Source organism: Spirosoma harenae, assembly GCF_054776975.1.
Genome location: NZ_BAAHBD010000008.1, coordinates 744360 through 859702, shown reverse-complemented (window position 1 = coordinate 859702; position 115343 = coordinate 744360). Strand labels below are relative to the sequence as shown.

Annotated in this window: 99 protein-coding genes and 1 tRNA gene (2 of these 100 cut by a window edge); 62 read left to right on the top strand and 38 right to left on the bottom strand. The window is 45.5% G+C overall.

What is annotated here, in order from left to right; all coding sequences use genetic code 11:
- Positions 1–203 carry the start of a DUF7935 family protein gene (locus tag ACYVE4_RS11910; RefSeq protein WP_461040095.1) on the bottom strand. 322 nt of this gene lie to the left of the window's left edge, so the window shows 203 of its 525 coding nt (coding positions 1–203); the start codon lies at positions 201–203; its stop codon lies off the left edge, out of view.
- A gap of 72 nt (positions 204–275) precedes the next feature.
- Between ACYVE4_RS11910 and ACYVE4_RS11905 the strand changes: the two genes are divergently transcribed.
- From ACYVE4_RS11905 to eutC, 6 genes are all read left to right on the top strand, one after another.
- Positions 276–593 carry a HesB/IscA family protein gene (locus tag ACYVE4_RS11905; protein WP_461040093.1) on the top strand — a complete coding sequence of 106 codons (318 nt, stop codon included), beginning with the start codon at positions 276–278 and terminating at the stop codon, positions 591–593.
- Positions 594–756: 163 nt separating this feature from the next.
- Positions 757–4605: a sensor histidine kinase gene (locus ACYVE4_RS11900; protein ID WP_461040092.1), complete on the top strand. Its 3849-nt coding sequence runs from the start codon at positions 757–759 to the stop codon at positions 4603–4605.
- Between the two features lie 135 nt (positions 4606–4740).
- Positions 4741–7248 (top strand): phosphocholine-specific phospholipase C, encoded by a 2508-nt coding sequence (locus ACYVE4_RS11895; protein ID WP_461040382.1) that lies wholly within the window; start codon positions 4741–4743, stop codon positions 7246–7248.
- A 15-nt stretch (positions 7249–7263) separates the two neighbouring features.
- Positions 7264–8592 carry an ethanolamine permease gene (gene eat, locus ACYVE4_RS11890; RefSeq protein WP_461040091.1) on the top strand — a complete coding sequence of 443 codons (1329 nt, stop codon included), beginning with the start codon at positions 7264–7266 and terminating at the stop codon, positions 8590–8592.
- A 5-nt stretch (positions 8593–8597) separates the two neighbouring features.
- Positions 8598–9983, top strand: coding sequence for an ethanolamine ammonia-lyase subunit EutB (locus tag ACYVE4_RS11885; protein WP_461040089.1), 1386 nt, complete (start codon positions 8598–8600; stop codon positions 9981–9983).
- A 23-nt stretch (positions 9984–10006) separates the two neighbouring features.
- Entirely contained in the window at positions 10007–10768 is a 762-nt protein-coding gene (gene eutC / locus ACYVE4_RS11880; protein ID WP_461040087.1) for an ethanolamine ammonia-lyase subunit EutC, read from the top strand.
- 150 nt (positions 10769–10918) lie between these two features.
- Here the strand turns inward: eutC and ACYVE4_RS11875 are convergent, their stop codons facing one another.
- Positions 10919–11512, bottom strand: a complete 594-nt coding sequence (locus ACYVE4_RS11875) for an NUMOD4 domain-containing protein (RefSeq protein ID WP_461040086.1) — start codon at positions 11510–11512, stop codon at positions 10919–10921.
- 293 nt (positions 11513–11805) lie between these two features.
- Here ACYVE4_RS11875 and ACYVE4_RS11870 point away from each other — a divergent pair, with 293 nt between their 5' ends.
- Positions 11806–12177, top strand: coding sequence for a CoA-binding protein (locus ACYVE4_RS11870; RefSeq protein WP_461040084.1), 372 nt, complete (start codon positions 11806–11808; stop codon positions 12175–12177).
- Positions 12178–12234: 57 nt separating this feature from the next.
- On the opposite strand, the gene ACYVE4_RS11865 is transcribed toward ACYVE4_RS11870, so the two are convergent.
- The 6 genes from ACYVE4_RS11865 to ACYVE4_RS11840 all read right to left on the bottom strand — a co-directional run bounded on the left by ACYVE4_RS11865 (position 12235) and on the right by ACYVE4_RS11840 (position 16457).
- Positions 12235–13242 (bottom strand): 3-oxoacyl-ACP synthase III family protein, encoded by a 1008-nt coding sequence (locus ACYVE4_RS11865; RefSeq protein ID WP_461040083.1) that lies wholly within the window; start codon positions 13240–13242, stop codon positions 12235–12237.
- Between the two features lie 66 nt (positions 13243–13308).
- A complete protein-coding gene (gene purS, locus ACYVE4_RS11860) occupies positions 13309–13560 on the bottom strand; it encodes a phosphoribosylformylglycinamidine synthase subunit PurS (RefSeq protein ID WP_461040082.1) in 252 nt (83 codons plus the stop codon).
- Positions 13557–14228 carry a CDP-diacylglycerol--serine O-phosphatidyltransferase gene (gene pssA / locus ACYVE4_RS11855; RefSeq protein ID WP_461040081.1) on the bottom strand — a complete coding sequence of 224 codons (672 nt, stop codon included), beginning with the start codon at positions 14226–14228 and terminating at the stop codon, positions 13557–13559. Before pssA ends, purS begins: the two co-directional genes overlap by 4 nt.
- Positions 14229–14313: 85 nt before the next feature.
- Positions 14314–14952 carry an MBL fold metallo-hydrolase gene (locus tag ACYVE4_RS11850; RefSeq protein ID WP_461040080.1) on the bottom strand — a complete coding sequence of 213 codons (639 nt, stop codon included), beginning with the start codon at positions 14950–14952 and terminating at the stop codon, positions 14314–14316.
- An 18-nt stretch (positions 14953–14970) separates the two neighbouring features.
- Positions 14971–15672 (bottom strand): SAM-dependent methyltransferase, encoded by a 702-nt coding sequence (locus ACYVE4_RS11845; RefSeq protein ID WP_461040079.1) that lies wholly within the window; start codon positions 15670–15672, stop codon positions 14971–14973.
- 8 nt (positions 15673–15680) lie between these two features.
- Positions 15681–16457 (bottom strand): alpha/beta fold hydrolase, encoded by a 777-nt coding sequence (locus ACYVE4_RS11840; protein ID WP_461040078.1) that lies wholly within the window; start codon positions 16455–16457, stop codon positions 15681–15683.
- 366 nt (positions 16458–16823) lie between these two features.
- Between ACYVE4_RS11840 and ACYVE4_RS11835 the strand changes: the two genes are divergently transcribed.
- The 3 genes from ACYVE4_RS11835 (at position 16824) to ACYVE4_RS11825 (ending at position 22427) form a co-directional block, all read left to right on the top strand.
- Positions 16824–20210 carry a TonB-dependent receptor gene (locus ACYVE4_RS11835; protein ID WP_461040077.1) on the top strand — a complete coding sequence of 1129 codons (3387 nt, stop codon included), beginning with the start codon at positions 16824–16826 and terminating at the stop codon, positions 20208–20210.
- 75 nt (positions 20211–20285) lie between these two features.
- Positions 20286–21155, top strand: a complete 870-nt coding sequence (locus tag ACYVE4_RS11830; protein WP_461040076.1) for a glycerophosphodiester phosphodiesterase family protein — start codon at positions 20286–20288, stop codon at positions 21153–21155.
- A 12-nt stretch (positions 21156–21167) separates the two neighbouring features.
- Entirely contained in the window at positions 21168–22427 is a 1260-nt protein-coding gene (locus ACYVE4_RS11825; RefSeq protein WP_461040074.1) for a ComEC/Rec2 family competence protein, read from the top strand.
- Positions 22428–22447: 20 nt separating this feature from the next.
- Here the strand turns inward: ACYVE4_RS11825 and ACYVE4_RS11820 are convergent, their stop codons facing one another.
- Complete coding sequence (locus ACYVE4_RS11820) at positions 22448–23434, bottom strand: patatin-like phospholipase family protein (RefSeq protein ID WP_461040073.1); 987 nt, start codon at positions 23432–23434, stop codon at positions 22448–22450.
- Positions 23435–23695: 261 nt separating this feature from the next.
- Between ACYVE4_RS11820 and ACYVE4_RS11815 the strand changes: the two genes are divergently transcribed.
- Both ACYVE4_RS11815 and pafA read left to right on the top strand, forming a co-directional pair.
- Entirely contained in the window at positions 23696–24670 is a 975-nt protein-coding gene (locus ACYVE4_RS11815) for a polyprenyl synthetase family protein (protein ID WP_461040072.1), read from the top strand.
- A gap of 116 nt (positions 24671–24786) precedes the next feature.
- Positions 24787–26460: an alkaline phosphatase PafA gene (gene pafA / locus ACYVE4_RS11810; RefSeq protein ID WP_461040071.1), complete on the top strand. Its 1674-nt coding sequence runs from the start codon at positions 24787–24789 to the stop codon at positions 26458–26460.
- 51 nt (positions 26461–26511) lie between these two features.
- Here pafA and ACYVE4_RS11805 read toward each other — a convergent pair whose 3' ends face one another.
- Positions 26512–27276 carry a biotin--[acetyl-CoA-carboxylase] ligase gene (locus ACYVE4_RS11805; protein WP_461040069.1) on the bottom strand — a complete coding sequence of 255 codons (765 nt, stop codon included), beginning with the start codon at positions 27274–27276 and terminating at the stop codon, positions 26512–26514.
- 103 nt (positions 27277–27379) lie between these two features.
- Between ACYVE4_RS11805 and rsfS the strand changes: the two genes are divergently transcribed.
- Together rsfS and ftsH are read left to right on the top strand one after the other, a co-directional pair.
- Positions 27380–27775, top strand: coding sequence for a ribosome silencing factor (gene rsfS, locus ACYVE4_RS11800; protein WP_461040068.1), 396 nt, complete (start codon positions 27380–27382; stop codon positions 27773–27775).
- 149 nt (positions 27776–27924) lie between these two features.
- Positions 27925–29952, top strand: a complete 2028-nt coding sequence (gene ftsH, locus ACYVE4_RS11795; RefSeq protein WP_461040067.1) for an ATP-dependent zinc metalloprotease FtsH — start codon at positions 27925–27927, stop codon at positions 29950–29952.
- Between the two features lie 58 nt (positions 29953–30010).
- On the opposite strand, the gene ACYVE4_RS11790 is transcribed toward ftsH, so the two are convergent.
- The 15 genes from ACYVE4_RS11790 to ACYVE4_RS11720 form a co-directional block, all read right to left on the bottom strand.
- Positions 30011–30502: a metallophosphoesterase family protein gene (locus ACYVE4_RS11790; protein ID WP_461040065.1), complete on the bottom strand. Its 492-nt coding sequence runs from the start codon at positions 30500–30502 to the stop codon at positions 30011–30013.
- Between the two features lie 6 nt (positions 30503–30508).
- Complete coding sequence (locus tag ACYVE4_RS11785) at positions 30509–32197, bottom strand: fatty acid--CoA ligase (protein ID WP_461040063.1); 1689 nt, start codon at positions 32195–32197, stop codon at positions 30509–30511.
- Between the two features lie 135 nt (positions 32198–32332).
- On the bottom strand, positions 32333–33574 hold the full coding sequence (locus tag ACYVE4_RS11780; protein ID WP_461040061.1) for a NupC/NupG family nucleoside CNT transporter: 1242 nt from the start codon (positions 33572–33574) through the stop codon (positions 32333–32335).
- Between the two features lie 146 nt (positions 33575–33720).
- A complete protein-coding gene (locus tag ACYVE4_RS11775; protein ID WP_461040060.1) occupies positions 33721–34296 on the bottom strand; it encodes a Uma2 family endonuclease in 576 nt (191 codons plus the stop codon).
- Between the two features lie 42 nt (positions 34297–34338).
- A complete protein-coding gene (gene ppk1, locus ACYVE4_RS11770) occupies positions 34339–36675 on the bottom strand; it encodes a polyphosphate kinase 1 (protein WP_461040058.1) in 2337 nt (778 codons plus the stop codon).
- 67 nt (positions 36676–36742) lie between these two features.
- Entirely contained in the window at positions 36743–38746 is a 2004-nt protein-coding gene (gyrB, locus tag ACYVE4_RS11765) for a DNA topoisomerase (ATP-hydrolyzing) subunit B (protein ID WP_461040057.1), read from the bottom strand.
- Between the two features lie 371 nt (positions 38747–39117).
- Entirely contained in the window at positions 39118–39522 is a 405-nt protein-coding gene (locus tag ACYVE4_RS11760; protein ID WP_461040055.1) for a hypothetical protein, read from the bottom strand.
- A 73-nt stretch (positions 39523–39595) separates the two neighbouring features.
- Positions 39596–40807, bottom strand: a complete 1212-nt coding sequence (locus ACYVE4_RS11755) for an alanine dehydrogenase (protein WP_461040053.1) — start codon at positions 40805–40807, stop codon at positions 39596–39598.
- 72 nt (positions 40808–40879) lie between these two features.
- Positions 40880–41299 (bottom strand): tRNA (adenosine(37)-N6)-threonylcarbamoyltransferase complex ATPase subunit type 1 TsaE, encoded by a 420-nt coding sequence (gene tsaE / locus ACYVE4_RS11750; protein WP_461040051.1) that lies wholly within the window; start codon positions 41297–41299, stop codon positions 40880–40882.
- Between the two features lie 180 nt (positions 41300–41479).
- Complete coding sequence (locus ACYVE4_RS11745) at positions 41480–42862, bottom strand: RagB/SusD family nutrient uptake outer membrane protein (protein WP_461040049.1); 1383 nt, start codon at positions 42860–42862, stop codon at positions 41480–41482.
- A 6-nt stretch (positions 42863–42868) separates the two neighbouring features.
- Complete coding sequence (locus ACYVE4_RS11740) at positions 42869–46069, bottom strand: SusC/RagA family TonB-linked outer membrane protein (RefSeq protein ID WP_461040048.1); 3201 nt, start codon at positions 46067–46069, stop codon at positions 42869–42871.
- A gap of 353 nt (positions 46070–46422) precedes the next feature.
- Entirely contained in the window at positions 46423–48129 is a 1707-nt protein-coding gene (locus ACYVE4_RS11735; protein ID WP_461040046.1) for a RagB/SusD family nutrient uptake outer membrane protein, read from the bottom strand.
- 27 nt (positions 48130–48156) lie between these two features.
- Positions 48157–51435 carry a SusC/RagA family TonB-linked outer membrane protein gene (locus ACYVE4_RS11730; protein WP_461040045.1) on the bottom strand — a complete coding sequence of 1093 codons (3279 nt, stop codon included), beginning with the start codon at positions 51433–51435 and terminating at the stop codon, positions 48157–48159.
- A 200-nt stretch (positions 51436–51635) separates the two neighbouring features.
- Entirely contained in the window at positions 51636–53393 is a 1758-nt protein-coding gene (locus tag ACYVE4_RS11725) for a phospho-sugar mutase (protein ID WP_461040043.1), read from the bottom strand.
- A 189-nt stretch (positions 53394–53582) separates the two neighbouring features.
- Positions 53583–54884, bottom strand: a complete 1302-nt coding sequence (locus tag ACYVE4_RS11720) for a DUF4249 domain-containing protein (RefSeq protein WP_461040041.1) — start codon at positions 54882–54884, stop codon at positions 53583–53585.
- Positions 54885–55090: 206 nt separating this feature from the next.
- Here ACYVE4_RS11720 and ACYVE4_RS11715 point away from each other — a divergent pair, with 206 nt between their 5' ends.
- From ACYVE4_RS11715 to ACYVE4_RS11705, 3 genes are read left to right on the top strand one after another with little or no spacing between them, the layout of a single operon-like run.
- Positions 55091–57496 (top strand): TonB-dependent receptor, encoded by a 2406-nt coding sequence (locus tag ACYVE4_RS11715; RefSeq protein WP_461040039.1) that lies wholly within the window; start codon positions 55091–55093, stop codon positions 57494–57496.
- Positions 57497–57517: 21 nt separating this feature from the next.
- Positions 57518–58789, top strand: coding sequence for a DUF4249 domain-containing protein (locus tag ACYVE4_RS11710; RefSeq protein WP_461040037.1), 1272 nt, complete (start codon positions 57518–57520; stop codon positions 58787–58789).
- Positions 58790–58793: 4 nt separating this feature from the next.
- Positions 58794–60146, top strand: a complete 1353-nt coding sequence (locus ACYVE4_RS11705; protein ID WP_461040036.1) for a DUF4249 domain-containing protein — start codon at positions 58794–58796, stop codon at positions 60144–60146.
- A gap of 46 nt (positions 60147–60192) precedes the next feature.
- Here the strand turns inward: ACYVE4_RS11705 and ACYVE4_RS11700 are convergent, their stop codons facing one another.
- Positions 60193–61467: a 3-phosphoshikimate 1-carboxyvinyltransferase gene (locus ACYVE4_RS11700; protein WP_461040380.1), complete on the bottom strand. Its 1275-nt coding sequence runs from the start codon at positions 61465–61467 to the stop codon at positions 60193–60195.
- 108 nt (positions 61468–61575) lie between these two features.
- Between ACYVE4_RS11700 and nagA the strand changes: the two genes are divergently transcribed.
- The 4 genes from nagA to ACYVE4_RS11680 all read left to right on the top strand — a co-directional run bounded on the left by nagA (position 61576) and on the right by ACYVE4_RS11680 (position 66896).
- Positions 61576–62739: an N-acetylglucosamine-6-phosphate deacetylase gene (gene nagA, locus ACYVE4_RS11695; protein WP_461040035.1), complete on the top strand. Its 1164-nt coding sequence runs from the start codon at positions 61576–61578 to the stop codon at positions 62737–62739.
- Positions 62740–63168: 429 nt separating this feature from the next.
- Complete coding sequence (locus ACYVE4_RS11690) at positions 63169–63336, top strand: hypothetical protein (RefSeq protein ID WP_461040034.1); 168 nt, start codon at positions 63169–63171, stop codon at positions 63334–63336.
- Between the two features lie 85 nt (positions 63337–63421).
- Complete coding sequence (locus ACYVE4_RS11685; RefSeq protein ID WP_461040033.1) at positions 63422–66376, top strand: TonB-dependent receptor; 2955 nt, start codon at positions 63422–63424, stop codon at positions 66374–66376.
- 13 nt (positions 66377–66389) lie between these two features.
- Positions 66390–66896: a hypothetical protein gene (locus ACYVE4_RS11680; RefSeq protein WP_461040032.1), complete on the top strand. Its 507-nt coding sequence runs from the start codon at positions 66390–66392 to the stop codon at positions 66894–66896.
- A gap of 91 nt (positions 66897–66987) precedes the next feature.
- Here ACYVE4_RS11680 and ribD read toward each other — a convergent pair whose 3' ends face one another.
- From ribD to ACYVE4_RS11630, 10 genes are all read right to left on the bottom strand, one after another.
- Entirely contained in the window at positions 66988–68079 is a 1092-nt protein-coding gene (gene ribD / locus ACYVE4_RS11675) for a bifunctional diaminohydroxyphosphoribosylaminopyrimidine deaminase/5-amino-6-(5-phosphoribosylamino)uracil reductase RibD (RefSeq protein WP_461040030.1), read from the bottom strand.
- 517 nt (positions 68080–68596) lie between these two features.
- Positions 68597–68725 carry a hypothetical protein gene (locus ACYVE4_RS11670; RefSeq protein WP_461040029.1) on the bottom strand — a complete coding sequence of 43 codons (129 nt, stop codon included), beginning with the start codon at positions 68723–68725 and terminating at the stop codon, positions 68597–68599.
- 124 nt (positions 68726–68849) lie between these two features.
- Positions 68850–70943 carry an NACHT domain-containing protein gene (locus tag ACYVE4_RS11665; protein ID WP_461040028.1) on the bottom strand — a complete coding sequence of 698 codons (2094 nt, stop codon included), beginning with the start codon at positions 70941–70943 and terminating at the stop codon, positions 68850–68852.
- 103 nt (positions 70944–71046) lie between these two features.
- Complete coding sequence (locus tag ACYVE4_RS11660; RefSeq protein WP_461040026.1) at positions 71047–71328, bottom strand: hypothetical protein; 282 nt, start codon at positions 71326–71328, stop codon at positions 71047–71049.
- 35 nt (positions 71329–71363) lie between these two features.
- Complete coding sequence (locus tag ACYVE4_RS11655) at positions 71364–72095, bottom strand: hypothetical protein (protein ID WP_461040025.1); 732 nt, start codon at positions 72093–72095, stop codon at positions 71364–71366.
- Between the two features lie 239 nt (positions 72096–72334).
- Positions 72335–73357: a hypothetical protein gene (locus ACYVE4_RS11650; protein WP_461040024.1), complete on the bottom strand. Its 1023-nt coding sequence runs from the start codon at positions 73355–73357 to the stop codon at positions 72335–72337.
- Positions 73358–73607: 250 nt separating this feature from the next.
- Positions 73608–74726: a DUF262 domain-containing protein gene (locus tag ACYVE4_RS11645; protein ID WP_461040023.1), complete on the bottom strand. Its 1119-nt coding sequence runs from the start codon at positions 74724–74726 to the stop codon at positions 73608–73610.
- Between the two features lie 8 nt (positions 74727–74734).
- Positions 74735–75487 carry an FRG domain-containing protein gene (locus tag ACYVE4_RS11640; RefSeq protein WP_461040022.1) on the bottom strand — a complete coding sequence of 251 codons (753 nt, stop codon included), beginning with the start codon at positions 75485–75487 and terminating at the stop codon, positions 74735–74737.
- Positions 75488–75552: 65 nt separating this feature from the next.
- Positions 75553–76443, bottom strand: a complete 891-nt coding sequence (locus ACYVE4_RS11635; protein WP_461040020.1) for a DNA adenine methylase — start codon at positions 76441–76443, stop codon at positions 75553–75555.
- A 57-nt stretch (positions 76444–76500) separates the two neighbouring features.
- Positions 76501–77265 carry a LexA family transcriptional regulator gene (locus tag ACYVE4_RS11630; protein ID WP_461040019.1) on the bottom strand — a complete coding sequence of 255 codons (765 nt, stop codon included), beginning with the start codon at positions 77263–77265 and terminating at the stop codon, positions 76501–76503.
- A 128-nt stretch (positions 77266–77393) separates the two neighbouring features.
- Between ACYVE4_RS11630 and ACYVE4_RS11625 the strand changes: the two genes are divergently transcribed.
- The 18 genes from ACYVE4_RS11625 (at position 77394) to ACYVE4_RS11540 (ending at position 89465) form a co-directional block, all read left to right on the top strand.
- Entirely contained in the window at positions 77394–77636 is a 243-nt protein-coding gene (locus tag ACYVE4_RS11625) for a hypothetical protein (RefSeq protein WP_461040017.1), read from the top strand.
- A gap of 3 nt (positions 77637–77639) precedes the next feature.
- Complete coding sequence (locus ACYVE4_RS11620; RefSeq protein ID WP_461040016.1) at positions 77640–78311, top strand: BRO-N domain-containing protein; 672 nt, start codon at positions 77640–77642, stop codon at positions 78309–78311.
- A 2-nt stretch (positions 78312–78313) separates the two neighbouring features.
- Positions 78314–78490: a hypothetical protein gene (locus ACYVE4_RS11615; protein ID WP_461040015.1), complete on the top strand. Its 177-nt coding sequence runs from the start codon at positions 78314–78316 to the stop codon at positions 78488–78490.
- Between the two features lie 2 nt (positions 78491–78492).
- A complete protein-coding gene (locus ACYVE4_RS11610) occupies positions 78493–78789 on the top strand; it encodes a hypothetical protein (protein ID WP_461040013.1) in 297 nt (98 codons plus the stop codon).
- A 128-nt stretch (positions 78790–78917) separates the two neighbouring features.
- The gene (locus ACYVE4_RS11605; protein WP_461040012.1) at positions 78918–79115 is read left to right on the top strand and encodes a hypothetical protein; all 198 of its coding nucleotides are present in this window, start codon (positions 78918–78920) and stop codon (positions 79113–79115) included.
- A gap of 62 nt (positions 79116–79177) precedes the next feature.
- Positions 79178–79660: a hypothetical protein gene (locus ACYVE4_RS11600; protein ID WP_461040011.1), complete on the top strand. Its 483-nt coding sequence runs from the start codon at positions 79178–79180 to the stop codon at positions 79658–79660.
- Between the two features lie 248 nt (positions 79661–79908).
- Positions 79909–80985 (top strand): RecT family recombinase, encoded by a 1077-nt coding sequence (locus ACYVE4_RS11595; protein WP_461040010.1) that lies wholly within the window; start codon positions 79909–79911, stop codon positions 80983–80985.
- The gene (locus tag ACYVE4_RS11590; RefSeq protein ID WP_461040008.1) at positions 80978–81232 is read left to right on the top strand and encodes a hypothetical protein; all 255 of its coding nucleotides are present in this window, start codon (positions 80978–80980) and stop codon (positions 81230–81232) included. Before ACYVE4_RS11595 ends, ACYVE4_RS11590 begins: the two co-directional genes overlap by 8 nt.
- A gap of 28 nt (positions 81233–81260) precedes the next feature.
- Positions 81261–81422 (top strand): hypothetical protein, encoded by a 162-nt coding sequence (locus tag ACYVE4_RS11585; protein WP_461040006.1) that lies wholly within the window; start codon positions 81261–81263, stop codon positions 81420–81422.
- Positions 81423–81424: 2 nt separating this feature from the next.
- Positions 81425–81826: a hypothetical protein gene (locus tag ACYVE4_RS11580; RefSeq protein ID WP_461040004.1), complete on the top strand. Its 402-nt coding sequence runs from the start codon at positions 81425–81427 to the stop codon at positions 81824–81826.
- Positions 81823–83361, top strand: a complete 1539-nt coding sequence (locus ACYVE4_RS11575) for a DEAD/DEAH box helicase (RefSeq protein WP_461040003.1) — start codon at positions 81823–81825, stop codon at positions 83359–83361. The genes ACYVE4_RS11580 and ACYVE4_RS11575 overlap by 4 nt, the downstream gene beginning before the upstream one ends.
- A 149-nt stretch (positions 83362–83510) precedes the next feature.
- The gene (locus ACYVE4_RS11570; protein ID WP_461040001.1) at positions 83511–85760 is read left to right on the top strand and encodes a VapE domain-containing protein; all 2250 of its coding nucleotides are present in this window, start codon (positions 83511–83513) and stop codon (positions 85758–85760) included.
- 19 nt (positions 85761–85779) lie between these two features.
- Positions 85780–86568, top strand: coding sequence for a 3'-5' exonuclease (locus ACYVE4_RS11565; protein WP_461039999.1), 789 nt, complete (start codon positions 85780–85782; stop codon positions 86566–86568).
- A 353-nt stretch (positions 86569–86921) separates the two neighbouring features.
- A complete protein-coding gene (locus tag ACYVE4_RS11560; RefSeq protein WP_461039997.1) occupies positions 86922–87296 on the top strand; it encodes a VRR-NUC domain-containing protein in 375 nt (124 codons plus the stop codon).
- A gap of 28 nt (positions 87297–87324) precedes the next feature.
- Entirely contained in the window at positions 87325–87555 is a 231-nt protein-coding gene (locus ACYVE4_RS11555; protein ID WP_461039995.1) for a hypothetical protein, read from the top strand.
- A gap of 129 nt (positions 87556–87684) precedes the next feature.
- A complete protein-coding gene (locus ACYVE4_RS11550; protein ID WP_461039993.1) occupies positions 87685–88134 on the top strand; it encodes a hypothetical protein in 450 nt (149 codons plus the stop codon).
- 13 nt (positions 88135–88147) lie between these two features.
- Positions 88148–89002, top strand: a complete 855-nt coding sequence (locus ACYVE4_RS11545; protein WP_461039991.1) for a terminase small subunit — start codon at positions 88148–88150, stop codon at positions 89000–89002.
- A 1-nt stretch (position 89003) separates the two neighbouring features.
- The gene (locus ACYVE4_RS11540) at positions 89004–89465 is read left to right on the top strand and encodes a hypothetical protein (protein WP_461039989.1); all 462 of its coding nucleotides are present in this window, start codon (positions 89004–89006) and stop codon (positions 89463–89465) included.
- Between the two features lie 39 nt (positions 89466–89504).
- Here the strand turns inward: ACYVE4_RS11540 and ACYVE4_RS11535 are convergent.
- Positions 89505–89573 (bottom strand) — tRNA-Arg (locus ACYVE4_RS11535).
- Between the two features lie 45 nt (positions 89574–89618).
- On the opposite strand from ACYVE4_RS11535, the gene ACYVE4_RS11530 reads away from it, so the two are divergent.
- From ACYVE4_RS11530 to ACYVE4_RS11460, 15 genes are all read left to right on the top strand, one after another.
- On the top strand, positions 89619–90887 hold the full coding sequence (locus ACYVE4_RS11530) for a PBSX family phage terminase large subunit (RefSeq protein WP_461039988.1): 1269 nt from the start codon (positions 89619–89621) through the stop codon (positions 90885–90887).
- A 200-nt stretch (positions 90888–91087) separates the two neighbouring features.
- Complete coding sequence (locus tag ACYVE4_RS11525; protein ID WP_461039987.1) at positions 91088–91732, top strand: hypothetical protein; 645 nt, start codon at positions 91088–91090, stop codon at positions 91730–91732.
- Between the two features lie 142 nt (positions 91733–91874).
- Positions 91875–93650 carry a hypothetical protein gene (locus ACYVE4_RS11520; protein ID WP_461039986.1) on the top strand — a complete coding sequence of 592 codons (1776 nt, stop codon included), beginning with the start codon at positions 91875–91877 and terminating at the stop codon, positions 93648–93650.
- Positions 93592–93975: a hypothetical protein gene (locus ACYVE4_RS11515; RefSeq protein WP_461039984.1), complete on the top strand. Its 384-nt coding sequence runs from the start codon at positions 93592–93594 to the stop codon at positions 93973–93975. Before ACYVE4_RS11520 ends, ACYVE4_RS11515 begins: the two co-directional genes overlap by 59 nt.
- 48 nt (positions 93976–94023) lie before the next feature.
- Positions 94024–94872, top strand: a complete 849-nt coding sequence (locus ACYVE4_RS11510; RefSeq protein WP_461039983.1) for a hypothetical protein — start codon at positions 94024–94026, stop codon at positions 94870–94872.
- A 78-nt stretch (positions 94873–94950) separates the two neighbouring features.
- The gene (locus ACYVE4_RS11505) at positions 94951–95985 is read left to right on the top strand and encodes a hypothetical protein (RefSeq protein WP_461039982.1); all 1035 of its coding nucleotides are present in this window, start codon (positions 94951–94953) and stop codon (positions 95983–95985) included.
- 108 nt (positions 95986–96093) lie between these two features.
- Positions 96094–96441: a hypothetical protein gene (locus tag ACYVE4_RS11500; RefSeq protein ID WP_461039981.1), complete on the top strand. Its 348-nt coding sequence runs from the start codon at positions 96094–96096 to the stop codon at positions 96439–96441.
- 81 nt (positions 96442–96522) lie between these two features.
- Entirely contained in the window at positions 96523–97584 is a 1062-nt protein-coding gene (locus ACYVE4_RS11495) for a hypothetical protein (RefSeq protein WP_461039980.1), read from the top strand.
- Positions 97585–97734: 150 nt separating this feature from the next.
- Positions 97735–98166, top strand: a complete 432-nt coding sequence (locus ACYVE4_RS11490; RefSeq protein ID WP_461039978.1) for a hypothetical protein — start codon at positions 97735–97737, stop codon at positions 98164–98166.
- Positions 98163–98582: a hypothetical protein gene (locus tag ACYVE4_RS11485; protein ID WP_461039977.1), complete on the top strand. Its 420-nt coding sequence runs from the start codon at positions 98163–98165 to the stop codon at positions 98580–98582. The genes ACYVE4_RS11490 and ACYVE4_RS11485 overlap by 4 nt, the downstream gene beginning before the upstream one ends.
- The gene (locus ACYVE4_RS11480) at positions 98566–98859 is read left to right on the top strand and encodes a hypothetical protein (RefSeq protein ID WP_461039975.1); all 294 of its coding nucleotides are present in this window, start codon (positions 98566–98568) and stop codon (positions 98857–98859) included. The genes ACYVE4_RS11485 and ACYVE4_RS11480 overlap by 17 nt, the downstream gene beginning before the upstream one ends.
- Positions 98852–99451, top strand: a complete 600-nt coding sequence (locus ACYVE4_RS11475; RefSeq protein WP_461039974.1) for a hypothetical protein — start codon at positions 98852–98854, stop codon at positions 99449–99451. Before ACYVE4_RS11480 ends, ACYVE4_RS11475 begins: the two co-directional genes overlap by 8 nt.
- Positions 99451–99780 (top strand): LytR/AlgR family response regulator transcription factor, encoded by a 330-nt coding sequence (locus ACYVE4_RS11470; protein WP_461039973.1) that lies wholly within the window; start codon positions 99451–99453, stop codon positions 99778–99780. The genes ACYVE4_RS11475 and ACYVE4_RS11470 overlap by 1 nt, the downstream gene beginning before the upstream one ends.
- Positions 99768–100562, top strand: coding sequence for a hypothetical protein (locus ACYVE4_RS11465; RefSeq protein WP_461039971.1), 795 nt, complete (start codon positions 99768–99770; stop codon positions 100560–100562). Before ACYVE4_RS11470 ends, ACYVE4_RS11465 begins: the two co-directional genes overlap by 13 nt.
- Positions 100549–101328, top strand: coding sequence for a hypothetical protein (locus ACYVE4_RS11460; RefSeq protein WP_461039970.1), 780 nt, complete (start codon positions 100549–100551; stop codon positions 101326–101328). Before ACYVE4_RS11465 ends, ACYVE4_RS11460 begins: the two co-directional genes overlap by 14 nt.
- Positions 101329–101339: 11 nt before the next feature.
- On the opposite strand, the gene ACYVE4_RS11455 is transcribed toward ACYVE4_RS11460, so the two are convergent.
- Positions 101340–102038, bottom strand: a complete 699-nt coding sequence (locus ACYVE4_RS11455; RefSeq protein WP_461039969.1) for a hypothetical protein — start codon at positions 102036–102038, stop codon at positions 101340–101342.
- Between the two features lie 113 nt (positions 102039–102151).
- Between ACYVE4_RS11455 and ACYVE4_RS11450 the strand changes: the two genes are divergently transcribed.
- The 8 genes from ACYVE4_RS11450 to ACYVE4_RS11415 form a co-directional block, all read left to right on the top strand.
- Entirely contained in the window at positions 102152–102532 is a 381-nt protein-coding gene (locus ACYVE4_RS11450) for a hypothetical protein (protein WP_461039967.1), read from the top strand.
- A 92-nt stretch (positions 102533–102624) separates the two neighbouring features.
- On the top strand, positions 102625–106236 hold the full coding sequence (locus tag ACYVE4_RS11445; RefSeq protein WP_461039965.1) for a tape measure protein: 3612 nt from the start codon (positions 102625–102627) through the stop codon (positions 106234–106236).
- A 59-nt stretch (positions 106237–106295) separates the two neighbouring features.
- Positions 106296–109319 (top strand): hypothetical protein, encoded by a 3024-nt coding sequence (locus tag ACYVE4_RS11440; protein WP_461039963.1) that lies wholly within the window; start codon positions 106296–106298, stop codon positions 109317–109319.
- 3 nt (positions 109320–109322) lie between these two features.
- Entirely contained in the window at positions 109323–111332 is a 2010-nt protein-coding gene (locus tag ACYVE4_RS11435; RefSeq protein ID WP_461039961.1) for a hypothetical protein, read from the top strand.
- Between the two features lie 5 nt (positions 111333–111337).
- The gene (locus ACYVE4_RS11430) at positions 111338–112837 is read left to right on the top strand and encodes a hypothetical protein (protein WP_461039960.1); all 1500 of its coding nucleotides are present in this window, start codon (positions 111338–111340) and stop codon (positions 112835–112837) included.
- A gap of 2 nt (positions 112838–112839) precedes the next feature.
- Positions 112840–113394: a hypothetical protein gene (locus ACYVE4_RS11425; protein WP_461039958.1), complete on the top strand. Its 555-nt coding sequence runs from the start codon at positions 112840–112842 to the stop codon at positions 113392–113394.
- A gap of 2 nt (positions 113395–113396) precedes the next feature.
- The gene (locus tag ACYVE4_RS11420; protein ID WP_461039957.1) at positions 113397–113993 is read left to right on the top strand and encodes a hypothetical protein; all 597 of its coding nucleotides are present in this window, start codon (positions 113397–113399) and stop codon (positions 113991–113993) included.
- 11 nt (positions 113994–114004) lie between these two features.
- On the top strand, positions 114005–115343 hold the 5' end (the start) of the coding sequence (locus tag ACYVE4_RS11415) for a beta strand repeat-containing protein (RefSeq protein WP_461039955.1). It continues 2375 nt past the right edge of the window; the window shows 1339 of its 3714 coding nt (coding positions 1–1339); its start codon is at positions 114005–114007; the stop codon falls past the right edge of the window.

The window sequence follows — 115343 nt, the reverse complement described above, 5'->3', positions numbered from 1 at the left end:
GGACTGATGCGTTCCAGAAACAAAACCATTCGTTCGTAAGCCTGCAGTCGGATTGGTACAACTGTTTCCGTATAACGAGCCTGTACATCAAAGCGGTGGCGGTCGGCTTCACGCTCCAGCAACAGTTTGACGGTTAAGTACATACCATACAAGACGATGCCTGCAGGAACGATCAGCTTCAGAAAATCACTCAATAGGTCCATAAAAAGGGGGAACGTAGTTCCGTAAAAATGGGTAATTTTGATAAAGGAGTTCTACTGAATACCTAATAAATTATGCTTACAATCGATAATCCCATTCGGGTTCGACCCGATGCGCGTCAACAAATTCTGGACACGCTGCAGGCTAACAAAATTCCTGACGAATATGGATTGCGTGTCGGAATACGGGGAGGTGGTTGCGGATCTTCCTGGTTATTAGGGTTTGATCTGCCTGGCCCCTCCGACGAAGTGTATAACGTAGAAGGTGTACAGGTCATTATTGACCGAAAACATTTGCTTTATGTTTTAGGGGTCGAAATAGGATACGAGATGGGCGGGTATACTGTAGATAAAGCGGCCGATAACCAGGTTACTTCTGTTAGTGCAGATTGAGGATATAGTAGTCATGTTTACGTTTTTGTGAATGATTTAATAAAGAGATACTATTCTAGTCTAAGTATTAAGTTAATTATTGTGTCCGTAAAGTATATTTGGTGACTAAAAAAACTTGGCATGATTTTAGGATAGATTTCGGGAAGACCATACTGCCCATCTGGTGAAGCGCATCGAAAAACATATCTTTTTGCTGTTATCGGCACTGGCGATTGGCTTATCCGTTTTGTATTTCCTACTTCTGGAACAGAACGAGCCTGGCGCTACTGACGAGCAGTATCTGAGCGCCGTACAGCAGCGGGTGAAAGAGGAAGTTCAATTTAGTACAGACGAACTTGATAGTGTTTCAGCCTTACTAATTCGGAATCCCAAGCCCAGTTTTACCGAATTATTTAAACTACCTTCTCAATATCCGTATTTCATATTCCGGAATCAGCAACTCGTTTACTGGTCTGATTATCGGTTTGTCCCCGAATTTGCGCAGTTGGCGGTAGTGACCACAACACCGAAGCTTATTGAGTTTGAGCAGGGACGATTTCTGGTGAGTCATCGCCGGGTTGGTGTGGGTAACGATGTAATGGATGTGTTCTCGCTTGTGAACATTTATCGGTACTATCACAGCAACAACGCTTACTTACAATCGGGCTACAATCCTGCTATATTTTCGCTTGATCCTCAGTCTGTTACTGATAGGAGGCTGGATGCCTATGAAGCCATTTACGATAATTCGCATGCGTTTTTATTCTCTGTTGTTCCACCGGAAGTAAATGGCTATCGGAATCATTCTACACCGGTTAATACGGTTATTCTGGCTACGCTGGGAATAATTTTCTTCGGGATGTACATTCTGCAACTGATGCTTCGTTTGAAGCGTCAACGCCGATATGAACTGGGCTTTTTTGCATTGGCTACTTATTTAGTCTTACTCAGAACGGTTATGCTTTATTTTGGCGTTCCGTTTTTATTCATCGAATCGGACCTGTTCAATCCTAAATATTATGCGTCGTCGGTGCTGGTTCCCTCATTGGGAGATCTGCTGCTGAATGCATTGGTGATTGTTATTCTGGTATTTTACTGGGTTAGATATTATTATCTTTCTCAGACATATATGTTTTTGATTCATCGGCCGCACTGGCTAAAATTAGTGCTGTCGGTAGCCTGTGTGGTCGGAAGCTATGGCGTTTTTTCCCTCTGCTACATTGAACTGACTAATATTTACGAAAAATCGCAGTTCACACTCGACATTACCCTTAACATTCATTTTTCGTTTCTGAAGATTGTCTGTCTGGTGGTGTTCATTATCGTATCCTGCATTTATTTTCTGATTATTCATTTACTGGCCAGCTTGTTTCTGCGGTATAACCGAATCAACCATGTTGGAATTGGCCTTTTGTTAATTGTAGCCGGCACAGTGTTAAGTGGAGGTATTTGGCTGATTTTGGAAGGAACGCTGGAACCGGTGTTTCTGCTGAATGGCGTCTATTTCATGCTGATATATGTCAGTCAGCTTCCCAAAACACTTTACACATTCCGGTATAAAACCTCAATTTATCTATTCCTGGCTGCCTTTGTTTGTGCCGTTATGACGGCATACGTGGTTTATAATCAGGAAATTAGGAAGCAACTAAACCATGAGCAGGAATTTGCTTCACAATTACTGGCCGATAATGATGTGTTTGGCGAGTTTCTTATGAGTAAAGCAGGCGAATCAATCCAGAAGGATGCTGAAATCGTTCGGGCTTTACAGACTGATACCTTACTGGTACGAGAGCGTATTCAGCAGCGGGTGAAGAGTTTGCATCTGGATAAATATTTCGATAAGTATAATATTGAAGTATTTTCGTTCCGGGCCAATGGTCGTCCTCTTGATATCAGCCCGAACCCTACATCCTTCGCTTCGTTAACCTCTCGATATCAGCAATCTGCTTACAAAACGGAATACCCTGGTATTTACTTTGTGAATGAAGCGGGCAATCAGTTTGTCAAGCAGTACATCTGTTTTGTAGCTGTTCGCCGACCTGTGACGTCTGGGTTGTCAGGAGCCTCGCTTCAGGATACATTAGGTTATGTCGTTCTGGATTTACGTTTACGAAACGAACGGCCCAAAAGTGTTTATCCCGCTTTACTGGTCGATACGAAGTTTACGCAGAACTCCGATACACAAGAATATAGTTATGCGTTTTTTTCCGGTCCTCGTTTGGGCGGTACATCATTAGGGCCTGGCCAGCACAAGTTGCTTTACAGTAGTCCTGGAAGCTATAATTACGACCGAAATCTGGAGCTATCCCTGTTAGACAATCCTGCGTTGTTTACTACCGGAGTGGCCAGTAATCACTATCAGCATGTAGCTCAGCGAGGACAGGATGGTCGTATCGTTGTAGTGTCGTCGCCGGAGTATCCGTTTCGGAATATTTTCTCCAATTTCTCATTTTTATACCTGCTGTTGGTACTCACGGTTATTCTGGTGATTGCCAGCTATGCGATTAACTATCGGTTCTCGAACTTCAATATTAATTATTCGACACGGATTCAGATTCTATTGAATCTGGCGTTTTTTCTACCTCTTATTTTCGTTATTCTGATTATTCTGGGCGTGATCAGTGCGAATTATGTTGATAATCAGGAAGATGCGTATATCAGTAATACGCGGAATATTGCGACTAATTTTCTCGTGTATCTGGAGGAACACCTGTATGCCCAGAAGCGAAGCAAGGCGTCGATGGAAGAGGAGCTGAGTAAAATAGCCCGTGATGCGGATATTGATATTAATTTATTCGATACGCAGGGCAAGCTATACACGTCTACCAGGCCTCTGATTTATGAGAGTGGATACCTCTCTAAACGAATTAATCCGGAGGCTTATATTCATGTCATTGAGGATAAGGAAAACCAGATTCTGCTGGATGAATCGCTGGGCAGTAAGAAATATCGGACGGCTTATGCGGGGATCAAATCATACGATGGTCGGTTGCTGGGTGTGTTGAGTATTCCCTATTTCTATGCGCAACCTGAACTAGATCGGAAAATTATTGAGGTAATTGCCACCTCTCTGAGCATCTTTACGGCGCTATTTTTATTCTTCCTGATCTTGTCCTACTTCGCATCGCACGTGCTGACGAAGCCACTTCGGCTACTCACCCAAAAAATCAGGAAGACCAATCTGGAACGCCCCAACGATCCATTGCCCTGGCAGTCGGACGACGAAATTGGCTTATTGATTCGGGAATACAATCGGATGCTACTAAAACTGGAAGAAAGTAAGCAGGCACTGGCGCAGACCGAAAAACAATCGGCCTGGCGCGAAGTAGCCAAACAGGTCGCACACGAAATTAAGAACCCACTGACACCCATGAAATTGACGTTGCAACATTTGCAACGAACGTTCCCGAATGCGAAGGATGAAGCGGGAGGAAGTGTTGATCCATCACGTCGGGTTATTCTACGTACGTTCGATTCCTTATTGGATCAGATCGATAACTTAAGTGATATTGCCACCTCCTTCTCCGAATTTGCAAAAATGCCAATGCCTAAAAAGGAGGAGTTTGAGATAACGGGCGTATTTAATAAAACAGCTGATTTATATGCTGACGATAAGCGGATTACGCTGCGTCGGGAAACGGTAGCTGGACCTGTCATGGCAATGGGTGATCGGCAGTTTATGGGCCGTATTTTGACGAATCTGCTAATAAATGCCATTCAGTCAGTACCATCCGATCGGAAACCTGTTATCGACCTGAAACTCTATACCAATAATGATTCGGTATTGGTGGAAGTACACGATAATGGTATAGGCATTCCTGATGCTATTCGAAGTAAGGTTTTTCTGCCCAACTTCAGTACTAAAAAGGAGGGCTCTGGAATCGGACTGGCGATGGCCAAGCGGGGCGTTGAACACGCTGGCGGCACTATTTGGTTTGAAACAACAGAAGGCGTTGGTACTTCGTTTTTTGTATCACTACCGCTAGCGGGTGTTCCCGGACCAATGATCGGCGAATCAGTTGTGGTTCAGTAAACGACTGACATAATGTATTGATAACAGGAAGGCGGCTTTTCAAAAAGCTGCCTTTTCTATTTTTGACAATCAATCAGTTCAATAGTCGTATTTAACCCAATTGCCGTATCTTAGAGGTAGGCTTGCCAGACCATGATGGATTCCCGACGAGATTTTCTTAAAAAAGCAGCACTTTTATCGGCCTATTTACCAGGTACGTTACCCGATTCGATCCAAAAAGCCTTTGCGATTGATCCGACTCCCGGTTCTACCTATCTAGACGCCGAACATGTGGTTATTCTGATGCAGGAGAACCGTTCGTTCGACCATACCTATGGCACGCTGCAAGGGGTTCGAGGATTTAACGATCCCAGGGCAATCGACTTACCCAATAAGAATAAAGTCTGGTTGCAGACCAATGCTGCTCATGAAACATATGCGCCATTCCGGCTCAATTTGAAAGATTCCAAGTCGACCTGGATGAGTTCGTTGCCGCATTCCTGGGAAAATCAGATCGACGCCTGGAATAAAGGCCGCAATAACGGCTGGCTGGAAGCAAAAAAGTCAGGCAATAAGGAGTATGCCAAAATGCCCTTGACAATGGGGTATTACAACCGAGACGATCTTCCATTCTATTATGCACTGGCCGATGCATTTACGGTTTGCGATCAAAATTTCTGCTCATCCCTGACGGGTACGACGCCCAATCGGTTGTATTTCTGGACGGGTTCAGTCCGTGACCCCCGCGATCCTAACGCGATGGCGAATGTTCGGAATGAAAATGTGGACTATGAGAAGGAAGTAAACTGGACAACTTTTCCGGAGCGACTGGAAGATTTGGGCGTTTCCTGGAAAATCTATCAAAACGAAATCAGTTTGTCGACAGGCCTGGAAGGAGAGGAAGATGCCTGGCTCAGTAATTTTACCGACAACCCAATCGAATGGTTTTCACAGCATCGGGTTCGGTATCATCCGGCTTACTATCCATTTATCCAGCAAGAAGAAAAACGCCTTCCCGAACGAATTCAGGCGCTGGAGGCTAAGTTGAAGGCCATGTCGGAAAATGATAAGGATTACGTTAAAACTAAACGTGGCCTAGCGAATCAGCAGCGTTGGCAGAAGGCGATTGCGAAAGACCTGGTAAATTATACGCCTGAGAAATTTAGCCAATTATCGCAACGGGATAAAAATCTCTCCCAAAAAGCATTTACGACGAATATAGGAGATTCGGATTATCGAAAATTGTCGACGCTGACGTATCAGGATGGTGATACAAAACGGGAGATGAAAGTGCCGAAAGGGGACGTGTTGCACCAGTTCCGGGTCGATGTAAAGGCGCGGAAATTGCCTACGGTATCCTGGTTAGTCGCACCTGAAAACTTCTCCGATCACCCTGGTGCGCCCTGGTATGGAGCCTGGTATTTGTCGGAAGTACTGGATATTCTGACGCAAAATCCTGATGTCTGGAAGAAAACGATTTTTATTCTGGCCTACGATGAAAATGATGGTTACTTCGATCACATTCCGCCGTTTGTTCCGTCGCATCCCGATCAACCTGAAACGGGTTTGACAAGTAAAAATATTGATACACGACTAGAATTTGTTACGCAGAAACAGGAAAATAAACGCCCAAATAAAGGCCGTACTGGACCAATTGGACTGGGCTTTCGCGTACCTCTAGTGATTGCATCACCCTGGAGTCGAGGAGGGTATGTATGTTCGGAGGTGTTTGATCATACATCGACGCTTCAGTTCCTGGAGAAATTTCTGAGTCATAAAAAAGGGAAGAAAGTCGAAGAAACGAATATCAGCAGCTGGCGCCGAACAATTTGTGGCGACCTGACTTCGGCTTTTCGACCGTATCAAGGAGAAACTATAAAATTGCCTGCGTTTGTTGCGAAAGATGCCTTCATCGAGAGCATTCATAAAGCGCAGTTCAAACCCGTTCCATCAGGTTACAAAGCTTTTTCTGCCGAGGAAATTCGCGAAATCAATCAGGATCCAATTACGTCGGCTCACATACCGAATCAGGAGAAAGGCGTACGGCCTTCAAACGCGCTTCCCTATGAATTATATGCGGATGGACGTTCTAGTAAGAATCAGTTTGTACTGACATTGGCAGCTAAAAATGAATTATTCGGCAAACAGTCGCTTGGGGCTCCGTTTCAAGTCTACCAGGTAGTGACTGACGATGTCGTATTGCGTTCGTATACAGCTGTTGCAGGCGATGAATTACGAGATTCCTGGTCAATCGACTCGCCATATCATTTCCAGCTTTACGGACCCAACGGCTTCTTTCGCGTATTCAAAGGATCAGCTGATAATCCGCCTATCGATATTATCTGCGATTACGAACGCGATGCGAAAAAGAATTTTACCGGGAATGTGTTGGTCAGGTTAATCAACACCGACCCACAACGGACGCACCAAATCCAGCTAGTTGATAATGCCTATCATACCAAAGCAATCCAGAGAATACTGGACAAAGCTGGAACGAAAGGAGCACAACAAACTGTCGTATTGAACCTGAAAAATAGCCATAACTGGTATGATTTTAGTGTAAAAGCGGTCGGTTTCGATGCCTTTATGCAGCAATATGCCGGGCGTGTCGAAACGGGTAAAGCTGGCTTTACTGACCCACTAATGGGACAAACAATTGTTTAATGAGTGCAAGAATAAATGACTGACAAACAACCTGAATTAAAGAAAGCGCTAAAGCCTGTTCATTTATGGGCAATTGGGGTTGGACTAGTCATATCGGGCGAGTATTTTGGCTGGAATTATGGTTGGGGTGTTGCCGGATCGGTCGGGTTGCTGATTGCCGCTCTGATTATTACGGTGTTATACTTCACATTCATTTTCAGCTTTACCGAGCTCACTACAGCCATTCCAAATGCTGGTGGCCCGTTTGCCTATGCGTTTCAGGCGTTTGGACCCATCGGTGCATTAATTGCCGGTTATGCCACCGTCATCGAATTTTTATTCGCGACACCGGCTATTGCATTGGCCTTAGGTAGTTACGTCCATTTTCTATATCCGGCCATTCCGGTAGTGCTGTGTTCCGTATTGTCCTTCGCCGTTTTTACGGTCATTAATTTATTAGGTATACAGGAAGCCGCCTGGTTTTCTCTGATAATGACGCTGATTGCCATTGGTGAATTGCTGTTGTTCATTGGCGTCGTCTATCCTTATTCCAGTCTTGATACCTTTTTACATAATCCAATGCCATTTGGGTGGAAGGGAGTTTTCGCGGCATTGCCTTTTGCCATCTGGCTATTTGTCTGTCTTGAAGGCGTTGCGATGGTTGCTGAGGAGGTGAAAGACGAAAAAAACGCGATTGCTAAGGGGTACATAACCGCCGTATCGACCATTGCGTTTCTTGCCATCACGGTCATGATTAGTGTAGGCGGTGTTACGAATTGGGAGAATTTAGATCATCTCGATTACCCGATGCCCGAAGCCGTTGCGATTGTACTCGGTCGCCAAAATCCACTGACCAAATTTTTCGCCAGTGTCGGCTTATTTGGATTAATCGCTTCGTTTCACGGTATCATTATCAGCTATTCCCGACAAATTTTCGCCTTGGCTCGCAGTGGGTATTTACCAAATGACCTCTCGAAAGTAAGCAAAACCCGACAGGTACCTTATTTGGCTCTGGTAGTGGGGGCTATATTCGGAATTTTAGCACTTATCTTATTGGATACCAGTAAATTAGTGGTTGTGTCGACGATTGGCGCGGTAGTCGTTTATATTATTAGTATGTTGTCTTTGTTTCGCCTTCGGCAGACGCATCCAACTATGCCGCGTTCGTTTAAAGCGCCGTTTTATCCTGTTTTTCCGGCCATCGCCTTGTTGCTCGCTGTTGTGGCATTACTGGCAATGGCTTATTTTTATAGTTGGCTGAGTTTGTTATTTCTAGCTGGATTTATAGTCGTTGCCGGGTTGTTCTACATAACAGGCCAATATCAGAAGAGCAAACAGGAGTGGAAGGCCGGTGTGACCGTTTAACCTCTATGGCTTATCACTGTACGATTCGTGGCTTTACCTATCGTTTCAACGATCTGAAAGACTTGCTGGCCAAAGCAAGTCCTTTACGCTCGGGCGATGTGTTGGCGGGTATAGCAGCTGAGAGCTACGAAGAACGAGTAGCCGCGCAGATGGCTCTGGCTGACTTACCATTAGTATCTTTTCTCAATGAAGTTGTCATTCCCTATGAGGTTGATGATGTTACGCGTTTGATCATTGATACGAACCACAAAGCTGCTTTTGAACCCATCAGTCATTTTACAGTAGGTGAATTACGAGACTGGCTCCTTAGCGACGAAGCCGATGGTATTACATTGGCAAAATTAGCTCCCGGATTGATGCCCGAAATGGTGGCAGCTGTATCGAAACTCATGCGGAATCAGGATTTAATTCTAGTTGCAAAAAAGTGCGAGGTTGTGACCCGATTCCGAAATACAGTTGGTTTACAAGGTCGTTTGTCTGTCCGATTACAACCCAATCATCCAATCGACGATGCAAGAGGGATAGCGGCCAGTATGATCGATGGGCTGCTGTATGGAAGCGGAGATGCTATGATAGGGATTAATCCTGCAACAGATAGCCCGGCAGTTACGGCTCGTTTGCTGCATATGATCGATGATATACGCGAACGATTTGAGATTCCAACGCAAAGTTGTGTGCTCAGTCATATCACTACAACACTACAACTGATTGAACAGCAAGTACCAGTCGATCTGGTATTTCAGTCGATTGCCGGAACCGAAAAAGCGAATGCCAGTTTTGGGGTAAGTCTTTCTCTCTTGCAGGAAGCTCACGAAGCTGGCCTATCGCTGCAACGCGGGACGCTTGGGAATAACCTCATGTACTTCGAAACCGGGCAGGGAAGTGCTTTATCATCTGGTTCTAATCATAACGTCGATCAGCAAACCTGCGAAGCTCGAGCCTATGCCGTGGCTCGTCATTTTAAGCCGTTTTTAGTCAATTCTGTTGTTGGATTCATTGGTCCTGAATATCTGTTCGATGGCAAACAAATTATCCGCGCCGGACTCGAAGATCATTTCTGCGGGAAATTAATGGGGTTGCCAATGGGTATGGATATTTGCTACACCAACCATGCCCAAGCCGACCAGGACGATATGGATTCATTGCTTACCTTGCTGGGCGTTGCTGGCATTAACTTTATTATGGGGGTTCCCGGAGCAGACGATATTATGCTGAATTATCAGTCGACATCCTTCCACGATGCACTTTACCTACGTCGTGTCCTTGGCCTGCGACCGGCTCCCGAATTTGACGAATGGCTACTGCGTCAGGGAATTATGGATGCGCAGGGTTATCGGTTATCGAATAAATCCCACAGGCAATTTTACATGGCCATGCTGCCGCAAGCATAGAGCAAGGGGCATAGAGTGAAAACATGAATGAGCTAAAAAAGAGTAATCCTGAAGTCGATGAGTGGGCATCCTTAAAGGCATATACGACCGCTCGAATCGCGCTCGGCCGGACGGGCGTTTCCATTCCATTTCGGGAGTCTCTTCGGTTTAAATTAGCTCATGCACATGCAAAAGATGCAGTTTATTCACAGTTAGATATTGCTGAGTTAAAGACAAGTTTAACACCGACAGGACTGCCGATACACACTGTACTTAGCCGGGCAGAAAACCGCGATATATATTTGCAACGCCCTGATTTTGGCCGTTTACTCCACGATTCGTCCATTGAAAAACTTCAACAACTTGCTCATTCTCCGTCTGATATTGGCATCATCATAGCCGATGGCCTTTCCGCAACTGCGGTTATGAAAAATGCGGCCTTGCTGATCAATCCGTTTGTTGAAAAAATAAGGAAATCAGGTTATTCATTGGCACCCATTATACTAGTTGAGCAGGGGCGAGTTGCGGTCATGGATGTAATCGGTGAATTACTACAGACCCAACTGGCCATTATTTTGATTGGCGAACGACCTGGCCTTAGTTCATTCGATAGTATGGGGGCTTACATCACCTACGGGCCGAAATCGGGCCTTACCGACGAGCGCCGAAATTGCATTTCCAATATCCGAGAGCAGGGATTAGCACCAACTTATGCTGCCGATAAGCTTCTGCATTTGATTCAAAACGCATTCAGACTGCAGGTCACAGGTGTCGCTTTGAAAGATATTGATGGATTACTGGAGTGATTTTCGAGAAATGTTCGTATCAAACAGGAACTATTTTGTGATTCTCGGCGAGGCAATACTTTGGCGAATCAGCAAGCAAAAAGGTCAGATTTTCTAATCTGACCTTTTTGCTTGAAAAAATCTATCAACAGTCGGTTCTATCAATGCGGATTATTCGATTGTTACGTGCTTCCAGTTTTCGCCCGATCGAATCCGGTTCAGTTGAGTATGTGTGATACCAAACTGTTTTGCGATCATTTTGAGACGATTTTTGTCGTTGAGCAACAGCTTTTTAATAATCTTGACCTTGCTTTCGGTCAGTTTATAATTTCTGGTCTGCCTTGGTAACTGACGGTTTTTCAGGCTAGGGTTGTGTCGATTATGTTCGATCATTTCGTCTTTCGTCACCCAGCGAAGATTCTGAAAGTAATTATTGAGCTTATCGTGGTCGAGGTGAATGACAAAGGTTTGATCTGGCTGATCCTGCTGCACAAAATGTTCGGCTACTAATTTATGGATGTACCGATTGAGTGTTTTTCCGCCAGATCGAATATTAAGCGATCGATACCCCTGAATGACAGAACCTTTGATGGTTTTGCCAGGCATGCTACCCGCGGCATTACCTGCGCGTGCCGGAGAAACTGATTGAAAGCTGCGTAAACGACCGTAGTTTGAAACTTCATAGTGAGGTGGATTCTCAACTCCTTCAAACACAATAGGTATCCACTTTTCATTCCAGAAATTCTGTTTTTCTCTGGCATCCATGACCGAATGAATTTTTATTTGTAGGCGTGACTTTCAAGCGAACTACTTACTTTAATGAGTCCTTAACAACTAGATTACAAAATAGTTGTGAGTTATTTAAGTTACCGCAAATAATACCGTAAAATCCGAGTAAGAGGTATTATAATTTGCTGATAATGACATGATTTCTGGCGAAAGTAACACCCAGATCCAATAATTTTTTATCGAGTTATAATCGAGCATCGAAACTGAGTAGGTATCTAGTTCGTTTATACGATACGGTTGTCGATTTCGACCGTTTATTGGTTACAGCAATGACTACTAGTATAAAGAAGACAGCCATAATTGGAGCATCCGAAAAACCAGGCCGCTACGCCAACCTGGCTGCCTATCGTTTGCTTCGACATGGGCATGACATAGAGTTAATCGGACTAAAGGAAGGAGAGATTGAAGGTCACCCAATCCGAACTGGGCATCCCGTCCTTGAAAATATTGATACGGTGACTATGTACGTTGGTCCGCAAAACCAACCTCCCTTGTATGATTATATCAAAAGTCTGAAACCTCGTCGGGTCATTTTTAACCCCGGTACCGAAAATCCAGAATTTGAACAGCAACTACGAGCCGATGGTATTGAGCCAATCGAAGCCTGCACGCTGGTCATGCTATCGATCGGGACTTATTAAATGGATTGATCAACGGACTTGTTGACTGATTGAATTGTTTAGATTTTAGTCAATCATTTACCATTTTATTAATGCTGATGCCCAGGTGAATCCGCTGCCAAACGCAGCAAGGCATACCAGATCTCCCGGGTGAATTTTACCTTGTTCGAAAGCTTCGGTGAGGGCAATCGGAATGGAGGCTGCAGTTGTATTTCCGTAGTGTTGAATATTATTGAACACCTTCTCTTCGGGTAGATTCATCTGCTGCCGAACGTATTCTGAAATCCGAATATTGGCCTGATGGGGGACGAGTAAGGAAAGGTCTTCAGCTTTGAAACCGTTCGTTTCCAGGCTCTCGTTAATCACCTCCATAAATCGGACGACGGCATGTTTAAATACTGCGTTTCCATTCATAGTCACGTTATAATTGCCGTCCGTTAGCGTTTCTTCGGTTATCCAGCGCCCGTCGCGGCTGCTACCAGGATCACGTACATACAGTTCTTCGGCGTAGCGCCCGTCGGCATGAAGATGCGTGGAAAGAATCCGATGCTCTGGATCGGTGGTAGATTGTACCACAGCTGCCCCGGCACCATCTCCAAATATGACGGCCACCCCGCGTCCTTCGTTACTCTTATTTAAAAAGGTTGACTGAATCTCGGAGCCGACCACGAGAATCGTTTTATACATTCCCGTTTTAATGAACTGATCGGCAATAGAAAGCGCATACACGAATCCCGAACATTGGTTACGGATATCGATCACCCCAACACCTTCCAGACCTAGCTCACGTTGCATCAGAAAAGCCGAGCCAGGAAAGTAATAATCGGGGGTAATAGTTGCGTAAACGATAAGATCAACTTCTTTGGCATCAACATTTGCTCGGTCAAGGGCCATACGCGATGCCGCCGTTGCCATACTGGCATTGGTATCTTTGCCATACGTAAAGTACCGTCGTTGTTTTATGCCCGTCCGTTCCTGAATCCAGGCATCGGATGTATCCATATATTGTGTCAGGTCATCATTTGTAACCACCTTCTCGGGTACATAAAAGCCTAACCCTTTGATACTTGCGTAAAGCGTATTCATTTGTCGATCGTAAACTAGTCGGCAAAGGTACTAAACCTTATAGTGGAATCTACGAGGTTTTCAATCTCAGGCGGGTTGCAGTTCGAACGAATATTCTTCCATAATCAGATTAGCCAGTAATTGACGACATGCAGAATCAACCGTTGCTCGTGCCTGATCTTCGGTATCTGCATCGACTTCGAGCCGGATATGTTTTCCGATACGAACATTATCGATCGTGTCCATCTGGAGATTATGAAGGCCCAATTTAACGGCTTTGCCCTGTGGGTCAAGGATTTCCGAACGGGTCATGATGTTAATTTCGGCGATGTATTTCATTTTGAGATTAGTGACACAAGTATGTAAAGTAAAATAATGAGCGGTATGGCTGCGAACTGCAAAAATAACAGGAGAAGCAGGGATGCAATCAGAAAACTATATTTAATCCGATTTTCGGCCCAACTAAACGATTTGAACTTGAGGGCGAAAAGTGGAATTTCTGTTACCAGCAAAAACGAAAAAGCAATCATGATCCCAAGGCCAACGTCATGTTTCCAAATTGCATCATACTGTGACTGATACTTTTCCATCAACGGAAAAGCAGCTATGAACATCGTATTTGCCGGAGTAGGTACACCAAGAAACTGATCACTTTGCCGCGTATCAATATTGAATTTAGCTAATCGAAGAGCCGACAAAACCGCAATCAGAAAAGCACCGTAGGAAATAGTGCCTAAGCCCTGAAACCAGCAAAGCTGAAATACAATTGTTGCGGGAAGTACACCAAACGTTACGACATCAGCCAGTGAGTCAAGTTCTTTGCCAAATGGTCCAGATACCTTCACCAAACGAGCTACGAATCCATCGCCAAAGTCAAGAATAGCTGCTATACCGATCAACCAGGCGGCTGTATCGAGATGGCCGCGTAGTGTCATGACCAGACCAATACATCCGCATAGCAAATTGCCGCAGGTCATGGCATTCGGAAGGTGTTTGAGCAAGTTCATTATATAGTAGTGATGAACGATGAGTGATAAGTGATGAGTAACGTTCTTAGCCTAATCAGGTTCATCACTCATCGTTTATCACTTATCACTGTTTTACATAAGGGTTTGTGCGTTTTTCCTGTCCGATGGTCGTTGGTTGCATATGTCCTGGGTAAACCACGTAATCGTCGGGCAAGGTATAAAACTCGGTTCGAATGCTGTTGATCAGATCGGCATGATTACAGTAGGGGAAATCGGTTCGTCCAACACTGCCACGAAACAAGACATCGCCCCCAACAATATAACGTTCAGCATGATTGATAAAGGCTACATGACCTGGCGCATGCCCCGGTACGAAGACAACATCAAGCAAAATAGTCCCTAGTTGAAATTGATCACCTTCTTTCAGAAAAGCATCTATTTCAGAAGGTTCGTACCCACGAAGTCCATACAGAGCGCAGCGGGATGGGACATCGTTATAAATAACCATATCCAGCTCGTGCAGGTAGGCTTTCACCCCAAATTTACGTTTTACATACGCTACGCCGAAGACATGATCGAGGTGTGAATGGGTTAGTAACAAGTATTTGACCGTTAACTTGTTGGCCAGAATAAATTGCCACAACGCTTCTTTTTCGGCCTGTTCATAACAGCCTGGATCGATGATAACGGCTTCGCCAGTTGTATCGTCGGCAATGACATATGTATTTTCCTGAAACGGCGAAAATGTGAAGGCTTGGATCATGAAGCAATACCAGAACAATTACAAAAGTAGAAACACCGTTGGTTTTTTGTGCAAATCCGGTGGTTGAGATTTCCATTCTCGGATGGTCAGCGTACGAATAAACGCATCCGGTGACGTGACGTTACAAGCTACGCATAGACGTGTGTTTGTTTGACAGTTCGCCAATACGTCAGCAAACAGAGAATCATTTCGGTAAGGTGTTTCCATGAAAATCTGCGTTTGCTGACGCTGCTGAGCTTCTTTTTCCAGATGACGGATAGCTCGGGCGCGATCTTGCCGATCGATAGGTAAATAGCCGTGAAAAACAAACGATTGCCCACTCATGCCAGAAGCCATCAACGCAAGAAGAATAGAGGACGGTCCAACCAATGGCTCTACTCGCCAACCCAGCGTATGCGCCATGCCAACCACCACCGCACCCGGATCAGCTACCCCCGGACAACCTGCTTCAGATAAGACTCCTGCGTTCTGCTTACGTTCAGTCAATTTCTGAATCTGCCGACGTGTATCCGTAGGCGACGTATCTTTATTTAGTTCGAAAAAGGTAGTTTCATCTATAATTCGACTGGTTTTCAGGCCGCTGATAAATCGTCGGGCTGAGCGCACGTTCTCAACAAAATATGTATCTGTCGATTCAATAACTTCCCGAATCGACCCAGGGAGAACCTGATCGGCAGTACCTTCGGCGAGTAGGGTAGGGATGAGATAAAGCGTAGGCACGTATTGGTTTACGAATTACGGTTTATGAAGGATAACAGCGTATCAACAAACTCTACCGGTTTTTCGGCTTGCACCCAGTGCCCGGCTCCCTGAATGGTTTCGATTTGCGCATTCGGGAAAATCCGTTTGATGGTCGGAATGTCTTCATCCAGAATATAGGGTGATTCACTGCCTCGGATAAATAACGTTGGCTCCGTTACAATTTGTGGGTTGGTCAACTCGTCGCCAATGCCATGTAACTCCCGTTCAATAACGGGTATATTGATGCGCCAGTCGAATTGACCTTGATCGGTGCGATACAAATTTTTCAGTAAAAATTGCCGTACGGTCAGCGAAGGTTCGTATTGCTGTAAAATCGCATCAGCTTCCGTCCGGCCTTTGATCGCCAGCAGATTAATGGCTTTCAAACCCCGTATCAATTCGGCATGGTGGACCGGATAAAACTTGGGAGCTATATCGACAACTACAAGTTGTTGAAATGTCTTAGGATAAAGCATGGCATATTGCATCACGGCTTTACCTCCCATAGAATGCCCAACCAGTATTGGATTATCAATCTGCTGATCCATTAAAAATTCGTGCAGATCTGTTGCCATGCTGTGGTAATCATGTTCATTGCCACGGGGTGATTGTCCATGATTGCGCTGATCAACAGCAAATACTCTATACCCTTGAGCGGCAATCGTTTTACTAGTTGTCAGCCAATTGTCAGATGAACCGAAAACGCCGTGAAGAATAACAATCGCCGGGCCTGTTTCGCCGGTTTGCCGAAAAAATAATTTCATAGAAAACGAAATCGCAAAAGCTGCGAAAGAAAATGTTTTGACGTCTTATGAAGCCGCAAAAGTAAAACGAAAATAACAGGAAAGCGGGCAGATATCCTGGGATTGCGAAGGAAGTCACTTGAATTGGTACAAAAAGAAGATCATATACTGAAAATCCCTTAACAATATGGTAATGTAATTTTATAGAACGTAAACATTTAAAAATAGGATTTAACATATAAATTTGTCTATACTATTTGATATGGTGGTACTTTTTTAAGATAGCACTATTTTGTAACCTCAAAAAAATTAGCATCTTTGTCTCTCAATTGGGAGTATATCCAAATGGACAGCTATCTCAATTGTACTAACCAAACAAACACTTCTATGTCTAAAAAATTACTGCAATTTCGAGTGGCTTTTGTGCTGGTCGGCAGTATGCTTTTGGCTGTGCTCGGTGGGAGCGTAGCCATGGCACAGGTAACGACCTCAGTTATCAACGGCCAAGTGACCGATGATAAAGGTGGTGCCTTGCCTGGAGCTACTGTTGTCGCTATTCACGAGCCATCCGGTAGCCGATACGGTACGACAACTAATGCCGCTGGCCGGTACACGCTTCCCGGCGTTCGGGTAGGCGGACCATTTAAAGTCACTGCTACCTACGTTGGTTTTAAGGATCAGGTAGTTGACGGTGTCTTCACAAACCTGGGTACTTCAGCCGACGTAAGCTTCAAAATGGTCGATAATAGCACAGCCTTAACGGAGGTTGTTGTAACTAGTAACCGGAGCGGTATTATTAGCTCGAACCGGACTGGTGCTGCTGCTTCTTATGGCCGTGAAACGATCAATACAGTTCCAACCCTAGGCCGTACAATTAGTGATATTACTAAATACAATGCTTATAGCAATGGTCAGTCATTTGGTGGGCAGGATGCTCGTTTTAACAACATCACGATCGATGGTGCGGTTTTCAACAACGGCTTTGGTTTAGGTAACTCGGCTCAGGCTGGCGGCCGAACAGGTACAACAGCTGTTTCGTTAGATGCTTTGGACGAAATTCAGTTGAACGTTGCTCCTTTCGATGTTCGTCAGACTGGCTTCTCAGGAGCGAGCATTAACGCAGTAACTCGCTCAGGAACGAACGATTTTTCTGGATCGGTTTACTACCTGTGGCGCAATAATGGCCTGGTTGGTAAACAGGCTGACGGACGGGATTTACCGCCTGTTAATATTGATCAGAAAACGCAAGGTTTCCGGATTGGTGGTCCAATCATTAAAAACAAACTGTTCTTCTTCGCAAACGTTGAACAATACAAAAGCAGCCAGCCTGCTCTGGATTGGGTAATTAACCGGGGAGCAGGTACAACAGGTAACGTATCGCGGGTAACATTGGAAGACATGAATGATCTTAGCTCGTTCATGAGCACCAATTTTAACTTCAATCTTGGCGCTTTCGATAACTTCAACAATGAGGTAAAGAGTACTAAAGCCTTGTTGCGTTTAGATTACAACATTAACGATAACCACAAACTGTCTATTCGTTATTCGCACCACGATTCAGAGTCAGGTTCGATTATCAGTAATAGTAATAGTAGCAACACCGCTGGTAACGGTAACCGGACAAACTCATCGTTAGCAATCTCTCCTGAAAACACAGGGTATATCATTGCCGATAACACCCGTTCGATTGCGGCTGAGTTGAACTCTACATTCGGTGGTAAATTTGCGAACAAACTCGTTGTTACTTACAATAAGCAGATCGAAGACCGTACTTATAAAACGGGTATTTTCCCAACGGTCGACATTCTAAAAGATGGAACGACCTACACAACGGTTGGGTTCGATCCATTTACGCCGAATAACAAGTTGAATTATTCGACTCTAAATGTGACGGATAACTTCAGCTATTTTGCTGGTAAACATACACTTACCTTAGGTTTGGCTTACGAGAAATATACCTCAAATAACGTATTTTTCCCTGCATCAAACGGTGTATATGTTTATAACTCGATTGCTGATTTTAAAGCAGCCGCCCTTGCTTCGATCAGCAATCCAACTAGCACAACATCGCCAGTATCTGTAGCACGTTATAACCTACGGTATTCGTTGCTACCTGGTGGTGCCGAACCATTACAAACACTGCACAGAAGTACTTATAGTGCTTATATTCAGGATGAATTTCAGGTTACTCCGAATTTCAAACTGACAGCAGGTGTACGGGCTGATATTTTTGCTTATGACAATTCAACAGCTGTGGATTTCAATAACCCGGTTGTGGCTGGTCTGACGTTTAAGGATGAGAATAACGCTGACTACAAAGTTACGACAGGTTCTTTCCCAAAAGCCCGATTACTGGTTTCTCCTCGTATTGGCTTTAACTGGGATGTAAAAGGCGATAAGATGACCCAGATCCGCGGTGGTAGTGGTTTCTTCGTATCTCGGATTCCAGAGGTATTGGTATCGAACCAGTTAGGTAATAATGGGGTAAACACAGCATTGATTGCAGCTACCAACACAACAGCTTATCCATTTGTGACTGATCCAAGCAAACTGCCAGCAGCGGTACGGCCTGATCCACAACAAACTGATATTACGAAACTGACTCCATACGTTATTAACGCTACGGACCAGAATCTGAAATATCCGCTTGTTTGGAAAACCAACTTAGCTATTGATCAGCGTTTGCCTTGGGGCTTGATTGGTACGTTGGAAGTTATCTATAACAAGACGTTGTATGGTCTGCGTTACATTGATGCTAACCTGAAAGCTCCTGATCGTGTACTAAGTGGTGCTGATACCCGTAACCGCTTCCCTGCATCAGGTGTAGCTGGTTCACAAGGCCCAGCTACGAGTGCTGTTAACATTGCTCGTTTTAATAACACAGCCATCACGAATGCATTTATCCTGAAAAATTCAACGGAGGGTGATGCCTACACGTTTACGGCTAAATTAGAAAAACCCGCTAACCGAGGTTTTGGTGGAATGTTGGCCTGGACATACGGTCTGGCCCGTGACATTCAGTCGGTAGGTAGCACAGTTGTGGCCAACGTACCAACAGTACAAGGTCAAAACTATTTGGGTCTTTCATTTGGTGATAATGACCTTCGCCATCGGGTAATTGGTTACCTGAACTACCGGTTGAATTATGGTGGCAAGTTTGGCGGATCGACAACCTTTACCTTGGGTGGTCAGTACACAACGGGTTACAAAACCAACCTGGTTGTTGGTGGTGACCTGAACGGGGACGGACAAACGGCTAATGACCTGCTTTATATTCCAAGAAGCGCTTCTGAACTGACTTTCTCAGCCTTGACAGTAGGTTCGGGTGCATCACAAGTTATCTATTCTCCAGAACAACAACAAGCTGCTTTCGATAAGTACATTAGCAATAATGACTATCTGAATAGCCGTCGTGGCCAGTATGTAGAGCGTAATGGAGTTTTCTCTCCAGATCTGCTTCGTTTTGACTTTACTGCTATTCAGGAGTTCTATGTTGCTGTTGGCGCAAAAGGAACTAAGCACACCATCCAGTTCCGTGCTGACATCCTGAACGTAGGTAACCTGTTGTCAGGTGGTAAATCTGGTGTAGGTTGGGCTACAACCTCTACTCAGCCATTGTCGCTGGTTAGCGTAAGCGCAGCTGGTGTGCCAACCTATCGTTTAGGTACACAATCTATTAATGGTCAAACTGCTCTTTTGCAGGACGTATTCACCAAGAGCATAAATGTTGATAACGTTTGGCAGGCTCAGCTTGGCGTTCGTTACTCGTTCTAAGCGATTGTTTCTCATTGAAAAAATCCCCCGCACAGCTGTTGTGACGGGGGATTTTTATTGGATTAAATTCATACGATGAAAACCAGTCTTGTCATAATTTTAATTAGCCTGATAGCCTTTGAAGGGGTAGGGCAGAGAGTAAATCGATTTCGCGACAGTCAAACGATTGACGCCTATTTTCAAGTAAAGCCCGGTCGTAAATATCCCCTTATTTTAGCGCATCGTGGTGGACCTGGAGCTACGGATACGGAGAATTCGATACCTACGTTCGAGAAATCATCAAAAGTGCTTCCAGATGCCATTATTGAGATGGATGTACGCATGACTCGTGATAGTGGCTATGTGCTATTGCATGATCCTACGCTGGATCGAGAGTCAGAAGCGAAAGGAGCCGTTGCTGAATGGACGTTGGCAGATCTTGGAAAGGTTAAGCTCAAAACACTCAGTGGTGATTTAACTGATCAGCACATACCCACCTTTACGGATATCTTGGTCTGGAATAAAAACCGGTATATGCTGGCACTGGATGTAAAGCCAGGTACTGATCCACTCCAGGTTATGAAACTGGTCCAAAAGCATCAGGCTGTACATTCGGTCTTTGTCATTTGCTATTCATTAGCAGAAGCCCAACGAGTTCGCGATCAATACCCAACGCTTTGGCTGGCAGTTGGTGTCAACAGTATGGCCGATCTCGATCGATTTGAAAAAGAGCCATTAGTCAAATCAGGACGATTAATTGCACTTACTCCGCAGAAACTCCAGCCCGTTTCATTTTATGAACGTTTACATAAGCTCGGTATTCCGGCTTCGATCGGCACGTATGGTCCTGGTCAATTAGATGAAAAGCCTATAGCTGAAGCGACGACTGGGTATCGAGAATTAGTCAGGCAAGGGGGAGACATCATTACCACCGATCGACCGGTAGCTGTATCGACTCTATTCTAAGCTCCAGTTTATATGAACTATCGTTGTTGGTTATTTCTATGGCTATTGGTTGCAGTAGCCAAGACCACTTTTTCGCAGCAAATCGGACAGTCAATTCCTGTCTGGCAACCTGGTCAGCTTGATATTCATCATATCAATACCGGCCAAGGAAATTCAACCTTTATCATCTTGCCTGATGGTACGACAATGTTGGTTGATGCGGGGGCGATTAACTCTCTTGACTGGAGAACCAACAAACCGCGAAACATTCCAACCAAGCCTACAAATGAACGTCAGGCAGGTGAGTGGATCGCTCGATACATTCGGAATACGTTACGTTTTCAGACCAATCCTGCTGTTGATTACGCAGTTATTTCGCATTTCCACGACGATCACATGGGTTCTTCGCTCAATGTGACGAAACGATCAATCGGGGGATATGTATTGGCCGGGATTACTGAAGTGGCAGAATATGTTCCTATTCGGAAAATAGTTGATCGCGGCTGGCCCGATTATACCTACCCACGCCCGTTAGAAGCTGATTCGATGGTGGTTAATTATCGTCGCTTCCTAAAGTGGCAGCAAGAAAATAAGAAACTAGTAATTGAGCGATTTCAAGCGGGCCGAACGGACCAATTAGTTTCTGTAAAACCGAAATCGGTAAGCCGAAAATTCCTATTCGAAATCAGAAATCTGATGGTTAATGGCGAAATCTGGACAGGTGAAGGTGTAAGAACAAAAACTCTATTTCCTCAATTGAGTACATTAAAACCCGCCGATTACCCGAACGAAAATATGTGCAGTATTGCCTTCCAGTTACATTACGGCAACTTCGATTATTTTTCGGGTGGAGATCTGCAGGGCGTACTTCAGTTTGGCGCACCCGCCTGGCACGACGTGGAAACGCCCCTGGCGAAAATAACTGGACCGGTTGACGTTCAACTTGTAGATCATCATGGCTATCCAGATTCCCAAAACGGTTCGCTGCTAGCCAGTTTAAAACCGCGAGTATTGATTATCCCGGCCTGGGCTGCTTCCCATCCGGGTCGTGATGTTCTAGAGCGGCTTTTTTCAGATCAGTATTACGCAGGCGAACGGGATGTGTTCGCAACCAATTTGCTGGAAGCGGCAAAAACTACAATTGGTGATTTGTTACCTCAACTAAAAAGTGAATCAGGACATGTGGTGATACGAGTCGAAAAGGGCGGAAAAACGTATCGTGTCCTTGTAGTAGATGACCGGGATGAATCATTTACGGTCAAGGCCATTCATGGGCCTTATCAGGCACGATAAAATAAAAATTAAGAAAGAGTTTACCCTTTCGCGTTTTTTGCCTTAGCGGCCTTTAGCGCATCCGTACCAGCCTGATAACCTTGGACGATCATTTTGCTGATGTCTTCAGACGTGAATTTCATTAAGTTGAGGGAAAGAGGTTCGGTAGGTCTGATAATGGTTAACTGCAGATGTCGTCCTTGATATTGTTCGCGTTCTGCAAAACGCTCAGCCCAAGCAATATCATTGTTAACCAGCTGATTAACAGTAATATCCTTTACTCGATCCATTAAATTAAGCAAGTTGCGGTAGTTGAATTTCTCATTGTAAATTTTCCGGGCATGACAGGCTATACAGGCAATATCCGTAGCGCCATCCTCAATGGCTACGCGTAAAGGAGCCACTTCGCGTAAACCACCATCCAGAAACGCCCGTCGGTGATCGCCCCCGATTTGTATGGCAGGCATTAGAAAAGGCAACGAACTACTCGCATATACGTAGTCTAAAAAATTAGGATCGTGCGCATCCGCATAGACCATATCGCCCTGAATAATGTCGACTGCACCTACTTTCAATTTAACCGGCCCATTCTTAATCGCTTCCAGATCAACGTGATTTCGAATAAGATTTTGTATCGGTGAATTATCGAGAAGACCATCAAACCGACTCATAATGGTATTATAACCCATCCGAAATCGGGACCGAATAACGGCTACATCATCGGGTTTGGTAATGTTACGTATCCAGAATTCTATCAATTGCTTCCCTACTTTTTCCCAATTAATCTGCCCTGACTCAGCATATTGTTTAGCAGCTTCGTTGGCAATAAACGTCGCATTGAGACTGCCAACCGAAATACCATACAAATGATCAGGGGCAAATCCTGACTCAAAAAGTGCCATGGCGGCACCTACCTGAAAAGCGCCCTTGAGAGATCCTCCGCCCAGTACCAGAGCATGAATAGGGGATTGATTTTTGGATGGGATATTGGCCGATTTTGGAATGGTTGGGGTAGGATTATTAATCATGGAAAATCAGGAAGCTGTTTTATCCGTAGTAAGTTGAAGCTTTTCAAGTAATAAACAAAACGAATTGAGTCCGTGATAGTTGTAAACAATAGGACTGGTTTTCTAAACGGCTTTTTCGGCGTCTGCTCTTTCCTTACTAATATTGCCAGAAATTCAGTCGATAATCGATAGTTATCAGTCGTTAGTCAATAATGAGAAACGTATTCTTAAACCTATTGACCGACCACTAACAACTATCGACTGTCAACTAAGAACTCCCATATGCCTCTCACCGTCGCAGATATACAAGCTCCGATTGCTGCCGAAATGGAATTGTTCGAGCAGAAATTTCGGGGTCAAATGAAAAGCGATGTCATGCTGCTCGACCAAATCATGAATTACATCGTGAAGCGGAAGGGAAAGCAACTCCGGCCCATGTTTGTCTTTCTGATGGCTGGAGTTTGCGGACAGATTACGGAAGCAACCTACCGGGGCGCATCGCTCATCGAATTGCTCCATACTGCCACACTCGTACATGATGATGTTGTCGATGATTCGAACTATCGACGCGGCTTTTTCTCCATCAATGCACTCTGGAAAAATAAAGTAGCCGTACTGGTTGGCGATTATCTATTATCGCGCGGCCTGTTACTTTCCGTTGATAACGGTGATTACGATTTGTTGCAACTTGTGTCGCGTGCCGTACGGGAAATCAGCGAAGGGGAGTTACTTCAGCTCTATAAAGCCCGACGTTTAGACATCACCGAAGACGTCTATTATGAAATCATTCGGCAGAAAACGGCTTCGTTGATTGCGGCTTGCTGCGCTGTAGGCGCTCGTTCAGTAGGCGTTGATCCAGAGACGGTTGAAAAAGCGCGAGTATTCGGCGAAAAAGTAGGGATTGCGTTCCAAATCAAAGACGATCTGTTTGATTATGGGACAGCCGAAGTTGGGAAACCATTAGGCATTGATATCAAAGAAAAAAAGATGACCCTGCCGCTTATTTACGCCCTAAATAAAGCGGGTTTTCTGGAAAAACGGCGTATTATCAACATTATCAAAAACGATAGCGAAAACCCGAAAAAAGTGGCCGAGGTAATCTCATTCGTCAAGCAGTCGAATGGTATTCAATATGCGACTGAGGCTATGAATCGATACGTTGCTGAAGCGCAAAATCTCCTCAATTCGTTTCCAGAGTCAATTTATCGCCAGTCACTGCATCAACTGGTACAATACACCATTGATCGGAGTAAATAAGTGGTAGCTGGAAGGCAACCTTTTCATCATAATCCCTTCATTGCGCACCATCGAGCCCACCAATTTTGTTTTGTACATTTGTACCACTTTATCCTAACATCCAACGAAACGGTTTTATGCGCCTGATTACGTCTACGTTCGTACTGTCACTGATTTCTATAGTAGTCCTTGCTCAGCCAAAACGAACTGCACCAACCCCATCAAAAAATGCGGCAGCGACTCCTCAAACACTTGCTCGACCTAAGCTTGTCGTGGGAATCGTCGTTGATCAGATGCGCTACGATTATCTGTACCGATATTATAACAAGTTTGGTACGGGAGGATTTCGGCGGATGATGGACGGCGGTTTCAATGCTCGTAATAACCATTATCACTACGCAGCTACCTATACTGGACCCGGTCATGCTGCCATTTATACTGGCTCAGCCCCTGCTTTAAATGGCATAGTTGGGAATGATTTCTACGAGCGAAATATCGGTCGATTGCTGTATTGTGCCGAAGATACCACCGTCAGTACAGTGGGTAATACCGGTACGGCTGGAAAAATGTCGCCCCGAAATATGTTGGTAACCACGATTGGTGATCAGCTTAAATTAGCTACGGATGGGCGTGCTAAAGTGATTGGTATTGCCTTAAAAGATCGGGGAGCAATTCTGCCAGCTGGTCATGCGGCCGACGCGGCTTACTGGTACGATTCGAAAGATGGCAACTTCATCAGCAGCACGTTTTACCAGAAAGAATTACCAAAATGGGTTCAGGACTTCAATTCGCTCAAACTCGGTGACAAATTCCTGACGCAGAAATGGGAGCCAACACTATCAATGGCTCAGTATACCGAAAGTACGCCCGATGATGAACCATACGAAGCATCGATGCCTGGGGAAGCCAAAGCCATTTTCCCACACGAATTTGTTGTTCAGACTGGTAGTAGTAAATATGAAGTATTACGAACCAGCCCATACGGTGATCAGATTACAAAAGAATTTGCACTAGCCGCATTGAAAGGGGAGCAATTGGGCAAACATGATGTAACGGATATGCTTTGTCTGAGCTTTTCATCACCCGATTATATTGGTCACGCTTTTGGTACGCACGCTGTTGAAACAGAAGACAATTATATTCGACTAGACCGACAACTGGCTGATATTTTTAATCAGTTGGATGCGACAGTCGGCCAAGGCCAATGGGTAGCGTTTTTGTCGGCCGATCATGGGGTAGTTGATGTGCCAGGTTTCTTACAGCAATACCGGATTCCTGGAGGGGTAAAAGGATATGGAGAAATTGGCGAAGTGGTAAAAGCTACGCTCGAAAAAGCCTATGGACCAGGCAAATGGATGCTGTCTTACATCAACCAGCAGGTTTACTTAAATCATGCCTTACTGACTGAAAAGAAAATACCGATGCAGGAAGTTTATGAACTGCTTCGAAGCACCTTATTAAAGCAAAAAGCGATTGTTAATGTGGTGAATCTCCATAATCTTGGGGCCGAAGCTCTGCCATTATTGCAGGAAAATCTCTTCCGGAATGTAAATCACCCAAATCGTAGCGGTGATTTCTACGTTATGCAACCCCCAGGCTGGATAGAAGGACGGTCGAAAGGAACTACGCATGGCACAACCTACGCCTATGATACGCATGTTCCTTTTCTGTTATACGGCTGGGGCGTTAAACCGGGCCAAACTTTACGCCGAACACATATTCACGACATTGCACCAACCATCACGGCCCTTCTTAAGCTACTTGAACCCAGCGGCTGCATCGGTAATCCTGTAGAAGAAGCGATAAAATAGTGATGAACGATAAGTGATAAGTATAGCGAAGGGAATAAATCCTACTCATCACTAAATAATAAAACTTACTTCCTTAAAAGCAAAGTAGTGCACTTGCTCTTTTGTAGCTATAGCCAATCGACCTGTTGAATCGATACCGATTATCGTTCCTTGAAACGGACGCCCTTCCGCTTCAAAAATGTGCTCTTCCTGATAACGGTATAAAATTTGCAAATAAGCCATTTTGAGCGAATCTCGCTGACCGGAGCGCAGTTGGAGGTAAGATTGCTCAAGTGTTTCACACAGGCGACTAAGTAAACCTGGCAGGTCATAGCCGTTGGGAAGAGAAGCTTGCAACTGAAGAGAAGTAGCCGTTGAATAACTCATTTCAGTCTGATTAACATTCAAGCCAATCCCGACAATCGACCAGCCAATCGCGTAGCCTTGAAGCATGTTTTCAATAAGAATGCCGCCTAACTTTTGGTCACCTACATAAATGTCATTGGGCCATTTGATTCGTAATGCATCCCCGATTAGTGGCTGTAGAACATTATAAATACCCAGCGAGATAGCCATATTAAGCCAGAACTGCTCGCCAGCTGATAAAAAAGTTGGTTTAAGTATGGCCGAGAAGGTTAGATTTTGTCCTGCATTTGCTTCCCACTTATTACCACGTTGTCCGCGTCCGGCAGTTTGATTGTCAGTTATGACAAGGGTTCCTTCACTGGGGTCTTTCTGCGCAATCAAAGCAGACGCTTCGTCGTTAGTAGACTGACAGCTTGGCAGATATTGGATTATTTGTCCAAGAAAAAGCGTTTTGGGATAGATTTTGTACAAAATATTGTATAGTTTAGTAGTAAAGCTAATGAATGGTGCTTCGGGCGTATTACCCTTTTGGCAAAGTACCCGCTAATTAGCGTGGCAATGTTAAACCGAAAGCATGAGAATAAACAACAATAAAGAGTTTACCGCCGAGCAAATTCGTGATTTCGTTGTTCGCGGGATGCAGGAGAAAAAGGCGCAGGACATCGTTATAATGGACTTGCGCAATGTGAAAAATGCAATTTGTGATTACTTTGTAATATGTTCGGGTAATTCCGATACACAAATTGATGCCATCTCAACGTCGATTGAAGAAGAAGTTTACAAAGCCAGCAAACAAGATCCTTGGCATAAAGAGGGGAAATTAAATAAAGAATGGATTTTGCTGGACTATGTTGACGTAGTGGCCCACGTCTTTAAAAAAGACCGTCGAACTTTCTACGACCTTGAGCAACTCTGGGGTGATGCTGAAATTCATTTAGTTGAAGACAATGAACTAACAGCCGCATCTTAATACATAAAGCGGCCCAATCATACAGGAACAGACTGATTTTGGGCCGCTTATTGAGTCGATGAACCGTCTGTCCGAACCAAACCACGAAAGAAACATTCACTTTGAAAACGGTGTTAACTCATGAAATCCGTTTTGTATAACCTGAAGAAATGGCAGATAATAATAGAAATCCGTTAGTACCCCGAGGAGGGCCACGCAAGCCCAACTTTCAGGGTTGGATTGTTGCGTTACTGATTGCCGCCATCCTTGGCATTACCTTTTTTAACAAAAGCTCAGCCACTCGCGAATCGTCGCAGAAACGGTTCGAGCAAATGGTGAAAGATCACGAAGTTGCTGAAGTAGTGGTTGTCAATGACAAAGTTGCTGAAGTAACACTCACCCAGCAGGCAGCGCAAAGTCCAAAATATCGATCCATGTTTGCTGACAAACCGTATTTCGGTTCCAGTCATGGTCCACACTTCCAATTCCAGATCGCATCTGGCGAAACCTTTAAAAAGGATCTGGATGCGATGCAACAAGGGGTTCCCGACAACGAAAAAGTTGACTATAAATTCGAGCAGCGTAGCGACTTTGGCAGTATTATTAGTACTTGGGGGTTCCTAATCGTCATGATCCTGGCCATGTACTTCCTGTTAGGCCGGATGTCGGGCGCAGGTGGTCCGGGTGGACAGATTTTCAACATTGGCAAGTCGAAAGCAGCTTTGTTCGATGCTGATAACAAAGTCAAAATCACCTTCAATGATGTAGCGGGTCTGGACGAAGCGAAAGAGGAAATCAAGGAAATCGTTGATTACCTGAAAAACCCAACCAAGTTTACAAAACTGGGTGCTAAGATCCCGAAAGGAGCCCTTCTGATTGGCCCTCCAGGTACAGGTAAAACCTTGTTAGCGAAGGCTGTAGCTGGTGAAGCTGGCGTTCCGTTCTTCTCGCTGTCGGGTTCTGATTTCGTTGAAATGTTTGTTGGGGTAGGAGCGGCTCGTGTACGTGACCTCTTCAAACAAGCTAAAGAAAAAGCACCTTGTATCATCTTCATCGATGAAATTGATGCAGTAGGTCGTTCGCGTGGACGCGGATCGATGCCCGGCGCAAACGATGAGCGTGAGAATACACTGAACTCATTGCTGGTTGAAATGGATGGTTTTGCAACGGATTCAGGAATCATTATCCTGGCTGCTACCAACCGTCCTGATGTATTGGATTCAGCGCTGCAACGTCCAGGCCGTTTCGACCGTCAGATTAGCATTGATAAACCAGATATTATTGGTCGGGAAGCTATTTTTCGGGTTCACCTGAAGCCTATTAAACTGGCCGCTGATGTTGACCCAAAAGAATTAGCTGCTCAAACACCAGGATTTGCCGGTGCTGAAATTGCAAACGTTTGTAATGAAGCTGCTTTGATTGCCGCTCGTAGCGACAAAGAGGCTGTTGATATGAAGGATTTCCAGGATGCAATGGACCGTGTAATTGGTGGTCTGGAAAAGAAAAACAAGATCATTTCGCCTGAAGAGAAAGAGATCGTAGCCTATCACGAAGCTGGGCACGCGGTAGCTGGCTGGTTCTTGGAACACGCTGATCCGCTCGTAAAAGTGACGATTGTGCCGCGTGGTGTAGCTGCTTTGGGTTATGCGCAGTACCTTCCTCGTGAGCAGTATCTGTATCGTACAGAGCAGCTAATGGACGAAATGTGTATGGCTCTTGGTGGACGGGCTGCCGAAGATCTAATTTTCGGTAAAGTATCAACCGGTGCGCTTAGCGATCTGGAGCGTATTACTAAGCTGGCTTACAGCATGGTAACGATGTATGGTATGAATGACAAGATTGGTAATGTTTCGTTCTACGATTCAAAACAGTCAGACTACGCGTTCAATAAGCCTTACTCGGAAGAAACCGCCAAGCACATTGACGAAGAAGTCCGCAAGATTGTTGACATCGCTTACACGCGCACAAAAGATTTGCTGACCGATAAGCGTGAAGCGCTGGAGATCATTGCTAAAGAATTGCTGGAGAAAGAGATACTCTATCAGAATGACCTCGTTCGCTTGATTGGCAAACGGCCGTTCGAGCGTGAAACGGTTTATCAGGCTTATAAGAATAAAGGTGTGGCTGAAGAAGTGAAAGAGGAAATTGGCAAGGAGTCAAAACCAGCTGAAACCGAACCCGAATCGCTTCCTATCTAAAGTCAAATAATAAAAACGAAAAAGGGATTTCTTAGCTGGAATCCCTTTTTCGTTGCACTTACTTTTTGCCTAGCTCAATCGCTTGCATATCCAGAACCCGACCTGCATCAAGCGTGAAACGAAGTATTGTGCGCATAACGTGAAATCCTGTTTTACCCGCTGCGCCAGGATTTATAAATAGCAAATTGTTCATCTGTAAATCGCGTGTTACTTTGAGAATATGCGAATGTCCGCAAATAAATAAGTCTGGCGGATTAGCTTTCAATTGAGGGCGAACAACAGGATTATAGTTGGGTGGTGAACCACCAATATGCCTCATCCAGATGGATAAACCCTCCAGGGTAAAGTGCTGGTCGGGTGGTAATTCATTTGTTGCCAGGTCAATATTTCCACTCACAATTCGTAATGGCCGGAAATCCCGCAACTGGTCAATAATCCGAAGATCACCCACATCACCAGCGTGCCAGATTTCGTCGCAATCAGCGAAATGATTGAATATCTGTGGATCTAGATAACTGTGCGTATCCGATAATAAACCAATACGAGTCATGCCAATCTAGGATAAGATTTGTTCTTTCATCTCGCTCCGAATCCGTTTCTTGTCAATTTTACCGACACTCGTTTTCGGAATTTCAGAAACGAAAAGAATACGATCGGGAAGATACCATTTATGGATGTCTCCGCGATCTATTTTCGCTTGCAAGGCTGCTTTAATACCTTCTGCTGTTAGAGCATACCCCGCTTTTTGGACGACGAGTGCATGCGGTCGCTCTCCCCAGCGTTCATCAGGCAAACCGACAACGGCTGATTCGGCCACGCCCTCAATCTGCGAAAGTTCATTTTCCATATCCAGTGAAGAAACCCATTCTCCACCAGTTTTGATAACATCTTTCGTACGGTCAGCAATGACTAGCCAATTATCGGGCGAAATACTAGCTACGTCACCTGTGTGCAGCCAGCCGCCTTTCCAAAGGTCTGCTCCACGCTCAGGATCATTATAATAACCTTGTGTGAGCCAGGGCGTTCGTACGACGATTTCTCCCAACGAATTGCCATCATGCTCTACAAAAGAGCCTTCGTCGTCCATCAAGCGCGCTTCCACAAAGGGAGCAATTCGGCCTGCCCGAACACGAAGATCAATTTGTTGTTCAAGCGGTAAGGTTCGTTCAGTGTCATTTAAATATACAACCGAAAGAATGGGAGCTGTTTCGGACATACCATAACCAGCTAGAACATTAATACCTAAATCCAGAGCTGCTTTTGCCAGCCCTTTTGTCAGGGCTGAGCCTCCGATTAATACACTCCAGCGGCTTAGATTCTCTCGGAATTTCTGAGCTGCCGGGCTCCCAACGAGCATTGCCAGGATGGTTGGTACACAGTGAGAAAGCGTAACTTTTTCGGTTACAATAAGTCGGCACAGCATGTCTGGCTCATACTTGCCAGGATACACCTGCTTGGCTGACATCAGCGTAGCCAGAAATGGAAATCCCCAGGCATGAACATGGAACATTGGCGTAATCGGCATATACACGTCTGTTCGCGATTTAAAAGGCAGGGCTTCGTATCCGATCAGGTAGGTGAGAAGGCCCATTGTATGCATAAATAACTGTCGATGAGAGAAATAAACCCCTTTTGGATTACCCGTCGTACCTGTAGTATAAAAAGTTGTCGCCCATGTATTTTCGTCAAAATCTGGAAATTCATATGCTGATGAAGCCACTTGTAGGAGAGCTTCGTATTCACCAGAAAAACCAGTTGGAATGTCGATAACCGGCTGCGAGATTTTGCCATCGACATATACTTTGTCACTTAAAATAATGAATTTTTCAACGGTTGTTAATTGATCTTTTATAGCTGTCAGAAGTGGCAAGAAATCTTCATGAATCAGGATTACTTTGTCCTCCGCGTGATTCATCGTATATAAAATCTGTGCAGGAGACAGTCGAACGTTTACTGTATGCAGAATGGCGCCAAGGCTGGTTACACCGAAAAAACATTCAAGATACCGATGGCTGTCCCAATCCAGTACAGCAACTGTATCACCAGGGGCCACACCGATTTCAGTCAGAACATTGGCTAATTGCCGGACCCGTTGATTGAACGTAGTGTAATTCATTCGGAATAAATCCCGGTAAACAATTTCGCGTTGGGGCTCATAGTTAGCTGATTGAGCCAGCAACGATTTTATCAGTAAAGGCGGTTCTTTAGCCTCGGCTGTACGCGGAATGAGTTTGGTCTGTATCATAAATGACGTAAAGGTTTAGAGCAAAAACGCGTAAGTCGAAGGTAGGATTGAACGATGGAAAGAAAAAATAGTAATCAATAAAAAAGCCTAGACTTCTATGGGTAGAAGTCCAGGCTTTTCCTGAAAGGAATTCAATTACAACAGTAATCCAGCTAATGTAGCTGACATATAACTAGCTAGTGTTCCGCAGATTAGCGCTTTAAAACCTAGTTTGGCTAAATCGCTGCGACGTTTGGGAGCTAGCTCGCCAATACCACCAACCTGAATAGCGATTGAGCTGAAGTTAGCGAATCCGCAAAGAGCAAAGCTGACAATCGCAATTGTTTTTGGATCTAAAGTTGGTTTTACTTTGACCAGATCGAGGTACGCGACAAATTCGTTCACCACCATTTTCGTACCCATCAGCGAACCTGCTGTTTGGATATCTTTAGTCGGTACGCCCATCGCCCAGGCAAAAACGGAGAATACTTTTCCTAGCAAAAAATTCATGCTTAGGTAATCGATGCCAATCAAATAGAATCCAATGCGAAATAAAATGCTGTCAATCAGGGCAATAAGCGCGATAAAGCCAATTAACATGGCCACTACGTTTAGCCCCACTTTCAAACCCTCGCTGGCTCCAGCTGCAATGGCATCGAGTAAGTTTGCGTGCGTCTTTTTGATTTCAACTTTAATAATTCCCTGCGTTTCAGAAACTTCTGTTTCAGGCATTACAATCTTACTAATAACTAGTGCGCCTGGAGCGGCCATAATACTGGCCGCCAACAAATAAGGAGCTGGTACACCGAGCGAAATATAAACAGCCAATACTCCACCGGCAATACAGGCAAAAGACCCTGCCATACTAGCCAAAAGTTCTGAATTCGTCATGCCGTTCAGGTAAGGCTTAATCATAATTTGAGCCTCAACCTGACCCACAAACGTACTAGCTACGTTTGAAAGGGCTTCGGCACCACTAACGCCCATCAACCATTTCATCGCTCTTGCCATAACTGCAACGATGCGTTGCATAACACCCAGGTGATAGAAAATATTTACCAGAACGGCTACGAAAATGATCGTTGGAATGACTTTGAAGAAGAAAATGAAATCGTTACCAGGGCCGAAAGCTTTCACTAATACATCCGTCCTTACCAGAGTAGAAAAGACAAATTCGGCCCCAATGTTTGCTTTTTGCAGTAGCCGATCTACATAATGCCCTAAGCCCTGAAAGATACTTTGGCCCGTTTCAGTTTTTAAGACAAATACCGCCAGTCCGAACTGGAGAGCCAGTCCAACACCAACAGTACGAAAATTTATTGCTTTGCGATTATTGGAAAGCGCATAGGCAATCCCCAGAATTAAAACGATACCAATTAAGCCAGTAAAGCGCTCCATCAAGTAAAATCAGAGTTACAGTTAGGTTAGCTAAGATACAAAAAGTAGCGATGGAACAAGCCTGTCTAGAGTTAAGAGCAAAGAAAACGGACTGAATTGGCTATAAATAGCGTCACTCAATCCGTCTTATCTAATTTGTGTTTATGCTAGACTAGAGTTCTCAGATCGAGAACAAAGCCAGGAAGTACATCTTCGCCTGATAGCTGACCAAGGCCATTAACTTCCTCGCGATCTTGATTAGGCCGGTAGATATAAGTTAGCTGGTTAGTCAAATCAATCAGCCAACCTAATCGACAGCCATTGGCCATCCAATCATCCATTTTCTCAAAACAGTCTTTCAGTCGATCTGATTGAGAGCGAAGTTCAAGTACAAAGTCAGGGCAAAGGTGTAAAATTTTTCGGCGCTGCTCAGGCGTAAGTATGTCCCAGCGACTTTGGGTAATTGCCGAAACATATGGTGACATAATCGATGTATCAGGCAGTCGAAAAGCCGTTGACGAATCAAAAAATTTCCCAAATCGTGTCTGACGATTCCATATAGCAAAATCAGCACCTATCTCAAAATTGTAATTGCCACTTTCTCCGCCTGTATTTGCCATAAAAACAATATCGCCATTCTTCCGTCGCTCGAACTTCAGGTCCGGATTATCCTGGCAGAAACGAATAAACTCATCGTCGTTCATTCGTAAATCTTCCGGCAAATGTACCCGTATTGATTCCATCCCTCTGTTAAATTAAGCAACCAAAGATAGTAAAACTGTTTATTAAATATTAGCAATCGCTCGCTCGGCACCCTCCTGATATTCTTCTTCAATTTTGGCGATTTCGGCAGGCTTGATTTCGGGGTCGAATAAGCGGGCTGCCATGGCTTCTTTTTCGGTTACGTCGAAGAAGCGTTGATGCATGTTAAATGGCTCACCACCAGCTGGTACGTCGCATTTCTGAAAGTCGCCATCTTCTTTAAGCTCATACGCATTCACGTTATCTTCCAGATTGTATTTCAGAATCAGAATGGCCTGCTGTTTGACACGATTATCGGCCAGGAAAAACAAGGATTCAATGCGTCGGTCAAAACTACGCACCATCACATCGGCGCTGCCACCGTATACTTTTGGATCACCATTGTTATGGAAATAATAGATTCGGGTATGTTCCAGAAAATCACCAACTATGGATCGAACCATGATGTGTTCACTCAAACCTGCACGTTGTGGACGAAGGCAGCAAATGCTACGGACAATGAGCCGTACAGGAACGCCAGCTTGCGACGCTTTGTACAATTCATCGATAACCTGCTTGTCTTCCAGTGAATTAACTTTAATGCAAATGCCACTAGGCAATTCTCGTTTGGCATTATCGGCTTCCTGGCGAATCAATCGTATTAACTGATCCCGCATATCGCGCGGTGCTGTAATCAGGTATTGATATTCATTGGGCAACGAGTGACCGGTGATTACGTTGAAAAACTCGGAAATGTCGTGCGTATAGGTTTCGTCAGTCGTTAGCAGACCAATATCGGTATATAGTTTTGACGTGTCTTCGTTATAATTTCCGGTAGCCATGTGGGCGTATCGTACAACCCGACTGCCTTCACTCCGCACAACAAGTAATAGTTTTGTATGGGTTTTGAAACGGCTGATTCCGTAAATCACAAAACAGCCTGCTTTCTGAAGTCGCTGTGCTTCCCGAATGTTATTTTCTTCGTCAAATCGTGCTTTTACTTCGAAGAGAACCGATACGTGTTTCCCATTTTCAGCGGCTTTTAATAATGCTTCGGTAATGCGTGATCGTTTGGCTAATCGATAAACCGTAATTTTAATAGCGAGTACATTCGGATCTTCAGCCGCTTGTTCTAAAAGTTGTAGTACAGGTTCGAAATTGTTGTACGGATGGTGAAGTAGCAAATCCCGTTGTTTAATTATTTCAAAAATATCGTCTGTTTTCTCACGACCTAGACCTATTGGAGGCACAGGAGCATGTGGACGAGGCATATCATCTTTGAAATCGGGATGGCCAATAATCTGCCAGAAAGCTGAATAATCGAGCAGACTTGTTGACTCGAAAATATTCAAATCGTCAATTTCCCAGCGTTTTTTGAGCAGATTCAGCATCCAGGTTTCGCTGTCTTCCGTGACGTTATCGGTTTCTACTTCAACACGAGTAACACGCCCTAACCGTCGATTTTTGATTTTTTGCTTGACTTCGTCAATGAAATCGACTTCATCATCATCATTTTCGTCGAGCGTAAAATCGCCATTACGTGTAATACGGAACAGATTGACCGACAGAATATCTATGTTCCGGTAGAGCTTTTTAATGTTCTGACGGACAATTTCTTCGATGGGCAGAAACAATGTAATGTCCTCGCGTTCAAAGGATAGGAAGCGAGGTAAATTGGCCGGAATCTGTACGAATGATAGCCGTTGTCGATCATCGTCATCCTCCGCCCGGTTTTGTTGAGAAGCAGGCACTTCTGGACTCTGCGTAACCACACCGAAGATCAAAACTTTAGCTAACAACACCGGAAACGTATGAGTATAATCATACAGCATTGGTGTCAGAGTTGGGTAGATAGCTCGGTCGAAATAGTCGGTTGCTGCTGCCTGTTCTTCTAATTTCAGGTCGTTGAACTTGGCTAATTGAAGCCCGTTTTCAGCAAACAAGGGTAGTAACTGCTCCGTAAAGAGAGCCTGCTGATCCTGGCAGAGTTGATGAGCTGCTGTGAATAGAGCCTTTCGGAAGGGAACTTCGCGCAGACCTGAATAATCAACTCGCTGTTTATGGTAATCGAGATAGTTGTATAAACTACCAACCCGGATCATGAAGAACTCGTCGAGGTTTGAAGCTGAAATTGCCAGAAATTTCAACCGTTCCATTAACGTACGATCCGTACTGCGGGCCTGATCAAGTACCCGTTCATTGAATTTGATCCAGCTTAAATCCCGACTTAGGTAATCGCTCTGGTCGATGACACTGCTTACTTTTTCACTGACTTTTCCCATTTTTTCTGTGGTCAGGGTGGAGGGTTTCTCCTGACGGTGAGTAAAGCGGGAAACCAGGTTTCCCAAAATGTTCCGGTTTGGGTTCAAAGAATAACGCATACTCAATTTTACCTGTGAATTACAACAAAAAAGCGGGCTGTTTGGCCCGCTTTATATTATCATTCGGTTAAACATCCACTCGGGCATATTTCGCATTTCGTTCGATGAAGTCTCGTCGGGGGGCCACTTCATCGCCCATCAGTGTCGAAAAAACGTGGTCAGCATCTGCCGCCGACTCGACCGTGACCACTTTCAGCGTTCGCGTATCGGGGTTCATCGTCGTGCTCCAGAGCTGTTCGGCGTTCATCTCTCCAAGACCTTTGTAACGTTGAACGCCTACATTTTCTTCTTTTCCTGATCCCGCTAATTCTTTTACGGCTGCTTCACGTTGGGCTTCTGTCCAGCAATATCGCTCTTCTTTACCCTTTTTGACCAGATAAAGTGGAGGCTGAGCAATGTAGATGTACCCATTATCGATCAGCGATTTCATGTTGCGGTAAAACAACGTCAGAATCAGCGTTCGAATGTGGCTACCATCCACGTCGGCATCGGTCATGATGATGATTTTATGATACCGGAGTTTATCCAGATTCATCACCGTTTCATCATCTTTCTTTTCGAGTCGAACGCCAAGGGCAGTCCAAATGTTTTTGATTTCTTCGTTTTCGTAAATCTTATGTTCCAGCGCTTTTTCTACGTTCAGGATTTTACCACGCAAGGGTAAAATGGCCTGATAAGCGCGGTTACGGCCCTGTTTGGCAGTACCACCAGCCGAGTCACCCTCAACCAGATAAAGTTCACATTTTTCAGGATCAGTGTCGGAACAGTCGGCTAGTTTTCCGGGGAGGCCCATGCCGCCCATGAAATCTTTCCGCTCGGTCATAATTCGCTTGTAGGCCAAATCAGCCGCGATCCGGGCCTGCGCCGAAACAAGGACCTTCTTAACGATTCCCTGCGCCGTTTTTGGATTTTCCTCCAGCCAGGTTTCCAGCAGATCGGCCATCGCCTGACTCACTGCACTCACAACTTCCTGGTTACCAAGTTTGGTTTTAGTCTGGCCTTCAAACTGAGGATCCTGAACTTTTACCGAAATAACGGCAGTCAGTCCTTTCCGGAAGTCTTCCCCACTAAACGTGACTTTACCCGCATTTTTGGGTAATACGCCCGGATTTTTATCGGCGTAGTTTTTCAGCACCCGCGTTAGGGCCGAACGGAAACCCTGTACGTGCGTACCGCCTTCATGCGTGTTGATATTGTTCACATAGGACAGCACGTTCTCACCTGCTTCGTAGTTATATACCAGGGCAACCTGTACAGGTGTCGAACCTTTATCGCTCTCCATGTAGATGGGTTTCATGCCATCAAGGGAAGGGCGAGTTTCATCCAGGTACTGAACGAACTCGATCAAACCACCTTCTGAGTAGAAATCATCCTGACGGAGCGGTTGGCCGTTCTCATCCAATTCCCGCAGGTCTTTCAGGAAAATATGAATGCCTTTGTTCAGGTAGGCTAATTCCCGCAAGCGACCGGCAATCGTTTCGTACCGATAAACAGTTTCGGTGAAAATACTACCGTCAGGTTTGAAATGCGTTTTGGTACCGGTATCGTTAGCCTCACCAATGACGCGTACATCATACTGAGGCACACCAATTTTATATTCCTGTTCAAAGATTTTGCCTTCGCGATGCACCTCAACACGAACGTCGGTTGAGAGAGCATTTACGCAGGAAACCCCAACGCCGTGCAGCCCGCCGGAGACTTTATACGTGTCTTTATCAAATTTGCCACCCGCGTGCAGGATCGTCATCGCTATTTCCAGCGCTGATTTCCCCATTTTGGTGTTAATACCCGTTGGAATGCCCCGGCCATTGTCCTGAACCGTAATGGAATTATCAGGGTTGACAGTTACGCTGATTTTGTCGCAATAGCCTGCCAGAGCTTCATCAATAGAGTTATCGACAACTTCCCAGATCAGGTGGTGCAAGCCGCGAATACCAACATCACCAATGTACATGGATGGACGTTTGCGAACGGCCTCCAAACCTTCTAAAACAGTGATGTTATCGGCACCGTAATTGCTATTTGGCTTGGTCTCAACAGGAGCATCAGCTTCAATCAATTCGTTGGGCATATTAGAATGAAAAAATGTCAAAAAATCTGTTGTTTAAGGCCGTAAAATCGCGTGGATTCCTTTGGTCTTATAGATTGTAAAAATACAAAAAAAAGTTGTCTTTTCCTAGCGTATTTTACAATGATTGCCTTAATATACAAAAAAAGTAGCGCATTCCCAAAAAATAGTGTTTTGTAGATTCTATACAGTTTTTGGCGTCAAACAGATGAATAATCAACCTAAATTTTAAGTGTATTGAAAACGAGTAAAAATGATTGATTTTCTGTACTTTTTTTAGATGGTGTTTTCTCGAAAAAATCGTATTACTAAAATAAAAAAATAAAGCCGAATCAATAAGATTCGGCTGCAGGAGAATCGGGTAATTTTATGGGTTAATCTTCGGGGTAAGGAACATAGACAAAACCTGCGAAATCGCCATGAACGACAAATAAACAACAGTACTCGTCTGGCTTTTTATAGTTCTCTTTCCACAGATCGATCGACTCGGTACCAATTAATGCACGTTGCATAAATTCATCTAGAAAAGATGCCTTATAATTCCATTGATTTTCTAATTCATTAACGCCAATTAGTAGCTGACCTACAGGTACATCCCGACGAGAAGCTACAAAAATGGGATATTCGGAAAAGCCACGTTTTCGAATTTGATAAGACGCTTCTTTAAGCTGATCAGCGACCTTTACAAAGTCCGAAGAAATGGCTCCCATAAGCTCCTTATTGACATCGTACGAATTAGCATCGTCGAGGAGCGTATTTTCGTTGCTATGATTGATCACAGAAAAATTTGTTTAGTGTTTCAAACGGTCCGCCGTAGCGGTTAACTAACATGAAACCAAGACTTGAAACAAATTAAAACCGGGCGGCCAGCAAGAGATCCAGGTCTTTAAAACGCATATTGAACTTGCGGGCGATGTACGCATTGGTGAGCGTTCCCTTATGAGTGTAAACACCTTTCATAAACCAACGGTTCGCATACATCATTTGCTCAATACCGCCTGTCGTCCCCGTTTGCAGAAGAAAGGGTAGGAAAATATTACTCAAGGCCATACTCGCTGTGTGCGCTACACGGGCAGCGATGTTTGGAACGCAGTAGTGAATAACACCCATGTGCTTGTAAGACGGCTTTTTATGCGTCGTCATGCGGGATGTTTCAAAGTTACCCCCCTGGTCAATTGAGACATCAATAATGACGGATTCGGGCTTCATTCGCCCAACCATTTCTTCCGTCACAACAACGGGGCTCAACCCATCTTCGGCTCGCATGGCACCAATGACGACATCGGCCCGTTGAACGGCTTCAGCTAACGTATCAGAATCAATAATGGACGTGTAAACGTGTTGACCAACAGCGTATTTAAGCCGTTGTAATTTGTAGAGATGCTTATCGAATACTTTAACTTCAGCGCCCATTCCTAGTGCTATACGCATCGCGTACTCGGTAACAGTGCCTGCGCCTAGCATCACAACTTTTGTAGGAGGTACGCCTGTAATTCCGCCCAGAATAATTCCCCGCCCGTTGGCTGCGTTGCTTAGGTACTCGCCCGCAATGAGCATGACGATACTTCCGGCAATTTCACTCATCGAGCGAATTACTGGCAATCCACCGGCCTGATCTTCAATGTATTCATAGCCGAATGCCGTTAGATTTTTGGCATTGATTTTCTCAAAATAAGCACGATCATGCGAAGGTAGATTGAGTGCCGAAATGACCGTACTACCCGATTGAATATGCTCGAATTCTTCGTCGACGAGCGGTTCAATTTTCAGGATCAGATTGGCCTCGTATACTTCTTTCGGTGATTTGGCGATTTGAGCCCCAGCCTCACTATATTCACTATCCGGAAATTTAGCCTTCTCGCCAGCACCCTGTTCAACGATAACTTCATGACCGTTGCGAACCAGAATAGCCACAGCTTCGGGCGTCAGCGCAATCCGGTTCTCCTGAAACGATACCTCTTTGGGTAGACCGATGAGAAGCCCACTTCGACTCGTCTTTACCGCTAGCGGAGCTTCTTTCGGATATAGGGCCGTTTGTTTGGCCAATTCCTCAAATCCAGTCATCAAATGCAGTATAATGTTTCAAGTTTAATGTTTCAGGTTTTGGAGAGGACATTAAACTTGAAACCTGAAACATTAAACTTGTTTTGTTTCTATCGTCCGCCGTCCGTCTGGGTCGGTTGACAGATGAACTCGATAATACGTGGCTGGCCATAACGACGTGATGCGTTCGGGCCATTCTATAAAACAATAATTACCTGAATCAAAGTATTCTTCAATACCAATATCCAGCGCTTCTGCCTCATTGCGAAGACGATAACAGTCGAAATGATATACTGAGTGTCCTTCGTGGGTTGTGTATTCGTTGACTATTGAAAAGGTTGGGCTCTGTACTGTGCTGATAACACCCAGCGCCCGGCAAAGTTCTTTAATTAGAGTAGTTTTACCTACGCCCATTTCACCTTCGAATAGCCAAACCGATAGTTTTCTGCCGTCGGCCAATAGATGGTGGGCCACAGTAGAAAGCTCATCAAGATGGGCAGCATGTACGGTCATTCGCTTTATTCCTAAATAGCCTGCAAAGCTACGGAATTTTGGTCTATCCAGTTCGTTTGTCGCGAATACTTACTATATAGTAGACTTTACCTAATGAGTAAAACGGCAAGGCGTTTACTGTTGACTTGCAGACGCCTTGCCGTTTTCCCAAATTGCTATCGATTTTCGGGAGTCTACCCTCTAGTAGCCATCATTTTGAGGAAAATTAGTTTTGTTATTATACACGTCAATTTCGGATTGTGGAATTGGATACACCGTCCGATAGGCAGGCATCGCAACATTCGTAGCTTTTAAAGCAGCTACCGCAGTCCCAGTTCGTACTAAATCGAACCAGCGGTCACTTTCTAGCGCTAATTCCAATCGACGTTCATTGATAACCGCTGTTCGGAATGCTTCTTTGGTCGCCAGTTGAGCACTGGTGTAATTCGTAACACCCGCGCGAGTCCGGACGCGGTTCAGCGCCTTAAAGGCATCACCGTCAGCCTGATAGCTTACTTCATTTAACGCTTCAGCATACAGCAAAAGAATATCTGCGTAACGCAATACAGGGAAATCATTGCCAACGTCGTTCGTTGACGAAATGTCATCATAGAATTTTCGGGGAATCGCATTGATGTTATTCGGAATCGGAACCCGTACGGTTAGTGGAAGGCGTTTATCTTCAGGGGTGTAAGCTGATCGAAGTGATGGTTCAATATTATCGCCAATACTGGTTCCAAACCACAATCCGTGACCTTCGCCAATGGTTCCGCCTTTCTTGAATTTGACTGCAAACAGTAGTTCTGCGTTATTCTTATTGGTTGGCAAAAACACATCGGCAATATTAGGTAGCAATTGATAGGTTGTTCCGGTAGCCAAATCTTTCAAGGCCGCAACTGCCAGATCATATTTCTTCTCCGTTATATAGACTTTACCTAGTAAACCTTTAGCCGCTCCTGACGTAGCTCTACTGATGTCTGCGCCCATATAACTGGCGGGTAATCCGGCAGCTGCATCCGTCAGGTCTTTTTCAATAGCTGTATAAATTTCCGTGATTTCGTTGCGCTTATATGAACGAGCGTCACTTGTAGAGCCAGCTTTCAACACAAGGGGCACTTTCCCCCAAAGCCGAACCAGATTGAAATAAGATAAAGCCCGAATGAATTGTGCTTCGCCTTTGTATCGGGCTTTCAACGCGGCATCCATAGTTACAGCATCAATCTTATCCAGAATCAGGTTGCAGCGATTAATGCCCGTATATAGGCTCCCCCAGGTATCACGTAAGATCGTATTGGTGGTCGGTTCGATAAACTGATCGATGTTGTAACGAAGGCCAGCGTTCGACGATGGATCGTTATCGAGTACATTATCTCCCCGAGCTTCGATCAGTGTATTAAAATCGCCACCGTATTGGCTGGCATTCTGAAGCGCATCGTAAGCCCCATTCACGGCATTGCCAAAATCGTTAGCCGTTTTATAAAAATTATCGACGTTTGCCTGCGACTGTGGTTTGAGTTCCAGAAAATCTTTCTGACAGGCCGATGCGACCAGCAGAATGGCAATGGCTATATATATTGTTTTCATAGCGAATTAAAACGAAAGGTTGATACCAACAGAAGTTGTACGGGGCAGGGGATAGGTGCCGTAGTCTTCGCCCGACGAAAGAGCGCTGTCTGGGCGACTGTTGACTTCTGGGTTAAAGCCAAGATACTTGGTGAAAGTAAACGGGTTTTGCACCGTAGCGTAGATTCGGGCACGGCTCAGATGCAGTCGTTGTAAGAGTGCCGTAGGGAGTGCATACCCCAAGGTAATGGTACGAATCCGCACGTAAGAACCATCTTCAATGTGCCAGGTAGAAATCTCGCCGTTTGATCCTGAAGCAAGTCGGTTCGCTCTGTTAACCAGTCCATTACCCGGATTATCTGCCGATTGCCAGCGGTTAAGAGCACCTTTAAACAGGTTTCCATTGCCTTCCATATTGTAAATGTACCGGCGGATCAGATTCAGGATTTTATGTCCCTGAACGCCCTGAATGGCAAAACTCAGATCGAAACCTCGATAGGCGAAACTGTTGGTAAAGCCAAAGGTGTACTTAGGAAAGTAGCTACCTGTAATGGCTCGGTCACTGCTGAAATCAATTTTTCCATCGCCGTTGTTATCGATGAATTTAAAGTCGCCGGGACGGGTAGTTGAGGTGTGCGGATAAGCATCTATTTCGGCCTGGGTTTTAAAGACACCGTCGTAAATCATGGTGTAATATTCACCAATTGGTCGGCCGATCTGAGTAATAAATTGCGCTCCCGCAACACCGCCAACCGCAATGATCGGATCGCCGGAAGGTCCAAGAGCGAGTACTTTATTACGGTTTGTTGCCAAATTAGCACTGGCTTCCCAGTGGAAACGACCGAAGTCCTGGCGAGTGCCGAGTGTAAACTCAAATCCCTGATTGTTAACTTTTCCAATATTCTGCAATTCCGTACTAAAACCGGAAGCACGGGGAACGGGTACGTTCAGCAGTAAGTCGGAGGTGTTGGCATTATAATAATCGATGGTCAGATTCAGGCGATTTCGCAGGAATGTTACGTCGAAACCAATGTCGAGCATCGCCGTTTTTTCCCATTTCAGCTTATCGTTGGCTGAATTGCTCGGCGCTAAGCCACTGACCACGGTTTCTGGCCCAAGAATGTAGTTTTGATAACTTAGCAAACTGACCGAGCCATAGTTTGGAATCTGGAAGTTTCCTGTCAAACCATAGCTGGCCCGAAGTTTAAGATCGCTTAGCCAGTTGACCGATTTTAAAAAAGATTCCTGCGATATATTCCAACCGGCTGATACCGAGGGGAAATAACCCCACCGATTATCGCGCCCGAATCGCGACGAACCATCTGCCCGGATGGCACCCGATAGCAAATATTTGCCCGCATAATCGTACTGCACCCGACCCAGATAAGACAACAAGGACCATTCCTGAATATCGGAGCTGCCGGATGTTACCTGACCGGCGTTAAGGGTGTAAACCAGGTCATTCGGGAAGTTACTAGCCGTTAATTCGTTGGATGTTCGCCGGTCTTTTTGTGATGAGAAACCAGCTAAGACTGAAAAGTTATGATCGCCAATTGACCGATTGTAATTCAGTGTATGTTCGACGAGCCAATCAACGAAGTTTTGCGCCCGTGAGAAACCCGTTGGTACCGATGCCCCTTTCCGATCGCGAATTTCGAGGGTTGACGGACGGTAGTAATCGCGCTGAAAACTATTAATATCCGTTCCTAAACTCAGTCGATAGGATAATCCTTTTAGAATTTCGTACTGTGCATAAACGTTGCCCAGCAAGCGAATCTGGCTCATCTTATCACTTACCTGATCAGCGATAGCCACCGGATTCAGAATCGATGTAGCGCCATACCCCCAGGCATTACCTGTCCAGTTATAGGAGCCGTCGGTGTTGTATACCGGGAAAATTGGCGGCATTTGCAGCGCTAATCCAACTACTCCTTCGCCCAGATAAGGGCCTTCTGCCTTGATCAGATCGTGATACGAATAGGTCGGGTTGAGATTAATTCCCGCCGTTAACCGACCGCTTTTCACTTCGACATTGGCTCGTGCTCCGTACCGTTTGAAACCCGAATTGATAACAACTCCACGCTGATTGAGAAAATTGCCTGAAACATAAAACTTCACGTTGTCCTTGCCGCCAGAAATCGATAATGTATGATTCTGGATGGGCGCTGAACGGAAAATGGCATCCTGCCAATCTGTATTCGTCAGGCCAGGCTGACCGGATAGATAAGGCAGAATTTCTGGTTGAATCAACGTACTAGGAGCTCCCACACCCCTGTTCCGAACATCGTTTGAATCGGTTGGTTTTCCGGTTGGGTTGCGATCGATATAGGCATTGTTTTTGGCTTCGTAGCTAAGCTGAGCATATTCATAAGCATTCACCATATCGATTTTTTTCGACACATTCTGAACGCCTACATAGGAATCAAGGCTAATAAGCGTTTTGCCCTCCTTACCCCGTTTTGTTGTAATGAGTACAACGCCATTGGAGCCACGAGAGCCATAAATAGCTGAGGCTGATGCATCTTTCAATACCTCAATACTTTCAATATCATCGGTATTGATGGTGCTCATTACATTGATCGGGTTGTCGGGGAATTGCGTATTTGTACTTCCGGTCGCGTATTTGGTATCGCGCGAGAGCGGAACGCCGTCAATTACATACAATGGATCGTTACCGGCACTAATGGAACCCGTACCTCGCACCCGAATGGATAGCCCTGCACCTGGAGCACCCGACGTTTGTGAAACCTGTACACCCGCAATTTTAGCCGCCAATGCCTGATCGAAACTGGCGACGGGCTGATTGGCTAAGTCCTTTGCTTTTACTGAGCCAATGGCTGTTGTTATATCACGTTTATTCTGAACGCCATACCCAACAACAACGACTTCACTTAATGCATTGTCGGTTGCAGTCAGCTGAACGTCAACAACGCTTCGATTACCGATGGCCACTTCTAAAGGTTGGTAACCGATAAAGGAAAAGACAAGCGTTTTCGCCCCGTTTGGCAGACTCAATTGATACTTCCCTTGCGCATCACTTGTAGCACCTACGTTTGTGCCTTTCACCTGAACAGTTGTACCGGCCAACGCATCACCATTAGCAGCGTCTTTTACAGTACCCGTAATTAGTGTTTGCGCATAGCTTATCTGACTGAGTAAAAACAGCAGACAGAAGGGGCGCCAGAATCGATACAAACCTCGAAAGGGGTTGGGTAGTGAGTTAGTCATATAGTAGTGATTAAAACAGGTTGAAATAAAAGCGACTGAATTACGAGCAAGTTAGCATATAATTCAGTCGTACGAATCCACATATTGCTGAATAGTTTACTTAATCGCTAGGCGAATGTTACTAATTTTAGGATATTTAGGATGGAGAGGAGTGAAAAATGTGTGAAACAGTAGAATTGATTAAATAGTAGCCACTTTTTGATCGATTAGTAGCGATTTTGATACAAAAAAATGGTCAATAGGCAACTGCGCCCATTGACCATTTATACTGGTTTTTCACTAGTAGAGTAACGATTCCCGATTCGTTGACAGTGTCGAAGAAATCGTAAACCGTAATCTGTAAATCGTACCTATCAATACCCCGGATTCTGTTTTAGCGTTGCTTGGCCATTTACTTTACTATTGAGGATTTCCTGCAACGGAATCGGATAATATTCGTGCTTGCCTTTTACAAACGTAGCCCCTTTGAAGTAGGTACGCATATTTGATTCTTTCGCCATATAGGCATTGAGCGTTTCGGCGGCAATACCCCAGCGGACAAGATCAAAGAATCGGTGTCCCTCCATTCCAAACTCCAGCCGGTTTTCAAACTGAATAGCTTTACGAGCAGCTTCTTTATCCGTCCAGGCCGTGGTATACTGGCCAATTACATAGTTGGCAGCTGGCGAACCATTGTCCATTTTCACGAAACCGTCTGGATTAGCTGCACGTTTACGGATAATATTAACGTACTCGCGAGCTTTTTCCAGACTTCCAATTTCCATTTCAACTTCAGCCAGCCACAGATACACATGGGCTAATCGAAGAATGCGATAGTTATTGGCGGTCAGGCGGTTGTTGCTGGCAAATGTGTTCGTACCAACATCTGTCCGGTAAAATAAGTGTTTCTTCGGCTCATAAGGCCCACCATTTCCCTGGTCGCGTACCCAGGCTTTGCCAGGCATTAATCCCCAATCCAGGTATGGAATACCCCGACGGCCAACTGTCCAGTCCAGCCGTGGATCGAGCCGTCCGGCATACGGCGTAAAGGGTTGCGTCGATTCTAATCCCTGGTCGTTGGAAACGTCGGTATTGTTGAACGTATCCATCAATGGTAGTCCATTGGCATCTGTTTGGAAGGCATTGACCAGATTTTGCGAAGGCTGGAAGAATCCGCAGCAGGTTGTCGGCCCACCGTAAGGGTAGTTTAATACATCGCCGTTGTTACCGTTTTCGCCTGTACCGTCGTTTACCGAGAACTGAATCTCGAAAATAGATTCTGCATTATTGTTCGTCGTCGTCTTATGGTTGTCGTGGTATCTATCCATCAACTTATATTGCCCACTAGCCACAATCGCTTCCAGCAACGGTTTGGCATCAGCCCATTTCTTCTGGAAAACATACGCTTTTGCCAGCATGCCAGCCGCAGCCCATTTAGTTGGCCGTCCGACCTGTGATTGTTTGGCGGGAAGGTTTTCGTAGGCGAACTTTAAATCCGCTTCGATATTTGGCCAGATGTCCTTGTCATTAGGGACTTTGGTGCTGTTCAAATCCGTCGGATTGTAGATCTTTTCATCGATGTACGGCACCATATTGAACATTTTCTTGGCTTCAAAATGGTAATGGCCCCGCAGAAAGCGAACTTGTGCTGTAACCTGAAGCTTATCTGCATCAGACATATCTTTCGTTTGGGCGAGTGCCTGCAATACATCGTTTGACCGAGCTACACCATCGTAACAAACCCGCCATTTTCCCCGGAAATAGCCATTGTCGGGCTGAATACTTTTGTATTCAATATAGGAAATATCAGGCTGGTCACCCGTTGTTGACCCTTTGTAGGCATCATCCGCGGCTACGGCACCAAATACCCAATTGTCGGCAGCTGAGTGATAGGAAGTACCTCCAGAACCCCATCCATCGAGGAGCGAATAAGCGCCGACTAACAGGTAGTTGACGCCCGTAGCATTATAAAAACTGGAAGGGCTTAGTACAGCTTTGGGTTGCACATCCAGGAAACTATCCTTGCAGGCTGTCAGCGATCCGATTGTTAAGAACGCAGCCCATATAATTGTTTTTTTCATGACCTTTTAAAAAGATTAATGGGTTGATTAGAATGCCAGATTTAGACCAACTAACATTGTTTTCGACACAGGGTAAGCTCCCTCGTCAACGCCAATGTGACGGTCATTACCCGTGCCCCCTGAATCGCGCAGGTTGATTTCAGGATCTAAGCCCGTATAATTCGTTACGGTAAACAGGTTCTGGCCCTGGATATATACCATTGCATTGCTTAGGCCCAGTTTGGAGAGTAACGGGCGGGGCAGATTGTACGAAAGCTGGATATTTTTCATCCGCAGATACGAACCGGGTTCCAGATAATACGTCGATGGGTTGGAACTGATATTGTCGTTCGAACGTAGCTGTGGCAATTTTGCATCAGTTTTGCCAGGGCGCCACGAATCTTCCCACATACGTTTACTGCGAACACCACCAAATGTTTGGAAGTCAGTCCAGTAACGGTTGTAGTTGAAAATCTGGTTGCCGTAAACACCTTGCCCGAATACGGTCAGGTTAAAGTTTTTATACCCGACATTCAGGTTCAGGCCGTACGCCATTTTTGGGTGCGGGTTACCAATTACCTGCCGATCGCTAGCATTGATGATTCCATCGCCGTTCAAGTCCCGGAAGTGGAACTGACCAGCTTTGTTATTCAACCCGCCACCAAACTGCACAGCGGCTTTCGACGCTTCTTCATCTGTCTGGAAAATGCCATCGATCACATAGCCAAAGAAAGACGAAATTGGATAATCCTGCTGGGTAACGGTCATGGCCGGAATCCGGGGCGTAAAGCCGAAATATTGCGTACTAGGGTTACCATCCGTTCGGGTTACCAGGTTACGATATGTCGAAATATTGGCACCAATGCTATACGTAAAGTCGCCATTCATCAGTTTTCCGCTATGATTTAAGCCCAATTCAATCCCTCGATTTCGGAACGATGCAATGTTCTGAAAGGGGTTAGTAGCCTGACCCTGAGTGAACTGAACTTCAACTGGGAACAGCGCATCAGACGTAACCCGATTAAACCAATCGAAAGTCAGATCCAGTTTACCTTTAAAGAGCGATGCATCGATACCCAAATCGACTGACGTTGTTGTTTCCCATTTTGCGTTTGGATTACCAAACTGCTGGAGCTCATAACCTTGCAGCGAAGATGTTCGCGAACCGTTCAAATCATAGAACGAAACGGTTGGGCCTGTTCCGTAAATGAGATAAGGGTTGTAGTTACCGATTTCCTGGTTACCAGTCTGACCGTAGGCTGCCCGAAATTTCAGGTCATTGATCCAGGTAACCTGCTTCAGGAAATCTTCCTGAGAAACGCGCCAGCCTGCTGATACAGCGGGGAAATACGCAACGCGATTAGCAGCAGCAAATCGTGATGAACGGTCTCGGCGAATCGTTCCATCGAGAAGATACTTGTCGAAGAAGGAAAAGCTAGCTTTCGCAAATTCAGAGGCTAACTTCCAGTCAGACCCACCACCCGTGTTCGTTTGAGTACCAGCGTTACCGGCGTCCAGATAGCGGTTGTACAGATCGTCGTTGGCAAATCGGGAGCGGTCAGCCCGGAAAAATTCAAAATTGTTTTTGATAGATTCCGTTCCCACGAGTACGTTATAGCGAATTGAAGAGCCAATTTCACCATTGTATGTCAGCGTGTTATACCAAGTCCAGGTGTAGCCTATTTCATTGCGGGTAAACATGGAATTGGCTGTGGCTGCTTCCGAAGATTCGATATCTCGCGGGGTATAAGCCCGGATGTTGTAGGTATTGTAATCGATCCCGAAGCTCGTTTTCGCCGTCAGATTTTTCAGGATGTCTACTTCTGCATAGGCGTTTCCAAAAAATCTCAATTCTTTACCGACGTTATCCTTGTTACGATACAGCAGGGCAACTGGGTTACGAGCATTATCAAGGTCACCACCTTTCGTTCCAGCGAAATTACCGGCCACGTCATAAACCGGAATAAGCGGCTGAATCCGGTAGGCCATCGAAATGGCGTTGCTTTCGTTGTTGTTGGCCGTAGCACTCTGGGTAGAGTTCGTACCACCAACACGTTCGCCATAAGCAAATTGTATGTTTTCGCCAACCCGAATCCGCTTGGTTACGTTGAATTCGGTATTCGCTCGGATGGAGTACCGCTTATACCAGGTGTATTTCATGATCCCGTCCTGGCTGAAGTAGTTCGCCGACATTGCATAGCGACCACCTTCGTTACCTCCCGTTACGCCAATCTGATGATTCTGGATTGGGGCTGTGGAGAAAATTTCATCAAACCAGTTTGTACCTTCCTTATTCGCTTTTGTAATCAGCCACTTATTGACGCGAAAATTGGCATTGTCTACATCGGTGCTGTAATTGGTATAGTTACCGCTCGCATCTTTTGCCAAGCGAGGATCGCCTTCCATTGCGCCATCGGGAAAGATGTAATCTGGAATGACAGGTGTTGCGCCGTTACCAAACTGAGCGTGTTTCGGATTTCCGTTCACCAGGTTACCAGCGTTCCGGCGAGATTCCCAGATCAGGCTTGCAAAGTCCTGTGTATTAACCAGTTCAGGGAATTTGCCTGGACGAGCAATGCCATAATAAGCATCATACGTCAATTTTGGCTTACCAGCTTTCCCTTTCTTAGTCGTAATAATGACAACGCCGTTACCTGCCCGAGATCCGTAGATCGACGCAGCGGAGGCATCTTTTAGTACTTGTAAGCTTTCAATATCGTTTGGGTTCAAGGTGTTCAGGTTGCCCTTGGTAGGAACGCCATCGATTACATAAAGAGGGGAGTTATCATTGATCGTACCAAAACCGCGAATCCGAACCATCACGCCACCACCTGGTGAGTTATCGTTACCAACTGTTACCCCAGCTACGCGTCCCTGTAATGCCTGTGCGACGTTGGCCGATGGTACTTTCAGCGCTTCTTTCATATCAACTGTGGCAACAGCCCCGGTGATGTCGCGTTTTGCCTGTGCCCCATAGCCTGTTACTACAACTTCGTTCAGCGTTTTAATATCCGCTACCAGAGCTATGTTGATCGTAGTTCGGTTTCCGATCGTTACTTCCTGCGCCACAAAACCAATTGCCGATACGGTCAGGATGTTACGACCTGTAGCCACATTTAGTGAAAATTGCCCGTTTGCATCTGTTACTACCCCGGTTTGTGTCCCTTTCACGACCACGTTCGCGCCAGGAATGGCATTATTGTCGGTTCCATCTGTAATACGACCCGTTATGGTGCGATCTTGGGCCATGGCACTTACGCATAAGAGCCAGCTCAGTACAAGTAGTGGGCATAAACAGCGCACTTTCTTAAGTAAATTGATTGTCATACTGTTAAGAGTGATTAATTGGAAAAAGTAATAGTTATACGTAGGTAATTATCCTTAAAAGGTGAAGGGTGACTTTTTCTAATTAACTCCTATTTAATCTTTGATAATAAATAATGAGCATAAAAAAGGCCCGCCTGTTTGTACAAGCGGACCCCTGATGAAAAATGAGCTTAATTAAGCTAGATGAATAATAGTTCGGTTTATTTTAACTGTAGTTCATCAATAACTTTTTGTACTTTCTGTTTCAACTGAGCGTAGGTATCATCGAAGGCTTCTTTGCTGGCCAGAGGTTCGCGAACGCTGACATAGAATTTGATTTTCGGCTCCGTTCCAGATGGACGTGCTGATACTTTTGTGCCATCTTCGGTAAAGAATTGGAGTACGTTGGAAGATTCGATGCCCATCTTGCCCGCTTCGATAGCCGATGTCTGCCCCGACGTAGCATCTAGGCGAGTTAAGGCTTTGTAGTCATCAACACGAACTACGGGCGAGCCGGCAATGCTCTTTGGCGGATTCGCTCTGAAATCGGCCATCATTTGCTGAATTTCTTCGGCACCTGATTTCCCTTTCTTCGTCAGCGAAACGAGGGCTTCGTAGTAGAAACCGTTTTCCATGTACATCGCCATTAGCATGTCGAACAGGCTCTTTCCCTGATCTTTGGCGTAGGCAGTTAGTTCGGCGATAATCGCGCAACTCGCAATTGCATCTTTATCGCGGACGAAATCGCCGATGAGGTATCCGTAGCTTTCTTCACCACCACCAATGAATTTTTCCTTGCCTTCAAGTTCGCGAATTACTTCGGCAATGTATTTAAAGCCGGTCAGTGTGTTGTAGCAGGTAACGCCGTAATTCTTACACATCTGATCGATCAGATCCGTAGTCACGATAGTTTTGGCGACAAACTCTTTGCCCGTTAGTTTACCTGCCTCTTTCCAGGCATTTAGCAGGTAATAAATAATCAGACTGGCCATCTGGTTGCCATTCAGCAACTCAAACTCGCCGTGATGATTTCGAGCACCTGCGCCAACTCGGTCAGCATCGGGATCGGTAGCCATTACCAGATCGGCGTTGATAGAAAGGGCTAAATCCAGCGCCAACTGCATAGCCGCCCGTTCTTCTGGATTAGGCGATTTTACGGTCGGGAAATTCCCATCGGGCGTAGCCTGCTGCTCGACAATGTGTACGTTGTTAAAACCCAGCGCATCCAGAACGCGGGGAACAAGCGTGATTCCCGTTCCGTGAATCGGTGTGTAGACGATGTTCAGGTTAGCCTGATCTTTAATAACTTGGGGATTAACAGCGTTCGATTTAACCCGCTCCACATAAGGCGCATCGATCTCTTCGTCGATCAGGGTAATGCGTTCGGGGATGCCCAAAAACTTAATATCGTCAACAGACGTAACTTTGTTTACTTCGCCAATGATCCCTTTGTCGTGCGGAGCCACTACTTGACCACCGTCGTTCCAATACACTTTATAGCCATTGTACTCGGGCGGATTATGCGAAGCCGTCACCACAATCCCACTCTGGCAACCTAACTGGCGAATGGCAAACGAAAGCTCCGGCGTTGGACGCAGGCTGCTGAACAGATAAACTTTGATACCGTTAGCCGAAAAAATATCGGCAGCTAATCTGGCAAACTCCGGGCTCATCCGGCGGCTGTCGTGCGCAATCGCAACACTAACATCCTGGCCGGGAAACGCAGCGTTAATGTAATTGGAAAGCCCCTGCGTAGCCGCCCCAACTGTATAGCGATTCATCCGATTAGAACCGACGCCCAAAATGCCGCGTAAGCCGCCGGTGCCAAATTCAAGATCGCGATAAAAGGAGTCGGTTAATTCGGTAATATTTCCAGAATCGATCAGGTGTTGAATGGATTCTTTGGTCGCAGCATCGTAGTTGCCACTAAGCCATTTATCAACGCGTTCCTGGGTAGGGGAGTCAAGGGCTGTTGCCATATGTGTGATATCCTAAACTTTGGTTAATTAGAAATTGGACTGGGAAGCTTACATCTCTGAAAAACGTACTTTTCAGAAATAAGTTAGAATTTTTAATAGTCCGCCAAAATTACAATTACCTTACTGACCACCAAATGAAGCGAGTAGATTCTGGAGGCTTTTGTTAAATCGGATTTCTGTTTTATCGGTTTATAAATCCTTCCAGCCTTCGGGTTTGGCCGATGTTCGGGTATCGCTGGATACGCAGATGGCTGTTACTGGCCGGGGAGGGCCTCCCCATATACGGATGTTCGGATACGGATAAATCGGCTCCGGATTCGGTTGGCGACGATTGAGAGAGTAAAACAGTTGCGCTCCGGTTATTCGGTAGGTTTGCTCCGGATCTGTTTCACCCAAAGGGAGCCCTTTCGCATCCGTACGATCCAGCCAGTATCGCTTTGTTGCCACCGCCGATGCGGTAAAGTAGCCAACGATTTTTTCTCGCTCATCGGTTACATTCCGAATATTCCCGATAGGTGCTGAAGGAGCCGTTTGAGTTACGCCATTGGCTGTTTGGGTTTCCTGAAAAAAGCTGAAATAGGCATGCGCTTTCTGCGTTAAAGACAACTGCCGAACTTCGACCAGGCAAGCCGTGCTATCGTAAAAAGGAATCTGCGCGACCGGTCGATGCTGAATGACATTTCCGTTTGTGTACTGATCATCGAATACGTTGAGCGCATAGCTATAAAGTATCTCCCAACAATCGGTGCGACAGGGATAATCATAAACGTACAGGCCGGTTGGAAAGGGTGGTTGACTGGCCTCCAGGTAATTGACTGGTACGAAACAATCTTCGTAAGGGGTATCGCTGGAAACGTAAAAAATCCTGTCCTTATAACTATGGGGCGGAATCGCATTGACAGCATACACACCTTGCTGGCAGCTCCGGCACCAGCTTTGTTTTTCCCAAAGTTTCCAATCCCAGCGATAATAATTATGCTGATCGACAGGATCTTTAGTGTCGATAAAAAGCGTATGGCCAGCCCGATACCCACCATCTAGTTGTTGCTCAACAGGTAACATAGTCGAGCTAAAGGTGGCTGATACCTGGCTAATCGGCGGTACAGCGGGCATGACCTGCTGATTAGAGACATATTTCGTACCATCGGCGAGCGTAATTCGTAGTTGATAGGCATGCCCAATTTGTCCTTTAAAATCGCTGGGCAGTTGATAGCTGCCATCAACCGTTTCGTGACAAGTAATAATCTGACTCGAATCAACAAGTACGTCAACACTGGCTTTGGTAATTGGTATGGCCCCAAATCGTCCGGTGAGTCGGTCGGCTTGGGAACGGTTGAGCCGAATGATTTGGGGCTCGGGTAGATTGGTAATAGTTCCGTCGACAACCAAAACATTGACTTTGCTATTGAGTGTCAGGTCAATAGGGTCGACGCAGGCTGTTAGTCCAAAAAGTACTACTAGTGCAATAAAAGCGAAAAAAAGAAAACGCATGCTGTCAGGCTATCAGAAACGTAATGCCATCTTATCCGGCTGAGGCATTAAAAGACTCATTTTGTCACTTACGTTTATAGGTAGATTTTATTGAAACAATGGTTTGCTAAATATGAAAAAATAAAGAGACGTTTTGCCAGCGTTCCCCGTTTTTTCATCGTCTACGTTGTAAAGAGAATTCACGCCTTTGTTTACCTTTTCTTTTCATGCACCGACTTCTCCTGCCTTTTTTCTTTATTCTGGTTCAACTGACTGCTTCGGCCCAAATTTTATATACGTTATCAGGTACTGTTCTCGATTCCGCAACTCGACAACCCATCATTCGTGCCGCTGTTGTCGTTGATTATGAGAAAAAGACGACAGGTACCTATACCGATAACCAGGGTAATTTTTCGATCAAAATTCGGTCAGGCCAACATGTTCTGGTCGTACGATCCATCGGCTTTGTTCCACACCGAAGCAATATTTCTGTTCGGGAAAATAAGACTATACAGGTTCTCCTGCCTTCGGTTGCCAGTCAACTGGAGGAAGTTGTGGTGACCAGCAAAGGGTACGACCGAAATGTTCGTCAACCACTATTGGGTGTTAGTCAGATTAATATTGCTACGCTCAAACGGATGCCAGCCGCTTTGGGCGAAGTTGATATAATGCGTAGCCTGCAAATGTTGCCCGGCGTTACCAGTGTTGGCGAAGCGGCTAATGGGGTCAATATTCGCGGGGGGACCACCGACCAAAACCTGATTCTGATGGATGATACCCCAATTTTCAATCCTACGCACATGTTTGGGCTGTTTTCCGTGTTTCCGCCGGATGCAGTGGGTAGCCTGGATCTATATAAAGGGAATGTACCCGCTCGGTACGGCGGACGGGCGGCTTCGGTGTTGGATATCAGCCTGCGAAATCCGGACCTTAACCAGTTTAAACTTAGTGGAGGCATTAGTCTGGTCGCGAATCGACTCACTGTCGAGACGCCTATTGTGAAGGGAAAACTGGCGCTGCTTGTCTCCGGTCGGGGTGCTTTCAATGATTTCCTGCTGCGGTTAGCATCACCCCGTCTGGATGATATTCGGGCCAAATTTGGCGACGGATCGGCGAAACTATTCTGGCGCGTCAACGACAAAAATACGGTGACAGCGATGGGGTATTTTAGTCAGGATTTGTTCCAGACGAATTTGCTGGGCAGCCTCGCCAATATCAATGCGATTAATACACAGTACGCTCAGCAGACGGCTAATGGGATGGTGCGCTGGTTTCACGCGTTTTCTCCCCAATTGAATTTGCAAACAACAGCGCTGGTAGCCCAGTATATTCCTCGAATTCTATCGACCGAAGATAGTACGAATAACAAAGTTGTACTGAAACAATCGCTGCTGCAACGGCAAATCAAGTCTAATTTGAATTATCAGCTAACGAATCAAAAAATTGAATTAGGTGTCAGTGGGATTCATTATCGACTCAATCCGGGTGAGCTGATTCCAGGTAATAGCTTAGCGGTGAATGCTCAGCGAACACCGATTGAACAGGCTCTCGAACTGGCGATTCATGCGGAAGATGAAATTAGCGTAACGGATCGGTTGGCGGTGTCGGCGGGTTTGCGGTATTCACATTTTCTGAATCTGGGGCCTGCAGTGGTGCGGAAGTACGGTACGGAAGGGTCAAATAGCGCCGTGTATGAAGTGACAAATGTTGTCGATTCCACTCGCTACGGAGCAGGTCAGATCACCAAACAGTACGGCGGGCTGGAACCTCGATTGGGTTTGCGCTATGCGTTGGGCGATAATTCGTCCATCAAAATTGGCTATAATCTGATGCGGCAATATTTACAGGTCATTACCAATACGACGACTCCGCTACCCACATCGCGCTGGAAAACCTCCGACGCGCATATTCAGCCACAGGTGAGTCAATTATGGTCGGCGGGGTATTTTCATAATTCGAAGAACAATATTTTCGAGCTATCGGCGGAGGTGTACTGGCGTAGTACTCAGCATATTCTGGATTACAAACCCGGCGCTGATTTCCTGCTGCAACCTTATCCTGAAACGCAGTTATTGCCAGGGCGTAGCAAAGCGTATGGGTTGGAATTAATGTTCTCCAAAAAGAAAGGCGAACTAACAGGTTGGGTAAATTACACATACGCCCGTACGCTAAATCAGGTGGCTGAGGGTGTTGATTTTCAGCAGCAGATTAACGGCGGAAACTGGTATCGGGCGAATTACGATCGACCACACAGTATAAATGTTAGCTTGAATATCAACCAGGGAAAACACCATAGTTTCTCGTTCAATTTTGCCTACAGCACTGGTCGGCCATACACAGCGCCGGAAGGATTTATTCGCTACCAGGGCCGAACATATCCGTACTACGACGAGCGAAATCAGTATCGCTTACCCGATTATCATCGTCTGGATTTCGCCTGGAATATTTATAACCCCAGCATGAAGAACAAACGCTGGCAGGGTCATTGGACCTTTACAGTCTACAATTTATACGGTCGCCGGAATGTATATTCGATTTTCTACCGAACAGAAGGTCAGGCGACTAACCCTTACCGACTTAGCATTTTTGCCGCTCCAATTCCCAGCCTGACTTACAATTTCGAGTTTAAGTAAGTCGTCTAATTCGCTCTCGTTATGCGTTCTTCACTGATTAGTTTCGGCCTTATTCTGCTGGTGAGTGTCTTACCACTGGCCTGCGTCGATCTCGATGAGAGTATGCTGCGTGGAACTGTCGATGTGATTGTCGTTGATGGGACGATTACGAATCTGGCCGAACCACAGCGCATCAAACTCAATCGCTCCCGGGCAGACCCACTGACGGGACGATTTGGTGTATTGGCGATTACAAAAGCCAACGTCAATGTCGTAGTCGATTCAGCGCAGGTTGTTTCGGCAACAGAAATGGTGGATGGGACTTATGAGTTGCCGAGTGATTTTCGGGGGCAGGTTGGGCATGCCTATCAGCTACGCATTACGCTCAGCGATGGCAGGCAATATGTGTCTACGCAGCAGATTATGCCAGACGTGCCACCGATTGATAACGTATCGATTCGGTTTAATGCAACCACGTTTCCGCCCGGTCAGTACCCTAATGCTTTTCGGGCGGGTTATGACTGTTTTGTGAATACCAAAGACCCCATTGGAGAGCGGAACTATTACCGTTGGGACTGGAAGCTTTGGGAGAAACAGCATTGGTGTAAAAGTTGCTATCAGGGTATCTATGTTGATTCGGTGCAGCAGGATTATGTACAAAACGGTGCTCTCGTAGCCGTCCGAAGCGCCGTTGAAGATTGCGTGGCATTTCCCACTATAATCGGGTCCAACAGCTTAGCTATTTGGTATGACTATCTCTGCCGATCCGACTGTTGGGATCTTATTCAAAATTATTACCTCACTATTTTTGACGACCAATTGACTAATGGCGGGGCTGTCAACGGCCGTCTGATCGGTCAGGTGCCGTTGTTAACTCGTCAACCTGCCTTGCTTCAACTACGGCAAGGATCGTTGACCGCATCGGCTTACCGATTTTATGAACTATTGCAACAGCAAACGCAAAAAACAGGTGGATTGGCCGATTCACCACCGACAGCCATTGTTGGGAATGTAAAAAATCTGGCTAATCCGCGAGAAGCCGTAACCGGATTTTTTACGGCTAGTGCGGTTGCCACGGTCCGTCGCTTTATGGATAAGAAAGATGCTACTGTTTTATCGTTTGGGTCTTATACGGATCAGGGGCAAATCATTGAATTTAACGATGAGCTATTCTATATTCAGACCCTCCGCATTCCGAACCTTGGTCCCCTTGGCCCACCCTTTACAGCGGGTGGGCCAAAACGATTCATAACCGCCCCCTGCATTCCCAGCGAAACCCGAACACCGAACAAGCCCGAAGGCTGGCCAAACTAACGCTATGAAGGCATTAACTATGGCAAATCAGTTACTGCCAAAAGGCCTGTTTTCGAGAGGGGGAATTCTGTTCATCTTAGCGGTATTTGCCTCTGGCTGCGTCGATCTTGATGATACACTGCTGCGCGGAACCATCGATGTTATCGTCGTTGATGGAGGAGTAACGAATCTGGCTGAACCACAATTCATTCGGCTCAATCGCTCGAAATCTGACCCGCTAACTGGACGATTCGGTTCTCGGCCAATCACAAAAGCCACGGTTGAGGTTATTGTCGATTCAAGTCAGGCTATTCCCTGTCATGAGACAGTGGATGGCACATATCAGCTCCCGTCCGATTTTAAAGGGCAAATTGGGCATGCCTACCAACTGCGCTTTACCCTCACTGATGGGACCCGCTATATATCTAATCAACAAATACTGTTTCCCGTTTCACCCATCGAAAGTGTATCCGCCCGCTTTAATTCCCGAAGCCTTTATCCCCCGTTGAGTGGATTTTATACGGCTGGGCATGATATGTTCATCACGTTTAAAGATGATCCCCAAACCTGCAATTACTATCGATGGGAATGGAATTTGTGGGAAAAGCAGGAATGGTGTCGGAGCTGTTATCTGGGCGTTTATTCTATTTATGGCGTTACGGCCATGTTGATCTACAACGGGTATCCGGCGGGTAACATCTATATTTATACATCTGACAATAAAACGTTGCTCGAAGATTGTTACTACGAGCTTACTCCGCCCCCTTATTCATTACGGAGTCCGGTGCCCGAGTATCGATATGATTATACGTGCCGGACGCAATGCTGGGAAATTATTCATAGCTCTGCCATCAACATCTTCGAGGATCAATATTCCAATGGCGGCTTATTATCAGGGATTAAGGTTGCCAGCATTCCGTTTTATGACCATGCTCCGGGTTTGGTTGAAATTCGGCAAAGTTCGCTGACGCCCGATGCGTACCGATACACGAAATTATTTCAGCAGCAAACTCAAAACTCCGGTGGACTGGCCGATACGCCACCGACTGCGTTGATTGGAAATATCCGTAATGAAGTCAATCAACAAGAAGCTGTGGTGGGCTATTTCACCGCATCGGCAGTGGCTACAATACGGTATTGGCTGGATCGCAAGGATGCGTCGGGTGTATCTTTGGGAGGAACCGATCCGGCTGGCTATTCGAGTTTGCCGGGAGCCGAACTGTATTATGCCTTGAATCGACGCCAACCCACCCCTGAACCAAGTTTCCCCGAAGCTCCTCAGCTTTACCTATTCAATAGCCCACCACGGCCCCCAACGGCTATTTGCGTCGAAAGCGAAACCCGAACCCCTTACAAACCAGCCGGTTGGCGAGATTGATTTTGTCATCCTTCCTATCGTTAGGATGACAAAATTAGAAATGCGCTTACGTGGTTGGAGCCTCTTCTTCTATTGGGGACACCGTTGCTACTTTAGCCATATCGTCCCAAAAACTAGGGTAGGATTTTGCGACGACGCCCGGTTCTTCGATAATGATCTCTTCCTGCATAGCTACGGGCGCAAACGCCATTGCCATGCGGTGATCGTCGTACGTTTTAATGACTGCCGGTACAGTATGCTTCGTGCTCAATCGTCGAACTTCGTAGCGGTTATTCGTTTCGAGCTCAACTAGCTCAGCACCAATTTTCTGCAGTTCGGCCTGGAGAGCGGCTACGCGGTCAGTTTCTTTGATTTTGAGGCTTTCAATGCCCGTCAGGTGAAGCACAATTCCCTTGACGGCTGCGCAAACGGCAACGGTTTGAGCCAGATCCGGGCAATCGGTAAAATCCCAGGCGACGGATTCACTGGCTGGGCATTTCGTCAACTGAACGCCTTTGTCAGTGAACGTACTGGCAACGCCCAACTCCCGCATAATGGCTACGATAGCACTGTCGCCCTGTAAGGATTTCTCTTTTAATCCCAGTAATGTGATCTCAGCTGTTTCGTCTTCCGCCAACGCGGCCACGCTATACCAATAACTAGCACCCGACCAGTCAGATTCAATGGCATACGGTTTTGGCACGTATGGTTTTGGGGCAACGGTGATAGTTTTAGCTTCCCAATCGGCTTTTACATCGGCACCGAAATAGATCATTTGCTCCAGCGTCATTTCGATGTATGGCCGCGATCCAATAGCGCCCGTCAGTTCCAGCGTCAAGCCGTTGGGCAACGTTGGCGCAATCATCAACAGTGCCGAAATGTATTGGCTACTCACATCGCCCCGAATGCTTACGCGATTAGTTTCCGATGGCGTAAACCCGTTCAACTGAAGCGGAGGATAACCTTCTTTTTGCAGATAAGTAATATCGGCGCCAAGCGTTCGCAACGCATCGACCAGAATACCAATAGGGCGTTCGCACATACGGGGTGTACCCGTCATGGTTTTCTGTTTGCCGGTTGCTGAGAAATAGGCCGTTAAGAAACGCATGGTTGTTCCCGCATCCAGCACATCGGCCGTATTATCAGTCGATTTCAGCAATCGAATCATCGTTTGCGTATCGCGGGCGGTCGAAAGATTTTGCAGATCGGATTGAAAACCAGTGAGTGCGTCGATAATCAGCGCACGATTACTTTCACTTTTCGACGAGGCTAAAGGAATGGTCGCCTGGACAAGGCCGGGCTTCGTCAGCGTAGCGGGGGGAGTTAAACGAACAGCGTTCAAATTGTAGACCGTATACTGGTTAATAGAATTTGTTCGCAAAAAAACGAAAAATCGGCTAGATTCCGGCCATGATCAAGCGCTCAATCGGCGCAAAAGCTTTGTCTCTCCATGATTCAATTTATCAATGCCACCGTCTTTACGGGCGACGAATGGCTATCCAACGCTTCCGTACGAATTGATAATGGTCGTATTCAGGAAGTTACTACCAATCTTACAGGATCAGTCACTACTGATGAATCAACGATTGATCTGGCTGGTGATTACCTGATTCCGGGTTTGGTTGATCTTCAACTTTATGGTGGATCTAATCTATTCCTGAACGACGTTCCTGCCCCAGATACTGTCCGGCATATTTACGATTCTCACTCTCGAAACGGTACAACAACCCTTTTACCAACGATTCATTCGACGTCGCTTGAGATTATGCAGAAGTCGATTGCTGCTGTAGCCGTTGTTCGGGAGGAAAATCCATTTGGTATACCGGGTATTCATGCCGAAGGGCCATATTTCAATCCGGTAAAGCGAGGAGCGCACAGCATGGCCTATGTTCGTACGCCAGCCGAGGGCGAACTGGAAACTCTATTCAGCACCAACGCCGATGTCATTCGGATACTGACGTTAGCTCCCGAAATTCTGACGCCTGAACAGTTTGGTACGCTCAAACGATTGAAACATCCCAACACACTGCTTTCGCTGGGTCATAGCAATGCGACTTACCAACAGGCAACCGCAGCTTTTAATGATGGTGTGCCGCTGTCAACGCATCTTTATAATGCGATGCGCGGTTACGAAAGCCGCGAACCTGGCGTAGTAGGCGCTGTTTGGGATCATTCCACAGTGCGAGCCAGTATAATCGCCGATGGATACCATTGTGACCCAACAACGATTCGAATTGCCTACCAACTGATGAGTGAGCGACTATTTCTGATCTCCGATGCGCTTTTCGCCAACCCGCCGAGACCTGAATTTACACTGGGTCAGTTTGTAGTGCATTACGAGCCGGATTCGAACGGACCGGGCCGATATGTCAACGACGAGGGCAAACTGGCTGGCTCAGCGATTACGCTGATTGACTGCGTTCGGATTGCCGTTGAACAGGCTGGTATTCCTCTAACGAATGCTTTGCGAATGGCATCCGTAATTCCGGCTGAAATTATCAGTATGGACGATCAAGTAGGACGAATTAAACCGGGATATGTGGCAAATCTGGTGCGCACAGATCAATCCTTACATACCAAAGGTGTCTGGGCATCCGGTAACCAAATCGCGTAACAACAATGCATATTTAGCCTTTACTCAAAATCCCCCGGACTGATACAAAACAGTCTGAGGGAATTTTGAGTATAAATACGGGTTTGCTGAAAAAAATACCTAAAAAATATTAGCTATATAATTTTCTGTTGTATTATTTAAATAAATCAGTATTATATTTTATATAATAACTTGACAACGTTATTATAATTTGTAATTTCGATAAAGTATAACAAAATATACTCTTAAAACTGGAAATGTAAATTCCAGACGGAGTCCCACAATTAAGGAAGTTTCTAGTCAGTATCTATCCTGTTTCTAACTGACTATTGCACGATTTCAGTAACCTTTTTAGTCTATTCTGATCTAGTCAGCTCACGCGCTGTCTGATGGTTAGTTATTGGCTAAATTACTCAATTTCCAGCGTCCACTGTCCAACTTGTTTATCTTATGAAACGACTCAGTATAACTAGTCCGTATACGCTACGCGGACGCTATTCTCCTGGTATCCTAAGCTATACATCGCCTACCTGTACGACCGTAAGCACTTACGAAATACGCCCTTTTGCTAATGGCAGTCGTCGACTTCGTAAACAAAGAGAGTTGAGTCAGGACTAACGCCTGGTAGGTGAACCTCTTGTAAACTCCTCTCTATTCCAATTGCTTGTTCTAGAATTTTTCCAATCTAACCGCTTCATTCCTTATGAAAAGAAAAGTACTCAAGGCGGATGCCGTCCCTGTGTTAATCGCGTTGTTTGCGTTATTGACGCTATTACCGATGGCAGTCCAGGCTCAAACGCGGAAAATAACCGGAAAGGTTACCACAGGTAACAACGCTGAAGTATTGCAGGGGGTTAACGTACTCATAAAAGGAAATACCCGAAAAGGGGCTATTACAGATACGCAGGGAATGTTTTCGCTGGAAGCAGCCCCAACCGATATTCTTGTGATTAGTTTTATCGGTTTTAAATCAAAAGAAATAAAGGTTGGCGATGAGACTAATTTCAATGTACCATTGGAAGAAGATGCTACGCAACTGACCGAGTTGATCGTTACTGGAACTCGAAATACAGGTCGTACAATTCTGGAAACACCTGTTCCTGTGGATGTTATCTCGATCAAGGACATCATGGGCGAACTTCCCCAAATCGATCTGGCTCAGATGCTGGCTTATGTTGCACCTAGTTTCAACGCCGTTCGGTCGCAAGGGGGAGATCTCGATTCACACGTCGATCCGGTTCAGTTGCGGAATATGGCTCCTAACCAAATTCTGGTACTGATAAACGGCAAACGTCGGCATACGTCAGCGTTATTAATTACTGGTACTGCCGTTGGTAGCCCGTCGACATCGGTTGATATGTTAACAATTCCAGCCGCTTCGATTGATCGGGTCGAGATCCTTCGGGATGGTGCAGCAGCTCAGTATGGTTCGGATGCTGTAGCCGGAGTGGTGAACATCATCCTGAAAAAAGGAACGAATAAATTAACGGGCAGCCTGACGGGTGGTGGCTATCTGAACTCGGGTGGGGGCGCCGGTGACCTAACCAAATCGGGCAAACCTGACGGATTCAATTATCAATTCGATGCCAATTACGGCTTCAAAATCGCTGAAAAAGGCTATCTGAATATTTCGGGTCAGATTACACAACGGAGACCAACGCTACGGCCGTTTGTAAACGACTGGGGATTCTTCGATAATACTTATCTCAATAACCTCCGGACCGATAAATACGGCAATCCGGTCATCACCAACCCCGAGTTAATCAATGCTCAGGTGGCTGGTAACACGGCTCAAATTACGGCGTTGAAAACGGAAGCTGGCCTGATGAGTGCGCGTGGATTGACAAAAGCTGATTTTGCCGTGTATGCCGGAATGCCTGCTGTTACGTTGGGAAGTACATTCTACAACGCTGGCTATGAAATCAGCCCAAATACGACCATTTATGGGTTTGGAGGGGCTTCCTACAAAAATCTACAAGGTTTCTCGTGCTATTTCCGTCGGCCTGCGCAAACCGACCGGTTCAACTATCTCCTGTATCCCAATGGATTTCGGCCGCAAATGACCTCCAATACGTCGGATATTTCCAATACAGTAGGGATCAAAAGTAAGATTGGTGATTTCAGTGTCGATTTCAGTAATACGTTCGGGCAAAACTCGATGCGTATCGGAATGATCAATACGATGAACGCTTCGTTAGGCTCCAATACGCCTGTGAACATGTATCTGGGCACTCATCAGTTCAGTCAGAACTCGACCAACCTTGATTTTTCGCGCTATTTCAAAGACATCATGGGTGGATTGAACATCGCTTTTGGGGCTGAAATGCGGGTCGAAAATTATAAGATCATGAAAGGGCAGGACGAAAGTTTTGCCTATGGCGATGCTGGTGTTCTTACCGTAGTTAGAGATGGTCTTCTGATTGGTCCGGATGGGAAACCGCTGGAAAATGCGAGTAGCACGCCGATTGTCGGAGCTGATGGAAAACCGTTATCTGTATTTGCTGGTGAGCAGGTAACCGTAAAAAGCCTATCGTCGAACTGCCAGTGTTTTGCAGGGTTTGGTCCTAAGAATGAGCGAAATGAATATCGGACCACGATGGCAGCCTATCTGGATGCCGAGCTTGAAATAACCAAAAAGTTACTCTTGGCGGGTGCCGTTCGTCTGGAAAATTACTCGGATTTTGGTGGTGTGTCGATTGGGAAACTGGCTGTTCGGTATTCCGTAACAGGCAAACTGACCATCCGGGGTTCTATCGCAACGGGTTTCCGGGCTCCGTCGTTGCAGGAGTTGAACTACACGCACACCGCTACAGCGTTCGTTCCCGATGCTAATGGAATTCCTCAACCGCTGGACGTAACGACCTATCCAACCAACAGTACGGCTGCGAGAGTGTTGGGTATCAAAGGATTGAAGCAGGAGAATTCGCGGACATATGGCCTGGGTCTTACCTTCCAGCCCACCCGAGGATTTGAGGTAACGGTAGATGCTTACCAGATCGATGTCGACAATCGTATTTTCCGAACCAGCTATTTTAATGCGTCGGAAGTAGGCAATAATTATGGCGAAGTAATCGGTGGGGGCGAAGCGCAGTTCTTTGTCAATGGGGCAAACGTTCGCTCGAAAGGAATCGAATTTGTCGGAAACTATACCTATTCGATGGCTCGTAACAAAAGCCTTACGTTTATGCTAGCTACGATTTTCAGTAAGAATACCATTTTGACCCGCAAAACGCTGGACCTAAATGTAGCGAATCTCACACCCGATCAGGTAGTTGAAAAATACCTGAGTCGGGATGTAATCGGTCAGTTTGAAACCGGAACGCCAAGAACCAAAATGATTGGCTCGGTTGCCTATCGATTCAATAAAATGAACGTCATGCTGCGTGGAACCTATTTCGGAACGGTTACCGAACGTTCTGTTTCGTCGGACGATAAGGGCAACTATTACGATCAGACCTTTTCTCCCCAAGCCATTTTTGACCTCAGCTTTGGTTACGATCTGACGCGCAATCTGAAACTTTCGGTTGGAGGTAGCAATATTTTTGATAAGTATCCAGAGGTGTTGCGTCCTGAAAATCAAGGGTTTTATCTATACTCCAACAACCAGCAAGGATCGAATGGAGCCTATTATTATGGACGGATCATGTTCAACTTCTAATTTCTCAATCCTGATGAAAAGCATTCTTCATAAACTGAATTTCATTCCCAGCATGGGAATCCTACTGACACTGATTGCCTTATCGACTTCCTGTGAGCAGCAAAGTTATGAGCCGAACACGAGTGTAGCCCCCGGCGGTGGTACCGTAACGACTTATAAAGCCTATACACTGGCCTCTACAGACGGGAAGAACATTTACGGACGAGTCGTTTTTTACAAGTACAGTGCTACGGTTACGCTGGTAGAAATTGGGCTTTATAATACGACAACCGGAACCTCGTATGCATCATCCATTTATCAGGGTAAGCTTTCCGGTGGATCGGCCACAGCTCTGAAACCGTTGGATACGATCAGTGGCGCTACTGGTGAATTCTCAACCAACAAATATTTCACGATCAGTGAGGCAGGTTTCTACGACAAACTCGGTGCGTATGATGCCAATGTCAAAATTATGCTCGGTACAACTCTGGTTGCCAGTGGCAATATTGGCGCTAATGCTACCCCTGTTGCTCAGTCATAGAAAGATTAGCTAACTAATTGGTTATTAAATAATTGTCCAAAGATAGTGAGTTAGAAATTTTCCGCAAAATGTGTTTTTTAATAGCTCTGGATTATTTTCTGGGGCTATTTTTGTATGTAGTCAGTTCATCACTACCAGTATTTTCCCGACTTATCAATTTGCCTTGTACGCTGGGTGCTTTTACACCGTTACCGAGCATCATAGGACTTCGAAATACGCGCATCTCATCCCACAAATCAGCTTCCAGGAACGAATTCAGAAGCGCTGCTCCACCTTCCACCAGTACCGATTGAATGTTACGTTGATGGAGAATTTCTAAAGAATGAACGAGCGAATGAGTGAAAGAGTGAACCACTGGATAGGACTTCTCGTCTGACTCGCTCTTTCGCTCATTCACTCGTTCACTCATTTCAGAGCCTTCATGAAAGACAATCGTGGGTTGAGAGCCGTCGAACAAATGGAGGTTTTCAGGCAGCGATAAATTCCTGTCGAAGACAATTCGGGTTGGGTTTTTGCCGGGCCAAAGACGTGTATTGAGCCGGGGATTGTCGATTCGGGCGGTATTGGTGCCGACCATAATTGCGTCTTCTTCGCTTCGCCACCGATGCACAAGTCGATGCGACAAATCACCACTAATTTTAACCGGCTGCGCATCTTCACCTGCTATATAACCATCACTTGTTTCTGCCCATTTCAGAATAATATAAGGGCGTTTCTTTTCAAAGAACGTGAAGAATCGCGCATTCAAATCGCGACCTGTTTCGGCCAGAACACCGGTTTCTACGGAAATACCAGCCTCTCTCAGTTTCGCAAAACCCTGCCCTGAGACCAACGGATTTGGATCATCGTTGCAGCAAACAACTTGACCTATTTTCGTTTCGATCAATAGATCAGCACAGGGAGGCTGTTTTCCGAAATGAGAACAAGGCTCCAGCGTAACGTAAGCTATACTTTCGGGTAATAGATGAATGTCTTCCGGTTTAACGGACGCGATTGCATTTCGTTCGGCATGAGCTTCTCCGTAGCGCTCGTGCCATCCTTCGCCAATAATCCGCCCAGTATATGGACTACACTGACCCGTTGGATCGTGCACAATCACGCATCCAACCATCGGATTCGGGCTAACATGACCACGGCCGAGTGTCGCCAGTTCGAGTGCGCGAAGCATAAATGGGTTTGTCATTTACGGTTTTCTATTTATAGTTTTTGGAATAGTGTGAGTTATGAAATTTCTTGCCTACATCCGTAAACAGAAAACCGTAAACCAACCCCTAAACCGAAAACTTCCCTATTTTTGGCAAAATTATAATATATTGCTAAAAATTATATATAAATTGCTAAAAATCAGATAGTTAAAAAGTTGTCTATATTTTATTACTGAAATATGGCTGGAAAATGTGATTGGTTTTAGCAAGATAGGGGAGGGTTTTGGGCAAAGTTAACTGTATTGTATGAACGCACTAATGATCCTATTAGGTCTATTAAATGCCTGATTCGGTCTATTTGTTTTCTCCGGATCTATAAACTGATCCAAGCCATGCCACTATTGGAGGCCTTAGACAGGCCTGTCATAAACTTTGACATCAAGGACCTGCTGGGCCATAGCTATATGTCCACTAAGGAAATGTGCTTTGGAGCGATGGATCAGAAAATGCAAGATTCAGCGATGGACGCGATTATGGGCGATGAATAAGCGAGGCTCATTCTTTTTGATTGGCTAATTGGCACTCTATCTCCAAATGAGCCGCCATGTACGCCCGGCCCGTTCGGTACTCATCCGTTAAGTGACTCAAATACCGGCCACCTTTGCGGGTGTAGTTCACGGCCATCAGGTAGGCGTTGATTAACGCTTCTTACATGGCTTTTTGGCCTTCGAGGTCTTCTTGATTCATTAATCTTAATTTAGAACAGCAAGCGACTGATATATGTCTGTACGATTATTAATAATTACTATTAAAATGCGCTTATATACTGTTTCTTTATGAAATCATCCATAATTATATGTGCATTGTATGGAGCAGGCACATTGAGCTCCTCTAGATCATAAGAAACAATCATATTGCCGACTATCTTTACTTTAGTCTTATCAATATCAATAACCTCTTCTACTCCATACATTTCTTTTAGTTTCATAAATGATTTTCTCATAACATCTTTGGGTGCACAACTGAAAATCATCTCTTTTGCTTCTTCTAAATTCCCACCATTATGCTCTTTTATTTTGTCATATAAATAAATTAAGCTTAATGGTAAAAAATATGATGATTCAAAATCTGGCTTTTCTAAAATAAGCCTTTGAAAAAATGGAAACAAAAAACTAGTTTGTGTTGCCAAATTTGAAAGATTAAACAATATACTCGCTAAAAGAATGCTTGGATTAGAAGCTAGTGATATAGCAACAGCAACTTCATTAGGAATTTCTATTAATAAATGTTTTCTGGCTAAAATAAAATTAGACCTAATAAGATACTCGCCAGCTAAATATTCTTGCAGAGATTTATGAGAGAATTCATATCTATCAAAACCAGACTGTACAAACAACCCAGTAAAGCTCTCTAACTCATTAACAACTAAATTTACCTCATTAGGCGGTAATTGAAATGACTCGCAAATATCTGCATAGCATTTTTTCAACATCTCTGTTGTGAAAAATACTTTCACTAATTTTGCTGTTAAGTAATACGATAGGTTACATAAGAAGTCAAACTTTCTATCTAAAGTAAATTGGCTAAATTTTGACTGCCTTTTAATTCGACGCTGCTCATCCCAATCTTCGATTAATAAATTAACGATTTTTTTATAGACAGTTTTTGGCTTACGAGGAATTTCACCGCTCCTTTCAAATAATGCGCATAAGTGAGCCAAATTTAGTGGCCTTAAAGCAGTATCTTTAAATGGAGAGTTTTCTAATCCTTGCATCATTTTCAGTGATTTTCGCTTATCGTCAAACCAATTGTCAATAAATTGGGTGATTTGGGAGTTGTTCAGATCAGCAATCTCATACGTCCGGCAATTAGGAATGGTGATATCAAATTCTCCAGTTCTTGAGGTTAAAATAAATCTGGTATTATTAAGTTTTAATGATAATCTCTCAATACTTTTAATTAAACTAAGTTTAACGTTATTAGAAGGCAGTTCATCAAAACCGTCAAAAATAAGTAGTATATTTAATTTATCAACAAATTCCGCAATTAACTGCTCTTTAAAGTCACTATATTTCTCAATTTGTGCTTCGTACAAACCTTTTGCTATTTTATATTTATATAAAACATCTTGATAATTATTCAATTCTGGATCATTTTGTTTATGTGGTCTATAATATTCTATTTCCTCATCAAAATCTATATCATACTCTTGATCATCTTCTTTTTCACTCTCTTTTAATATAGTTTCATATCTTAAAATAGAATTATATATATCTGAATGAAGGGCAATATCAATACCGAAGTTGTCAAATAACAAATCAAATATAGAAAAATTATCATTAACATTTTCAAGATAACGAAATTGGATTACGAAGGGAAATGCAAATTCTTTTTGATTACTAGTTTTTTCAATTTCATTTATAAATATATTTTTCATTAAAGTTGTTTTCCCTGCGCCTGGACCACCCAATATGACCACATTCTTAGTAGAGAAATCTAAATGTTTTAAAGAAACCTTTGGCTCTGAACTTGTCTCGAAGTGAGTCTTTTTAGGTGTCAAAAAGAAATCAAGTTGAACAAAAATTTTCTTAGTATCTTTAGAGTGTATAGAATCTTTAAAACTTATCTCTTTAGCCCAAGTATTGCTATGGGCTACATTGTGAACTATTCTTTTTGCGACAATCTCATTGGTAACAGTGTATTCAAAATCGCTTATTAAGCCTATATTTTTATCGTTTCGAATTGGTGAATAATTATTGGATTGTGTATTAAGTTGGTCTTCAAATTCAGAGCAGCTTTTTAGTAAAAAAGGTACCGCATCGTAAAGCTTCGTTAATACATATCCAATATTTAACTCTGCCCAGTTTATATCTTTAAATAGTTCGCTTAATGCAGTTGCCATCTTATAAAAAGGTAAAGGGTTATTTTAGGGTGTGGGTTATATATTTTATTTAATTATGTACTGGGAGTTAATTACATAGTCGTTTGATTTCCCAATTAGCTTCCTACGGATTTTCTGAATAGTACTCCAGTAACTTCATTGATAATTCATACCGCTCTTGAATCAATTTTTCGTAGTGAGCATCGGTTGGCTTTGGTTCACCATCCGGGGTAAGGAATTTGATCAGAATATCCAGCTCCACCTTGCGCCGTTTGTTCTTCCAGTAGAGTTGCTCAGCTTTGGGTAAATCTTTAATCTGGAGCTCGAAACTGGTCAGCGAGGAGGCAGCGATGCTGGCTATTTCAGAATAGAGGGCTACAGTATTAAGAGTAAAGTTTTCAGGCATAGGTATAATATGTTAGACTGCTTTATAGTCTGTTGTCAAGATTTACTTCTTTTAAAACGTGTGACTTTTATATCCACTTTATGTTCCTTCCACCCCTCTTGTGAAGCACTGGGCCTCACAAAAACGCTTTCTAGTTTTATGGGGCGGCCTAAATAATTTTTATCAGGATGAGGATTCTTTTTGTTAAAAGAGCCATCTAAATCCAAGGTCACGAACCCGGTTTCGCCTGGAGGTAGACCCGTTCGGCTGGCTTCTGGCGTATCGGTATACATCTTAATAAAGATACCGTCTTTGTTACGAATTGGCTCTTGGTACGTATCAAACCGCAAGAGAAGATCGACCGGAAAGGGATTATTATTGAGCCAAAGAAACTTCAATTGTACCGTCCGAGTAGTATGGGTAAGTGAGAATGTTTCAGGTCTAATCGTACCAGCTGAGTCAACAGAATAGTTGCCTGTTTTGACTCTGTCGTTACTTGTTTTTGTGGTTTCGTCAATAAGTCGCGGGTAATAGAGGATGATGTTTTCAAATTCGACCATTGGCGCTCTATCGAGCCGACCGTCATAGGCTTCCTGTTGCCAGTCCTCCTGATTGACCGTTGAGTAGTGCCGATTAGCGATTTCCCGATTGGCCAGCTTTGTCGCTTCTTTTTCCTGTTCGGCTTTCTGGCGTTGGTTTACCTTTTCATTCAATGCTTTTCTTTTTTTCAATGACTTTACCAGGGAAAACATACCATACAGAATGGGAATCACGATGAGGCTTCCCATCAGTATAAAAAAATACGTTAAAAGCTTATCATCACTCATAGCAAGAACAGATGTACAGTTGTGGAAAATAATAAGTTATTGTCTTCTTCGTCTAAATTACTGCCCAAAGGGCTAAGCTGGATTTTGATCCATGTTTTTAACAAGGCTGTTTCATGAAGTGGTGGTTTTTTGAAACAAGCGACTAGCGTATACGTTTTTGGGCAAGGAGGGCTTTGCGGCTGGACATACGTTATCGGCAATTATTCATAAGTAAGCATTGATGGCTGAGGCCGTTTCTTTTTACCTCCCCATTTTCGATACTCTGCATCTAGTAAAGGGTAAAGCATTAATTCACCAGAAGATATGCGATACTCGCCCAGCTTGTGTTCACAGATAGAGACCCAGTTCTTTTTCAGCCACCCAGCATCGTTCTGTTTATTTTTCCATAAGGCGAAAGCCTGCTGATTATCCCAAAGCGAAATACTCCAACAGTAGCTAGAACATTCCTTTCTCATGAATGTGGCAGCTGCCTGAAGTTCAGATGGGGTCTTCTTACTAGAACCGACGTAGACATGAAGCCTATGCATATACCGGGTTGTTGTATCACTCCATAAAAGCTTAACCTCCCGTTTCGCTTCGGCTGTTATTGGTATTTTGGTGCCAATGTCATTTAGTGGTAGTGATTTTCCCGGAAACCCCACCAGGAAATGTTTTTGCACATTAAGATCCCTGGATACAAGGAAGTGCGAGTTCTCAACCTCAGTTTTATTATTTATGGATACTTCTAACTCAGTGCTTGTATAATAAAACGTTCGGTTGCCATGCGTTTTGCTTTTGATTCGCTCTCTCAGCAAAGGAATATCCCGGTCATATCGGTTGATAGAATCCGTCAAGCGCTTGACATTGTCGGCAAAACGTTTAGACAGGGCTAAAAAATGGTCTTTTTGCTGCTGTGATGTCGCATTGGTTGCACTATCCAGGTATAGGTTTGCACTTCCATCCTCCCCTTCTCTATAATGGCTGTAATGATACTGGCCTGACTGATAGTCACCAAGCAGAATTGAATCGAGCTCTGCTTCTCCAATGATCCTGTAGGATAGGGTTTTCACTTTATAGCGAACCAGATCAGTGGGAAATACGGCGGGGTTGGGTGGTATACGCGTTTGTACATAGGTCAGAATGGCCGCATCGAGTTTTTTTATCAGGTCCTTCTTTTTGGACTGGGCGGCTACAAGCTGAATAGCTAAAAGACTTACTGCGACTACCGTAAATAGTTGTTTCATGGTGTGGAGATTAGATGTATATGGTTAACTAATAGATTTTACCGCGTTAAGTATCCCTTTGCGACCATGTAGCAAAACAGAATAAAGCTCACACTGAGCAGGGCAAGGATCATGATCAGAATGGGCCTGAGCTTTCGTTCCCTGGGCGTTGGCATAGGCGTTAGTTCATGGTGGGAGGTTTAGGTAAGCGACAGGCGTATACGTATTGGGCGAATCAGGTCTTTGCAGGTGGGCATGCATGAATCAAACTTTAATCATTATATAATTTACCTGTCTCCAAATAAACTTTAAAATATTTTTCTAATAAACTTACCATTCCCTCAATGCTAGTTTTATCATCAGGAGATCTTATAAATGAATTATAACTTAGGAAATCTTCATTCAAAGGGACATCAATAAGCATTGCTTGGCCAATACCTCGACTTCTTAAAACTTTTTTCACAAATGCCCTTTCCTTTTCAAATAACAAAAGGAAAGGATGAATTCTATTTATGAAATGTTGATGAATAAATTTGATGAATAAATAATAAACAGCGAACTGAGTCTGAGCTTCCAATAAATGGTCGTTTTTTGGAAAAACTATACTAAGTTTATCTAAATTTCGGTAAGCCGTTTCGACATATTGATCAAAATAGTACTCGTATAAACCCATTCCTCTATTCACCATCATATCTAGATCTGATTTTTTTATAGAAGTGGGTTTACTCCCGTTTAACTCTATCGAAAGAATTTTAGCTGCTGCATTTAAATCCTGCCCTCTATCTTTTGAGTTTTTACTACTTAACACAAAGCGGGCACTCTCTTGTAAAAAAGGATGAATTGCAATTTTTCTTATTATAATCGGCACTGGACCGGGCAATGCATTTCTTCGTTCAGCCCCGGAAATGGCCACATTGATATTTAAACGAATAAACATTTCGAAAATATCTTCTGGCCTATCCGATTGTACACCCATAACGGTGGGTATATAATTTTCAAATCGCTTAACTAAATAAGGGAAAGTATAAAGTAATTTTTCAAAATTGCAATTTCGAGCATCTAATATTTGATCATCATAATAAATAGGAGTACTATCTAATTCAAATTGATTGTCTATAAAATTAAAAATTGTACTGAGCCGCTGCTTGCCATCTATAACAGCGTACTGTTTTTTATTTTCATTTAAAATATTGCTTCCACCACTAAAATCAGCCAGATAAATTTTAGGGAAGTCATAATCATTTAAAATAGTATTAATAAAGAGCTGCTTCATTTGCAAACTCCAAATATCAGTTTTTCGCTGGTATGTAGGATTGAAATCAATTCGCTCCCTTAAACTATACCATCGCCCAATCGTATACAAGTTTTCAATATGCTTAACCTGTAGCATGGCCGTTTCTAAATTGTGTATTTAAATGCTCTTTTTATTTCTTTTGCCAAACCTTCCAAATCGGGAAATATCACTGAATCCGTTATGCCGATTCTAGATAATGCCGTCATCATTGGTTCAATAAATCCGTTAGGAATGATGATTTTCTTCAAACAGTCACCCGGATAAGCATCCCTAACAAATACTTCTTCCATAGCAATTATTTCTTTACCAAAAAGCACGAAAGCACCCTTTTGTGCTACAATTCGCACACTATTATAATTACCATAAATCGCCACTGATTGCTTTCGTATTCTAGCAAATGTCGCCTTAGTTTCGTAACCAGTCATCAACGAGTCATCCGGATTAATAACTGTGGTTATGGAGATATCATCTAGTGATTTAGTATTCCACTTATCAGGCACCAACTCCCACACGGCCACATCTGCCTCATAATTTCCATGTTGATTCCTCCTTGCTCCTGACAAGGCGAAATATAATGCAACAAATGGGTTTTCAGTCCAGTCTAATAATCGAGTTGGCACACCAAAGTGTTGCATTAAAAAAAAGAAATCCCAATCATCGGTTGTCGTTCGGGTAATATATGGCAAACTCCGCTGCTTAAACCTTTTTAGAATCTCTCCTTCCTGATTAATCAAAACAGCAGAATCATTTATGCTTGGGTGGCGATAAAGAGTAGGCAGGAGTTTATAGGATACATTAGACGCTCCCCTGTACCAAATTATGTTGTTAGCGGCCGACATGGTTTCGACCTCATTCATATATTCGGCAAGGGATGTAACTATAACATGTGGAACCATAGTAAATCCTTGGCGTGGTAAAGGTGTTAATTATGCAATAACTGAAGATTTTGCTCAGTCTTATGTATAGTAAGACTTCTAGGTATATTAATTGGGTTTGAAAATATCATCAACTCAGACCCTTTTCGTTTTTGCTGGAGACTATAATTTAAATCAAAGGCAGCGAGTCTAAAATATTGATACATTTCCCTAATTGCCTGAACATTATCATAGGAGACGACCCAATTTGAATTTGCTTTGGCTTGAAGCATTTGGGCTAATTCGCTATGTTCGTTATGGCAATAATTATTTAAATAAAGCTTATCTCCTTTATGGTAATATGGGGGATCAAGGTAAAAAAAAGAATTTTGAGGATTTATTGTCACCTCTAGGTCTTCAATAAAAAACTCGGCCTCTGCATTATGAATCACAATTCGGTTTGCCAAGTCACCAATTTGTCTAACTCGATTTTTTAGAGTTTCCTTATAAAAACGTGCACCAATCAAGTAATTACCTGTCTGATTATAGCCGCCTATTGGTCCTGATGCGTGCAGAATTCCTGAACGACTAGTTCGGTTTAGGTAGAATAGAGCAAACCCAACATCGAACATTTCTTCATTTTCAGGATTATCATATATATGCTTGAACCGTCGCCACTCCTCAACAGTCAATTCGCAGGTATCAATGGCATCTATAAAATCTCCTGTGTGATGTAAAACTGAGTACCAAAAGGAGAAAATCCTATAATCTGCATCGTTAATAACGATAGTCTCAACAATGTCATTAACAAGCAAGTGAAGGGCCGCGCCAGCTCCACCACAATAGAGTTCGTAATAGGTTCCACCACGCAAACCATTGTTATCAATAACATTTGCCAGGAATTTTCCTAGCACACCCTTTCCACCTGGGTAGCGGAGCGGACTTAATAATTTTTTCAAAGGTTTAGGAGTATAGGTGTGTATAAATGTCACTCGCTTTTACTTTTTACTCTTCAATCACATAGCATTCTGATTCTCGTACCCTTTAACTAGAAATAGATGAAGTATGTCCACCTTCTCGACTTGCCAGGGCTTATAGTGTTGATTATATGATCTCAGAATAACTTTTGTGTTGTCTTCTGGATCAGGATCTATATACTTCAGTAGCCTGTATCCATCTAAAACAATCAGATAGATTTGACCAAAATCAATATACTTTTTATTTTTTATTGGGTAGACAAAAAGTCTAGAACCCGGAAAGATGCGATCATACATTGAATCACCTTTTACGTTACAGGCTACACAATCTCTATACTGAGGAGCATATATATAGCCGTCTGGCTCTTCATCAATGTCATCAAAATAGAGCTCGATAAGACCCGCCGTTATCTCTACATCATAATAGGGTATATATAATTCTGCGTCCTTTTCGGGTATTTCCGTGAATAACGTATGGGATTTGGACCTCTCTGAAGATTTAGCTTCTTTTTCGGGCTCATCTTGTTTATCAGGCTCAGGCTTTGGTATCGCATTACAAGACCCCCTTATACCTTTTCCAGATTTTAGCCAATCTGCATTGACATCAAAATTTAATGTCAATGCGGCAATGACATCGTCACCCATTACTTGCACTGCATTTTTAATTCTAGAAATCGTAGAAGAATCAATTTCTGCATGCCTAGCGATAGCAGCCTGAGACATACCAGTTGCCTCAATAAACTCCTGCATCCTTTCTGCTGACTCTTTGTATTCTTCTATCGGTTCTTTAGAATTCTTAGCCATATCATGACTTAAATAAAATAATTATTGACATTATCTTGCAAATGTCATGACATCAATATTAAATTTGCTTTACATTATTGACAAACGGACGAATGCACGTTTGAATGTACGCAAATTATACACAAGCGATGATAGTAAGCAAGCAAATCGAGCAATCTCTACGCAAACGGCTGGCTAAGACCGAGGGAGGGATTAAAGCTGCTGCCGCGCTCGGTGGTATTTCAGAACGAGCAGCCCAAAAGGTGATGCGCTTTGAGAATGTCACTCAGCCAACCTATGACGCATTCTGCGAGGGGCTAACCCGGCTAGAAAAAGCGGAAGCCATGCGAAAAGTTGAGAATGAACTTAAAGCTTCACGATTAGCCGCTTAAGCAATGACTCCTCAACTTTTCAATTTCCAAAGCACGCGTATTCGTGTCATTCAGGATGAACAGGGAAATGTTTGGTTCGTTGCGAGAGACATTTGCGGCTCTCTAGGCTACAAGCAATCTGGACCCGCCGTAAAAAAACACTGCCGAATAAAGGGGGTGATGAAACATCACCTCCCCTCGAATGGAGGAAGTCAGTTTACAACACTGATAAATGAAGGCAACTTGTATAGGCTAATTGCAAATTCCACCCTACCAAGTGCTGAAAAATTTGAGGAATGGGTTTTCGATGAAGTACTTCCCTCAATTCGAAAAACAGGAGGTTACTTCGCTGAGAAACAAACATCTCTAGAATCGCGAGTCACCCTTCTAGAAGCTCAGGTAGCCCAGCTTCAACGGCAGCTATTGGATAAGGTATCTGCAATTAAACCTGTAAAGACCTTACCTCTAAACGCAGAATCACTTCTGGTTCAAAAGCACTTTCAGCCTTCGCCGGAAGGTGGTCAGCTTTGGTCAGTGCAGCAGGTGATGGATTTTCTGTCGGAAGCCGAAAAGGTGAAATCGCTTAACCGTGTTCGTGTCGGTGTTGCGCTGAGTCAGTTATGTGGTCCTCGTCAGGTCAAGTGGACCAATAATAAATCGGTCTGGTATTACTCCGCAAGTTTAAACGCCAACTAGCCATGCAAGCCTATCAAACTGAAAAACCAACCGTAGCTGAACTCATGGACCAGATTCGTGACCGGGCCATCCTGCTTAGCGCGGCCATTAAACAGGCCAATGAGCGCGGCATTGACGTGAGCGTACAGAAAGCGCCGGAAGGCTCAGAGAATTTAATTCAACTTGTATTCGCGGTCTGATCATGTACATCGCCATTGATGAAGCGCTCATTGCGGATTTAACCAGCGCACTTAGTGAAGCGGCTAAAGAAATCGCTCTATCTCGAAAACGGGAAGAAACGCTTCGTCTTGAACTGGAGCGAAACAAGCTACTGACAGAGAAGCAGGCCCAGGAATACTTACAGCGGGATGCGGAAACGCTTCGCTATTACCGAACACTGGGGCTATCCTCCATTAAAATCGGTAAAGACCGCTGGTACGTGAAAGGCGTTGTCGATGATTGGCTGGAATCCGGGAAAGTCAATCGGCATAAATCCTAATCCCGAAAGGGTGTGGTGTGGATAGTAGGGGAGTCCGGGTGCTACTAGTGCCCGGCACTTTTTCACCAACCACGTTTGCAAAATCTAACCCATAAGAGCTATTTCTCTTACTTCAAAAATCATACACCATGAAAGAATTAATTCAGGCTTTTAAGGCCGAAAACAAAAACGTCTTTGATGTTGAGTTGCAATACAAAACCGTACGATTTCGCCATAAGGATCATCACGTACGCATTACGTCGGCACTACTTAAACAGTTTGAGTCGATTGGCCCAGTAGAAAGCCTGGTAGTTTCAGAAGGCACTTTGACGGTCATCTACCAATAAAAGACAAAACCCCGGCATAGGCCAGGGCTGGTACAATCTTCATAATTAACACACGTAAATCTATGGAAACAAACGCAGTAACGCAAGTTCTGACGCTGAATCGTATTGGCGATTGGAACAAAAAAGACCTGACCGAACTGGCAAAAGCGAGTGTCGATGAGGTAGCTGAAAATGGCGAAGATACGCTCGCCCTGTTAGCGATGGCTGCTAAGCTGGAGCACTTTGCAGGTGAAGTTAAGAAGGCGGCTAAGGATCGCGGTATTACTGATCTGGCTAAGTATGACAAGTCCAGCGTAGCCAAAGGCGGTGTGCAACTGGCCCTGAAAGAAACGGGCGTCAACTACGATTATAGCAATGATCCTGTCTGGAGTCAGCTTGATGCAGCGGTTAAGCTGGCCGAAAAAGCACGCAAAGAGCATGAAGAGTTGCTCAAGAAACTGCCTAGTGGTGGCATGGGGTTAACGCATCCGGAAACAGGTGAAACCTACCTGGCTTACCGGCCTCTTCGCACGGCTAAGGAATCGATAACGGCTACTATTCTATGAAACCTGCCAAACAACAGCCTCCCATTGACTGGGTTTGCGCGATTACCTGGACGGTTGTGATTGTCGTCAGTTCTGCGTTTGCTGGTTTTGTCATCGCCTGTGCACTCTCATGAAAAACCGCTCTGTCTACTCGTTCATGATGGCCTACGTGATACCTGCGCTCATCATGCTGCTACTGCTCATTTGCGTCAAGGCTTACCTGGAAAAACACGGAATTGTTTTAAAAGCTTATAATCGTCACCACAACTATGACAACGTCTTTAAATACAACTTCATCAACCGACCTACAGACAGTCGTCGATGATAACCTATTGTCTGACTATTTGAAGTCAATGGGTTTGGCAAAAAAACTGAATCAGGATGAAACCGCTCAGTTTTTGCAGATTGCCAAGGCTTACCAGTTAAATCCATTCAAGCGGGAAATCTACGCGACAAAATACGAAGGCAACGCCCAAAGTTTCAGTATCATTGTTGGGTATGAAACGTATTTGAAACGTGCCGAACGAAGTGGCAAGCTGAACGGATGGGAGGTAACTTTTTCCGAGTATGAGGATGGTGAGTTTTCGGCAACGATTACGATCTACCGGAAAGACTGGGACCGTCCATTTAGTTGGGAAGTGTTTTACTCTGAGCAGGTGCAGACCACTCGTGATGGAAAGGTGACTAAGTTTTGGAGCAAAAAGCGCCAACAACTCCGTAAAGTGGCTATTTCTCAGGGTATGCGATTAGCCTTTCCAGATGAAAATGGCGGATTGCCTTACACGTCCGATGAAATGCCGAGTGAGGTTCAGGATACCGAACATGAAGTCGTTGCCGAAACCAAAGTCATTGAGCCAGCCAAAGCTAAAACAACAGGTAAACGCGCTACGGCTCAGGCCATGAAGGATTATCAGGAAACCGGCAAGCTGCCTGACGTTGTTGACAACGGCGATCCAGTACCCGATGAGCAGTTTGTGTTTGATCGAATCGACGAGTTTGAGGGGAATATCAAAAAGGCTGAGGATGATCCAAGCTTTGACTGGAATGAGCAGATGATTGCCGATGATAAGCTGTTGTCGCTTGACGACAAGCGTAAGCTCATCAAAGCATCCATCATTCGGCGCATTGGTCTGGTTACGAATCCAGATGCGGCCAATTACGTCCGTGGCCGGATCGCCAAATATCAATCTGGACTAGCCGAGGAAGTAAACGTGCTGTTTCAGGATTTGAAAGAACAGGCCGAAACAAATGGTATGTGCTACAATACGAAAGGCAAACACTTCGAGCCGATAGCTGAAGAACCTACTAATGAACAGTTCAGTCAGGCACTAGCCGACAATGGCTAAGAAAAAGCCAGCTTCATCCATGAAGTTTGGTCCTGATCAGCTGATCATTGGTAAGCATCCCGACACAGGCGTCATTCATAGACTCACTATCAATCCTGACGATAAGATCAAAATCGAGCGAACGCCTTACGTGTCGAATAATCCTGATGGGTGGACGCACCACTACGAAACCCTCCACTGCGAGGCATCCAAACATACGTTTTTGCTGATCAAAATAATCGCTAACCCCTGCGATTGGCCAGGGTAGGGCGGCTTACGTATAAACTGTACCGTTCGTGAAAACTATCAAGCTCGAAGACATTGACGTCGCTGATGTGAAATGGCTTCAATACAGTCTGATTCCCAAAGAATGTACGATTAAAATGGGTCGTAGCGTGTTGCGCGTGATTGGCTCTGAGGTAGAGGATGTGGTCAAGAAAATCAAACAGCTTAAGTAATCATGCTAGGTTCCGTTACTTCCTGCCAGTCCGTGCCTGATCTGAATGCGGCACGTCGTGACTTGGTCCATCAGCTGTATAAGCGAGGCATAACGATGGAAGAATTTGATGTGGCTTATGAGCATCTTGTTCTTCATTCCTATCAATTAGGACTCAGGTACCATGTCGAATACCGAAGCTACGGACCGGTCAAAATCGAGGGGCTCAGAAGCTTTCTGAATGACATCAAATATGCCCGGTTTCTTAAGCAGTTCAATCAAGCGTATGAGCAGCTATCAAACGGACTAACGCAGGGATTAATGGGTCAGGCGCAATACGATATGTGCTATCATTTGCTATTAGCTCAAGCGGATTTTCAAGGCTACACCTGGAATAAATTCCAAAACCGATTTATCGAATCATGATCAAGCTCCGTCCTTATCAGCAGTCGGCCATAGGCGACATTAAGGAGAATTGGAAGGCTGGACGTAGGAAAGTCATTCTCTGCCTGCCAACGGGCGGGGGTAAAACGGCCTGCTTTTCTTACATGGCCTACGAAACGCTGACCAATAAAAAGCGGCCAGGGCTCAGGGTACTGATTTTAACGGATCGGGAGGAACTGCTTACCCAGGCGGGGGGATCTCTGACCAAATTCGGCATTCGTCCTGAGCATATTAAGTCGGGCAATAAGGACAAAGTCAACCGCCGGGCGCGGTGTTTCGTCGGGATGATCGAAACCTATTTCAACTGGCTTAAGGAAGCCATCAAGGATTGTCAGGCTGAATGGTTACTAAACTTTGATCTAATCATTATCGATGAAGCGCACAAGGGCAATTTCCGTAAGGTACTCCAGCTTTGGGCTGAGCATGGCATTACTCCCTACCTGGTCGGTGCTACGGCAACACCACTTAGTACCAAGAAAGATGATCCACTGTCGAACTATTACGATGCACTGGTGTGCCCTGTCCAGATATCCGAACTTGTTGAGCAGGGGTTTTTGGTTCCCGCAGTCACCTATGCCGCGAAGGTGGATCGCTCTAAATTCAAGACCGACACAAAGGGTGAGTATACCGACGCGTCTCAAATGGATGTTTTCGGGGGGCGGCAGGTCTACGGCGGACTCGTCGAAAAATACAAGCAATACGGTGTAGTCGATGGCAAACCCCTAAAAGCCATCTGTTTTAACGTCAATGTCGAACATTCCCTGGCGGTCTGTCAGGCCTTCAATGATGCGGATATCAGAGCCGTTCACGTCGATGGGGAAACGCCCGATGATCAGCGGGAAGCCATCTTTCGCGATTTCAAAAACGGCAAAATCGATGTACTCTGTAACGTGAGTATTGCCACTACGGGTTTTGATGAACCCAGTATTCGCGTGGTGATCGTGAACCGGGCAACGACCAGTAAAGTCCTCTGGCTGCAAATGGTAGGAAGAGGTAGCAGACTATTCACTGATAAGGATCATTTCATTCTGCTGGACATGGGCGATAACTACAAGGAACTGGACCTGTGGGAATCGCCGGTTGACTGGGAGGATCTGTGGTGCAAGAAGCGAAAGAAATCCGACAAGAAGGATGTCGCGCCCGTTCGCGAATGTCCGCTCTGCGAAGCGCTCTCATTAGCCGCTCATAAACATTGTGATGTCTGCGGCTATGAATTCCCGAAACCTATTCGGGCAGAAGCTGAAGCGGTTGAATTTGAAAAAGTCAGTGATGGTCTGGATCGACTGCTAAAGGCTCGACCGTCTGACTGGAAAACCTTGCCGGTAGCGGATTTATGGGCACTGGCAGAAGCGAAGGAATACAAGCCAGGCTGGGTCATTCATGTGCTTCGTCAGCGGTGCGAAACCGAGTCGATTTTTCGGGATGAAATCGAAGAATTTGCCAGACTCAAGGGCTACAAACGCGGTTGGGCCATTCGGATCGAGTATCAATTAACCCCTGTCAGTTACGCATCATGAACAGCCCTATGCTGAAACTCAACTTCATACCCTTTGGGGATCAACCCTATATCCTGTTTTGGGTAGCTACAAGCAAAGGCGATGGCTGGTGGGAATGGTATGGCCAATATAAGATCCATTTGAACTAACCCACTCACCGTAACATCTCAATGAGTACAACAAAAGATAAGCTAGCTCTGGAAGACGCTGAAGTGTCTTACTATAAAAATGCGTGGGGGGATAACGACTCGCAGGCCTTTTTAACCACGCGTGAGTGGCTGGAAGGTACGATGCTTGGTACCTGGAAAGATCACGTTTTGGCTGTGCGGAAACAGCTGGGCAATAAAGAGAAGTACGATAAGCTGAAGCGGGATGGTGCGGGCGTAACGCCTGGTGCCCGGTTTACGCATCGAAAAAAAGGCGGAGAACTGGCCTATACGGGTCTGATGGTCATCGATCTGGATCACCTCGACGAGGATCGCCAGTCGGTCAAAGCGCTTATGAAGCTGGATCCGTATACCTACGCAGGTTTTGATTCCATCGGCGGGCAAGGCTTATGCCTACTGTTCCGCGTTGATAATGCCCGTTGGGATGAATCGTTTCTTGGTATTCAGGAATATCTGGGTAAAAAGTACGGCCTGTTTGAAAAGTTCGATCAGTCTGGAAAGGATATTTCCCGGCTTCGGTTCGTATCCTATGATCCGGATGGATTTGTTAAAGAGGTACTCCCTCCAGTATTTAAGGAGTATCCAAAGAAAGAAACCAAGCAAAAGCACATTCCCGACACGTTTATTCACACGCAGGAGGATTTTGATTACGTCTTTCAGCAGGTGATCGATACGGGTGTTGATATTACGCCATTTTACGCTCAGCGTCTAAAGGTCTGCTTTGCCCTGATTGATAAGTTTGGCGAAGGGGGTTGGCCTTACTTCAACCGGATCTGTCAGAACCACGCCGAATACGACGAAAAGAAGTCAGAGCGGATGTGGAAGTCAGCGCTCAACTACGGCGCTCAGAAAGTTACCATCAAGACGTTTTATTATTTCTGTAAAGAAGCAAATCTGGACATTGCCCGGCCAACGACTCGGGAAATCACCTCCATTGCAGCCGCTCATAAAAAGCAGGGAGGAACCGTTAAGGGTACCGTCGAAACGCTAAAAAAGATGCAGGGCTTCGATCCAGCCGAGACGGAGCCGATAGTCAGGCAGGTGTACGAGTGCCGGGAAGAATTCAAAACGGATGAAACGCTCTTTGATCAACTGGAGATGTTTCTACGTAGTAACTATCCGATGCGTCGAAATGAGATCACTCGCTACATCGAAGATGAACAAGGACGTGGGCTGGTTGAAACAGACTTTAACGGTATATGGGTACATGCCGTGAAGGTACTGGGCAAAGAGGTATCGGATAAAATGGTAACTAAACTCATTCATTCGCCCTTTACACAGTCGTACAACCCCTTAAAAAGCTTCTTTGCTCAGCACGCGGATCGTAAACCAAAGGGAGTTATCAAGGACTTAGCCGAAACGATTCAAACCTCATCAGGCTTTGAAGAAAACGCGTTCATGCCAGGGTATGCTGAATTTATTATTCGCAAGTGGCTAATTGGCCTGATAGCCTCTGTTTATGGTCATCATTGCCCAATTGTGCTGGTTCTAACAGGCAAACCCAATACCGGTAAAACGGAATGGTTTCGGCGGCTACTGCCTAAAGAGTTACACGCTAAGTATTTCGCTGAGACGACCTGGCCAGTCAATAAGGATACCGATATTTTAATGGCTGAGAGCTGGATAACCTTCAATGATGAATGGAAAGGCCAGACTGTGAAGGATCCTGAAGTGTTGAAAGGCTACGCGTCCGCTGACTGGTTTTCGCTTCGTGAACCCTATGGCCATTCCAATGTGAAACGGCGTCGTATGGCCGTTATGTGTGGCACTTCGAATCCGACTAACATCATAAAGGATCCAGACAATAACCGAAAGATTTTCGGCATCAATGTCCAGTCAATTGATTTTGAAGCCTACAACGCGATCGATAAAATTGATCTGCTCATGGAGGCTTACCATGCATACATGAGCAAGGAATCTCAATACCTAACGTCTAAGGAAATTGAACAAATCAATCAGGAAGTCAAAGGCTTTGAGAACCATTCCGTTGAGCGACTACTGATTGAGAAGTATTACGTCAAGCCTGAAAACATTAAGGACGCTGAGCTATGCAGTCAGGGCGATGCGCTGGTCTATCTGCGTCAGATGTCGGGCTTTTCAAATCTGGATAAAGATACCATTACCCGCGAGTTTAGAACGCTTGGTTTTCAGTATCAGGACAAGCCAGTCTATTACGCGCCTGATGGCAAAGTAAAGCGCGGCTTCTGGATCTACAAAACCTCGCTGATACCAAGTTCAACACCACTTCTATAGCACATTAAATCCTAATTATATGCTCCAACTCAAACGACCCATCGTATTTATTGATCTGGAAACAACCGGATTAGACCGCGAAAAAGACCGCATTGTGCAAATCGGCTTATGCAAACTCATGCCCGATTTCACCATTCAGGACTGGCAATCCCGTCTGATCAATCCTGAACGCTCAATACCGGCAGAGACGACCAAAATTCACGGCATTACTGATTTCGATGTTTTTGATCAACCTCGATTCAAGGATGAAGCAGGTCCACTATTCGAATTTCTAGTAGGATGTGACGTCGGCGGCTTCAATTCCAATTGGTTCGACATTCCATTGCTATTTAATGAGTTTGCCAGGTGTGGCATCCATTGGAATTACCAAGCCTTCCACATGATAGATGTCGGCAATCTGTTTAAGATAAAGGAACCTCGAAATCTATCCAACGCAGTGCGCTTTTACTGTGATAGAGAATTTATGAATGCACATAATGCCGCTGATGATATCAAAGAGACCGTAAACGTCTTTATGGCTCAATTAGCCCGTTATTCAGACTTACCCGATTCAGTTGACCAACTCGCCCTATTCACTAACTACAACTGCAAAGTGGCGGACATATCAGGCAAGTTCGTCTATAACGCTGATGGTGTACTCCTGCTCAATTTCGGTAAGTACAAAGGCAATCCGGCCAAGGAACATCTGGACTTCGTGCATTGGATGTACTACAAAGCGGACTTTGCTCCTGATACGAATGCCATCTGCGAACAATTACTTGGCGGTGGAGGCATTAACGATGACGACGATGAGGGTATAGGCTTCTAAAAATCTTACACTTCTTACAGTAACCTTACATGGGGGTGTAAGTAAACTTAAGGGATCTAACTATCTCACATTTAGCTATTTAATTATATAATCTTACACCTTACATCAATATTTATAAAATTACGTTACGAGAAATGATTATCGTAGGTAGTGGTATAAATAATATAGGTGAACAAGAATTATAAATTATATAAATCCAAAATCGGGAGAATCCCTGTAAGGTGTAAGATTGAAAATATAACGCCTTATATAATAGTTAGTTAAGTAGCATTAGTTTACTTACATGGGGGTGTATGGTTACTGTAAAGGGTGTAACATCCACAAAACAAATAACTATTGATAATCAACAACTTATGCAAACCACTACAAAACCCGATGAATCAACCTGGACAGAAGCCAGACTTCAACAGGAGTGTTACCTCTGGCATCATCAGAATTACCCAGCTGAGAGGGGTCTACTATTCACTGTTGACAATAACGCTACTGATGCGATAAAAGGAGTCGTACGTAAAGCTGTAGGCCGCGTAGCAGGTGTTAGTGATATGATTTACCTATCGCCCGAAGGTTGTCCCGTCTTGATAGAATTCAAGCTTCCTAAAGGCAGACAATCAGTTGAGCAGATGGCATGGCAAACATTAGTTGAACGGAACCATCATTACTACCGGGTTATTCGTTCACTGGCAGAGTTTCAAGAGTTAATTCAGGATAAACCTTATTTACCGTTTTAAGGCTATGGGGGTACTCAAACACAAAAACATGCGTAAGCTCAATAGAGCGCAGGATTTACTAGTAAAAGCCAGATCGATCATTAAAGAGGTCGCCAAAGACGAACAGGATAGGCTTGATGATTCATCAGACTTTGCAAAAAATGAATACTGGCGAAATATGGCCATTCAATATTTAGCTGACGGAGAAATAGTGAACAATGCCATTACTTACGTTCAAGCGGCTCGTTTTGCCCACATTCGAGAAAATACATTAGTCTGAACTCACAACCCTCACTCACCGTACCAATGGAAACCATAAAACTACCTGGCTTACATCTCTCTTACGCCTGAAATTACCTCAGTTTATTAGTAATATTACTTAGTGACAACTTGTACAAAACTTACGATTATGAATGAGACCTTAACGGCCCCAATTAAGCTTTTACACGCTGATGAGCTACCCCGTCAGCAAACATTCGCCTACATCACCATTCGTCCAAAAGCATGGGAAGTATCGCTCTCAAAAGCACTGTTACAATTAATGGGAATTGAGCAGGATAACGCCGTATCGTTATTCCCTAATGGTAAAGGCTGGTACATTACCCGCGTTGGCTCACGTGGTTTTAAAGTGCAGGTTACTTCCCGTTACGTAAAATCATCTCAACGTATAGAAGTAAGCGGAGGAGTGATTAACTCAAAGCAGCTGGTGTTACAACTCATGGAGCAGTTTGGATTCGAATCCGACCAGGTGATGCGTGTTCCTGTTACCCGTCATGAAATAGCTGTCAATGACGACTCTCATCCCTTCCCTATCCGTCGGCTCATCCTGGATCAGAAACAGGTGAGTTCAGCCAAGTAGTTAACTTGGTGTTATGGACACAGAGGATGAATTGCTTAATGACGGGCAACAACTACAGGAAACAAAGCCGACAAGCTTTATCGAACTATTTGATTTACTCGATAAGCGCGAGGCCTTATTTGTTTCAGAGTATATCAAGGATTGTATAGCAACCAGGGCGGTTGTGCGTTGTGGATTCTCCGAGAAGTCCGAATCAGCCGCTGTCATTGGTTCACGCATGTTAAGAAACGTTAAGGTTTTAGCCTGCGTAAACGCATTCCTTAACGAGAAGGCTATGTCGGCGACGGAAGCGATCAAAAACGTATCCGACATAGCCCGTTCGAATCTTAGCGACTACATGGTCGTCAAGAAGGTACTTAAAAGTGATATGGTCCGTAAACCGTTGCGACTGATTATCACTGAACAGGAAAACAAGATCGACTTTGAGAGGGAGTATGGCCAGTCTATTCGCATGTCGAAAGCTGAAGCAAAACGCCACGCTGAACGAGTAAAAGGACTGGAGAATGATCTCATACGACTCCGAATCGAACTGCGTCGAAATCCAAAAGCCTACCGAGATGTGCAGGGTGAACCTAAATGGGTTGATGAGGCTGATTTAGATCTGGTTAAACTGGCGAAAGATAAAGAGCTAGGTCGTATCAAATCGTGGACGCCTACTGAGTATGGTGTAAAGGTCGAGATGTATGCAGCGGACACCAATCTAGAACGGATCCTGAAATATCACGGCAAACTACCGGAGAAAATTGAGCACTCTGGGCCGAACGGTGGACCCATTGAAACCAATCAGACTCGCAGCTGGATTATCGCTAACCATTCGGGAGTTAATACAACTCCTGCACCAGACGAGGATTATCATAAGGCTAAATAGTATGGCAACTCCAATAAAATTAACTGACGTCAATGGTCGATATACACCCAAAGTAGGCGAACCCTTCGACGTTCATATCCGCGATTATAAACTTGGTAATCGGCAAACGATTGAAGTACTATCCTGCTGGGAGTTCACTCCATCTGAGTTTAATCAAGTGATTGAAACCGGTTTTGTGTTTCTCAGACTGTATGGTGCTCAACCGCCTGTCTGTATGTTCAACGCGGAAATCACTGAGTTTGAAGGCCAGAACGCGATTTTTAGATTAGGCCATTGCAACGACTTACCAACGTTCACGCGCAAAATAACTTATGCTGGTGAAGAAATTGACGAGATCACTTCGGCATGGCGACTCAATCCACAGGGAATCGCTGATCTAAAAGAAAGAGGTTATATCCACCTGTCAGTTGTTGGCGGAATGACTGATGTGAAGATTTTCGGAATCAACCCGATCCGAGAGTAAATGAAAAAGCCCCGCTGTTAAGGCAGGGCTTTTATAATGTGGTCGTAACAGGATTCGAACCTGTACTAAGAGCGTCGGAGCCGTCTCGTGCTATCCATTACACTATACAAAAGACTAAACACGCTACCAGCTAAATAGTTTCAAACTTTCTCCATGTTCGTCTGCAATCCAACATTCTTACCCGTCCTTCAGGCAACCGCGGCCATTCGCTACGTCCACAGCTGGGGCGGTCGTATGCGCGGAGGTAGCCACTTCGCGACGGAATACGCGCTCGCCTGTCTGATGGATAAACCGTATTTCCGTGGTTATCTGATGCGAGCGGTCTTATCCGATATACGCGGCTCATTATGGCGCGATTTAATGGATCGCATGGATGAAAAAGAAAAGGAAGGCAAGCTCGATAAGAAACGGGACTTTCAGATCAACGACGTCGCGATGACGGTCTATTGTAAAGCCAGCGGCAACCGGATCCTGTCGAAAGGATTTAAGAAATCATCCAAATCGCAAACGGCTAAACTTAAATCGATCGCGGGCGCAACGCACGTGTTTGTCGAAGAAGCGGAAGAAATCGAACTGGAAGATTTTCAGAAACTCGACGACTCGCTTCGCACGAAAAAAGGTCAGATTCAGGTGTTCTTAATCTTCAATCCACCCAAAAAGAACCACTGGATTTTGGCCCGCTGGTATACCCTAACGGAGAGCCGAATTCAAGGGTATTTTCTCGCCGAACCCAAAAAGCAACCGAACTTTCTGTCCATCTTTTCGACCTACCACAACAACCGGGAAAATCTGGATCAGGGTACGATCGACAACTTCGAGAATTACTACTTCACCGATCCCGAACACTACTGGACCAACGTGCGCGGACTCGTCTCGGAAGGAGCCAAAGGCCGAATCTTCAAGAACTGGAAAGCGATCACCAATGAGGAGTTCAACAGCCTACCCTACAGCAGTTACTACGTGCTGGATTTCGGCTTTGGCGGGCATCCGCTGGCCTTTGCTCACGTAAAACGTCACAACAAACGGCGCTATGCCAAAGAGTTAATCTACAGTACGGGCATTAGTGACGACGAATTAGTGCGTAGGCTCAAGGCGTTAAAGGTGGGTTCGCGGCCGATTGTGGCTGATTCGGCTGAACCCAAAGCCATTGCCAAGCTACGAAACGAAGGATTTAACGTCATAGCCGCTCGCAAAACACCCGATTCCATTCGATCAGGCATCAAGACCATGCAATCGCTGGAATGGCATTACACGCAGGATTCCAAGAACCTGGCCTACGAATATCAGGAATACCGCTGGGAGCTAGATGCCGATAAGAATCCAACCGATCATCCGGAAGACAAGAATAATCACCTCATGGATGGCCTTCGATACGGCGAAATCACCGATCCGTGGGGAGGAGGGGCAATTGAGCATAAGTAAGCTTCTACTATCTTCAAAACGCATTCGGCTTTGATGTGTCACGCGTTGGATGACTTCTGGATAACGACGTCCGGAGTCTGACAACGTGCTTTCATTCTCAAATCCGACCTGCACCGATGCACACATCATGCTATAAGACGCCACGCTACTAGGCGCATGGGCCGACTGCTACGCTCAGTCACCAATTCAAAATTATAGCAATGCCCAAACGCTTATACGAAGCCGCTAGCCAGACCGCTACCGTGCTTGGCGCTCCAAATACCGGAATCGACATCGTACCGGGTAATATCATCAAGTGCATTTTCGTGGACATCGCGGGTTGGAATGCTTATGCGACTGCCCCTACCGAGGTCAATACGCTCACCTCTGCCTGGTGGACTGCTTTTCTAGCCGCAACCGGCACCTCGCACGCAGTAACGCCCTTTATCGACGCATTTGATTTGCCACCAACGACTGCACTAACCGAGGGTGGAGACGATACAACCACCTACAACGGTGTACCTCGTCAACGATCGATTTCGTACGCCACGGCCAAAGGGAAACTGTCGGGTATCGACAACACCCAGGCGCAGCAGCTGCGCAAATTGGCCGCCAAATCGGGCAATTTCCAGCAGGGAACACGTATCGGCGTCATTTTCATCCACGAAGGAACCGGCATTACATATCTGACAGGTGCCAAGCCTATTCCGTGTTTTAACATCTTCATCGGCGATCCAAAGATGGGCGGTTTAGGGGCATCGGACGATTACGAATTCCAATTCCATCTGGAAGGCGGCTGGTCCTTTACCAAGAAAACCCTTGAACTCGCTTTCGAGGGCGGCACGCTGACCAATCCGGCTCCCTAATCCATGAATGAAAAAACCACGCTTTACCGGCTCTCTGATGGGGAGCCGGTAGAATTTCCAGCGGATCAGGCTCGACGAATTCTGGACTTACAGTCTCGTATGCAGCGGATCGATTACTCAGTAGACAAACCCACAACCGACAATGCCGATCACGGACCTACAGGCGATAGCACGGATCAAGAAGCCACTCCAACAGGCGGAGCTACGTCGGGCAGCAGACGACAACGATCAACAGCGGTTTCACGCCCTGACGGGAACGAGTAAAACCGATGCGGGTGCCTACGCTGAGAAGTTCGAGAAATGGGTAGGCGCTGTGCTGAATAACGAGGACAAATTCGCCCGTTTCAAGCAGTTACATCGGTTTCCGCTCGCGTCTGCGCAGATCATCGATCGTGCGTCAGATGAGTATTTGAAAGCCTTTGATGCGGAGGATAAGTTTATCAGCGCTGAGTTCAGTACGGAAACCATTGAGGTCGATTCCGCTGAGTATCTGGATGAAATCGCGTTTGATGATTTCCTCAACAAAACGCTGTTCAATCAGTGTTTACAGGCTTCGGGCGCTATCTGGGTAGTGGATCTGGATTCGACGCCGAATGAATCAGGCTACGCTCGACCTGAAGTAATCCTACGGGAATTTGGTCAGATTCAGGACATCGGCCTTTCAAAGCGCGGTATTATTCAGTACGTCATTTTCGCGCTTGATCCCATTAAAGACGAGTCTGGCCGCGTGATTGAGAAGCGATGGGCCGTTATCGACGATGAGAGTTACCGGGTTTTCAAGCAAAAAGGCGATAGCGATGAACCGGAATTCGTATTCGCCAACCTGCACGATCTGGAACGTTGCCCAGCTGGGTTTATCTGGCATGACCGGCTGATTCAGGATAAACCGTTACGCATTCAATCGCCACTGCATGCGCTATTTACCGAACTAGACGACTATGTAGCGGGAAATGTATTCAGCAAACACGCTGATTTATATGCGGCTTATCCGATTCTGCGGAGCTATAAAACGCGTTGTCGGTACGAAACGCCAAATGGTGAGACCTGCGATAATGGCAAGATTCTCATTCGCTGGACCGAAGGCAAAGGCGATCAGGAGCAGATTAAAGAATCGATCGAAGATTGCCCGATGTGCGCCAAACGCAAGCCTATTGGACCAGGTAGCCACATTGAGACCCCTCCGCCAACCGATAATCTATCGCCCGATCTGACGAATCCCGTTGGTTTTATCAATGCCGAACGGAAGCTACTGGACTACATTACCGAAAAACAGGCAGCGATTGAAGCCAAGATTATACTGGCCTTAACGGGTGACGATGGTACGATCGATCAGAGTAATAATCCTGTCAACGAAGATCAGGTTCAGGCCCGTTTTGAGAAGCGAAAAGCCATTTTATCATATTGGGCGGAGCATTTAGAGCGTACGCATCAGGAGATACTATCAGTCTTATTTGCGCTGCGTTACGGTACGCAGTTCATTAAGGTTTCTGTCAACTACGGCACTGAATTTCACCTGCTCTCACCTGGTCAGGCCATTGCTGATTATAAGGCGGCACGGGATGCGGGCCTTCCCATGTACCAGCTGGCCGCGCGTCGGCTTCGGATTGATAAGGTCATGGCCGGTTCATCCGAAACCGAGCAAATGCGGATTTACATCATGTCTCAGCTGGAGCCTTACCCGGATTTGCCGATCAATCTGGTACCGCAGGGCTCAGATGCCTATGAGTTGAAAGCCGATTTTGGTAATTACATTGCCCGCTTTGAAAGGGAAAATCACGGCCTGACGGTGTTTGGAAAAGCGCTGTCAATGGCCAAACGAATCGAGTCAATCAAAACAATTTTATATCAATACGTAACCGATGGCAAAGCAAAACGCGAAGTCCCAATCGTCGAGCCCCAAGGCAAGCCCCAAGGGTGATTCGTCAATCAAGGATAAGACCGTCTTTCTGGATAAAGACGTCAATAAACAGTATCCAGTTAAGGAGCACGATCTAGCTAATTTTATCGTGTATCAATACACCGAACGGAAGGTGTTGGAGACGGTTGTAAAACTTCCTGCAACGCACGTCAATCCGATCGGAATGTACACTCCAGAGGAGTATGCAGAGCACATTCAGAAGGGCGGGCTATTTGATCGATTGGGTTTGAAACACGAAGTTTGGAATACACCGAAGGGTGAAACAATCCCAGAGGTAGAGGAAACAGAGGAAGAAGAATCCGAAGAGGAGGAACCTGAAGTCTAGTTTCTAGCCAAACCCAATTGTACTTGCACATAAAAGCCTAATGCACTAATGAATTACGACGAATTTAAAGCCGAATTGGACAAGACACCCGAGTTAATGGGCGACATCTATAAAAACCATAAAGATGACTTTACCAAGCATCTGACGGATAATGAAAAGATGGTCGTTACGACGATGGATGAGTACAAGAAAACCACGCAGACAGCGATCGACAAAGCGATCAAGGATGGTCATACCGCCTGGGAAGCGAAAGTCGAGCAACTGACTGGCCTCAAACGTCCGGAAGGAAAGAAAGGGCTGGAGTGGTTTGATGAAGTCTCTACCAAACTCAAATACATGGCCGAAGGGGACGATGCTGGTTCTGCTTATGCGAAAGGTCTCAAAAAAGAGCTTGATGAGTTAAAATCATCGCTCAAGACCGAGAAAGAGCAAACGTTTAAAGCCGAAGTAAACGGTAAAGTTGAAGCGGGTATTAGTTCGTTGAAATTCGCTACTCCATCGCACATTAAAAAAGACGATGAAATCGCGACGTATCAAAAAACGAAAGCCGCTCAAATGGTACTCGTCTTTAATAGCCTGTATACAGCGAAAAAAGATGAGTCCGGTCAACTTTTATACGTAAATGGTAAAGGGGAAGCGCAAACCGCCGATGGTCAGCCAATGACAGCAGATCAGATTGCCGCCCGCGACTTCGCCAGTGATTTAGCGCCTAAAGGTAAAAGCCAGGGAGGTACCGGTTCGATCAATGACGATCCGAACGCAACCAACGAAGGCTATTTAGCCGCTTCGCCCGATCTGATTGAAAAGAAACTCGCTGAAATGGGTAAAGCGTACATGTCTCCTGAGTGGGAAGAACTGTACCGCAAAGCCTTGAAAGCGATCGGAAAGGGCATCTAGGGCTAGATCAACAACAGTATTAAGTGAAAAGTGAAGCGACACTGAGAAGCCGAACCTCACGCTAAACTTTTTCACGAAATGGCATCTGATTTATCAGCAACAGTGTTTAACAGCGCTGTTTTGAAAGCAAAAGATCGTCTGATGGCCTTCGAAAAGCGACGTCCGGATCTGGGCGTACTGGAGGCTTTCGACAAGTACAAAAACGGGATTATCAATCCCACAGAGCACGCCCGTTTGCGGGCATCGGCACGACGTCCGATCGAAACCGTTGTTCGTAAGAAATCAACACCAACGGTGCTGTCGACACGTACGATCAGCGCAACGCCGAACGGCTCGCAAACGGCCAAAGTAACCCTGTCGTATAATACGTACGGTGGTGCGGTAGGTGTTACCGAAGCGATCAACGCGGACAACTACCTCGACGCAACCGATGATCTGGCTGGCCAGATTGAAGATTTGATCCGGGCGATCTGTCTCCAGCTGGAAACCGATGGTACTTCGTTCCTTGAGGCTGCGAAATACACCTCATTGCCAACATCGTCGCTGTTTGGTGCTCCGGTTTCCAACGCGTACGAAACGACTACAAAGGATGTGTTTATGCAACTGCCCGCGGCTCTGCGTAAGCTGGGTATGACTGGACCGTTCCACATGATTTCCAACGTGGAAGCGCTCGCTACTATCACCGAAAAGCAGACGTTTGGTGCGTATAACCAGCAGAATCTTGAAAAATTGCTGGCTGGTTACGAATTCGCGTTTTCGCCTTCGATTTCGGCCAACTCGGGTTCGTTCTCGAAAAACTACGTCATTCCGACTAACTCGCTGTCTATGGTGCAGTGGACGGAATTCGACTGTCGTAAAGGGATTGGTTCGTACGATGCGGGTAAGAAGTACTACACCATGCCGTTTACGTTTACCAGCCTAAGCGGGTACACGTTTACGATTGAATTTGGTGTAGTGTACGTCGGCGCCACGGTTGATAAAAGCGCGGTTATTCCGGGTCTGGAACGGTCTTGGACTGAAGCCTGGTATCCGTTCGTGGATATCGCCTTCGCCAAAGCGTATTCGAGCGATACGTCTTCGCCGATCGTTAAAGTCAACGTTTCGGCTGTTTAATCAAACACATTAGGAGTCAGACTAGGTTAGCTACTAAGCTGTGACTAGGCTGGCTCCTAATGGTATAGTGCTCATTACTTGTTTTCTCTCACAGTCAAATTCACAATCATGAAACGATTTCTTGTCCTCGCAGGCCTGAGCTTTTGCCTAGCCTTAGTCGCTTCTCCTCCTGAAGCCAAAGCCCAACAGTTAATGACTACGGTCACAAAGATCACCTCGACAACCGTTACGGGGGATGCCGTTTCGTTTGAAGACGTAACCAACAAAGTAGCGATGACCTATAAAAAAGGCATGTTCAGTGCGAAAACCGTGGGTTACTCGGGTGGTACCGTTACGTTTCGGGATTTACACAATGGCAAAACCATCTGGCAGGGTGCGGTAAGTGGTGTAACGATAACCGGCTACGCGACTGATAGTCTCAAGATACTTTACATAAGGCAATTCCTTCATAATTAGCGACACTTTCCGCTTTTATTCTGTACTCACCGGACGTCCGTATCGATCAACATCGGCGGACGTTTTTTCTTCTAAGACCTTATGCTGACTGCCCTCTTACTTCAAAAACTTCGCCCGATGATCGGTTTTCGGGCCAATGTCTTCGATCCTGCCGATGCTACGGATTATAAACTGACGAATCCGTTAAAAGCTACCTCGTCGGGTGTTACGCAGGATCAATGTCATGAACTCTTGCAGATACCGACGTTGTATCAAACCTACCCGAATAAACTGGCTGACTTTGGCGCTTATCTCGCTCAAACGCGTGACGATGCGATTCGTACAATGCTGGCTACGCTGGAAACCCGGCTCGCTGAGGTGGGACTAGCTTCGTTGCTGCTTAATCCTGTTACCTTGTTCAAGGGTATACCGACCGCGCCATCTGTTATCGCGAAGTCAGGTCGAACCGTCGGATTAATGATTGCAGCCATTCAGCGCGACGTGACCGTTACGATCGATCGTTTGTTGTTTTCCGGTTCAGCGGCCAGTGAGTTTTCGCTAAAGCTGATTTGCGTTGAAACGGGCATTGAAACAGTAGTTGATTCGATTACACCGAATGACTGGCAGGATTCAGGACTACAGCTGCGATCGGGGTATAGTTATTATCTGGTGTATAACGAGAATGATTTGGGCGATAGCAACCAGGCGAAGAATTCCTTTACATATTGGCCCAAACCTGCAAAGGGTTGCAAAGGCTGTGCAAAGGGATGTTTGACCAACTACGTTAATATCAAAGCGATTGTGCTAACGGATGGTATTCCAACGGCGGTCACTGATACCAATTTCGGGCTGAATCTTGTGCTTTCGGCCAGTGGTGATCTGTCAGGCCGGTTTGTTGATAATCCCATGCGGTTGTTACCGCTATTTCGTCAGCAGATGGCTATGACGTTTTTAGAGAAAATAGCCTATTCCGTTCGGAAGAATCCCGATACAGAAGATGCGCGTCAGGGGTCATTATTTGCGCTTACGGATAAGGATAATGCGAATCGGGTGCCGTTGCTATTTGAATCAGCTATCAAGTCGATTGTTAAATCTATGCAGGATGAAGCATCCAGGGCGATTGATGTCAATCAGGACGATGAGATATCTTGGGGTTCTATATAGATATGTGGGAATTCATCGGATTAATATGCTTCTGTTTAGCATTCTACTTAATGCTTGCCACACTAGGCTTTTGTCTGGTAATGCTTCTATTGGTAAGCATTGGCCGGGTTAAGATACTATTCGTAGGCAACGAGATAATATTCATTCGTAATGGTAAACGAACTCGTTGACTTCTTTCTCGCTCCACTGCGAAGGGTCGATATCCATCAGGTCGTCGCCGAATCGATCGATGCGCACGAAGATGATATCATTGATCTAAACCAAAGCCAACTCGCAGCGGGTCAACTCGCCGATGGTTCGGCAATCAAACCGTTTTATAAGCCCGTTACGATCGCCATTAAAAAGGCCAGAGGTCAGACGTCCGATCACGTGACATTACGCAACAAAGGTGACTTTTATCAGGGCTTTTATACCAAGCGGGTTAGCGATGGAACCGAGGTTTTGAGCCGTGATCCGAAAAACGATATGTTGGAGGCTAAATACACCGTGGATATATTCGGTCTGTCAGTTGCGAGTAAAGAGCAGTTATCCAATCGACTCCGGCCGACGATTCAAGACAAGTTTAATCAAGCCATGCAATGAAAAAGGTAGCAGTACTCAAGAATGCTCATACCAAAAAAGAGCAACAGGAAATTGGCGATCGATGGGCAAATTCTAATAATGAGCGAATGACTATCGGTGATACGTTAGAGCATGCTCGCCAACGATTAGCCAGTCAATCAACTGGAGGGGGAAAGTACCGAAAGAAGCCCGTAGTCATTGACGCTTTTGAATGGAGAGGGGATATTGACAGTTTTAAACTTGGTCAATGGCACGCCGAAATGGGTATCGGTTCAGAAGGGAAGTTTGTTGTCAATAATGATAGCACTGTTTCTATTCACACTCTTGAGAATGTAATGACAGCGAGTCCAGGCGACTTCATTATTCGGGGCGTAAATGGCGAATTCTATCCATGCAAGCCAGACATCTTCAAGAAAACCTATGAACCAGCCGAATAGAGTATTACCTCCGCATCCGGTACCATTAACCGACGATTGGAGCGAGAATGAATTCGATCGCTTTCGCGCGGTCGTTAAACGCATTTACGATAGCAGCTGGTGGACGTGGACCGATATGCAGGAAATGGAAACCTGTATACCTGGTCTAACCGAGCGATTAGCGATTACGTATGGCGTAACGATCGAAACGTTTGAAATGATCCTGTCGAATGGCAAAGGTTATTACCTGACGCCTGAACTAAAGGAAGACTTTTATAAAGGGTTTTATTATGAATAGCCATCCTCGTACGCTGACTGAAGCGATCAATCAAATCCGTGACAAGCTGGTTACGCTTGAATTTACCGACATCGTGCAGGGTCGAGCAATGCTGTTTGATGAAAAGCTCGCTGGTCAGGATCGCAGTCAGCCTAAACCAATGGTTCATGTTGGGAATGGCGAGTACCTGGACTGTCGGCCAAACGATACCTTTAAGTCGGTTATCTTTTTTGCCTCGAAGGATCTGGAGAAATCGGATTACAATCAGAATCGACCTTCTGGCCATGCGAAGAACCACGTCATTCGATCGACTCGTAACGTGTCACTGTATGGCTGGGTCAATATGAAGGCCATACCGGATCGCTATGACGATGGTAGCGGTTTTCCGGAATTGATTAAGATGGAGCTTAAAAAAGCGCTTCAAAACGCACGGTGCGTAACGCAGATTACGGGCTATCAGGATGGGCAGGTAAACGAGGTGTTTAAACCGTTTATCGTCAGCGATTTGGATAAGCAGTATGATAAATGGCCCTACTGCGCGTTTCGCATTGATTTGGCTGTATTGTGTATCGAGACGAATGTATTGGCAGGTCCACCTAATAATTACGTGTAATGGAACCCCTTCTAACCATATATGATGGCAAGAAACGCCAACGTATTCCAATCAGCGAGATTGAGTACCTGGCTGGCCTTGGCAACTATACGTATGTCCACATCCGTAACCAGCCGCCAATCCTAGTGTCGCTTACCCTCAAAAAGATGGCCGGTCGGTTGCCCGGTTTCCTGCGTATTCATAAAACTACGCTCGTAAACGCGTCGCATATCATCGGGCATAATATCCAAAAATCGCAGGATTCAATCGTATTACTCTCCAACGATCGTACGCTCGCTGTATCCAGACGTCGGAGTAATCTTGTTAAACAGCAGTTATGCAAACCGTAGTCGTTTCGGAGAGACTTTCGCTAAAGCTCTATAATTCGATTGAGAAATTCCCGGTCGAAAACGACCTATCGGCTCGTCAGTACGCAACAGCTATTTCGTCTCTGGCCAGTAATGATGAGGAGTTAGCCCATATGCAGGAGCGGGTTGATCTGTTTAGTCGCATGAATAAACCCGCTGAAGCGGCAAGAGAAGAAGCGAATATCAGACTGTCGAAATCACTGATCGAAAGTGGCTATGATCCCAAGTCGCTGGAATTCGCATGTTTTGTACATTCCGTTAATGGTAAACCTGTTACAAGTATCGACGAAGATGATCTAACCGCACTGATTGCCAAACTGCGCAAAGATGGACTGACAGACGAATTGATATATAGCTCACTTGAGTCGGCAAAAAAAGAAATGGAGCTTGAAATTCGGATGTACTTTCCGGCTCGACTGGCGAAAGGTCGTAAAATGAACAACCTGGTTAAGTATAAAGCCTATGGTGTTGCCCTGGCCGATTACTACCAGAATCCGACCGATGAAGCTAAACTCGAACTTGATAAAGCTACACTTGCCGTTGCCTTGATTCAGGATGTGTATACGTTTGGAATCGACAACAACGTAACGGCCGTCATGAAAACCGCGCAACAGGGCACCTATAATATCCTGATGGAATGCGGTGTGGTTGATCCTGAATCCATGAGCGTTTTCCAGTATTATAGCTGGATCGATACGCTTGAAAAGCGCTACGAAGAACAGAAACAGAGTTTAGCTAAGTCCCAGAAACATGCCGGTAAATGATGCTAATTTTTTGATGTGGTTTGCCGATGGTGAATCACAATTCGATTTAGGGCTACCTCGTCCGTTCGTTCGCGAACCCGAAGTACTTAGTCCGGTTGTCTGGCTTGTTCCGGGAGATATTGTTCGGTTTTACATCAATACAACCGATAATACGGCCATTGGCGGCACTTTGTTGATTGTCGATGAGCAGGGAAACGGTGTTGCAATAGCGGTACAAAGTCTATCCTTGATTGATTTTCCGAATGGTAGTCATACGTACGGCTCGTTTACGGTACCTAACAAACCAGAGGGTTTATATCGTCTCCAGCTGGGAGATTATGTGACTCAATACCTGTGGATGACAACGGCTGATAGTGCAGTCGATAAAACGGCCGTTGTTAGTTTTCGCAATGACGATCGGTTGGGCGGAGCGATCAATACGCGCTGGTCTTATCTAAGTAGTGCTTTTTTTCAAACGTTCCGGATCCGGCTGGCTGTTGATGGTATCGGCAATGGGACGAATAAAAGCACCTATACCTCCTCTACATCGGGCAAGAATAAACCGCTTTTCTCTCAGATGAACCGAACTGTACGATTCGTAACGCCTGAGTATGACTATTGGGGTCATCAAGCCATTATCGGTATGCTGGAGCATGATACGATCTACATCAACGATCGGTTACTGACGTTTAAGGAAGGGTACGAACCCAATATGAACCGGGGCGATGCGTTGTCGGAAGGGACATTTACTATGTCGGATGAAGCGGCCACTACGATTAAGCGGTAAGGAAAACGAAGCTATTGTGAATTATTGGAAAGTTTTGGTTTGGTTGACTTACTTAGATTAACTCCCTCATCTGGCGTCTTATTTTCGCTTTCATTGGTCCTTTTTCGTTGAATAATTGATGAAAGAACAGGAGCGAACACAGAAACGGCTAGACCTGCTAGAGAAACAAGTATAATATTGTATGCACGTTCAATGTCTTTATTAAGAGTTTCGAATTTCGCCTGATTAGCCGTTTTGTTATCCTCTATCTCACGCTTAATTAGCGGTATTTCAAGTACCTGGCTTGGGTCTTTGATAATTATACTCTCAATTTTAGCGAATCTCTTTTTAAGACTATCAAGGCTACGTTGGAAGACGGTTAATTGAGCATTTGAGCTAAGAGTAAAAGTAAGTGTATCATTTCCGTGTGGATGCTGTTGGATATTATCAAGCCTACGTTGTAATGAATCCAGTGCTTCACGTTGGTTTCTGAGCATTAGTTGCATTTCTCGTGATCTAAAGTTATCATCTTTTGTCGGATTGTAGACAAAACCAATAACTAAACCGCTAAAAGCAATCAACGCCCCAACAACAGAAAATATCTGTTCAACCCGTTTTGATCTCCTAGCCAATTGATTTTCTATAATGTCAGCCAATGGGTTAGCATCAAGGTTAGGTCTAGGTTTAGGGTAATCAGTAAAAGTTTGAGTCTTTGTGGTAGACTTTGCCATTAGATTTTATTTTTTGGTGTGTTTTTATTGTATTCAAATGTCAACATTTTTTCTTGCATATAATTTCGAACAAAATTCGCAATTATATATTTGTTCGAAATTATATGCACGCCATGAATCTTACGCCTAAAGACTCTAATCAGGGATTTCGTTGGATAATCACAGGGGTTATAATTGCATTTGCGGCAATCTTCGCCTACCAGTTTATAACTGCTCCTAAGCCGAAGGTTGATCCTCGTAAGGAAAAAATCGAGGCTTTCTTTTCTGGGTTTGATGGCTCGCATGCCGAATTAGAAGAGAAAATTAAGTCTCAAATGAAAAACCCAGATAGCTACAAACACGTAAAAACTCAATATGTAGACAAGGGGGAGACGTTGGATATACTGACAACATTTCGCGGAACAAATTCATTTGGTGGAATTGTGACTCAAAAAGCCGAAGCAACGATAAGCATGACAGATGGGCATATTATTGACTGGAAAATGCTTGAGTAGGTAAGCCTGGAATTCAAATCCGGCCTTTATAGTATCTTCACCCCTGACACTCCCCCTCAGCCGACTGCATCACCCTAAAAAGTTGATGCTTTATGGCTATTCTTCGCTCCGAAGACTTTTTCCCATTTGATGATTTTTCCGGCCAAATCAAAGGGCTAGAATCCCTTTTAGAAGGTGTTGGTCAGTCTGTTTTAACAATGACTGGCCGCATCAAGTCGATATATGATGCTAGTCAAAATGAAATAGCCACACTAAAGGCTGGTTTAAAAGGCATTAGTGAAGCTTCGGACAGTGCTGATAAAAAAATCGCTGAACATATCAGCTTAATTAGTCAGGCAGGTCAACGAACCGAGGCTTTTCGGCAGACACAATCTAACCTCACCGAAGCGCAGCGTTTAAACGCGCAGGTAGTAGCCGAACTCACGGCAAAGTTCATTTCACTCTCCGAGCGGTATAATAACCTCGATCGTAACGCCAAAGATTACGCCAAACAACAGCGAGCAATCCTGAATGAAACTAAAGTGGTTTCGCGAGCGATCGATGCGCAAAGTAAATCGCTTCAAGTAACAAAAAAGGCGATCGATGCAGCCGAAGGATCCTTTCAACATCTCGAAAAACAGACAAAAGAGCTACGGCAGACGCTCAAAGAAATGCCGAATGCGTTTGATCTGACGACGGGCGCAATCAATAGAAACAACCGGGCCGCAATGGATTTGCAGGCTCAAATTGAAAAGAACAGTAAAGCCCTGCTTGCCGCCGATCGGCAGATGGGCCTATCTCAGCGTAACGTCGGCAATTACGGTTCTGTTTTAAAAGATGTCACCAACGACTTAATAGGTTTCTCTAGTACCTCTGGTGCTATTGTAGCTGTTATAGCTGCCGTTAAGAATGGTATTGATATTGTTCAGGATATGGAGCGCTATGATGCTTCATTGAAAGAGGCAAGTCGCGACTCACTTGATTTCGTGCGTTCGCAGGAGTTTTTATTTGATCTATCTGGAAAGCTTGGTTTAAAATATGGCGACCTGGCTGAGAGCTATAAAAATCTAAAATCTGCAACCAAAGATACCAATCTTGAAGGCCGTCAAACAGAAAAGATTTTTACTGCTGTAACAACAGCAGGGGCAAAATTGCGACTATCGAGTGAGGCCGTTGACGGTACACTCAAAGCGTTGGTCCAAATGATCAGCAAGGGGAAAATCAGCGCTGAAGAGTTGCGTCAGCAGTTAGGTGAACACCTTCCCTCAGCACTTCGGTTGATGGCCGAAAGCCTAGGTGTTTCGACCTCTAAGCTGGATAAGATGATGCAGCAGGGAGAACTTATCTCCACTGAGGTAATGCCAAAATTCGCAGCTGAATTAGAGAAGGCTTTCGGCTTAAAACAGGGCGAAAAAATAGATAACCTTGCCTCTTCTACAACCAACCTTGCCAACGAATTCAGTCGTTTAGTTAAGCAGTTTAGTGATACAACTAGCATAATAAATTTCTTCAAAGCAATTACGGATGGGCTTGGTCATTCGCTCGGTGACATTCGACGCTGGCTAAAAGATGGGTCAGTACTCGAATTGTTTACATTTTTCGGGGCTGGATCACTCACCCGTCGTAATCAATTTCGGAAGGATAAGGAAGATGCGTTAGTTGCCTTTGGGGGCATGGACGCCAAGCAACGGCTGCAAAAAATAAAAGAGTTGCGAGATCAGGAATTGGCGGCTCAAAAAGCGGGGGATATCGATACCGCCAATGAACGGGCGGCTATTGCTCAGGCTTTATCAAAGCGCCATTGGCAGATGGTCAATTCTGAATACAAAGACGGACAACGTAAGCAGAAACAAAAAGAAATTGCGGACCTTGAAAAAGATGAAAACGACAAGGCTCGTTTTTTAAAACAATCCCTCAAAAAACGAACAGCTGAGATACTTGCCCTTGAAAAACAACTTGATAAGGATCCTAAGAATGAGTTGTTGGCGAAAAAATTAGAATTATATCAGCGTCTCGATGCCGAGCAGCGAGCAACAGATAAGCAAATCGCTGAACGAATTAAATCGCAGAAGGGCATCTCCGCTGAGAAAGCACAGCGCGAAGCCGATCGAAAATTGAGTCTGGCTATTGGCCTAAATCAGAAAAATACGGATGTCGCTACGTCGGCATTAGATACCTCATTTCAATCGGGTGCTATTTCTGAACGTGACTTTATCGATCAGCGACTCAAAATCCAACAGGACGGAATTCTCAAAGAGCAAGACCTACTCCGGAAGGCTGGTAAAGAGAGTACGGCCGAATACAAGGATACGCAGGTCCGACTCAACAACCTGGCCGCGGATTATATCAAAAAAAGGGCTGAAATCGAGCACAAGGAGTATAAAGATCAACTCGAAGCTACCAAATCCGAACTCGGTAAGATTGATGCTCAGGTCGCCGAAAGCCTAACGAATCGTCTGGCAGACATACAACTCGCTTATGATAATGAGGAGAATGTTATCAAGCTGGCCGTCGCCAAACGGCAAATGAGTCAGGAGGAAGGCGAGCGGCTCATTACCAAGGCCAGACTAAAGCAAATCAATGATTCGATTACAGCTTACAACGCATCGTACGATACGATCGAACAGCTGACCAAATCGAATGTCGATAAGCGGATCGCCTTTTTAGAAGATTTTAAAAAGCAATCGGTTGGTAACGACATCGCGATCGCCAGCGCTCAGAATGAGATTAATAAACTCAAGGAAGAACAGGCGGATCGGTTGGCTAAAAACGAAAAAAAACGGGCCAAAGATGTCGCTGATGCTAAGGTAGAAGCCAATCGTAAGGGTCATGAGCAGGAGGTAAAAGATGCAGAATGGGCAGAACAGCGCAAACAGATGCTCATCCAAAAGTCACTCGAAGCGGCAAGCGCCATTACCGATGCCTACTTTACCATTCGTGTTAATAACACCCAGGCTGAGATCGATAATCTACAAGCCTCAAAAGATCGTGAATTGCAGTTGGTGGGTGATAATGAGGAAGCGCGTGCGAAAATCGAAGCTGATTTTGAGCAAAAAAGTCGTGAACTCCGCCGTAAACAGATAGAACAGCAACGGGCTCAGGCAATCTTCTCGATTATCACCAATACGGCCGCAGCTGTAATTGGGAGTCTGGCGCAAATTCCGGCTCCAGCTGGTTTACCGTTCGCCATTTTAACGGGTGTTATGGGAGCGGCACAATTAGCCGCGGTTGCATCGGCTCCAATTCCACAGTACAAAACGGGTAAACGAAAGAGTGATTCGTACGAAGGTCCAGCGTTAGCGGGTGAGGCTGGTTCTGAGCTTTACGTTGACCGGGAAGGTTACGCCCAACTGTTCACTAAGCCGACTTACTTCCAAACCAAGAAAGGGGATACCGTTTATACAGCCGACCAGACCGCACGAATCCTATCAGACATGAATCGAAGCGATACGATCGGCCGCGCGATCGACGATATCGGATTCAACACATCGGTTGTTGATCGTATCCGTAAAGGTCGCGTTAGTGAACAGGCTGCTATCTACCAATTAGCCTTGAGTGGTAGTCCTCAACTTACTGAGTCAGGTATCGAACGAGCATTTGGTAAGGCTCTCGACGATCGGCCAGTCAACGAAACCCACATTGACGAGCACGGCATAAAACGACTTCTCCGTGAAGGTCAAAACCGGATGGAATACCGCGAACGGCGCTACAAACACGGCCGGTAAATCCCTGCAAATAGTCATCCTATCTGAGCGGTAGAAACTCGCCGAACCCAAATAAAACCATGCCTACAGAAATTATTTTAGATGCGTTCGGACGGAGCAAAACCTTACCCGGTGTCTACTCCGATTTCGCTCCGTTTTTCCGGCTGATTCACGTTGCGATCGATGGCACCAAAACGCCGTTTGAGATGGACGATGAGCCAATAGACTGGAAAAACACCCGATTCTCTCTGAAGCGCGATGCGGACCTGCACGGCGTCAATTACGAGTATAGTAACTCGTCGGTCGAATTCAACGGCAATGATCGCGACTTTATCAATTCGGTCTTTTTTACCGAGGGCGAAGATGCGACGATACTACTTCAATACGGTATTCATATACCTGAACTGAATGGTCAGGATGCTTACGATGTCGTTGAATACGAAGGTCGGCTCAACCTGGCGACTCGAAAAACAGCCGAACGTCGCGTGTCGTGCGACTTGGAGCGATCCAGCCTACAAACGCAGGTGAGCGCCCGTTGGGATGCGAATCTGAATCTAGCAGCTTCCAAATCACTCGATAACGTTTCCATCACTCCGCCAACATTCAGAAACATTACGCTTTCTCCGCAGTCGCTCGATGAGCGGTTTACGGCGAATCTACTTTCCAGTAAACGCGCTGAATCAACGTTTCCCGGTGATACCAACGGACACGTCTGGATTCAGTTCGATACCTCTCAGCCACAAATCGCCGAAATCGATGAACTGGCCGGGGGGCGTCCAATGGGTCTTTCCGAGTCGGATGGTCCAATCAATCTGGACGAATGGCTGTTTAAACTGGTTTCATCGGGCAATCGTCAGATTAAGATTGCCCTGACGTATGACCTATGGTTTACGGTCAAAAAACGCACGATTTCGATCGGTCCCGCTCGAATTACGGGCTATCGGCTCGATACGTTTTTAACGATCGTACGGGCCAATGGGGATCAACAGGACTTTCCAATCACTACGCCGTTATCCGACGGATTAGGCGTTCGTAACGTGAATGGCCAGTTACCAGCGAGCGGTTTTTCAGAATCCGAAGTCTCCATCACCGCATCAGGCACATTAGATGTTGCGCTCGACCTCAAAGCTGGTGATAAGATTTTCCTGTATGGTTTGCTGTGGTTTAGCCACAACAAGAACGAGCTACAGAGTACACAGGTAGCCGTTACGACCAAAACGCAGCGTATTTCGATTGTCGGTCGCTCGAAGAATCAGGCCAGTATTGCTCGCTGTTTACCCGTTTATGATGCGATGAATGCGGCTCTAGCGGTGATAACTGGCCTTCCTGACCGTTTTCGTAGTGAGTTTTACGGCCTACAGTCAGCCCGCTATCCGACTGACGGATGCGGCTCACGTCGGGTATTATTCAACGGATTTGCGGCCAGACAATTTAAAGCGCTCGACCGGCCGCTTTCGCTTTCGTTTCAGGATGCCGTGACCAGCCTATCCGCGATCGATGCGACGGGCCTACAATACGGGTTCGAACTCGATGATAACGGCAATCCGCTCGAAATCGTGACGATGAAGCCCGTACGTGAGTTTTTCAGGCCCGTCGAACTCATGCGCTTTGATGAAGTAGGCGACTATTCGGAGGAAAGTGTACCATCTGAGATTTACTCACAAGTCAACGTCGGCTACGAAAAATGGGTAGACGAAGGCTCAACCAGTCTGGAAGAGGTATTTACTACACACCAGGTCACGACGCCCATTAAACACGAATCGGGTACCAAACCCATTGTTTCCAAGCTGGTAGCCTCCTCGCTGGCCATTGAGAAAACGCGCCGGGAACAGTTTACCGATTCGCCCAAGGATGGTACGACCTTCGACGAGAGCGTGTTTATTCTGCAATGTAAATCCATTCAGAGCTATTCGGGGGCTGGTTCGCTAATTGCCGGACTGGTGAATTACATTATACAATTACCCGTTCCGCTCACGTGGTTAGCTGTTGGTCAGCGCATTACGCTATCGGGAACGGCATCAAATGATGGTACCTATACAGTAAACTATGTTTCCGATATCGCGCAACGCCCGTGGACGTTTTACGTCGCGGAAGATCTATCGCCCGAAGTACTGACCAGTTTGCAGATTGCTCCAGCTGCGGGCGTACTGGATTTACAGCCGGAAACGGGCGCTGATTTCGATCAGGTAACGGGCCTGCAATCCCCCAACGATACGTACAATTTGAGGCTTTCACCGGCCCGGATGTTATGGAATAACGTGCCATTATGGGCTGGCTGTTTGATCAATAAGGATAAGTATAACGTCATTAATCATAAGGCGGTAACGGAAACAGGCTTGATACAAGTCGCCTTTCGTAGACTGGTGATTTTCAATATCCTCATTACGGATATGTATATCGACTGGTTAGCCGCGGGCATGACAATTAGCGTCTCTGGCTCAACGGGTAACGATGGCCAGTACACCGTAATAGCCGTATCTCCACCCGATTACCGGCCGTGGCAATTCTTTGTCAAAGAGGTCATTCAGACCGAAACAGCGCCTTTAGTCAACATCTCCTTTGAGAAAATTGGCAATGACGATCTGTATGCTGCGGTCAACAAAACCAAGATTCCAAATAATAAGAATGTCGTTACGACTTTACCCGCGATCGACACGTGCGGACGTGCTGGCAGGGTATCGGAAGCGGACCCCTTGCAGGTTGATCAACTCATTCCGGAGCTTCTGTTTGTGCCCAGACGGATCCGGTTTAAACGTCGGCTATCACACGCCGAAATTCAGCGTCTTCGCCTTGGTCATATGGGGCTATTACCTACTGAGCTTGACACAAACGGCGATCCGGTTGATCCCAATTATGGGTATATCAGTCTACTGGATGAGCGGGGAATTCGGGTCGCTGGCTGGCTGAATGAGGTCGAATATAGCCGCGACAACGAGGAGGCTGTTTTTGAACTTCGTCAGACTGCGTTAGATTTGGCTGACACTACATCAGGGCTGGATTGCTCCCAGTTCGCCGGTTGGACGCTCGCGCAGGCTATGGCCGCCGATGAGCGTACCCGAAGGCGGATTGAATTATGTCGGTTTATCGACGTTGATCCACTGTAACCAATGGCCCTACCTGCTCCTCAGACTATACCGGAAAATGACATCATCCGCGAGATTAAAAACGTCGTGGATCATAATGCGGGATTACTGATCTCGGATGGCGTGGCTACGGATGATGGTTTTTCGCTGGAAACCTCATCGGGCGAAACGCTCGAGGTTGATCTGTCGGAAAAGTTTGTCACTAGGCCAGAGTTCGAAGAATTTACGGGTACCAATCCCGCAACTGAAGGTGAATCGGGTATCCTGCCGATCGCTACCGAAGCCGAAGCCAAACTCGGTCAGAACGATACCAAGGCGATGACTCCCCTTAAAGTTCTACTCCAGCTGGTGCAGATTGGCCTGGTGAAAGTGGACGAAGCGGGTAACGCATCGATCAATATCGAGCACCCTGTTTTTACGCTAAACGACGTGTTGGCAGAAGGTTCGATAACCGAAATTGTCGCCAAGTTTATGGGCGGTCTTGTCGCGAAATTGACCAGACTAGCCGAAGCGGGACCGGATGCAAATGCGGTGATGGTGGGCATGTCGAGCGATCATACGATAGTTCAGTTGGATCAGGTACCCGTACTGTCTGCTGTTACGGGCATTTTGGGCGTCAATCGACTGAATGGGGCTGATGTGGGTGGTCAGACTACGCTGGAGGTATTGGCCGAGAAACTAAAGCCTTTAATCCTCTCCACAACGCCAATCGGTGCCCCGCAGGTGCTTAATCCTATTCCTGACCAGACGATAACTGCGTCAGGCGACCAGACGTACCCCATTCCCGCAAATACGTTTTCAGGTACCAATGTACTGACCGCCCGAAAAGAAGACGGCTCTACGCTTCCGGTTTATCTGACGGGTAATATACTAACCATTCCCGGTCCTGTTGCCAATCAGGTCTTGCGCGTTAAAATCGTAGCGACCAACAGCGCGGGACTCAGCAACAATACCGTCTTTACGCTGACGATTGCCCGAACGGTAACGGATCTTCCCTATTTCCGAAAAATCAAGGAAATCTATATTGCTGGACTCAAAACGCTGAATATCCTCGCTGATACCAGTTATACAGGTTCTACGCTCTCTCAACTCCCATTTATTCGCTACAAACGAGCCGACGAAGCCAATTGGCGCAGCGATTGGGCCAATACGTTTTCAACGGCTGGCCAATGGGCACCCGAAGTAATCGCAGACGGTTACACACAGTATTGGTTTGGGGCGTTGCAGGAGGGTAGCGAGACGGTCACAAACGTTGTTGTTCAACTCAAACCGTACGCATCCGCGCCAGAATCGACCTGGCAGACGTTTAATCTGACTTTAGGTTCTGTTGATATTACGCAGCTTCTGTACGTATATGGCACATCGGGCAAAATAACCTTTGTTGCTGTCAAGCGGATTGCGGGTCCAGAGCAGTATTTAGCCGTGTACGTAGACGGTACCGGCAACAGTATGAATAGTAATCTGATTGCTACAGGCGATACGCCAACGTACGCCAATGGCAATCGGGCAATGACCTCAGCGGATGGACCTTACCCAAGTCCAGGTTTATTCGAAGGCTCGGTAAAGTTTGGGCAACTCTATGCCGGTGTACTCAACAAGTCGTATTTACTGGTAATTACCGACGAAGATGGGCACCCGCTATCCTTCCCGATTTCGCTTACCGACAGTACGCCCGTTGCGATTCTGAAAGATTACGACGAATCGGGAAATCCTGAGCCGCCCGATGATGGTAACAACGTAACAGGCGAAACCGTCGTACAATCGTCGAACCGTTCCCTACTGGTCATTGCTGTGCAGGAAAGCGGGGGTAAATATCGGGTTGCGCACACCAATGCGCCAAGTGGCGATAAACTATATCTGCTATCCGGTCAACCGTCCGACATTGGCAGCTTGCCGACGACCTACGACTACGAACCCGGTGACGAGGTTGAAATCACCTTCATTCAGGGCAAGACAACAGCCGATATGTTCTACGATTGGGCACCAACCGTACCCCGCGCTCAGGCCATTATTCGATTCGGACAACCTACTTAACTGCTATGCCAAAGTTTAACAAACCCGATTGGTTGTCAAGTCCTGATTTATGGGCTCCCCAAGTTCAGGTAAACCCTGACGTGCCCTACATTTCCATTCCAGGCAACAAGGTATTGTCGGTTAGCCCTAAAGTAAAAAACTTCAATGCCAGTTCACTTGCTGGCAAAGGAGGTATTACCCATTTACAGGCTACCGACGTTCCGACGAACATCCAACTAAACTGGCTGTATAACACGATTTTTAACGGTCGCGGCTTTACCGAAGGCTCACCCTATCGACTACACGGCATTACGCTCGACCAAATGCGCGGGGTTGCTAACAGCCTTCAAACCGCATCGTTCTACATGGACGAGTTAGCTGAAGGGTATTGGGGTATGCCCGTCGATGCACCTGAATATGTGTTTTTCCTGCAAGCCATGCAGGAAAAACACGCCAATCCCGCGCTTAACCCCAACAATTACCCACTTCGGTACGGCGGCACGTATGGCAGCTTTGCCAGTGCCGGACAGTGGAATTATTGGGAGTATATACCCATTACGGGCGGGGTGCATGAGTCGCCAAACGACCCGATGTTTAAGCAGTACTTGCAAAGCAAGTCGAAAGCGCAGGAATTAAGCGCCCGGCACTTTTCTACGTTTGCACAGTACGGGGTAGGCACTAACATTAAAAACTACATCGACCGGCCTGATTACTGCCACATTTACTACCTCAAAAAATTTGAGATGGAAGCCGCCTGTCTGGGTTACGGGCGCGTTGGCGGTGTTGGTAATGGGTTTATTCCCTATGTCGATTGGCCGAAGATTGAAGGTATAGGCACGACGTTGCACAGTGGGTATACAACCTCACGACGATTAAAGAATCCGGCTGGCTGGCTCGACGGTACCTACGAAACGCATCCACAGGTCGATTATGATTACCGGGTGGGTTGCGGCTTTGTGATTGGCTTCTGCTTGGGTAGTGGTTGGGTTACGTTCAACGTACCCAATCGCTACGGTACGAATCCCAATACCAAATCCGATCAACAAAACTGGAATCCTGACGTACCCGGTACGCCCGCGCCAACCTCATACCCGCAAACGACCTACGCCGACTACTATTTCGATGATATGTACCGGGGGGATGATGCGAGTTCGGAAGCTGCTTACTACTACTCGCAAATGTCATTTACGGAAGGTGAGCAGTGGAAATATGTTCCGTATAAGTTTCAGGGGTCGGATACGTGGATCAATCCGCAAACCGATCAGGGCACCGATCAGGGACCAACCACAACCATTTTGGAGCATGCCGCAGCGTTTGACGGCCCCTATGGATACGGTTCTACAGCACGCCGGGGCCGTCCTGACGTAATGGCTCGTATCAAAGGCTCAACGGTGCATTACTACGCGTTTGATCCGTCACTAGCGAAAGGGAAGCGTGAAATGATTACGATCAAGCTGACGGAAAGCAAACAGGTTTCGATCACGATTCAAGGCGGTGTTTTATACCCTGGCTACGACACGTTATAATAATGGCAGCACCTTTCAGTTGGATCGGCGCACTGGGCGCAACACTTTCCGAAACCTTCACGATCGATGCAGGCTGGCCGGGAGCCGTAACCGTACGTGCGTACGATAAGGTTGGCGAGGTATTATCGCCCTTGCCGTATGTGATGCAGCCAACTCCTGATTTACAGGGCGCGTCGCTGATCGTCACGTTTTCGCCGGTTCAGAGTAAAAAGCTGTCCAACAAAACGTGGATTGAGATTAGAACGGGTTCGGACGTTCGCTTCGCCGATTTTCTCTACATCGATCGCACGGCTCCGGGCACGGTCTTGCCAACCATTTCGGTCAATAATGTGCAGGGACTTCCCGCGCAGCTTGCCAGTATGAGTAGCGAGTTATCGCGACTCGATCAGACGAAGATCAACGGCGAAAACTCGGTTTCGGCAAACCAAACCGCGCAGAAAGCGACGGGTAACACCAAAAAGCTAATCTGGGAAACAGTTGGTAATGCATCGACGATTAAACGCTATGATCCCGCTGCGCTGGAAAAAGTAGAAGACGTATTTACCTCTAAAAACTAACCATGAAACACCTGCTTTCCATTCTGCTTATTTCGATTAGCCTACTGGCTCAGGCTCAGGTCACACTCAACGTGTATCCATCGGGCGACCGTATTTACGTCAACTCGCCCGATGGTAAAACACCCTATCCGGCTGGTGCGCTGACGTTCACCTCGAAAAACAATGCGATTAAAATCATGAGTGGGGCTACAACGATTTTCAATTGTACACCCGCTCAGTTTCTCGATAAGAACAATGCACAGTGGGGAGCAACGGCTGATCTGGCCGTTGATAATATCGTCACGGCGGCTAAATCCACCGCAGGTACTATAACTCCGGCAACTTTCGGAACAACAGCCCCGACGAACTACACGGCCAATACTAATCAATCCGTTACGACCACTAACGCAATTTACATTCTGGTCGAAAACCTAAGTACCAACAGCGGTTCAGCCTCCTGCACCTATGGTAATGTGACCTATTCGATGCTTCCCGGCGAAGGCAGGGAGTTTAAGGCATTTCTCGACGAGAGTTCAACTAAGTATGTCCCCATCATTCCTAGTTTAAGCCTGATTCCCAACGGTCAGGTAATGGCCGTAACCATTATCCCTAAACAGTAATGCATCCAACCATGAGAGCCATTAGTTTATTTTTCATCCTTCTTTCCACGATATCGGTTCACGCGCAGGGACAAGTTGGTTCACGCACGACCGAAGCTATTCTCTATCAGCAGACCGGCAAACGGCTTCTCACTGACGCGCAGATTGCCGCGTTTACGGCTAAAGGTCAAAGCCCGACGCCGGTTGGTAACTGGAATCCTGCAACCAACGTAGCAACGTTTACACCCTCAAATGCAACGGCTACGCTCGGTAGTTCAACAACGCTGGCCAATGGTTCGTATCTGCTAACCAGTACAACCGTCACAGCTGGAGTTAGCTCGACAGTGACGGGTTCGGCGCAAACGTTCTTTCAAAATGATTGGTTGATTGCCAGTAATGGGGTATGGATTAAAGCGAGCAACCCCAACGCAGTAACTACAGCATCGGTTGGACTCATCAACTTTGCTAGTGATGCCGCAAATCGAATCTTTAATTCAACGCCCTGGGATTTAATTAATACAAACGTATCGGTTAGCGGTTCGGGACTAAACGGCGGTACGGTCAGTACGGCTAACAGTCAAATTGTTTTACCATCGGGTCAAACGGGTACGTCCACCTTTTTGCAAAAGACAATTACGCTATCGGATTACCCAACCTATAAAGCGGGGCATACGCTCAAATTTACGCTTATCGTCAACGAATCGACAGCGGGTAGTTTTGATACGAAGTTGATTGCCCAACTCAACGTGCAGCGGTCGGGAACTCAGTTTAGCGTTGCAAGTAACGTCGCTTATACGCGCGTTACGACCACGCAGGTACGGGCGACGTTCGATTATACGGTGCTGTCGGGCGATACGCAGTTACAGCCTTTTTTACAGGTTCCTACTCAGTCCGCGCAACCAGCAAGTTATACCTTTACGTGGGGCAATACCTATATCTACGATGCAACCAACGAAACCGAAGCCGGTAGCGTAACCGACAGGTTCAAGACCGTTAATTCGGGTATAACGACCAATGCCAATGCGATCACGGCGACCAACGCGAATTTACAAGTCTACGACTTACTAACTGTTCCGACAGGTGGGGGGGCATTAAATGGGGCATCGATCAACACAACAGCCAATACGATCAACATTCCGGTTGGTCAAACGGGCGGCTCGACATTCCTACAAAAACCGATTTCGCTATCAACGACCAGTTGGGCCGTTGGCGATACGATTCTGTTTGCCAGTAACCTCTATGAATCCGTACCGGGCAGTTCTACCAACATCATAACCGGCCTTCGGATCAATGTAACACGTTCCGGATCGACCACGCAGAACGTGGGACTCAGTTCAAGCCTGAAGCGGTTCAATTCCTCGCAGGTTACGT

Bases quoted from the DNA above. Each gene is read 5' to 3' on its own strand.
- ACYVE4_RS11905 (WP_461040093.1), top strand. From the start codon at position 276: ATGCTTACAATCGATAATCCCATTCGGGTTCGACCCGATGCGCGTCAA.
- ACYVE4_RS11895 (WP_461040382.1), top strand. From the start codon at position 4,741: ATGGATTCCCGACGAGATTTTCTTAAAAAAGCAGCACTTTTATCGGCC.
- eat (WP_461040091.1), top strand. From the start codon at position 7,264: ATGACTGACAAACAACCTGAATTAAAGAAAGCGCTAAAGCCTGTTCAT.
- ACYVE4_RS11885 (WP_461040089.1), top strand. From the start codon at position 8,598: ATGGCTTATCACTGTACGATTCGTGGCTTTACCTATCGTTTCAACGAT.
- eutC (WP_461040087.1), top strand. From the start codon at position 10,007: ATGAATGAGCTAAAAAAGAGTAATCCTGAAGTCGATGAGTGGGCATCC.
- ACYVE4_RS11875 (WP_461040086.1), bottom strand. From the start codon at position 11,512: ATGGATGCCAGAGAAAAACAGAATTTCTGGAATGAAAAGTGGATACCT.
- ACYVE4_RS11870 (WP_461040084.1), top strand. From the start codon at position 11,806: ATGACTACTAGTATAAAGAAGACAGCCATAATTGGAGCATCCGAAAAA.
- ACYVE4_RS11865 (WP_461040083.1), bottom strand. From the start codon at position 13,242: ATGAATACGCTTTACGCAAGTATCAAAGGGTTAGGCTTTTATGTACCC.
- purS (WP_461040082.1), bottom strand. From the start codon at position 13,560: ATGAAATACATCGCCGAAATTAACATCATGACCCGTTCGGAAATCCTT.
- pssA (WP_461040081.1), bottom strand. From the start codon at position 14,228: ATGAACTTGCTCAAACACCTTCCGAATGCCATGACCTGCGGCAATTTG.
- ACYVE4_RS11850 (WP_461040080.1), bottom strand. From the start codon at position 14,952: ATGATCCAAGCCTTCACATTTTCGCCGTTTCAGGAAAATACATATGTC.
- ACYVE4_RS11840 (WP_461040078.1), bottom strand. From the start codon at position 16,457: ATGAAATTATTTTTTCGGCAAACCGGCGAAACAGGCCCGGCGATTGTT.
- ACYVE4_RS11835 (WP_461040077.1), top strand. From the start codon at position 16,824: ATGTCTAAAAAATTACTGCAATTTCGAGTGGCTTTTGTGCTGGTCGGC.
- ACYVE4_RS11830 (WP_461040076.1), top strand. From the start codon at position 20,286: ATGAAAACCAGTCTTGTCATAATTTTAATTAGCCTGATAGCCTTTGAA.
- ACYVE4_RS11825 (WP_461040074.1), top strand. From the start codon at position 21,168: ATGAACTATCGTTGTTGGTTATTTCTATGGCTATTGGTTGCAGTAGCC.
- ACYVE4_RS11820 (WP_461040073.1), bottom strand. From the start codon at position 23,434: ATGATTAATAATCCTACCCCAACCATTCCAAAATCGGCCAATATCCCA.
- ACYVE4_RS11815 (WP_461040072.1), top strand. From the start codon at position 23,696: ATGCCTCTCACCGTCGCAGATATACAAGCTCCGATTGCTGCCGAAATG.
- pafA (WP_461040071.1), top strand. From the start codon at position 24,787: ATGCGCCTGATTACGTCTACGTTCGTACTGTCACTGATTTCTATAGTA.
- rsfS (WP_461040068.1), top strand. From the start codon at position 27,380: ATGAGAATAAACAACAATAAAGAGTTTACCGCCGAGCAAATTCGTGAT.
- ftsH (WP_461040067.1), top strand. From the start codon at position 27,925: ATGGCAGATAATAATAGAAATCCGTTAGTACCCCGAGGAGGGCCACGC.
- ACYVE4_RS11790 (WP_461040065.1), bottom strand. From the start codon at position 30,502: ATGACTCGTATTGGTTTATTATCGGATACGCACAGTTATCTAGATCCA.
- ACYVE4_RS11785 (WP_461040063.1), bottom strand. From the start codon at position 32,197: ATGATACAGACCAAACTCATTCCGCGTACAGCCGAGGCTAAAGAACCG.
- ACYVE4_RS11780 (WP_461040061.1), bottom strand. From the start codon at position 33,574: ATGGAGCGCTTTACTGGCTTAATTGGTATCGTTTTAATTCTGGGGATT.
- ACYVE4_RS11775 (WP_461040060.1), bottom strand. From the start codon at position 34,296: ATGGAATCAATACGGGTACATTTGCCGGAAGATTTACGAATGAACGAC.
- ppk1 (WP_461040058.1), bottom strand. From the start codon at position 36,675: ATGCGTTATTCTTTGAACCCAAACCGGAACATTTTGGGAAACCTGGTT.
- gyrB (WP_461040057.1), bottom strand. From the start codon at position 38,746: ATGCCCAACGAATTGATTGAAGCTGATGCTCCTGTTGAGACCAAGCCA.
- ACYVE4_RS11755 (WP_461040053.1), bottom strand. From the start codon at position 40,807: ATGACTGGATTTGAGGAATTGGCCAAACAAACGGCCCTATATCCGAAA.
- tsaE (WP_461040051.1), bottom strand. From the start codon at position 41,299: ATGACCGTACATGCTGCCCATCTTGATGAGCTTTCTACTGTGGCCCAC.
- ACYVE4_RS11745 (WP_461040049.1), bottom strand. From the start codon at position 42,862: ATGAAAACAATATATATAGCCATTGCCATTCTGCTGGTCGCATCGGCC.
- ACYVE4_RS11740 (WP_461040048.1), bottom strand. From the start codon at position 46,069: ATGACTAACTCACTACCCAACCCCTTTCGAGGTTTGTATCGATTCTGG.
- ACYVE4_RS11735 (WP_461040046.1), bottom strand. From the start codon at position 48,129: ATGAAAAAAACAATTATATGGGCTGCGTTCTTAACAATCGGATCGCTG.
- ACYVE4_RS11730 (WP_461040045.1), bottom strand. From the start codon at position 51,435: ATGACAATCAATTTACTTAAGAAAGTGCGCTGTTTATGCCCACTACTT.
- ACYVE4_RS11725 (WP_461040043.1), bottom strand. From the start codon at position 53,393: ATGGCAACAGCCCTTGACTCCCCTACCCAGGAACGCGTTGATAAATGG.
- ACYVE4_RS11720 (WP_461040041.1), bottom strand. From the start codon at position 54,884: ATGCGTTTTCTTTTTTTCGCTTTTATTGCACTAGTAGTACTTTTTGGA.
- ACYVE4_RS11715 (WP_461040039.1), top strand. From the start codon at position 55,091: ATGCACCGACTTCTCCTGCCTTTTTTCTTTATTCTGGTTCAACTGACT.
- ACYVE4_RS11710 (WP_461040037.1), top strand. From the start codon at position 57,518: ATGCGTTCTTCACTGATTAGTTTCGGCCTTATTCTGCTGGTGAGTGTC.
- ACYVE4_RS11705 (WP_461040036.1), top strand. From the start codon at position 58,794: ATGAAGGCATTAACTATGGCAAATCAGTTACTGCCAAAAGGCCTGTTT.
- nagA (WP_461040035.1), top strand. From the start codon at position 61,576: ATGATTCAATTTATCAATGCCACCGTCTTTACGGGCGACGAATGGCTA.
- ACYVE4_RS11690 (WP_461040034.1), top strand. From the start codon at position 63,169: ATGAAACGACTCAGTATAACTAGTCCGTATACGCTACGCGGACGCTAT.
- ACYVE4_RS11685 (WP_461040033.1), top strand. From the start codon at position 63,422: ATGAAAAGAAAAGTACTCAAGGCGGATGCCGTCCCTGTGTTAATCGCG.
- ACYVE4_RS11680 (WP_461040032.1), top strand. From the start codon at position 66,390: ATGAAAAGCATTCTTCATAAACTGAATTTCATTCCCAGCATGGGAATC.
- ribD (WP_461040030.1), bottom strand. From the start codon at position 68,079: ATGACAAACCCATTTATGCTTCGCGCACTCGAACTGGCGACACTCGGC.
- ACYVE4_RS11670 (WP_461040029.1), bottom strand. From the start codon at position 68,725: ATGGCCGTGAACTACACCCGCAAAGGTGGCCGGTATTTGAGTCACTTA.
- ACYVE4_RS11665 (WP_461040028.1), bottom strand. From the start codon at position 70,943: ATGGCAACTGCATTAAGCGAACTATTTAAAGATATAAACTGGGCAGAG.
- ACYVE4_RS11660 (WP_461040026.1), bottom strand. From the start codon at position 71,328: ATGCCTGAAAACTTTACTCTTAATACTGTAGCCCTCTATTCTGAAATA.
- ACYVE4_RS11655 (WP_461040025.1), bottom strand. From the start codon at position 72,095: ATGGGAAGCCTCATCGTGATTCCCATTCTGTATGGTATGTTTTCCCTG.
- ACYVE4_RS11650 (WP_461040024.1), bottom strand. From the start codon at position 73,357: ATGAAACAACTATTTACGGTAGTCGCAGTAAGTCTTTTAGCTATTCAG.
- ACYVE4_RS11645 (WP_461040023.1), bottom strand. From the start codon at position 74,726: ATGCTACAGGTTAAGCATATTGAAAACTTGTATACGATTGGGCGATGG.
- ACYVE4_RS11640 (WP_461040022.1), bottom strand. From the start codon at position 75,487: ATGAATGAGGTCGAAACCATGTCGGCCGCTAACAACATAATTTGGTAC.
- ACYVE4_RS11630 (WP_461040019.1), bottom strand. From the start codon at position 77,265: ATGGCTAAGAATTCTAAAGAACCGATAGAAGAATACAAAGAGTCAGCA.
- ACYVE4_RS11625 (WP_461040017.1), top strand. From the start codon at position 77,394: ATGATAGTAAGCAAGCAAATCGAGCAATCTCTACGCAAACGGCTGGCT.
- ACYVE4_RS11620 (WP_461040016.1), top strand. From the start codon at position 77,640: ATGACTCCTCAACTTTTCAATTTCCAAAGCACGCGTATTCGTGTCATT.
- ACYVE4_RS11615 (WP_461040015.1), top strand. From the start codon at position 78,314: ATGCAAGCCTATCAAACTGAAAAACCAACCGTAGCTGAACTCATGGAC.
- ACYVE4_RS11610 (WP_461040013.1), top strand. From the start codon at position 78,493: ATGTACATCGCCATTGATGAAGCGCTCATTGCGGATTTAACCAGCGCA.
- ACYVE4_RS11605 (WP_461040012.1), top strand. From the start codon at position 78,918: ATGAAAGAATTAATTCAGGCTTTTAAGGCCGAAAACAAAAACGTCTTT.
- ACYVE4_RS11600 (WP_461040011.1), top strand. From the start codon at position 79,178: ATGGAAACAAACGCAGTAACGCAAGTTCTGACGCTGAATCGTATTGGC.
- ACYVE4_RS11595 (WP_461040010.1), top strand. From the start codon at position 79,909: ATGACAACGTCTTTAAATACAACTTCATCAACCGACCTACAGACAGTC.
- ACYVE4_RS11590 (WP_461040008.1), top strand. From the start codon at position 80,978: ATGGCTAAGAAAAAGCCAGCTTCATCCATGAAGTTTGGTCCTGATCAG.
- ACYVE4_RS11580 (WP_461040004.1), top strand. From the start codon at position 81,425: ATGCTAGGTTCCGTTACTTCCTGCCAGTCCGTGCCTGATCTGAATGCG.
- ACYVE4_RS11575 (WP_461040003.1), top strand. From the start codon at position 81,823: ATGATCAAGCTCCGTCCTTATCAGCAGTCGGCCATAGGCGACATTAAG.
- ACYVE4_RS11570 (WP_461040001.1), top strand. From the start codon at position 83,511: ATGAGTACAACAAAAGATAAGCTAGCTCTGGAAGACGCTGAAGTGTCT.
- ACYVE4_RS11565 (WP_461039999.1), top strand. From the start codon at position 85,780: ATGCTCCAACTCAAACGACCCATCGTATTTATTGATCTGGAAACAACC.
- ACYVE4_RS11560 (WP_461039997.1), top strand. From the start codon at position 86,922: ATGCAAACCACTACAAAACCCGATGAATCAACCTGGACAGAAGCCAGA.
- ACYVE4_RS11555 (WP_461039995.1), top strand. From the start codon at position 87,325: ATGCGTAAGCTCAATAGAGCGCAGGATTTACTAGTAAAAGCCAGATCG.
- ACYVE4_RS11550 (WP_461039993.1), top strand. From the start codon at position 87,685: ATGAATGAGACCTTAACGGCCCCAATTAAGCTTTTACACGCTGATGAG.
- ACYVE4_RS11545 (WP_461039991.1), top strand. From the start codon at position 88,148: ATGGACACAGAGGATGAATTGCTTAATGACGGGCAACAACTACAGGAA.
- ACYVE4_RS11540 (WP_461039989.1), top strand. From the start codon at position 89,004: ATGGCAACTCCAATAAAATTAACTGACGTCAATGGTCGATATACACCC.
- ACYVE4_RS11530 (WP_461039988.1), top strand. From the start codon at position 89,619: ATGTTCGTCTGCAATCCAACATTCTTACCCGTCCTTCAGGCAACCGCG.
- ACYVE4_RS11525 (WP_461039987.1), top strand. From the start codon at position 91,088: ATGCCCAAACGCTTATACGAAGCCGCTAGCCAGACCGCTACCGTGCTT.
- ACYVE4_RS11520 (WP_461039986.1), top strand. From the start codon at position 91,875: ATGCCGATCACGGACCTACAGGCGATAGCACGGATCAAGAAGCCACTC.
- ACYVE4_RS11515 (WP_461039984.1), top strand. From the start codon at position 93,592: ATGGCAAAGCAAAACGCGAAGTCCCAATCGTCGAGCCCCAAGGCAAGC.
- ACYVE4_RS11510 (WP_461039983.1), top strand. From the start codon at position 94,024: ATGAATTACGACGAATTTAAAGCCGAATTGGACAAGACACCCGAGTTA.
- ACYVE4_RS11505 (WP_461039982.1), top strand. From the start codon at position 94,951: ATGGCATCTGATTTATCAGCAACAGTGTTTAACAGCGCTGTTTTGAAA.
- ACYVE4_RS11500 (WP_461039981.1), top strand. From the start codon at position 96,094: ATGAAACGATTTCTTGTCCTCGCAGGCCTGAGCTTTTGCCTAGCCTTA.
- ACYVE4_RS11495 (WP_461039980.1), top strand. From the start codon at position 96,523: ATGCTGACTGCCCTCTTACTTCAAAAACTTCGCCCGATGATCGGTTTT.
- ACYVE4_RS11490 (WP_461039978.1), top strand. From the start codon at position 97,735: ATGGTAAACGAACTCGTTGACTTCTTTCTCGCTCCACTGCGAAGGGTC.
- ACYVE4_RS11485 (WP_461039977.1), top strand. From the start codon at position 98,163: ATGAAAAAGGTAGCAGTACTCAAGAATGCTCATACCAAAAAAGAGCAA.
- ACYVE4_RS11480 (WP_461039975.1), top strand. From the start codon at position 98,566: ATGAACCAGCCGAATAGAGTATTACCTCCGCATCCGGTACCATTAACC.
- ACYVE4_RS11475 (WP_461039974.1), top strand. From the start codon at position 98,852: ATGAATAGCCATCCTCGTACGCTGACTGAAGCGATCAATCAAATCCGT.
- ACYVE4_RS11470 (WP_461039973.1), top strand. From the start codon at position 99,451: ATGGAACCCCTTCTAACCATATATGATGGCAAGAAACGCCAACGTATT.
- ACYVE4_RS11465 (WP_461039971.1), top strand. From the start codon at position 99,768: ATGCAAACCGTAGTCGTTTCGGAGAGACTTTCGCTAAAGCTCTATAAT.
- ACYVE4_RS11460 (WP_461039970.1), top strand. From the start codon at position 100,549: ATGCCGGTAAATGATGCTAATTTTTTGATGTGGTTTGCCGATGGTGAA.
- ACYVE4_RS11455 (WP_461039969.1), bottom strand. From the start codon at position 102,038: ATGGCAAAGTCTACCACAAAGACTCAAACTTTTACTGATTACCCTAAA.
- ACYVE4_RS11450 (WP_461039967.1), top strand. From the start codon at position 102,152: ATGAATCTTACGCCTAAAGACTCTAATCAGGGATTTCGTTGGATAATC.
- ACYVE4_RS11445 (WP_461039965.1), top strand. From the start codon at position 102,625: ATGGCTATTCTTCGCTCCGAAGACTTTTTCCCATTTGATGATTTTTCC.
- ACYVE4_RS11440 (WP_461039963.1), top strand. From the start codon at position 106,296: ATGCCTACAGAAATTATTTTAGATGCGTTCGGACGGAGCAAAACCTTA.
- ACYVE4_RS11435 (WP_461039961.1), top strand. From the start codon at position 109,323: ATGGCCCTACCTGCTCCTCAGACTATACCGGAAAATGACATCATCCGC.
- ACYVE4_RS11430 (WP_461039960.1), top strand. From the start codon at position 111,338: ATGCCAAAGTTTAACAAACCCGATTGGTTGTCAAGTCCTGATTTATGG.
- ACYVE4_RS11425 (WP_461039958.1), top strand. From the start codon at position 112,840: ATGGCAGCACCTTTCAGTTGGATCGGCGCACTGGGCGCAACACTTTCC.
- ACYVE4_RS11420 (WP_461039957.1), top strand. From the start codon at position 113,397: ATGAAACACCTGCTTTCCATTCTGCTTATTTCGATTAGCCTACTGGCT.